Genomic DNA, 115343 nt, shown 5'->3' on the forward strand with positions numbered 1-115343 from the left:
GGCCGCAGGTGCAGGCGCGGCGACGCGCACAGCCGAGCGGTACTAATAGCCCGTGAGCCCTGGCCATATCCTCGTTCCCGGCCGCGCTAGGCGCGACGGAATGTTCCTTTCTCCCTGTCTGTCCATATACTGACACGGCTGTTATATGCCGGTGGCCATGGTGGGGTGGCAATACCCGTTCCCGTTCCGAACACGGAAGTCAAGCACCCCCGCGCCGATGATACTCCGTTATGGGGGAAAGTAGGGAGCCGCCGGCTTTTTCTTTTTAAATGATTTTTTTACCCGGGCCGGGCAGGCTTCATGTTGTAGGAGGAATGCTTTCCCACGGGGAAAGTAGGTAGGGAGCGGCCACGGTGTGGCAGAAACAGTCCGCGGACTGTTTCCAGCGAGTCTCCGAGCAGCTGTGCTGCGAAGGCGGAAGCCGCCGGCTTTTTTCTTTCTGGATGGTTTTCCGCCCGCTAGCAGGGGCGGATTTTTTTTGCCCCGGCGTGCGCGCATAGCCCGTTGCAGCTTGAGTCGCGCATTATTTTTATGCTGATTAATAGATAGATTTTTGTTTTTTGACTGCCGATTATTTGCTTTTTATCGCTTTGAACAATGCTTCGATTTTTTGAGGATTTTTCTTTCCGGGAAACAATTCGACACCGCTTGCGACATCAATCAGTTCCGGATGGAATTGGTTGATTATTTCAGTCACATTTTCGGGAGTAATTCCGCCTGCAAGCCAAAGTTTTGTCTTTTGACTAACTTTTTCAACGAGCAAATCTGCAATCCTTTCTCCTGTTCCGCCAAGTTGTTCACCGACCTTTGCATCAATCAGAATCCTTGGTTCTCCGGTCAGGCGAAGGGTATCAATTTTCTGTAAATCTTCTTCGTCCCTTATGTTTACGACGGCATAATGAGGCAGAGCTTTTTTGTGGAATGTTTCTCCGCAGCCATGAAGCTGTATGAAATCCAAATTTCCTTCTTCAAGGGCTTTGAAAGCATTTTTTGAGTCTTCGGATTCTGTATCAACAATTACACCGACCATGCGAATTTTATCCCGCAAGTTTCTTTTTTTGAGATTTTCTGCAATTTCCGGTAATTCTTTGGAATTGATTTTTCTTGGACTTTTGTCGTAGAAGATGAATCCAAGAAAGTCTGCGCCTTCCTCAGCCGATTTTATTGCATCCTCAGTATTTGTAAGACCGCAAATTTTTACGAAAGGCCTGGAATCGCCTTTTTTTCGCTTTTCTTGAAGTTTTACCGCATATTGGTTCCATTCTTTTGCATTTCTTGTTTCTTTTGCGTTCACGAATGAGGAAACTAAAATTCCTGCTTCCTGCGGGTTTCTTGCAGCGACTTCACCCAAAAGCATCGCAGAGAATCCGAGACTTCCTGCGAAATTGGCCGCTTCTGGAGTCCTTATTCCGCTTTCAAATACAACCCTTATATCCTTGCCAGCAATTTCCTTTATTTCTTCAAGAAGGGCCGCCGGAGTAAGCATGTCGATGCTGAAATTCTTAAGGTCGCGTGCATTTACTCCGCATACAATAAAATCCGTGCTGACTTTTTTGACTGTTGCGGCAAGTTTCTGTAAGTCCTCTTCTAGCCTAAGCTCCACAAGTGCCGTAATTCCAAGTTCCTGACATTTTTTCGCCATTTCAGTCATTGTTTTGGTGTCAAGAATGCGTGCAATCAGAAGAACAGCATCTGCACCACAACGGTAAGCAATTTCAATCTCGCTTGCGGAAAGGAGAAAATCTTTTCTTAGGATGGCGGGCGGCGTAGTTTGATTTTCTTTGGCATATTCATCAACGGCTTTACATGCTTTAATAAGGTCTTCGAGAGATCCCTTGAACCAATGCTGCTCCGTGAGAACGGAAATTGCTGATGTATTTGCCTTTGAGTAGGACTTGGCCGTTTCTGCAGAGTCAAGATTTGGGGCAATGTCGCCTTTACTTGGGGATGCCCTCTTGATTTCAAGGATTACGCCTTTTTTGCCTTTTGGAATGAACGGCATGATTTTTCTGGTCCTGTTTTCTGGGATATTGAATCCCATTGTCACTGTTTTTTCAGAAATGTCTTTTTTTCTTTGTTCAACAATTTCATCAAGAATGTTCATAAATTTTCCTTTTTTTTAAATTTATTATACAGGGATGCTTTGACTCAGGTGGCAGATGTTATTTTCGTAAAAAAAATCCCTTAAATTTCCTCAATATGATAAATATAGTCAAGAGTGCTGAGCGCATCAATTATTTCCTTGTGGGTCTTGTAGTTTTTCAGTTCTTCGTTGCTGATTGTTATTGCGATTGAATAAACGCTGAGGCCGGAATTTGCATAAGCCGGATTCATTTCAATCGCGTCGATTATAAGCCCTAGTTTTCGTATCGTGGTGACGAAATTCTGCAGGTTCAGGCTGTTCTTTAGCTCAAGGTGTATCTCAAAATGGTTCGAGCGGTTTTTGAGGAAGAATTCAAGGTATGGAAGCTTTGAAAGGCATAAAAGGACGACGAGATATGATATTGCCGTTATGGAATACAGTCCGGCACCGATTGCCAGCCCTAAAATGCAGCTGCACCATAAAGATACTGATGTCGTCAGCCCCATAATCTGATTGCGGGAAGTGAAAAACAAAGTCCTTGTGGCGATTCTTGCTGCTGAGACGATTGAAAGTGCCGAGAGAATAAAATAATGCCCGTTGTAAATGCTGTTTATATGCAAATCTATGAGCATTGTCACGGTTCCTGAAAGGGTAACTATCATGAAAGTTCGTAAGCCAGCCGAGTGCCGCTTTGTTGAGCGTTCCCAGCCTATGAGGGCTGAAAGAAAGACAGACAGTATTATCCTGAAAACTATTGAATAACCATTCAGCTGAACCGACCAGCTTCCCAGAAAATTTGCTATAGGATCTGTAATCATAATTTCTTCCTTTTTCGTAAAATTTCTTTCATGTTTTGCTTTTGTACTTCACCCCAGAATCCGATGTTGTGCTGTTCCGCAGCCTCTGTGAACGCTTCTTCTGCCTCGTTCAGCGTGTGGGAAGGAAGTTCCTGCTGAATTTTCTGTATTCGGTCAATCAAAAGCTCTACCTGACTCTTTTCCTTGCCGTCAGGGGTTGTGTTTGATACATCCACAATTTCCTCAAGTCTTTTTGAGTACGATTTTGAAAGATACAGAGAAAGTTTTGCGGATGCCGGACCAATAAGCTCGTAAAGAACGCTAGATGCAAGAATAATCGTTTCGAGGGCATTTCCTGTTTCGCCCTGAAGGGTTCTTGCTCCAAGCGCGGCAAGGCCTATTGCGACTCCAGCCTGCGGAATCAGTGCGAGTCCAAGATAGTTCCTTGTTTCCTTGGATTTTTTTACCAAAAGACAGCCGACGAAGGCTCCGATGTACTTTCCGATTATGCGGATTATGAAATAAAGGACTCCAATGAGAATCAAAGGCGATGAGCCGATAGTTCCGCTGGTTTTTACCAGTGCCTGCAAGTCGAATGACATTCCCGAACGGACAAAGAACATCAGAAGAAACGGCGGTGAAAAATAATTCAGCTGCTTGAAAAGCTTGTCATCCTCAGTGAAATTTATATAGATTGTTCCCATCGACATGCAGCCGAGAAGGGGGGAAATCTCAAGAATCGTACAGATTCCACAGAAAGCGAACAGAAGTGCTACGGAAATAATCAGCCTGTTGTCGCTGCTCCTGGTCTTTGGCCTGAGAAGAATTGTCAAAAGCACGCCGAATACCGCACCCAGAAAAAGAACGAAGGCATTCGTAAGGATTGGCGTAAAAACCCGGATAATTGAAAATGCGTCTCCTGTTGCGGAATGGACGGCGATTGAAATCGCTACGCTGTATGCGATGAGCCCGACAATATCGTCCAGTGCGACGACCTGAAGAAGTGTCTCAACGAAATCGCCTTTTGCACCTGTCTGCCGGATTGTCATCATTGTAGATGCCGGGGCTGTGGCAGATGCAAGGGCTGCGAGAACTATTGAAAATGCCAAGTTCAGGTGAAGAATGAAAAAAGCGAGGATAAAGACAAAAATCGATGCAAGAAGGGCCTCAAATAGCGTGATTATTATGACTTTCGCCCCGTTTTTTTTAAGTATGTCGAATTTGAAAAACTGACCTGTGCTGAAAGCAATGAATGCCAGTGCAATGTCGGGCAGAAATCCTGTTCCCTGGATTATTGGCTTTGGAACGATGTTGAGGCCGTAAGGTCCGATTAGAATTCCCGCAACTATATAAGCCGTGACATTCGGAAGCCTGAGCTTTTTTGTGACGCGGGTCATAAGGAACCCTGATATGAGAACTAAAGAAATGGATATGATAGCTGCTGAGACCGATGAATCTTCCTGGCCGCCTGCATAAAGCCACTGTATCATTAATTATATTTTAATACAAATATTCAAATTTTTCCATAAAAAAACCACAGACTTTTTCAATCTGTGGTTAGGTTGGTCATTATGATATTTGACTAAATCTTTGCGATAACAATCTTTTTGACTTCGAAGTGGTATTTGCGCTCACCGATAGTGAACTTGAGCTCTTCGCCGACTTTGTGGTCGAGAATTGCATCACCGAACGGAGCCATGTAAGAAATTACGCCGTTGCTTGGATCTGATTCCCACGGACCGAAGATTGTGAATTCTTCTTCTTTGTCTGTGTTTTTGTTAAGCAATGTGACTTTTGTTCCGAATGAAATCATTGAAGATGTTGCCGTTGTAGGGTCGAAAATAACCGCACGGGCAAGTTCCGACTGAAGCTGCTTGAGGTCGTTGCCGAGCTTGTGCTGTGCTTCTTTTGCAGCGATGTACTCTGCGTTTTCCTTCAAGTCGCCCTTTTCCTTTGCTTCTGCAACTTCTTTTGCGATTGCAGGAAGATCGACATTCTGCATTTTGTCGAGAAGATTTCGTTTTTCCTCGAGTTTTTGTGCTGTAACGAGCATTCCCTTTGGTGCAGAAGATTTTTCTTCCTTGACACGGAATTTGTAGTCCGGGTATTTCTCAAGAATCTTGTTTCGGAGCTGAGTTTTGATTACGCCGTCAAGCTCTGCGATGTCATCAACGAGAGTGTACATGTGAGACATCTGCTCTTCATCGCATGAGAGCATGTAATCAGCATATTTGTTGTTGTCCTTGTCGAAGAGCATTTTGCATGCGTTCTTGATGATTTTTTTGTTTTCTGTTGATTCGACATGGTTGTCAATCTCTCGGTAACACTGAGAAATGATGTTGACGAGGGCGATAAGCTGCTTCTGGAGAGGAATCTGTGATGCCTTGAACCAGTCTTCCTCGCTACATTCGTCGAACAAGAAGAGGATTACATCGCGGTAAGAGCGGAAGTCCTCGAAAGAATCGATGGCAAGCTTCATTACCTTTTCGACCTGGCCGGCATTGATGATTGTCATGAGGACATCTTTCTTGAGAATTGCCGGGAACATCTTGATGTATTCGTCTTCCCAGTTTGGAAGCATTTTGACAGATTCGAGGAAAGCAGTGCGCAAATCGCCCTTCTTTGAGCCTTTGAGGATTGTGTACATTGCTTTTGAATCTTCGACTTCGCCGTAAAGCTGTGCGAAAGTATATTTGCTCTGGAATGCGAGGTTCGGAACTTCCTGACCGATTTCCTTGACGACAAGATATGATGCGATAACCTGCTCGTCAACTTCGCTGAATGATTTGAGGAAGCCTGTGAAGTAGCTGAACATGTCGGCAAGAAGCTCGCTTTCTTTGTCAGTTGTCTCGTCCTCAACGAATTTGTATAGGATGTCGATTCGTGCGAAGAACTGTTTCTGTGCCTTGAATTCGTTCGAGTATTTTTCTTCTGGAGTGATTGCTCGCTCGCGTACTGTATATTCGTTGATATTGTTTGGATTTACGCCGAATGTTGAGTCTTCGTCGAGGAGTTTTTTTGCTCCGCTGTTCCAGCTTGTCCATTCGCTGGTACTGAGGATTGAAGGAACAAGCTCAGCCTTGATTTTCTTGAAGTCACAGCTGTTGTTGAAGCTTGTGATGATTGTTTTTAATGCCCAGGCCTTGTTTGTCTTGATTTCCTTAGCAAGCTCGTCCTTTGTCTTGAATTTTGAAGATTTTGAGCCGACAGTGGCCTTGATTACCCAGATGTGGTCTCGTGAAAGAGGCTGGAGTGCGCTGACTGCCATTTTGAGGGAAATCTCTTTTCTTCCGTTTTTACCGAAGTTGATCAAGAGTGTGTCGTTCTCGACCTTGAGAATTACGCCTACGCCCCATGTGCGGTGATAGACGAAGCTGTGCGCGTCGAAAGCGATGTGCTTCTCGAAGTCAGAAATTGCCTCGAATACATTTCGGTAGCTCTGTGTGAGGTCTGATGTTCGGATATAGTCCTCGACATGGCTGTGGCTTGCATATTTCTTTGAGTAACAGTCTGTGATTTCTCGGCGTGCCCAAGGATCTTTTGGATCGATTGAGAGATTGAGCTTAAGGATGTCGATTGCTGTGTCCCAGTTTGCAGTATCCTTATAGTAGTTGTAAAGTTCCTGCATCATGAGGGCTGATTTGTCTGCGCTGATTGTTTTTGCGATTTTGCGCTGAACAAGAAGGAAGAAGTCGATTTCTTCTGGAATTACTGCTGCGAGTTTTGACCAGATTTCGTTTGCAGAGTTGATGTTCTTGTTGTTTACATAGCGGAGAAGGGCTTTCTTGTAGTATTCGTTTGCTTTATCAGAATTGCCCTCTGCTGCATAGTGGTCTCCGAGTTTCTTTGCGATTTCAGCCTCGGTGAAGTCAACCTTGATGATTTTTTCGTAAACTGACCACAATTCAGGATTGCCGGCCTGCTCATAGTTTGCGGCAAGCGTGCGGAGTGCAAATTTATTTGATTTGTCATCGGCGAGGATTGTTTCGCACATGTAGACGACGATTGGCTCTTTGTGGTTGTTCTGGAAGATGTCAACGAGTGCTTCGAGTGAAGAATTGTCGAGGGAACCCTGCTTGAGTCCGAGCATTCCCGAAATGTAGAGGGCTGTGATGCTGTCTTTTGTGTGAGAGAGCTGCTCGTCACAGATTTCCTTGATTTCCCCGGCGCAGTTTTCGCTTCTTGCTTTTTCTACGATGGCGGTCAACTCAATCAGATTGTTCTTTGTGTAGTTGCTGATTGTTGCGCGGGTCCAGGTGTCCTCTTTAAGTTTTGCCTGAACCAAATCCACTAGCTCTTTTGACATAATTTACTCCTTGTGTTGTTTAAGCCAATTTACTTCGTGTACATTCTATATATATCTTCATCATGCACCCTTATCTGAAGAAGGCAGTCGTTAATCTTGTCCATACCTTCATTTGAGCGGGCATAATGGTCGATAAGCCAAAAATACATGTTTATAAGCTTTGGAACCAAAATCTTTGAATCGTTCGACGGATCCTTTATTTCGTTTTCCTTTGCGAATATTTCCTGCCTGAGCCTGCCCGCTTCCTGGGCGCGCAACTCACGCTTTACATTGAAAACTCCGTACAGGACTCCGTAGACAGGAATCCATTCCTGCAGGACTGCCCCGGTGTACCCCTTTTCCTTTACCTGACGGATCAGGCAGCCGATAAGCTCGGAATCGAGGAAATCTATTTCGATACGCTCCGCATCGATGAAAAATGCTTCCCTGAAAAGGACCTTCGCATTCTTTTCTTCACCGCAGAGTGCCAGACAGTCCGCCATTTCCGCGAGTATTGCGGCTGATTGCGGGGAGATTCTGTATGCTTCTGAAAGAAGGCTGAGCGCGGACTCGTATTCACCGAGTTTTTTGTGGCACAAACCTTTTTTGCGGAACAAATCAGCTCTCTGGCTTGATGATGAATCGTCTTTTGCCTGCTCGTAGGCTTTGAGGGCCATCGAGAAAACACCCCTCTGGAGCGCGTAGACCGTTCTTTGCTGAAAATCCTTGCGGGCCTCGTAATCGGGCTTGAATGTCTTCCAGCGGGCGATAAGACCGTCTCCCTGTTCATAGAAATCCATTTTTGGAAGCCCCTGAACGAAACCGGCCCAGTACGAGCAGCACCAATGGGCAAAATTGATTTCAGAATTGTCAAAGTTGTAGCCGATTGCCTGGGCAAGAATTTCTCGTGCCTGGCCGATGCTCCCTGCTTCGAGGAATTTGTACGCCTTTGTTAATTCTTCATCCGTTTCGATTCCCATACCGTGCATAATTATTATTATAAAAATGGAGATTTTAGTCAATAAAAACTGAAAAAATTATAAAAAGTGGGGTAAAGTTTATAAAGCCTTTTGCAGATTATGTCAATACTTTTTTAAGAAAATTTTTATACTTTTCTGAAAAAAATGGGAAAACTTGGCTGATTTTTCCTCCGGAATTTTCGGTACTTTAATTTTGTTTACAATATTCGCTTCTTTTGATATTATTTAATAGTATGAAAAAAACTTTGCTTGCTCCGTCTTTGCTTTCGGCGGATTTCTCTGATTTGGCAGGTGCAATTAGAAAAATTGAAAATGACGGCGGAAGTATCGTTCATATTGATGTCATGGACGGTCAGTTTGTTCCGCAGATTACTTATGGTCAGCCTGTAATCAAGTCGATTCGGCCTCTTACTGATTTGCCTTTTGATGTTCATCTCATGGTTGAGAAACCTGAGCTTATGGTTGATTCTTTTGCCGAAGCTGGCGCGGACTGGATTACTTTCCATTACGAGTCAACAATCCACATCGACCGGCTCATTCATCACATCCACGATCTGGGCAAAAAATGCGGAATCTCAATCGTTCCGTCTACGCCGGTGCCGGCTCTTTCTCAAATCCTGCATCTTGTGGATTTGGTTCTTGTGATGAGCGTAAACCCTGGTTTCGGCGGGCAGAGTTTCATTCCTTACGCACTTGATAAAATTTCTGAGCTGAAAAAAATCCGTGCAGAGCGCGGGCTTGATTTTAATATTTCTGTTGACGGCGGAGTAAACGAAAAGAATTTCTCCGAAATCGCGGAGGCAGGAGCGGATATCCTTGTCTCAGGCTCATCTTTTTTCAGCGGAAAGTTAAAGTGGGAGAAATAATTTGCTGAAAAGGTTCGCCGCCCTTGCTTTTTTTTCATTTTTCTCAATTTTCTGCCTTTTCCCGCAGACTGCTTCCAAGTCAAAATTGTCTGCGGCGGACAGCGCGAATTTAAAGCAGGGAGCTGACGCCTACAAAAAAGAGGACTGGACGAGCGCGATTTTCTTTTTGCGGAAGGTTGTGTCTGTGCCAGGCAATGTGAGCGATGAGAACCTCTTCATGCTCATAAAAAGCGAGATTTATGCAGGTGAATATCGTCAGGCGCAGAATGATTGCGAAAAATTCCTTGAGCAGTTCACTTCATCTCCTTATACGGAATATGTAAGATATCAGAACGGAAGGCTCCTTCATCTCCTTGCACGGAATGAGGATGCGGTTCTTTCCCTCAGTGATTTCTGCCATCAGAATCCTGACAGCGAGCTTTATCCCCTTGCGCTTTATTGGATTGCCGAAAGTTTCTATGATGAATACAACTTTGAGAGCGCGCGTGGCCTTTATGAGCGTGTCGTGAATGATTTTCCCGGCTGCGAAAAGGCACCGCAGGCACAGTACAAGCTTGATTTGATTGAACGGCGTTCAAGGGAAGAAAAACTCCTCTACCTTTTGAAAGTAATCGGCGAAGAAAACCTTTCTACCCGTGAGGAATATGAGCGTCAACTCCGGGTTTATGCACTTGAGGATGAGAGCGGTGTAAGGCATCTTCTTCTTGACTCACAGGCACGGATTGCGGAGCTTGAGGCTCTTCTTGAGCAGGGCGGAGCTTTGCCGGCTGAGCCAGAGCCGGAGCCTTCTGCAGTAACAGAGCCTTCAGAATCAGCGGAGTCCGGTGAAAATTCTGGAGAACCTGCTGCTTCACCGGAACCAGAAAAAGGTGCGCCAGGTGGCGTGTCAAAGCCTGAAAAACCAAATGTTCAGATTATTCAGAGCGTGAACGAACCTTCCATCCGCGTAAAACAGAATCCGGGCGGTCAGGGAACTTCTGCTGTAAAGAATACTAATGCCTCTTCAAAAGATACGGAACTTCATACCCTCAAACGCAAGGCCAGGCAGCTTCAGTATCTTCTTGAGGAGCAGCAGACTGAGGATGGTGCGAAATGAAAAGACCTCTTGTTTTGTCTCTCTTGTTTTTATCTTTGTCTTCATTTTCAACTTTTGCGATTGACAGCGAAAAACTCAGGGAAAATCTTGAAAATTCACAGCATCTGACCGAACTCATGATGGATGAGGAGTATGTAAAAAGACAGAAAGCCATCGCTGAGGAAAAACGTCTCAAAAAAGAGGCCGAGACCGAGCTTTATGATGGAGTACTCGGCGTAAAATATCATCTTGAGTCTTCTTACATCCTTGAAGGCAAATTCCTCCGCATGGAATTTTTCCGCAAGCCTGGAACTTTCAGCATCTTCTGTATGCCTGAGGGAGAAGGCTCCGTTCCGCTTCTCGCAACCCATGATTTGTCTGCCTCGACATGCTTCCTCATGAAGCTTGATGAAAAAGTCTATCATCTCGGAAAGTCTCCGCGCGTGCTCCGGGAGCTCAGGCGGCTTTCTGACGGAGGAGTGCAGCTTGTCTATTCTTTTGAAAACGGAATGAGGCTTATCGCTGATTTTTCTTTCGTGGCAAGCAGGGAAAGCAAGCCGGAGGATATAATAAAGGTTCGCCTGTATGTCCTCAACCTGGGAAATGAAAATCATTCTGTGGATTTAAAAGGAATTTTCGACACGATATGCGGTGAAGTTTCTTCGGTACATTTCACCACTGAAAAACGAAGCAAGATTCGCTTTGAGACCCGCTATTCAAATTCCGACCTGCATTCAGAGCGGACTATTATATCTGCCAATGACAAGGCTTACTTCCAGTTCGTGCTTGATTCTCAGAATGTTACTCCAATCGAATCAGTTACGCTTGCAAATATCGACGAACTTTATAAAATGGACTGGGATTCAGGTTTCAGAAAGGGGCGTGGATTCTCAAACATCCGCGGTTATGACGATTCTGGAATTATGATTGACTGGCCTGAATTCGCGCTTCCGCCGGAAAGCAAAACTGAGTTCACTTTCTATATCGCGGCTGCCACTTCCGATGAATATCCTCTTGGCCTTACTTACGCCGACGGAATTCTTGTCCTGGATAAAAAACAGCAGGATGATTCCGCGCTTCTGGACTTCAATAATCAGAATCCTGCGCAGGAAGAGCCTCAGAAAGAAAATGCCGTGAACAGTGACAAAAGGACGGATGTGGAGTTCGTTGTTCCTCCTATAAAGGATTATCAGCTTGATTCTGGCTACATTCAGGATCTTATTGATAAAATCGACCGGCTTCAGTCCTCAAAAAATGTAGACAAAAAGGAACTTATGAAACTGAATGCAGAGCTTGATGCAATCCTTGAAAAGTTGAGGCGGCAGTAGATATGAGCCGTTCAGCCTTGGAAAAAGCGCATAGCCTTGTGCGACGCCGTAAATTCTCACATGCAATTACTCTTCTCGAATCCGGCAACAATCCAGATATATACCGTGAGAGCTTTGATTATTTCCTTACGGCTGGAATTTCCTGCCTTTATCTCGGAGACACCGGCAGTGCGAGCGCGTATTTTCAGAGGGCTAGGCATATAAGGATGACAGACCCGACTTTGCTTTGTGCTCAGGCCGTTTTGTTTTTGCGGCGCGGCGACATGGACAGGGCAATCAATTATTATCTTGATATTCTTGATTATGATCCCAAGCATAAAATCGCCCTTGATGCAATGGAATTTATCCGCACGCATGGAACTTATGAGGAAGTCTGCAAGGTTGTTGATTCAGGTGAAATCGAACGGTTCTATCCTCCGCTTGGGCTTAACCCGGATGTCATAAAAAGAATCGCGCTTTCAGCTTTTGCCGGAATCGTGCTTGCGTTTTTGTTGCTCAACTTCGGCCGTTTTTCCAGGATCGCCCGCGATGTTCATGTTCCGTCATCAAAGCCTCGTGCTGATTTGAACGCGCTGTTCCTTTCTGTTGATGAGATGGGAAATGCCCGCAATCAGGATTCGTCCGGAGCAGCATACAAATATGTCCTTACGGACTCTCAGATTAAGAAATCCTTTGATTTGGCGATGACTCATTTTCAGGATTACAGGGAAAATGCTTCTTTGGTTGAGATTAACCGGCTTCTCAATTCAAATGCCAGCGACTCAATAAAAGCAAAGGCAAGGATGATTTCCACTTATTTTACGGAGCCGACTTTTGATTCCCTTGATGACTACGGTGACAATATTGCTTATTCAGATGTCGCAAGAGATCCTGAGCTTTACATCGGCTGTATGGTCGCATGGTCAGGCCGGGTTTCAAATGCGATTTCCGAGGGCGTTTCGTACCGGTGTGACCTGCTTGTAGGTTATGAGAATCTTGTGAGGGTTGAGGGACTGGTACCGCTGTTCTTTGCGGAGGCTCCTTATCCGGCCATTGACAGCGAAAGACCTGTGAAAGTTCTTGGAAGAATCAAGGTTGAGAACGGAAAGATTCTTCTTGACGGCAGGGCAATTTACCAGCCTGTCAGGAGAGATAATTAGAGATTTTGGAGATTTTAAGCTCCGAAATGAAAAATTTTGAAATTTTTTAAAGAATTTTTGATTTGCATTGCCAAAAATGCAAAAATTCCGCCTATATATAGGTGGGTGGGGAAATAAAAATATATAAGGTGGATTTCTATGGCAGAAAAAACACAGCAGCAGCCGCCAGCAGACATGGCGGAAAAATTAAAGGCTCTTGAAGCTGCCCGCTTGCAGATTGAAAAGCAGTTCGGAGCAGGTTCGCTCATTAAGCTCGGAGCACAGACTGATTTGACCGGCGTTGATGTAATTCCTTCCGGCTCAATTTTGCTCGACGAGGCTTTGGGCGTTGGTGGTTATCCTCGCGGACGAATCATCGAAATGTACGGCCCGGAAAGTTCTGGTAAGACAACGCTTGCTCTTCATGCAGTTGCCGAAGCTCAGAAAATGGGCGGAATCGCGGCATTCATCGATGCTGAGCACGCTCTTGACCCGGTTTATGCAAAAAATCTCGGCGTTGACATTGACAATCTCTGGGTCTCTCAGCCGGATAACGGTGAGCAGGCTCTTGAAATTACTGAGAATTTGGTTCGTTCCGGGGCAGTTGATATCATCGTAGTTGACTCAGTTGCGGCCCTTACTCCTCAGAAAGAAATCGAAGGTGACATGGGTGACTCAATGATGGGCTTACAGGCTCGCCTTATGAGCCAGGCACTCCGAAAGCTCACCGCAATCGTCGGAAAGAGCAAATGTATGATTATCTTCATCAACCAGATTCGTATGAAGATTGGTATCATGTTCGGAAACCCGGAGACTACAACCGGCGGTAACGCGCTTAAATTCTATTCATCAGTTCGTCTTGAAATCCGCCGAATCGAATCAATCGAGGGAAAGGGCGAAGAGGACGCAATCGGAAACCGTGTCAGAGTCAAGGTCGTTAAGAACAAGGTTGCGCCACCGTTCCGCAAGGTCGAGCTTGATATCTACTTCGGAAAAGGTATTTCCGCAACAGCTTCGCTTTTGGATTCTGCCGTCAAGCACGGAATCATCGACAAGCGTGGTGCATGGTACACCCGCGGCGACGAAAAGGTCGGTCAGGGCAAAGAGAATGCAATCAACTTCCTCAAAGAAAATCCTGATTACGCAAAACAGATTGAGGCTCAGATCCGAAACGAAGTTTTCCCAGGCCAGATTCTGCGCACCCGTGAGGGAGTCGCGGTTTATCCTGAGCAGGAAAAGGCCGTAAATGATGCAAAAAAAGCCGCTGAAAAGGCAGCTAAGGATGCTGAAAAGGCCGCAAAACTTGCAGCTAAGGCTGAAGCCCCGGCTCCAGAGCCTGTGGTGCCGAGCGCAAGCGACGCGTTGTTTTAAATGTTTACAGTTTTAGGTCTTGGTTCCAATAAGTCATTTGCTTCTCTTGATTCGCTTCACTTGCTCGCAAAGGCTTGTGATTTTTTGGAACCGTTGCTTTCTGATTTCAGGTTCTCTTCGGTTTATCGTACTAAGCCCATGTATGTCACGGATCAGTCTGATTTTTACAATATGGCAGTTTCGGGGCAAACGGAGCTTTCTGCGCACGAGCTTCTTTCAAAAATCCATGAGATTGAAGCAAAGTTTGGCCGTGACCGAAAATCCGAAATCAGGAACGGCCCCCGCTCAATCGACATTGACATTGAGCTTTTCGGGAACGAGGAAATCCATTTTTCGGATTCTTCCGACCCGATGAAAAATCTTGAGGTTCCACATCCCCGGCTTTCGGAAAGGGCATTTGTTTTGATTCCGCTTCTTGAAGTTTTGCCGCCAAATGCCGATATTCAAAGCAGGGATTTTGAAAAATCTTTGGCACAAATTGGCAATCAGGGTGCAGAAAAACTCCTTGATGCTGCTGAATTTGCGAAGATCATCGCGGAAATGGGGAATCAATATGGAAGAACAGGCAGTTGCACAGTCACAAATCGCTGAAAATCAGGCTGAGGTTGATAATGATGACGAGAATGGCGGAAAAGAAAAACGCCGCTACAAGGTCGGTGAATTTGACGGCCCTCTTGATTTGCTCTGGGCTTTAATCCGCGACAATAAATTCAATATTTACGACATTCCTATTGCCGAGATTACCGAGCAGTTCCTCGAATATCTTGATTATGCGGCTTCTGTTGATTTGGGCGACCTTTCTGATTTTTACAAATGGGCTTCCCGTCTGATTTATATAAAATCCCGCATGATGCTTCCTGTTGAGGTAAAAATTGAGGATGACCTTGATTTTGATGATCCGCGCGAGGAGCTTGTCGAGCATCTTATCGAATACCAGAAATTCAAAAAACTCTCTGACCTCATCGAAGAAAAACAGGACCAGAATGACTGGAATTTTGAGCGTAACAAAGTCCAGCGTGTCCTTCCTTTTGAGGATGAGAATCTCTGGGAAAAAATCGACACCTGGGATTTGCTTGAGCAGATGCAGAAAATCTTCAAGAGCCTCATGAGCCAGTACACTGACCAGAAAATCCTTGATGTTTACGAAGAAATTTCCGTCAATGAGAAAATCACTTTAATGCGCGAACTGCTTGAGGAAAAAAGTGAGTGCATGTTCACGGATTTGCTTGTCCGCAAAGGAAATATCCTGGATGTAATCTGCGCGTTCATGGCAATTCTGGAGGCAGTCAAGTTCAAGATGGCGGCAATCTACCAGAACCGAATGTTCGGCGACATCAAAATCTGCCGTTACGAAGCGGCGTAGTTGTTGAAATCCTTTTTTTTAACTATAATGATTTCCACTTATGGATATAAATCTTGAAAAAGAAGCTGGGCTTGTTGAGGCGGTTTTGTTTTTGGAAAGCGAGCCTCTTACTGTCGAGGCTATTTCTGCCAGCACCCAGCTTTCTGTCGATGTCGTAAAAGAATGTATTGAAATCTTAAAGGAAAAATACACTGCGCCAAATTGCGGTGTTGAGCTTTCCGTGATTACCGGCGGTTACGCGCTCACTCCCAAAAAAGAATACTGGGAATCTCTCAAAGAAAAATATGGAAATAAGAGCGAGGGCAAGCTGTCCCGCTCGGCTCTTGAAGTTCTTTCAATTATCGCGTACAAACAGCCGATAACTCGTGCCGAAATTGAGGCTTTGCGCGGAGTTTCTCCGGACAACATGATTCGTCTTTTGATTGAGCGTCAGCTTATTAAGGAAGTCGGTCGCCGTGACACACCGGGCCGCCCAGTTGAATTCGGTACGACAAAAGAATTCCTGAAGTTCTTCCGCCTTAACTCAATTGCGGAACTGCCACAGCTTGATGAAACTGAAAATGAGAGGTTCGTACTTGCCCGATAATTCAAATTCTACCGCAAAAGAAGAAGTTCGCCTGCAGGTTTTTCTCGCTCATTCAGGTGTTGCGAGCCGCCGTGCCTCAGAAAAAATCATTCTGGATGGCCGTGTTGTTGTAAATGGTGTCGTTGTCACAGAGCTTGGCACGAAAGTGAGCGAAAAGGACAAGATTACCGTTGACGGAAAACTGATTTCTCTTGAAGAGCAAAAACGGTATGTTCTTTTGAACAAGCCTCTTGGCGTTGTCTGCACCCAGTCTGATGAAAAGGGCAGGGCTTGTGCCGTTGATTTGCTCCGCGAACAGTACACAGAGCGGCTTTACAATGTCGGGCGGCTCGATATGTTCAGCCACGGCGCGCTTATTTTTACGAATGACGGAGACTTTGCCGCAAAACTGAGTCATCCGAGCGCGGAGATTGAGAAGGAATATATAGTAGAAAGTTCTCTTCCTTTGCCGCGCCGTCTTGCCGAAGACTTTAAGCGTGGCGTGCGTGTCGAGGGTGTTTTTTACAAGGCGAAAGATGCCGAAGAACTGAATTCCCACAAAATGCGTGTCGTGCTGGTCGAGGGCAAAAACCGTGAGATCCGCCGCGTGTTTGAGAATGCGGGAGTCGCAATCCGGAACCTGTGCCGCGTCCGTATCGGAAATGTGGAGCTTGGCGAAATGGAGCCGGGAGAATTCCGCGACCTGACCGAAAAAGAAGTGCATGGCCTTTTGAAACTCTGCAAGAATTAGGAAGTGGAATACGGAAAGTGGAAAGAGGAAAACGAAAAGTTTAACTCTGCGGTACGATTTCCACGAAAAGAGAAAGCCGCTCCGCTATGGAGTGGTGGCGAAGCCAGTGCGAAAGCACCGCGCGTGAGCAAGCCACGGAACAGCGGCAGCAAGTTGATTTGCGCCAAAAATTGAAAACTTTATGTCGGAATAAAATAACTTCCGGCATTAGCTAGAAAATGCAAAAAACAGGCGTAGGCGGGTTATGACAGAAACCTCACTTGAACTTGTTCACCGTGAGGTTTTCTGGCATGTTCCGCCGGGAGCCTGTTTTTTGAAATATCCAGAAAATCTAGGAAGGTGTTTTATGATTATCGCTATGGACGGGCCTGCGGGAACCGGAAAATCTACAATCGCATCTTTGATTGCGAAAAAATTGGGAATCACTTATTTGAACAGCGGAAGTTTTTACCGCGCGCTCACTATGGCTTTGAATGAGACCGAGATTGAGCTTTCGGACGAGAAGGCCGTTCTTGATTTCTGCAAAAAACAGAGCCTTGACTATGAGAATTCTCACCTTATCCTCAACGGAAAGGATGTTGAGTCTCACCTGCACGACGATGCTGTTTCTGCAAGGGTTGCTCAGGTTTCTTCGATTGTTGAAATCCGTCACCTTGTAAACGAAAGGATGCGTGAGATTACGAACCATCTCGACATCATCTGCGAGGGGCGTGACATGACGACGGTTGTTTTCCCGAACGCAGACTATAAATTCTATCTTGATGCTTCGATTGATGTTCAGGCTCAGAGACGCTTCGATCAGGGCGTATCAAACATGACTTTGGAAGAGGTTAAGGCCGCCATCATCAAACGGGATGAGATTGACCGCAACAAAAAAGAAGGTGCTCTCAAGCGGGCGGAAGATGCCTTCTATATTGACACTTCAGCCTTGACTATTGACAAGGTTTGTGAGATAATATTAAGCAAAATTCAGAAATAAAGGTAGACTACACTTATGGAACAGATGGAAGTGGAAAAGGATGAATCTCAGGAACAGGGTGCAATCCAGACACAATTAGAAGAGTCTCTCAAAGGCCTCAATATTGAAGATGGTCAGATTGTAGATGGAACTGTAATTCAGACGGCAGATGGTTATGTATTCGTAGACATCGGATACAGAACTGAGGGACGGATCCCGGTACAGGAATTTGGAACAAAGTTGCCAAATGACGGTGAGAAAGTCACAGTCGTTGTTATCCGCAAGGACGGTCGCAACGGTCCGGAAATTTCTTACACAAAAGCTCAGGCAAAACAGCTTTGGAAAGATTTCCGCAAATATTTTGACGAGAAACTCCCAATCGAAGGAACAATCGAGAAGGAAGTTAAAGGCGGATTTGATGTCAACCTCGGTGGCGAAATCCACGCTTTCTTGCCAATCAGCCAGTCCGATGCTCAGAAGGTCGAGAACCCTTCTAAACTCATCGGAACTGTTTCTAAGTTCTACATCGAGCGATTGTACTCAGACAACAAACAGAATGTCGTTGTCAATCGCCGCAAATATCTTGAAGAGCAGATTAACGCAGAGCGTGACAAGTTCTTCGCTGAGAAGCAGATTGGTGACACTGTAAAAGGTACAGTTAAATCATTCACAAGCTTCGGCGCATTCATCGATTTGGGTGGATTCGACGGTCTTCTTCATATCAACGATATGTCTTGGGGACATGTTACACGCCCGAAAGATTTCGTAAAGAAGGGCCAGGAAGTTGAGCTTAAGGTTATCCGCCTTGAGCCAAATGAAAAACGAATCAATCTTTCTCTCAAACATTTCTCAGAAGATCCATGGGTACACTTCGAGGATAAATATCATGTTGATGACATCGTTGAGGGCACAGTTACAAAACTTACTGACTTCGGCGCATTCATCGAGCTTGAAGAGGGAATCGAAGGCCTTGCTCACATTTCTGAATTCAGCTGGACAAAGAAAGTCAACAAGGCTTCTGACATGGTAAAAATCGGCGACAAAATCAAATGTATGATTTTGGGCTATGATATTCCTGCTGGCCGCGTTTCACTCGGTCTCAAACAGGTAACAGCAAATCCATGGGATTCAATCTCTGACAAATATCCAGAGGGCACAAAAGTTACTGGCAAAGTTGTAAAACTTACAAACGCTGGTGCATTCATTCAGCTTGAGGACGGAATCGACGGCTTCCTCCATGCAGAAGACATTTCTTGGACAAAGAAAGTTAAGCATGCTGGCAGCGAGCTTAAAGTTGACCAGGAAGTTGAGGTTGTTGTTCTTGAGACTGACTCAGAGAATCACCGCATCCGCGTTGGTATCAAACAGCTCACAGATAATCCTTGGAAGAAATTCGCTGAGGAATACAAAGTCGGTTCAACTCTTGAGGGCGAAGTTACATCAATCACTGATTTCGGCGTGTTCGTAAAGGCTCCGGACGGAATTGAGGGCTTGGTCAATAAGGCAAACTTGAGCGATGATCGCGACGTTCCTTTTGAGGAAGCTGTTAAAAAATACACTGTCGGCGACAAAATCAATGTTTTCGTTGTGGACATCAATGTCGAAAAAGAGAAAGTTGCTTTCTCTGTAAAAGAGTACAAAAAAGCTCAGGCTCGCAAAGAGATTTCTCAGTACATGTCTTCTTCTGAGAATGACGGCGACGGTGCTTATACTCTCGGCGACATGATTAAATCTCAGAAAAACAACTAGTTTGATGGTTCTTTAAGGTTTACTTCGATGAGTGATTTGAATTCTCTTTCGCTTGAACAACTGAAAACGCTCATCGAGATAAACGGACGAATTAATTCAAATTACTCTGATATAAACGCATTGCTGGTTTACATTCTTGAATCGGCGATGCGTTTAGTTCATTGTGAGTCTTCTTCACTTCTTCTTAATAAAGATGACGGTTCACTCCGTTTTGTCGTTGCCCTGGGGCCTAAAGGTGCTGAGGCAAAGAATATCCCGGTTGCAAAAAATTCCATCGCAGGCTGGGTAGTCGAAAAGAATAAATCCCTTATATTGAATAATGTCGCTTCTGATCCGCGATTTTCTACTACTGTTCAGGAAAAGACAGGCTATGTCTGTAGCAATATGCTTGCGATTCCTATGCGGGTCAAGGGAAAATGTCTTGGCGTAATCGAGCTTTTGAACAAGGCTGATGCGCTTCCGTTCAATGATGATGACCTGGCTGTTCTTCAGAGCCTTGCTGATCAGGCAGCAATAGCTTACATAAATGCTGATTCTTATCGTTCTGCAAAAGACAAAATTTCTGTTCTCCGCTCGACGATTGAGAATGGGTCTGATTATCATCCGTTTGTTGCCCGAAGTGCGGCCGTGCTCGATTTAATCCGCGTGATTGAAGAAGTTGCCAAAACAAATACGACAATTCTTATCACTGGAGAGAGTGGTGTCGGCAAGGAGCTTTTTGCGGAGCAGCTTCATATCAGAGGTTTCCGCAAAGATAAGCCTTTTGTCCGTGTGAATTGCGCGGCTCTGTCCCCGGCTTTGCTTGAGAGCGAGCTTTTTGGTCATGTAAAAGGTGCATTTACTGATGCCGTTACGGACAGAATCGGCCGTTTTGAGGCAAGTGACGGCGGAACGATTTTTTTGGATGAGATTGGTGAGCTTTCCCTTGATTTGCAGGCAAAGCTTTTGCGGGTCTTGCAGGAGCATAAATTTGAGCGCGTAGGCTCAAACGAGACTGTTTCGGTGGATGTCCGGGTCGTCGCGGCTACAAACCGCAATCTGGAGCGGATGGTACAGGACGGCCTTTTCAGGAGCGATTTGTATTACCGCCTCAATGTCGTGCCGTTGAATATCCCGCCTCTGCGTGAGCGAAAGGATGATATTGAGCCTTTGGCATCCTTCTTCCTTGACAGGTTCAGCCGTGAGACCAAAAAGAATTTCACCGGATTTTCAAATGCCGCCTTGCAGACCATTTTCAGCTACTATTGGCCGGGAAATGTCCGTGAGCTTGAGAATTCGATTGAGCGTGCGTGCGTTCTAGGAAAACCGCCGCTGATTCAGGCTGAGGATTTGCGGATTAATGCCGTTCCTTCAGCTGCTGGACATTCTTCTTCGGAAAAGGAATTTGATGATTTCGCGTCTGAGGCGAGTGACGGAAATGATAAAACCCTTAAAACCGCTATCAACCGTTTTAAGGCGGCGTATTTAAAGAAAATACTGAATGAAACTTCATGGAACCAGACTGAGGCTGGAAAAATCCTTGGAATTCAAAGAACTTATGTTTCCCGGCTCTTGAATGAGTTGAATATTCGTTAAATTTGTGATACAATATTTGCACTTTGAAACTAGAGGTAAAAAATGGCTGATAAAATTGAAAAAGAAACTCTCGAAGCTTCTTTGAACGAAAAACTTGAAAAATCAAAGGGCATGGTTTTTGCCGTTGCCGCGGTTGTCATTGTTGCAATCGTTGCTGTTGCTGTTGTTGCGACTGTAAAATCAAAAATCACTGAGAAAGGGATCGAACAGGTCGATACTATCTCATACATTCTCACAAACGAGTCAAAAGACCTTTCTGACTCTGATATTGCCGCACGACAGAAGAAGGCACTCGATGATCTTTCTTCACTTACTTCAAAAGGTGGTGTCGTTGGTCTCCGCGCGAACATGCTCGCCGCTGAGATTAAATATGCTCAGAAAAACTATTCTGAGGCCCGCGATTTCTGGCTCAAGGCTGTTGAGGTAAAGAAAAATGCCTATACAGCACCTCTTTGCTATTACAATGCTGCTGCCTGCAGTGAGAATCTCAAAGATACAGACGGTGCAATTGCTTATTACAAGGCTGCCTCTGAGGCTGAGGATTTCCTTCTCGTTGATCATGCATTGTTCTCTCTCGGCCGTGTAAACGAGTCTGCTAAAAAGTATGATGATGCGAAAGAGGCATATAACAAGCTGACTTCACTCCATTCTTCATCAAAATGGGCTGACCTCGCAAAATCTCGTCTTATTGCCTTGAGCATTGCTGGAAACATCCAATAATATGAATAACGCCGGTGTTATGCGAAAGAATCTTTTGATATTGCTTTCTTGCATGATTGCCGGCGTTTTTGTGTCTTCATGCGGCTTGGAAGAAGTCATTACTGTTGAGGAGCCGCTGGTTACTTATAATAATCCATTATTTTCAAGTTCTGACCCAGAAAGCTGGTATTTTAATTTTAAGACTAGTAGTGAAAGTGGTGAAAATTTTGTCGGAACTGATGTCTATTATAAAATCTATAATAACAGTTCTACTCTGACTTCTGAAAAATCTTCCATACTTTCTGTAAACACATCAACGAACAGTTCGGCGGCGGCGACGAGAATGATTGAAACATACAAGTACCAGCAGCTGGTTGGTGATGCTGGTGATTCTGTGATGTTCCCAAAAGATGTTGGCAGCGTGACCGTAATTATGCGGCTTAAGAATTATCAAAACGGGCTTGGTCCGGAGCCTTCTCAATCTGATACAGCGAAGTATAACAATTATATTGAAAGTAAAAAAAGCCGATACAAATGGGAAGCTTGCATTGGCATATTGAGCGGGGCGGAATATCTTTACAATAATTATATTCCATATCGATATGACAGAACAAGATCTTTCGATTTCTTTGATTATGATCAGGATAACAAGGGCGGAACAAGGGATGTGATTCCTGTTGATGGAGATTCTGACTATAAATATTCTTCAACTGCTTCAAGCGAAGACACTTATTATATTCAGATGTTCGCTGTTGGAGTTGCCCTGGATCCGAATACCGTAAGTGCAAGCTACAGCCTTGTCCTTGACTTGGGCTCTGTTCCTATCAGAAAAGGCGAGTAGAAACGCTGGGCAAATCTATTGCAATTTTTGCCCGAATCTGCTATAGTATTTTCCACGAGATTGTAGCTCAGTTGGATTAGAGCATCTGCCTTCTAAGCAGAGGGTCGCGTGTTCGAATCACGCCAGTCTCACTAACGGTTCACTTTTTTGTGGGCCGTTTTTTTTGTCTTGAAAAAAAATCATAACTTTGTTTTAATATAGTATAGGCCGTTTACACGGACTTTAATGGGAGTATTTTATGAAAGTTATGAACAAAGGTATTTTCTTGGTTGCCGCTCTTTCTTTTTCGGCATTGCTTTCCTCTTGTGGCTCTACATCGACTCTTGATGCTTCTGAGCCAAAAAAAACTGAGACGCCTGCTAAGCCTAAGCAGTCAATGGGCAGCTCCGGCGGAATTTCCGGCGGAACAGGTGTAAGCCTCGGTTCAATAAAGACAACAGGGCAGGATAAACTCCCGAAACGGCTCAAAGAAGCCCCAAAATTTGAGTTTACCGGTGAAAAATTGCAGATTGAGGCCGAGAACATGTATTATGACCGAATGGAGCTTGTTGCCGACAGGTCTGCAAGCGGTTCTTATGCACTCAAGTTGTTGAAAGATTCTTCATGGGCAATCGCCGAAGTGAATTTCCCTGCGGGTACCTATGAGGGCCTTGTAAATGTCTATTCTCCTGATATAAAACATTCTCGTTTCAATGTTTATGTCAACAAAGATTCATATCTGGTCTATGGTTCGGAGCCGCCGATCGGAAAATATGAGCTTACAACCCGTTCTGTCGTAAGCTTCACCCTTGACCAGCCTACTACTGTTACGCTTAAAGTCCAGCAGAATGATGCCAATAATCCTGAGAACAATGGTCAGAACGGCATGACAATCGATTATCTGCTGTTCAAAAAAATCCAATAAAAACTAAACTGGGGTAACGCAACCTTTTTCAAAAGGTTTCTTTGCCCCAGCCCCCAATTCTTCCAAAAGTTCACTAAAATCCTGCCGATAATAAGAGTGGGGTGGTTTTAGTGAGAAAAAAATTCTTATTTTCTTTTATTTTCTTAATTCTTTTTAATTCTTCCATAAATCTTTCTGCACAAAAAAAATCTGAATCCCAGAATGAAAATACGGATGGGGAGCCTCAAAAAGTTGCCCTGAAAGAAGTCTGGGGCTATGTGATGATTGGCGAGGAAAAAGCTTTTTCAAACGACTGGCCGGTTACTGATATCGGGTATTTTGTAAACGCGGTAAATAATTATTCTGATTTTGTGGCGGTTCCAAAACGGGCAGATAAATTCCCTGATTTCAAGGGGCGTGTTCATCTTGTCTCAAGCGTTGACTCACGGGCGCAGACTCATCTTATCCTTGACCCAAAACTTCCGCTCCGCAACAAAATAATCAAGCAGATTGTAAAGGAAGCGGACGGATATGACGGCGTTCAGATTGACTGGGAATCCGTTATGAAAGATGACGACCAGAATTTCAGAAATTTCCTGAAACTGCTGAAAAAGCGGCTTAAGGGAAAAATGCTAACGGTTGCGATTCCTGCCAGAACAAAGACTTTGGAACGAGATGCTTATGATTACGCCGAGCTTTCAAAAATCGTGGATAAAATCATTGTCATGGCTTATGACGAGCATTGGTCAACAAGTGCGCCAGGCCCGATTGCTTCGATTGCATGGTGTAAGAAAATCGCCGACTATTCAAAGACCGTTATTCCCGAAGACAAGCTTGTTATGGGCTGCCATTTTTATGCCCGTGCATGGAACAACGAGAATGTCGGACGAAAAGCATACAGAATGTTTAAGGTTGACGGCATAATAAAGGATAACAAGGTCTCAAATTTCAAGAAATCATCTGACGGAGATTTGAGCTTCACTTTCGATACAAAAACTCGCGTGACGGTATTCTATGACACCGTTGACTCGTGTGCGGCCCGCTGCAAAATGTACGCCGACAACGGAATTTCCCGCCTTTCATTCTGGCGACTAGGACAAGAAGACACAGAATTCTGGGAGAGACTGGAAGTGGAAAGATGAAAGTGGAAAGTTGTGCACCGCATGGATGCGGATAACGCCTGTGAGAATTTTTCAGCGACTTTGGCGATGAAAAATTCTCGTAAGGATTTTGACAAAACTTGTTTTGTCAAAATCCAGGAACTTTTGGTGCGCTGAATTTCTTTTTCATTTGCTGCAGGAGGTCTATTGCCATGTCTGCGCTCACTTCTTTTTGCGGCTCGTGGTATTCTACCAAGTGCGGCGGAATTTCGTCGAGGAAGCGGCTCGGCTGGCTTTCAACTGCGCTGTTTTGTCTTCGACGGCTTCTGCAGGCTGAAATCAAAAGCTTGTCGCGTGCTCTTGTGATTGCGACATAGAACAAACGACGCTCTTCTTCGACTGCGGCATCTCCGCCTTCATCAACTGCTCTTCCGTGCGGAATCAGGCCTTCTTCTGTTCCTGCGATGAACACGACCGGAAATTCCAAGCCTTTTGAAGCATGAATTGTCATCAGGTTGACTTTTCCAAGATTTTCGTCATCGTCCAAATCATCACGGCTTAAAAGTGTGATTCGGTTGAGGTAATTGTAAAGCGTAGGCTCGCCGGACTCAGGATTGTTTTCCCATCGCTCGATTGAGCCAATCAGACTTTCGATGTTGAGCATCTTGAATCGGGCTGCTTTCTCGGACTTCGGGTTTTCGCCAATCAGGTAATCCATGTAGCGGATATTGTCTACCATTGCGCGCACTTTCTTTGAAAGACCGTGGCCACCGAGCATGGATTTGTTTCCTTCTATTATATCAACGAATGCTTTGAGATTTTGCTTTGTTCCTTCTGAAAAATCCTCGTCGTCAAAGTCCGAATATTTTGATTCCGCTGAAATCGTTCCGCCCTGCATGAATAAGTCGGCCTCATTGTCACCAGCCTCAAGGAGCGCGTTGATTGCTTCCCAAAGAGAGCATGAAAGATTCTTTGCGATTTCGTTGAGCTTTTCGATTGTAGCGCGTCCCAAGCCTCTTCGCGGTGTGTTTATGATTCGAAGCAGGTTCACGTCGTCGTCGTGGTTTGAGATTACTCTGAGATAGCTGATTATGTCCTTGATTTCCTTTCGCTGGAAGAAACTTGTTCCGCCGCTCATCGTGTACGGAATGTTCTCGGCCAAAAATGCCTCTTCGATTGCACGCGACTGAGTGTTTGCGCGCATGAGAACGCAGAAATCATCGTACTTGCGTTTTTCGCTCACGCAGATGCTCTGGATTGTCTCGGTGATGAAAGCCGCTTCTGCCGTTTCGTTGTCGGGCATGTAAATTTCAATTGGCTTTCCTTCGCCTTTTCCGCTCCAGAGTTCCTTGTCCTTTCGGTTCGTGTTGTGCTTGATGACGCCGTTAGCCGCCGCAAGGATTGTGCCCGTGGAGCGGTAATTCTGCTCAAGGCGGATTTCCTTTACATCTTTAAAATCTTTTTCAAAATTGATGATGTTCTGGTAGTCGGCACCGCGCCATGAATAAATCGACTGGTCATCGTCACCAACGACAGCGATATTATTGTCTGCAAGAAGCCTCATGAACTCGTACTGCTGGTGGCTCGTGTCCTGGAACTCATCGACCATAATGTACTTGTAGCGTTCCTTGTACTTAGCCAAGATTTCCGGGTGCTCTCGGAAAAGCTTGATTGGAAGCGTAATCAAATCGTCAAAATCGACCGCGTTGTAAAGCTTGAGCCCTTCCTGATAGCCTTCGTATAGCTCCTTGTACATTTCGTTTTCGATTGTCCAGTGCTTTCGGCCAGTTTTTATGTCAGAAATCAAGATTCCCACCTGATAAATGTCGAGTGCGTCCGGAGAATAAGCAAGTTCCCGGCCAGTTTCTTTTATGAGGGCGTTTCGGTCTGTCTCGTCGTAGATTGAAAAATTCTCGCGGTAGCCCAGGGCCGCAATTTCCTGCCTCAAAATACGGACGCCGAACGCATGGAAAGTTGAGATTGTGAGAAGGGGAAGTTTTTTGCCTGTCAAATCCTTGATTCGCTCGCTCATTTCGCGGGCGGCCTTGTTCGTGAATGTGAGTGCAAGAATCGCGCTCTGAGGAACTCCCGCATCAAGCATGTGAGCGATTCGGAATGTAATTACTCTGGTTTTTCCGCTGCCTGCCCCGGCGATAATCAGAATCGCGCCGTTGATTGTCATTACGGCTTCGTACTGCTCAGGGTTCAGCTCGTTTTTCAAGTCAGATAAATCAGTCATAAGGAAGTCGATTGTATCAGAAAATTAAATTAAATAAAATACACGGGCAAGGGTATGGAGCAGTGGCGAAGCCAGTGCGCTAGCACCGAGGGTACCGAGCTGCGGAACACCCGACCCGGAGCGGCTTGCCGCGTAGGGATGCCCCCTTGAGCCTTTTATTCTTGGAAGTCAAAAACTTATCATTGCCCATAGTTGAAATCTAGCTTAAAATAATATTATGAATCAAAAAACGTGTTTTAATATTCTTCTTGCTTTTGTTTTTTTCTTTTCTTTTTCTTCTGTTTTTCCGGCTGGTGGCGTTCTTTCCGGCTCTTCTTCACCTCTTCATGTAATCCGCACGGAATATTTTGACATCATTTTCCCGGAAGAGAGCCGCGAATGTGCTTCAAAAATCGAGGCGGTCTGTGATGATTATTATGTCGAAATTTGCGCACTTTTGGAGACTCAGCCTTATCAGCGTTTTCCTGTTACGATTACTCATTCCGTGGAGAGCATGAACGCTTATTATTCCGCGATTCCGTATAACCGCATCGTTCTGTTCGACACTCTTCCCGAAAAAAGCCTCGACATGTATGAGAATACGATTCAGTCAGTTTTTTACCATGAGCTGACCCATGCCGTCACTTACAATATCAAGGCAAAGCCGCTCAGAGCACTTTCATTTTTCGCCGATTGCCTTAACCCCGCATGGCTCACCGTGACCACATTCTGGGCGGAGGGCGCGACTGTCTCTTTTGAAAGCAAGGGCAGGGGCGGTCGTCTTAACGATCCTTTCGCAACACAGATTGTCAGTCAGTCTGTGATTGAGGGGCATTTCCCTTCCTGGCGTGATGTTACTGGAGCAAGGGACACTTATCCAGGCGGAACTGACGGCTACATGTTCGGCTCAATGTTCGCAGCCTATCTCCAGGAAACTTACGGAATGAAAAAATACGCCGAATTCTGGGAAAAAGCCGGTTCCACGCTCACGCCGAGTTTCATTGCGGGTGTTTTTGAGCGCACTTACGGAAGGTCGATTACTTCGGTCTGGAAGGAATTTGAAAAGACTCTCGGAGTTGAATCATCGCCCAAAAAAGCGGATCTTCTTTCACACAAAAAATCCCGCGTCACGACTTTCGATGTCTTTTTCGGTGACGGTGAGATGAAAATCGCCTATTTTGACACGGCTTCTTCTTCCTTGCGGCTTGAAACTTTTGGCGCGGACGGAAAAGTCAAAAAAAACAAAAAACTTCTTGCAATCACTGGAATCACGCGGGTATCATTCTCACCTGACGGCAAAAAACTTGCATTGAGCAGGATTATCAGTAAGGACAATTCCAAGAGCGTGTCTGCGGAATACGATCTGGTGAAAAAAAGATACAGTGAGCACAGCACGACCGGGCGGCGCGAAGCATATTTCTGGTCTGATGGCGGAAAAATCGAGCTTTCCGAGATTGTCATGGACGAAGTGAAGGATGAGCTTTTCTTTTCACCAATTGGAATTGACGATGATCTTAGGGCTATGGTCGTGAAGGATAGCCTTAAGTGGAAAATCCGTTTCCTTGACGCGGAAAAAACGCTGGTTGAGTATGATTTTTCTGAAATTCCTGCGGCTTTCGGGGAGTCCGAGGGGCTGCGCAATCTGATTGTCCACAACATTCACAAACTCCATTGTGCTGATTCGGAGATTCTGCTTTCATTTACATGGGCGGAGCTTGGAATGGGCGGAAAAATGCTTTCTCGCACGGGAATCCTTAAAATTGACCGCGCTTCATGGGTGGCAGAAATCCTCTTGCAGAAGGAAAACGGTTTTGCGGGTGTGATTGAGGCAATTCCCTCCTTGAAAATTGCGGAATTTTTTGACGGTGGAAGTGACGGTGATGACTTCTCCGATGAAAAGAAATGCGCGGTTTTTATTGTTGCCGGCGAGTATGATAAAAATCCCCTCTACCAAATCGAAGTGAAGGAAAGTGATTTTGAAAAAATTTCGCTTGCTGCAAAAAAAATCGCTGTAGAAGAAGAAAATGCTAAAAATCCTGCTGAAATTACAGGTGAAATTTTGGGCGAATACTCAGACGAACACTCTGATGAAATCTCAGATGAAATCTCGGATGAAAGCCTTGCTGCGGAAGGAAAAACTGTAGAGCCGCACCGCGAGCTTTCTTACAATCCGTTCCGCTACTACCGACATGGAATAATTCTTCCGCTTTCGATGATTGGAATTTTTGACCATGAGCTAAAACAGGATTCGACGGCCTATTGGGGAGCAAGTTTTATCTCGACGAACCCGTGGGGCGACAGGCGGATTGATTTTTCGGCGGGTTATGATTCCTCTTATAAAGACGGCGGAATGAAGCTGGAGATTTCTGGTGGAGACGATTCACTCAAGTATTCTCTAGGCGGAACCTGCATTTTTGACAAAGACGGCTTCATGCAGAATTTTGATACTTTCCTTTTTGAAAAATTCCTTTGGCGTGGCAAGGTTGCTTCATTTTCTGTGGGTACTGAGGATTCTTTCCTGTATGGAAGGCAGATTATTGACGATGACCTGGAGAAAGGGCGAGATGATTCAAATGCAAAAAGTGCGGATGTCCTCGCTTTCATTCAGTTCACTAATATTCACAAAGTTTCTCCGCGGCCTTATTATCTTGCTGGTTTTACGCTCAAGCCGTTTGTCCTTGGCTCTTACCGCGATACCGAAAAACGCCCGGTTGAGGACAAGTATCTGAACGCGGGCGCAACCCTGACTGTAAAATTCCCGGTTCTGATTCCGTTTATTTTTACTGCAAGTCTTTTCCCGTCCTCAAAATATGCGGCATCCGGCTCCGCTCAGGCAATTCTCTTCGATCTTGAGATTCACAAGGGAATTCCTGCGGTCTCGCTTTTCCTCCAGCGGTTTGTCCTGAGCACGACTTATTCAGGAAAAATTTCTTATGTTCACGAAGAATTATGGGATGTTAAGCGGAGCAAGGAAATTTTCAATGATGTGACGAAAGAAGACTATTCGGATGCTATTAAGTTTGCGGCTGATTTTTATTTTTCTCCGAACACCGGATTCATTGCGAGCGGAGACATGCAGTTTTCTCTAGGTTATGCCGTGATTTATCGTCCGAATCCGAAGCCAACTGAAAAGAATGTATCGTACGGCATTTCCGTGAGCGCAGTCTATTAGTAATGTGTAATTAGCAATTAGGAATTAGCGATTTGTAATTTCTCATTGCGCATTTCTAATTTTTAATTTTCATCTCACTCCATTTGAAGAATCTTGGGGCCTTTGAGTCTATCCACCATTCTCCTTTGAAAAAGCCGTTGTCGTCCATTACTGGGGTTACGAAGATTACTTTGGCTGGATTTTCTGTGTCGTACTCAAAAACATTCGATTCCCAGACTTTTTTGCCAGCGATGTTTTTCGTACATTCAAATCCGGCCTGCTTGTCAATCGGCGTGTAGACTGAAAAACGGTATTTTCCGGGGCGGAGATTCAGGTGCATGGCCATTCCGCCGTCCAGGTAGAGAAGTTTTTTGTATCTGTTCACAACATTCGGGATTGTTGCCCATTCGTAAGTCGCCTTGACCTTTGTTTGGCTTACATCGTTTCCGTTTTCGTCCTCGATTTTCATATAACAGCGCACATAATTGAAGTCAGTTTTGTTCTCCGGGCGGTAAATTATCAGTTCCCAGGGATTGTGCTTTATCGAATCAGCAAAAACTTGCGTAAACAGAATTGCGAACAACAGAAAAATTATTTTCTTCATATTAAATTATCGGCACATAATAATTAGCAATGAGCAATGTGGAATTAGCAATTTTTCATTAGTAATTGAACAGTAAAAGCGGACAGTTTTTATTTTCCTAGTAAATTAGTAGGAAAGTACTTCTCAATTTTCGTTAAATTTTATATAATTCTTTCCATGAATAAATATCGAAATGACTTTCCGCTTTTTAAGGCGATTGATGAAAAAAATTCTGTAGATAACTCTGGTCTTGTTTACCTTGATACTGCTGCTACTGCACAGCGTCCATATATTGTTCTTAACGCGATGACGCATTTTTATGCGACACAGAACGCAAATCCTTTGCGCGGACTTTATTCTTTGAGCGAGCGCGCAACAAAGGCTTATGAGGATGCCCGCGAAACTGTGGCTAAATTCATTAATGCGCCATCAAGCCGCGAGATTATTTTCACCCGCAATACTTCTGAGGGGCTGAACCTGATTGCCAACACTTACGGAATGCAGAATGTTGGTGCGGGCGATGAAGTCGTCATTTCGATTATGGAGCATCACTCGAATATCCTTCCGTGGCAGTTTGTTTGCCAGGCTAAGGGCGCGACTTTAAAATTCATGTATGTCGATAAGGAAACTGGCGAAATCCCTGAGAGCGAATATGCCAAAATCACTCCGAAGACAAAAATCGTCTCTCTCACTCATGTCTCGAACGTTTTGGGAACGACAAACCCAATCAAAAAAATCGCTGAGATTGCGCACAAAAACGGAGCCGTAATGGTCGTGGACGGAGCGCAGTCAACGCCGCATATCAAAGTTGATGTTCAGGATTTGGGAGCGGATTTCTTTGCGATGAGCGGCCACAAGCTCTGTGGTCCGATGGGAATCGGTGCGGTGTGGGGCAAGTTTGATTTGCTCGAAAAAATGCCGCCTTTCCTTCGCGGTGGCGAGATGATTGAATATGTTACTGAGACGAGCGCAACCTGGGCAGAAGTTCCTCACAAATTTGAGGCGGGAACCGTGAGCGCAGGTGATGCTGTGGGAATGGCGGCGGCTATCCGATACATTCAGTCTGTGGGCTTGGATACAATAACTGAGCATGACAATGCTTTGGCTGTCCGCCTTATTGAAGGAATGAAAAAAATCCCTCATGTGAATATCATCGGAAACAAAGACGGCAAAAAACGCTGCGGAATCGTCACATTCACTGTGGACGGTGTTCATCCGCACGATATCGCGACCCTTCTGAGTGAGGAAAATATCGCAATCAGGGCTGGTCATCACTGTGCGCAGCCTCTTGGAGCATATCTTGGCGAGACTGCGACTGCACGGGCAAGCCTTTACTTCTACAACACCGAAGAAGAAATCGACGCGCTGGTTGAGAATGTCGCAAAACTTCGTGCATGGAGCGGATTTAAGGATTAAAAAAAATGGGGGAGGGGAAAGCCTTCCTAGGGAGTCGGTCGCCGCAGGCGAAGAAAGTCGTGAGACGACTTTCTAGACGAGTCTCGGTGAAGGCTGTGCCTGAACCGTGTGTAGACCCTTCTCCTAAGGGAGAACCCTTAAAATCCCCCTTTTATAAACTTAAGAATTTCGTTAGAATAGGCTCACTATGATTAAAAGAAACAATGGATTTGCAAATTTGACCGCGGGTTATCTCTTCCCAGAAGTTGCCCGCCGCCGTCGTGAATATGCTGCTTCCCACCCGGAGGCAAAAATTATTTCTCTTGGAATCGGAAATACTACTGAGCCTATCTCAAAACATATCGCAACAAAAATGAGCGAGTATTGTCTCGGTCTTGCCACCCCGGAAGGATATTCTGGCTACGGTGACGAGCAGGGAAACACTTCTCTCCGCGCACGAATCGCCGAAGTCTTCTATCCAGGCATTATCGATGCCAGCGAAGTTTTCATTTCGGACGGAGCAAAATGCGACATCGCCCGAATCCAGACACTCTTTGGCCGTGAGGTAAAAGTTGCCGTTCAGGATCCTGCTTACCCGGTCTATGTTGACGGAAGCGTAGTAGTTGGAGCTGCCGGCGAGAACATCGGTACCGGCTACAAAGGAATCCAATATCTTCCTTGTACCGAAAAGAACGACTTCTTCCCGGATTTGAGCAAAGTTGAGCCGGACACACTCATTTATTTCTGCTCACCAAACAACCCGACAGGTGCAACCGCAACAAAAGAGCAGCTCAAAAAACTCGTTGATTTTGCAAATGCAAACGGCTGCATCATCATCTACGACTCAGCTTATTCAGAATTCATCCGCGACAAGAATTTGCCAAAATCAATTTACGAGATTGAAGGTGCAAAAACCTGCGCAATCGAAATCAACTCATTCTCAAAACCGGCTGGCTTCACAGGCGTTCGCTTGGGCTGGTCTGTAATTCCTAACGAGCTTAAATTTGCCGACGGTTCAAGCGTAAACAAAGACTGGAACCGCGTAATGACAACTTTGTTCAACGGTGCTTCAAATATCGCACAGGCAGGTGGTCTTGCAGCTTTGGACGAGCAGGGCTTAAAGGACATGAAGGCTCAGGTAGATTACTATCTTGAGAACGGCAAAAAAATCAAGGAAACTCTGGACGGAGCAAACTTCAAGGCAATGGGCGTTGAGGCCTTCTTCACAGGCAACGGTCCTTATGTCTGGGCAAAATTCCCAGGCAAAAAAAGCTGGGATGTGTTCGACGCAATCCTCGACAAATGCCACATCGTGACCACCCCAGGAAGCGGTTTCGGTCCAGCCGGTGAATCTTTCATAAGATTCAGCTCATTCGGCCACAAAGCCGACATCGAAGAAGCCTGCGCCCGCCTCAGCAAATTCTCTATGTAAGCGTAGAAGAAACCTGATTTTTTACAATTCTTTCTTATACCCGATGTGGAGTTTAACCGCATCGGGCTTTTCATCTTTCAGCTTGATTACATTTGCCTGCAGCATAATCCGCAGAATTCCTTTGTTTGCCTGAATTTCCGTGAACGGACTTACCGTTACGCTCAGGTTATCTTTTATATCTTCAGATTCAAGCGACTTCAAATCATCGAAGTATTTTCCTGTAAGACCTGCGCTTGCGTTTAGTCCCGCCGAATAATCGTGGTTCTTTGTGTAAAGACAGTCGCTGAAAATCCTGATGTTTGCGCCGAGACTTTCTTCGATAAAAATAAAATTAGTCAGTTTTGTAGCAGGAATGTTGTACGCGCTCAAATGAATTTTTGCCTTCCCGATTGAAATTCTTGGCTCCACAAGCATGAAAATGTCTTTCGGCTTCAAATCTGTCGTTTTGTCGTTTTTCTTTACCGGAAGATAGTCGAATCCGCCGAGAACATAAAGGGCTAGGGGAGTGTGGCTGTTTCCAATAAGCATGTCCAGTCCGGAATGTATGTAAAGGGTGTCAATCAGAAGAAAAACATCTTCCCCCGCATCATTTTTTGTATAGATTGGTGCTCCTGCTCCAGCCATAAAGTCCATCGTCAGGTATCTGAATGCACAAGCGAGCCTGAAATCTGCGTTCAGTTCAGCTTCGCCCGGAACATCACTGTTCTTACTCACGCAAAGTCCTGCGCTCACCGGAATTGATTTCAGCGTCAGTGAATAGCTTCCTCCGTTTCCGTGAATGTCGTAAGCATTCGGTGCGTTAAGTCCGAGGTAATTTTCAGTCAGAAATGAGGAGTAGTTTTCGGTTCCGAGCCTTCTTCGGATGAAATGCTGGGTTCCGACTGATTCGGAGCTTCCCTTGAAAAAGGTCAGGGCATGGGTTGCGCCTGCAAAAGATTTTATGTATTCTGCCGAAATTTCGTTGATTCTGAAAACTGATTCCGCATCTTTCGTAAGTCCGTTGGTGAAAACATCCGATGTTCTCAGCGAAAGATCTGTCCTGAAGGAAAGTGAATTTGTCAGCGAGAACTGTCCTGCGAAAAATCCGTTAAAAAACAATGTCGGATCAAATTTGTGAGCGGACTTGTTTACGAAACTTGCGCAAAGTCCTGCCTCACCTGAAAAAAAATTCGCCGCGAAGAGATTTGATGAGAAACTAAGAACTAATGCCGCAAAAACTTTTTTCATTATTTTTTCTCCGTTATCGTTGGATGTATGTTGCCTTTGGTCGCGCCGTTATGATTACGCGGCGGTTCATTGCCCTTCCTTCTGGAGTTGCGTTTGATGCGACAGGCTGTGTGCCGCCGTAGCCTTTGTAGCTGAAAATTGAGCGTGGAAGGCCGTTCTTTACAAGTTCGTTTATGATTGTCTGGGTGCGCGCGATTGATAGGTTCATCTGACCGACAGGCTTGTTGACATCCGCTGTGTGGCCTTCGACAAGAATCGTGAACGCATTGTCTTTGTTTACATCCTTTAAAAGCCGAGCAAGATTCTGCATTTTCGGAAGTTCCGAGTCAAGGAGCTGCGCGCTGTCCGCTACGAATTTGAGATCGTAGAGAAGCTGGATGAAATTCTCGCGGATGTTGATGATTGGAGCCTCTTTGTTCTCCGGGAAGTAGCTCTTTATGTCCAGGAACGGTGCGTAGTAATCCTGTACTTTTTCTGATGTGTCAATCGCGTAGCTGAGGTTTTCCTTGTCGAGAAGCACGACGACTTTTCCTTCCTGAAGAAGCTTTACATTTTCCGGCATTGAGAGAATTTTGAGCGCGTCTGCCCTGGAAATTACCGGGTCGGTGCGAAGGTGGCCGTAGACTTTCCTTGCTTTTATGTGAAGGGGGTCTGAGCCGATTCTGTCGTGATATGCGCTTTCGTCGTCACGCCAGTCATAGTGGAGCATTCCGTTCTTGAATTCTGATTTCGGGTTTCCCATGTTGCGCTCGTAAATCAGGTTCATGTTCTCGTCCCAAATCTGCGGGAAGAAGCACGGGTACACTTCGTCCGTCATGAATTCGCCGTGAACATCAAGCTCTCCGCGCGCATCGATGATGATTCCTGTGTAGACCCTTGATGCCACCGTGTCGATTGGCTTTGCGTTCTCGTAAGGAAAATGATGTTTTATCATCAGGGCTGAGATTTCATGCAGGTTGATTGTATGCGTTGTTTTGAGCGTGAGAGTGCCGTCCGTGAAAATTCCAGGGCTTTTCTTTCCTTCGTCGATGATTTTTGTCAGCTGCTCCAGGGTGATGTCGTTTGAAATCACGAGGTCGCCAATCTGCTGGCTCGAATTTACATACAGCGAGAGAAGCGGTGATTTTATGAGGTCTGGAAGTTTTGTCTCAACGAAATTGATTGCCGCGCGTTTTCCTGACGGCATACTGATTCCTGCCCGCTCTGTGTCGAGGTTTACATCAGACACAAAATTTGACTTTGACCAGTCGATTACGCTGGATGATGAGATGATTGGCTTGTTGTCAGCGGCAGATATGCTTCCTGCCAGAACTGTGGCTAAAATCAGCGAAGATAAAATTGTCTTTCTCACGGCTTTTTCCTTTAAATAGTTCTTCAACTTTGATTATCGGCATTTAAAATTTAAAACTGAAAATGAAAGGTGAAAATTTGATTATTAGTCTTCGATTTCAGAAAGGGCTTCTTCTGCTGCCAGTTTCATGCCCATCGGGAGGCGGAGCTTGTATTCGTACGGCGGTGTTTCTCCGTGAATAAGCTCCAGGTTCAGCTCTTTGAGGATGTCGTAGCTCAGTCGGATTTCAGAAGCAAGGCGTTTCAATGAGATTCTTGACCTTGTGGTAACATAGTCGAAATCAGCGTAATGCCGTGACTGGCTGAGTTTTGGAAGAGACACCCTGTATTCCTCGCCGTTTTCCGCTATTTCGTTTATGGCTATGAGTTTCGGAACATAATTGATTGTCTCTTCGGGAAGCATTTTGTGCTCAGCAAGGTACCAGAATGTTTTTGCCGGGGATTTTTTGAGTGCGCGGCGCATTGCTCCGGCTCCGCAGTTGTAGGCTCCGATTGCCAGTGCCCAGTCGCCGAACATTCCGTAGTTGTCCTTGAGTTTTGAGAGAGCCGCATCTGTGGCTTTCCACGGATCAAGCCTTTCGTCAAGCCATTCGTTTTTTTTGAGAAATGGACTGATTGAGTTTTCCATGAACTGCCAAAGCCCTCTTGCCCCGCTCCTGGATTTTGCGGCCGGTTTGTATTCGCTTTCCACGAGCGGAAGGTATTCCAGGACAGCCGGAAGATTGCGTTTTTTCAGTTCCTGCCTTACATAAAGGCGGTAATATTCTCCGTCGTCAAGGATTTTGTACAGGCTTTCCTTTCCGAATCTCGTCATGTAACGGGCAATGTATTCATGGATTATTTCCTGCTCGAATTTTCCCCCTGCCAGCTTGATTCCGCCGGCTTCCTTTATGATTTTTTTCTGCTTTTGCTCAAGAAAGGCTTTCTGCCTCTCGTAATCTTCCTCGTCGAACAGTTTGAGAATTTGGTTCAGCGGCGAGTCATCTACATAATATTCTTCCGCGGGTGGAAGTTCCTCCAGCTCCACTTTTTCAAGCAGGATGTCACTCTCTTTTTGTTGCGGAAAATCTGTCTCAGCAAAGAGAGGAGAGAAAAAAGCTGCCTCAGCGAGAAAAACTGTTCCGAGAAGAAAAAGCCGCCCCGGAAAAATTCGGCGCATCTTAGAGTTTTTCACCGAAGTAGATTCCTGCCCATTCCCAGCGGCCGTGAATTTCCGGGTCAGCAGGGAAATTTACCTTTCGGAAATACAAGTACCAGACATTGATGTATGTACTCCAGCCTGTTGTCCTTAGATATGCCTCAGTCGGCGTTGAGCTTTCGTCGAGGTTTTCGCTGTAGCGGATGCGGTTTCCGAGCATGAAGTTGTGCATTGAGAAGTTTTCGAGCGCGTTCGGGTCTGATTCACTTGACTTCCAGCTCATTGCGAAGAAATTGACTTTTGAGCGGTACTGGTCGAGCGCGCGCCAGTTGTAGCTTGAGATTGCTTTTTTTACGGATGTTTCGAGCGAGTCAAGTGATTCAAATGTCCAGTCTTTTGGTGATTTTGAGAAATCGACCATCTGCCGGGCCTTTGTGTATGCGTCGGGGATTCCTGCAATCTGGATTGTCGATGAATCCGGTTGCTCCAGGAAGAGTGAGTATGATTTGAGTGCAAGCTCCCATTCGCCGTTCTTTTCGTATTCAAGGGCAAGACGGAGATACATTTCGGTGATGCTTACATTCTGCGGAAAATTCGTGATGATTCGGTTGAAGTAGTTGATTCTGTTGGATGAGTTTTTGCTGATTTGAATGAGGTGCTGCAGGCAAGCAAAGTGGATTGACTCTCCGTTTACGAGAAGGTCTGAATAATTGTTGATTATGCGCTCGTAGTAATATTCTGCGACGGCCTCTTCTCCCTGTTTGAGATAATTTGACGCGACCATGAGAAGCCAGTATGCGTTGTATGTGTCGCCTGGATGTGTCTCAACCCAGTCAGTGAGAAAAAGAACCATGTTGTCTGTTTCGTCATGCGAGTAGTAAAGGTTTGCGATTCTGTTGATGACCGCATATCGTGACTGTATGGAAATTGCCGGATCCTCAAGAATTGCGCTGAGCTGTTCAAGAGTCTCGGCGGATTTTTCTTGTTCCGGATTTTTTGAGCAGGAACCAAAGCTTAATGTGAGAGCCAAGCATAGAAAAGCATAGAAAAAAAACAAAGGACTTTTCATAATCCTAAGAAAGATAGCACAAAAACTCTGAGTTCTCAATCATAATCCTGAAAATTTTTGATTTCTGAATCCTGTAGAAATTTATTGAATTCTATAGTATTCTATTCTGATTTAGCTTTAAAAAATTGATGATAGGATGGGGGATTTCTTTCATGAAAAAAATAACTGTTCCTGTACTGAACATACTTCTTGCGGCCGGTGTCGTGCTTATTCTTGCGGGGCTGCTCCTTATCTCCCGGTTCTACGGCGGATTTGGCGCGGAACTTCCTGCCGGCTCAATAGCCACGATGATTTTCGGCGCGGTTATTTTTTATGTCGCGATGACTCTCGTTCACTGGGCGATATTTTTCTTCCTCGGACTTCTCGTTTTCTGCATCGGACTGTGCATGACTTTCGTTTTTTCCGGGGTCATGCCGATTGGTCCTGAGCATCTTTGGCCTATCGGGGTACTTCTGTGCGGCGTGTGCCTTCTGCTTACTTGCGTTTTCAAGCACAGAAAAATTCGCGGGGTGTATCTTTTCCCGACCCTTTTGATTGAGGTTCTGGGGGCTGTGTTCCTTCTGTTTTCTCTCAATATAATAAAGATTTCTTTTTCGGCGTTCATGTCAAAATGGGGGCCTCTGGTTCTTATCCTTGCCGGCGGCACGCTTGTCGGCGTGTTTTTCTGGCAGAGGAATTTCAACGATTTCTTTCCTTATGACAAGGATGAACTTTCCGGCCTGACTGACGAAGACGAAAAAACTTTTTATGGGGAATAACTGACTTGCAAAAATCGTGGCGGAAGTTTTCTGCCTTTGCCTGCATTTTCTTTTTTTCTCTGAGCAATTCTCCGGCTGATTCTTCCGGGGCGGTAAAGTTGGCGGTTCCTGAGCGCAAGGCCGTTTCGTATTTTGACGGAATTGAGGCTGATGTTCTTTCTGATGTGGAGAAAGGTTCGCCTGAGTCCCTTAGGAATGCCATTTCAAAATTGAAACGCAACAAAAATTCCATGGCGGAGAATGAGCAGGTGCTTCACTACATTGCGGTCTCAATCATGCAGCTCTGCTGGAAGTCCGAGAAGTTTACTGATGATACCACAGGGCAGAATTTTAAGAACAATTACACGGGGGCTATCTCATCTTCCAGAAACGGATTTTACGATTCTCCGCTGGGTGAAAAAGATTTCTTTGGCTATGTCTTGCCTTCACTTGTCCTCGTGGCTTCCGAAACCCGCAGCGATTATTATGATGAGTCCGAAAAATCTCTTCTTGCGGCACTTTCCATGCGGCCTGATTCTCTTCTGGCAAATTATCTTTACGGAGTTTTGTGCAGGCGCAAAAAAGATTTCAAGACTGCGAATGACTATTTCGGCCGTGCTTTTGACATCGCCCAGAATTGCTATGAATGTTCCTTTGCCTACGCAGAGAGTTTCATGAGTCTTTCTGATCCTGGCACTGCTTTTACCCTAGCAGAGAAGATGCTTAGGAGCTACCCGCAGAATAAAAATCTTCTCAAACTGTGCGCGGAGTCGGCTTTTGCGGCCTCAGATTTCGTGAACGCCGAGCTTTATGTGAGCCGTGTCCTGCAGCTGGAGCCTGAGAATTCAAATTATCTTTTGTTCCGTGCGCGGATTCTCGTGCGAAAAGGCGAGTACATCAGGGCGGCTTCGCTTCTTGATGCCTATGCCCGAAAGGATTCTGTCTCGCGTGATTACCTCGTCCTTCGCTTTACGGTGCAGAAAAACTGGAACAGAAACACTGCCGCCGCAATGACTACAATCGAAAACGCGCTTTCTCTTTATCCAGATGATTCGGAAATCATTCTTTCGGCGGCTTCCCTTGCCTCGGAGACTGGCTCAAAAATCGGCGGCAAGAGCGGTGAGGAACTTGCGGACATGGTGCTTGAGAAGGAGCCTGAGAATTTCGATGCTCTGCAGATAAAAATCTCATCAATGGTTGCCGCAAAAAAATGGAACGATGCTTACAAAGCAAGCTCGGAATTGCTCAAAAAGGATGATGTTCCGAATTCCGTGCTCTTCTCGCACATAAAAATCTGTCTTTCGGCCGGAAAAAAGGACGAGGCGTGGAAATATGCCTCAAAACTTTATTCAGCGAACGGCTCGGACGAGGAAGTTTTGCAGTCTTATATCGATGTGCTTGTCTCCACTGGAAGGACGGCCGAGGCTTCAAAACTCATTACCCAGCTTCTTCCTTCTTCTGCCACAAGGATGAAAAGTTTTCTATATTATGAGCGCAGTTTTCTGGCTTCCGGCGAAAATGCCGTGCTTGCGGATTTGCGCTCAAGTCTCACGGCGAATCCCCGCAACAGCGACGCTTTGTTCAGGCTTTACAAAATCTATTACAACAAAAAGGAATACCGCAAGGCTCAGTATTACTTAAAGCAGGTCGTTGCCCTCTCTCCAAAGGATGAAAGTCTTCTAAAACTCAACAGAGAACTGGAAAATCTTCTAAAAAATTAGCCCTTTACGACTCGTCACCTTGATTTTGACTTCGTTTAATGATATTCTATTTGCACTATTTTAAACTATGATGGATGTAACATCTTTATTTGGTGTTACTGTAGGAGTCAAAAATGTTTTTACCTTTACTTCAGGCGGCAGGGGCTACAAGCAGCCAGACTTTGATGTCGGTCGTCCCTTTCATCGCCATCATCGCTATTTTCTATTTCTTCATTATTCGTCCGCAGAATAAAAAGCAGAAAGAAACTCAGAAAATGATTGATGCTCTCAAAAAGGGTGACAAAGTTGTTACAATCGGTGGAATCCACGGTGTCGTGTCTTCAACAAAAGAAAAGACCGTGATTCTTAAAGTTGACGAGAATGTAAAAATCGAAGTCAACCGTGCAGCAATCGCCGGCGTTGAGAATCCGGCTCCAGCAAAATCGGATAAAAAAGCTGAAGAGTCAAAAGAGTCTCCAAAAGAAGAGGCTGCTGATTCTACAAAAGCTGAATAAATATAAATATACCGGAGTAAAAAAATGAACAAACGAAGTCGTTTCATCATTATTCTGGTAGTTCTTGCTGTATGTTTTGCATTTCTCTGGCCGTCAATCAGCTGGTATGCAAGAACTCCAAAGGACGAGCAGACTCTTGCGCTCGGTTCTCTTGAGAAAATCAAGGACTACACAGTAGTAAAAGCAAAGGGTGAGTCTGAAAAGCTCATCGCACTCGCAAAGGTTAATCCGGAAGCAGTTCTTGATTCTCCTAATTACGATTACCTTGTAAAAGCTGCAAAAAAGAATTACAAGGAAAATGCAAAGGCTTATAAAGCCGCTGGTCTTGAAGCTCCAAAAACACCGGAAGTTATGACTATCGGTGCTATCTTGGATTCGTTTTCTGGCGAAAATGCCTTGGCTGATTTGCGTGCTGTAATCGAAGGCAAATATCGTGATGAAATCCTTGCGGCAAAAAAACGCTACAATTCTTCTGTTAAGCTCGGCCTTGACTTGAGCGGCGGTATGAATGTAATCGTTCATGCTGATCTGGATGCTGCTCTTGCCTCACAGAAAAAGGACAATGAAGTTGCCGATGAAGCCCAGTTCAAAAAGGACGCGATGGCTCAGGCTATCGAGACTTTGACTGGCCGTATCGATAAATTCGGTCTTACTTCGCCGGTTATCCGCCAGCAGGGTGAGGACAGAATCTACATTGAAATCCCTGGCGCTGCTGATTCAGAAAGCGTAAACACAATCATCATGGGTAAAGGAATCCTCAATTTCCGCCTTGTTGATGAAAACGCTACCGCAGCTGTAATGAACTATTACCGCCAGAACGGTATCCTCTTTAACTCAGACGGCAAACTTCTTGATCCTTCAATCCTTCCTGCTGACTGCGAGGTAATGGGCTTCTACGAAAAAGACGATTACGGCCTTGACCAGCTCGTTCGCGGAGCAGAATATATCGCAGTCAAAAAAGAAATTGCCCTGGACGGAAAGCATGTAAAATCTGCACAGGTTTCTGCTGACCAGACAACAAACCAGCCGGAAGTCAACTTCGTCCTCGATTCAGAAGGCGCACAGATTTTCGCTGACTTCACAGGTGCTCACGTAAACGAACGCCTTGCAATCGTAAGCGACAACAAAATCAAGTCTGCAGCAACTATCCGACAGGCAATCAACGGCGGACAGGTTTCTCTCTCAGGCGGATTCAGCGTAGAAGAAGCTCAGAATATTCAGAAAGTCTTGCAGACTGCATGGCTTGAAGTTCCTCTCGAAGTTGAGAGCCAGCAGGTTGTCGGTGCTTCTTTGGGTGAAGCTGCAATCAGGCAAGGTATGAACGCCCTCACATGGGGCTTGGCAGCCGTTCTCGTGTTCATGATTCTCTATTATCTTGGTGCGGGATTCAATGCCGTTGTCGCACAGATTTTGAACATGTACATCATGTTCTCTGTTTTGAGCGCATTCAACCTCACTCTTACACTTTCTTCTATTGCAGGTATGATCCTTACAGTCGGTATGTCAGTAGACGCCAACGTAATCATCTTCGAGCGTATCAAGGAAGAGCTTAGAAATGGAAAGAGCCGTGCTGCCGCAGTTGCCGCTGGTTTCGACAACGCTTTCTGGGCAATCATGGACTCTAACATCACGACATTCATCGCTGCTGCGTTCCTTTCAAAATTGGGTACAGGCTCAATCCAGGGCTTCGCTGTTTCGCTTGCAATCGGTGTTTGTTCATCAGTATTTACAGCTCTCGTAGTTTCTCGTCTTATGTTCGACTTCAACACTGATGTCATGAACAGAAAGACAATGAGCATCGGCTGGGGAGTAAAATAATGAAAAAAATAATTCAGTTTAGCAAATTTTTCCCTGTCGCTGTAGTTTTGAGCGCAGTAATCATTATCGCGGGCATTGCTTCGGTCGTTACTCGCGGAATCAACTTCGGTCTTGATTTCAAGCCTGGTATGATTGAAGAAATCAAGATTGCAAATACTGTTCTTGAAGTTACATATAACGGTACTGCAACTGTTTCTTTGGAAGCTAATGACGATGGCATCCAGATGGTAGTCAGTGGTATCGGTGAGGAAAACCGCACTGTTTCAATTCCTTATGCAGAAGTTAAGACAGTTTCTGATCTTGCTGCAAAAATCAATGATGTGAACGGCGTTTCTGCACACATCAAAAAGGAAATGGAGCTTCCGAAAGACGGTCTTTTCGTAAACTCTGGTTCTTCTAAGAACTTGGGTGAAAAACCACTCAGCCTTTTTGTTGCGGATGTTTCTACTGGCATTTCTGCTGATGATGTCCGTGCAGCCCTCAAAACTTTCGACAATGTTGATGTCAAGGAAGTTGGCGACGGTACAAGCCGTGCTTTCCAGGTTCGAATGGGCGTTACTGGCGACGAGGGCAAAACCCTTCAGGCTGATGCAAACAAAGCTCTTTCAGATGCTTTCGGTGCAGACAAAGTTGCTTTCGTAAAGTCTGACTTTATCGGTGCTCAGTTCTCACAGTCTTTGATTCGTGACTCAATCATCCTCGTCCTTGCGACATTGGTTTTGATTTTCATTTACTCTGCAATCCGATTCCACTGGGATTTCGCTCTTGCGGCAGTAATTGCTATCGTTCACGACGCTTTGATTATGGTTTCTTTCATCTCATTCATTCAGATGGAATTCAGCACAACAACTTTGGCCGCTATCCTTACGATTATCGGTTACTCAATTAACGCTACTGTCGTTATTCTTGACCGTGTACGAAGCGACATCAAGGTCGTTGAGGCTAAGACATTCAAGGAAGTCTTGGACTCTGCTCTTTCTTCAACATTGAGCCGCTCTATCATCACAACTTTGACAACATTGTTCGCAGTTCTGGCATTGTTCTTCTTCACAACAGGAACAATCCACGACTTCTCATTGGCTCTCACAGTTGGTTTGATTTCTGGATGTTATTCTTCTATCTTCATTGCAGGTGCATTCATCCTCGCAGTCAGAAAGAACCAGAAGTTCCAGACAATCGCTGCAAATCCAAATGTAAGCCAGTTCAAGGCTGTCGAAGAAGAAGCTGACGACGTAGAGTAATTAGAAAGTAGCAATTAGCAATTAAAAATTGAGACGAGCCGTTAGACAATGTCTCGTTTCGTAATTGCTAATTGCTAATTTTTTAATGCCTAACTTCTAATTTTCCTAACCTTTCCCTTCTTTTTACAAAAAAACTTAAAATATCCAAAAAATCATTTCAAAATTCTAAGAATCCGTGGTATCATATTTAATATGTTCCGTAAGGCAAAATGGATATTAAGCCCGAATAAATTAAAGTTCCTCTCTTCTTTGGCTGTAAGCGGAATCATAATGCTGCTTGTTTTTGTGCTCTCTGGCGGGATATTGACTCAGGCATTGAAAAATTCCGAAAAACGGTACCTTGAGAATTGTGTTCAGGTTTTGCAGGGCTATTCAAGCGGAATCCAGTATTATCTCGAAAATTATCATACATCACTTTCTTCTATTTATTACGAGAAATTGTTTGAGAAAGGAGATCCGAAAGAAATCCAGAAATGGATCAGGCAGAATTTGAGGTTTTTAAACGAAGATTTTTTTTCGGTTTTTTATGTTGATTCTGAGTTTAACGGTTATTTTCCCCAGGGAAATGTCATCGACTTAAAGAACAAAACTTATATTTCGGCCGACAATTTCAAAGATTCTGATTATTATGTCAGCGATATGTTCTATACTGATTTTTCCTCAACTCCGGTTTTCTTCATCGAGGAGCCTTATTTTGATTCAAATCATAAGCTGAAAGGAATCTTGTGCGCATCAATAAAAATCCAGGAGCTTTCAAGAATTACCAGTGACATTAAGATTGGCGAAAACAGCACGGCTTACATCCTCGACAGGCTCGGCAAAGTCCTGACCCATCCAGATCCCGACTATGTAGGAAAAATCTTCATCCCAAAGAGCAAAAAATACAGGGGAACAGCATCAGATGTTACTGCCCGTGAAGGAAACGGATATGTCGAGACGGAAAACCATCTTGGGGAGCCGATAGATCTTTTTTATGCGAAAATCAAGAATTGCGGATGGACTCTGAGCGTCGGATTTCCCAAAAAATATTTTGATAATATACAAACAGGATATGACAAAATAAAATTCTTTGTTTTTTTGATTTCGCTGATTGCCCTTATGGGACTTCTCTTTATAGAGATGACGGTTTCCAATTATTTCTACAAGAACCAGCTGATTGAACCTAGCTATGACCCGCTCACGAAATTGTGGACTAAGCAGAAATTTGAATCTGCGGCGTCAAAATTGCTAAAAAGAAATCCAAGGCAGAAATTCATGCTGGTAGAGGCTGATATTCGCGGCTTCAAGTTCATAAATCAGAATTACCGTGAAGATGTCGCTGACAAAATGATTTATTTTTATTCAACACTGCTCAACAAAGTCATTTTGGAGTATAAGGGCCTTATCGGGCGCAGATATGCCGACCATTTCTGCCTGTTCTTTAAAATTGATAATGTCGGCGAGGCAATGAATATTTTCAAGGGACAGATGTATATTCTTAATGAGCAGATTCGGAATTATGGGATACCGTTTATTCCAAAGTTCGGAATAACATTCTGTAAGCCGTCTTATCACCCCGACATCACTATAAAGGAGCTCGTCGGACAGGCTTCATTCGCAAAAAGCACGATTAAAGACAGTTTGATTTCCCCGTATGCGATTTACAATGCCCGCCTTTTGAGCCAGATTAATGATGAGCAGAAGATTGAGCAGAGAATGAAAACTGCACTCGAAAATCAGGAATTTTTTGTCATGTATCAGCCGAAGGTGCTTCTTTCGGATGATACTGTGGTTGGAGCCGAAGCTCTGGTCCGCTGGCAGAATCCTGATTTCGGAATGATTTATCCTGACAGATTTATTCCGCTGTTTGAAAGGAATGGCTTTATTGTCAAACTTGATTTTTATGTTTATGATAAGGTCTTCAGTTTCCTTGATTCTCAGATTAAGGCTGGAAAACCTGTCGTTCCGATTTCTGTGAATATGAGCCGGAATCACAACCAGCCGGAAAAATTTATGTTTGAGTTCATGAGGATTTTCAGAAAATATGCGATTCCGCCGTATCTGATTCAGGTTGAAATACTTGAACGGTCTGTCATGGGCCGGGAAACACTCCGGGAGATTACGGATGCGCTCCATAAAGAAGGATTCTCGGTCGCAATGGATGATTTCGGAAGCGGTGAGAGTTCCCTGAACATGCTTACGGAAATTCCTGTCGATGTTTTGAAGTTTGACCGGGAGTTTTTGAAGGCCTCGTTCAATCCCCAGGGCTTTATGGAAGAAAAATCTGCTACTTTTATCCGAAGCCTTATTGATTTGAGCAAGAATCTTGATAAGGAGACTGTCTTTGAGGGCGTTGAAACCCAGATCCAGCGTGATTTCTTGCGTTCAATTAATTGCGATCAGGTTCAGGGATATTTTTATTCACAGCCACTCATGGAAGATGATTTTATGAGCTTCATTCAGGCTCGCTGTAAGGATAAAAAATGAAAATAATTCGTGCTAAGATTCTCGGGTTTTGTGCCGGTGTGCGCCGAGCCGTGCTTGCGGCTGAAAAAGCCCTTGAGCAGAAAGCAGGTCAGGTTTATACGCTCGGACCATTGATTCATAATCCTGTGGCACTTAATAAACTTGCGGAGCGGAATTTACGAATCCTTGATGATGACAAGATTCAACTTCTGGCACCTGGAGATACAGTCATTATCCGTGCGCATGGAGTTCCGCCTGAGACAGAAAGTGAAATCCGTGAAAAAGGCGTGAATGTTGTGAACGCAACTTGCCCGCTTGTGACGAAAAGCCAGAAAACGGCCGGTGAATATGCCTCAAAAGGATATGTGATTTTCTTTGCCGGTGACAAAAATCATGGTGAGGTCGTTGGAATTGAAGGCTATGCAAGACAGGGAGCGAAGAATTGTGGCAGAAAATTGAATTTCGTCCTTGTTAAAGATGTCGATGAGCTTAAGTCTGCCATCAGGGAGCTTTCGGAGCACAATGTTCTTTCTTCAGGTTCAAAAATTGTCCTTCTTTCTCAGACGACATTCAGCATAAAGATGTTCGATTTGCTTCAAACTGAATTAAAAAATTCTTTCCCAAATGCGGAAGTAATAAGCTCAATCTGTCCGGCAACACACGAAAGACAGGACAGCCTTGTGGAGCTCTGTTCAAAAGTTGAAGGCGTAATCGTTATCGGCGGAAAAAACAGCGCGAATACAAACAGACTTTTTGCCACGGCTCAAAAACTGTGCAAAAAAGCCGTCCTTATCGAAACTCCCGAAGAAATTCCTGCCGATTTTTTTGCTCTGGAGACTGTCGGAATCACGGCAGGGGCGAGCACACCGGACGACACTATTGCTGCTGTTGAAAAACGGCTGAACCTGCTGTATAATGAAAAATTATGACAAGATGTTTTGCTATGTGTAAGCCTGGTGTATTGAATCGCAGGCTCGTTGGTCAGGTCATTACTCGTTTGGAGAATAAAGGCCTTAAATTGGTTGGATTGAAACTCATGAACATTTCAAAAGAGCTTGCTTCAAAGCATTATGCTGAGCATCAGGGCAAGCCTTTCTATGATGAGCTTGTTTCTTATATCACAAGCGCACCTGTAGTCGCAATGGTATGGCAGATGGACAACGAGGATTGCGTTGCTTTGGTTCGCAAAGTTGTCGGCGCTACAAAACCAAGCGAAGCTGCTCCAGGAACAATCCGCGGAGATTTCTGCTCTCACACAAGCCACAATATCATCCATGCATCGGACAGCGATGCAAGCGCAGAGCGTGAGATTAATCTCTTTTTCAAACCTGAGGAAATCATCGACTGGAAAGATCAGGCTGAGTGCTGGTTCTAATTTCCAAAAACGATAAATTTTAAAATCGAGGATAAGAATGAAAGCTAAAAGTGTCGGTATAATTGGTGCAGGTGCATGGGGCTCAGGTCTTGCTCAGGCAATTGCCCGCGGTGGCCATAAAGTCCAGGTTTGGGCTATGGAGACCGATGTCGTCGAAAGCATCAATAATGCGCATGAGAACAAAAGGTATCTTCCGGGATTCCCGCTCTCAGAAAATCTCACTGCATCCACAAATATCGAAGAAGTTGCGAACGGCAAGGAATATCTGATTCTTGCTTCTCCGTCATTGTTCATTGCGAGCACGGCAAAAAAAATTGCGAATGTTCCTTCTATTAAAAATGGTGAGACCGTAATCGGTGTTCTTACCAAAGGATTCGTAGCTTCTGATAACGGCCCTCGCCTAATCCTCGATACTCTCGAAGATGTGCTTCCTGAAAGCTACAAAGGCTCACTTGTTTATATTTCAGGACCGAGCCATGCTGAGGAAGTCGCTATGGGCAAACTCACCGGCCTTATTGCCGCAAGTGAGCACGCCCTCAATTCAATTAAATTCCGTGAGTTGCTGCGTGTGCCGGGGCTTATGGTCTATTCATCGCTTGATGTAATCGGCGTACAGATTTGTGCCGCCGCAAAGAATGTCGTTGCTGTCGTATACGGTGCTTTGGATGCCGTCAGCGAACATTCTGATATTTTTGGAGACAATTCCGAGAGCTTGCTTCTTGCCGCAGGCTTGAACGAGCTTCAGACGATTGGCTTTGCCATGGGAGCCACACATGCCGAGACATTCACTTCAATCGCAGGCGTGGGCGATCTTGATGTAACATGCCGCTCAAAATATGGACGTAACCGCCGCTTTGGTCAGGATATTATCAAAACAGACATCCTTTCAAAGTTCAAGAATTTGGATGATTTAATCGCACGAATCGGTGAAATCGGCTATCTTTCAGAAGGTGCTGTCGCTTGTAAATTCATTCACCAGATTGCCGAAAAATATAATTTGAAACTTCCGATTTGTGACAGCTTGTACAGAATCCTCAACAAAGAAATTGAGCCTATGGCCTTGTTGCAGGAACTTATGATGCAGGGAAAAATGGCGTCCGATGAGGACTAAGAATAACATAAAAAGGAAATTATAGACCAAATGTTAGAGAAAATTACGAATACATTCAGTGATATCATGCGCTCTGTGAGCGGAAAATCAAAAATCACTGAGAAAAATATCGAAGAAACTGTTGAGCAGATTAAAATGGCTTTGCTCGAAGCCGATGTCAACCTTCGTGTTGTACGCCGCTTCGTAAATGCCACAATCGAGGAAGCTAAGGGCGAAAAGGTTCTCCGCGCGGTTGATCCGGGCCAGCAGTTTACAAAAATCATCTATGACCGAATCGTAAAACTTTTGGGCGACACCAAAGTTGATTTGCAGCTCAAAGGCCCTGATACACAGTCCGTAATTTTGCTTCTTGGTCTGCAGGGTGCCGGTAAAACAACCGCCGCTCACAAACTTGCAGCCCGCCTTGCAAAAAACGGCCGTAAACCTCTCCTTGTTGCCTGTGACTTGGTTCGTCCGGCGGCTATGGAGCAGCTCAAGCAGCTCGGTGATAAAATCGGCATCCCTGTTTATCTTGAAGAGGGCGCAAAAGATGCCGTAAAAGTTGCAAAGAACGCAATTTCACACGCAAAGAAGAACGGAATCGATACAATCATCGTTGATACGGCTGGTCGATTGCAGATTGACGAATCGATGATGAAAGAGCTGGTCGATGTCAAAAAGGCAGTTGACCCGGTTGAGACAATTCTTGTCGCAGACTCAATGACCGGTCAGAATGCGGTTGACATCGCAAAGAGCTTTGACGAGCAGCTGGGGCTTAGTGGCGTAATCCTCACAAAATTCGACTCTGATGCACGAGGCGGTGCAGCCCTTTCTCTCAAATCAATCACTGACAAGCCGATTTTGTTCATCGGTACTGGTGAGAAGACCGAGGATTTCGAGCCGTTCCATCCTGAGCGAATCGCAAGCCGCATTTTGGGCATGGGCGATATCGTTTCTTTGGTTGAGAAGGCTCAGGAAACTGTTGATATTGAAGAAGCCAAAAAACTTGAGCAGAAGATGGCCCGCAACGAGTTCACCCTCGATGACATGCTCGTGCAGTTCGAGAATGTCGGCAAAATGGGCAATCTTTCTTCTTTGATGGAAATGATTCCAGGACTTGCAGGTCAGGTTGATCCAAGCAAACTCGATATGTCTGGAATCGCGCATCAAAAAGCAATTATCCAGTCGATGACAAAAAAAGAGCGTGCAAATCATCTGATTATCGGACCTGCACGCCGCAAGCGAATTGCTGCCGGAAGCGGCACAAGCGTTGCCGAAGTGAACAAGCTAATCAAGCAGTTTGAAAAAACAAAGCTCACCATGAAAAAACTCAGCCGGAACCGCGGAATGCAGGCAAAACTCATGCAGCAGCTCGGCGGAATGGGCGGAAACGGTGGAATGGGGGGCCTCGGAGACCTCTCAAAACTCGGAGATTTGAGCAAATTAGCAGGAAAATTCAAAGGATTTTAATAGTTAGGAATTAGGAGTGAGAAGTTAGAACTTGTAATTAATCGATAATTCCTAACTCCTAATTTCTCACTTCTAACTTAATTAATCGTGATGCAACTTACAACCCGACCGTCGTTTGAATATCCTCGGCTTGGGTTTGTTTCGTCTATGAACGGTGTGATTCCGTTGTAGTAAGAATAATAATAGGTTCCTGGGTGCAGAGGAATGTCAATCACATATTTTCCAGGTTCTGTTTCTTTAAGCTCGTAAATCCAGCTGTCCCAGTTCGTGAATGTTCCTCCGAGGCGGATTTTTTTTCCGGTTTCGGCATGGCATACGAAGTGGGTTAGCCCGTTCGCAAGCTTTTCTGTGATTTCAATTTCTTCCGGCGGTAAATCTATGCATGAGAGCGTGTAATTTTCGTACTCATTGTAGACTATGTTTTGATTCTGTGGGTCGGTTGTCCAAAGTCCATCGATTATGACACGATAGCTGATTCTGGAAAGTTTTTTCGGCATTTCAAGAATGTAAAAATAATAAGAAGATGTGACATCACCCTCATAGCCATAATTTTTTCTGAGCTGATAATAGTGAATTTTTCTGAATTCCTCAAAGTCAAATGCGATTCCAATTGAATTCGCGGTGACTGGGGCTGTAAAGACAATGAAGTTGTTTGAGATATACGGAGCTTTTACTCCGCTGATTTCTGCGAGTGTCAAATCATATTCGTAAGTATCGGGTTTTGGTGCGGCTGCCTCCTTTGCAAAAAGAGGTGATGAGAAAGCCGTGAAAATCGAAAAGAGTCCCGTCAAAATCAAAATCTTTTTCATACTTTATTTATCGGTATTTCAAAAAAAAAGTACACAATTATAGTCAGATGAAGACAATTTTTTTTCTATAAAGCATTGTTTTCAAAATGCCGAAATTAAAGTATATTAGAGTAGGTGGGATTTTAAATGCCAGGATTAAATCAGCTCAAACAATTTTCAGAAGATATTCGCGCAGTAGGTGATGAAGTAAAAATTCGTGCCCAGCGTGGCGAAAAAGTGCCTGTACTACCTCTTCCGCAGGGAATCTCGGAGGCTGACGACTCTGATGAGTTTATCATCGGTCTTCCTGATAAAGATGCGGCCGTAGCAAAGCAAGAGGATGCGGAAGAATTAGGCTCAATCGACGATATTCTCGGTACAAGCCCGGCTTCTGCTCCGTCTGCAGATGAATTGGCGGGCCTTGACAGCGATATTGTTGCCCTGCTCAATCCACAGGCCGCTGCTGATGAAGACGCGCTTGCTGATTTTTTGAATGATGATAATCCTGCCTCTGTTACCGAACCAGCTCCGGCGGAGCCTCTTGAGAGTGAAGAAATTCCTGCTGAGCCGGAAACTCCGCTTGAAGATTTGGATTTGGATTCCCTGCTTGCTCCTGCCGCTGATGGCGCAGATTCCGGGGCTGCAGCTCCTGTTTCAGAGCCGGAAGTTGCCTCCGAGCCAGAAATTCCTGCTTCGGACACCTCTTCTGCTTCGGAGCCTTCTGGTGATTTCGCTGATTTGGGCGATGCGCTTTCCAATCTTGGTGATTTGACTGATTTGGGTGCTTCTGGGGATTTTGCGGCTGATGCAAGCCCTGTTGATGAGGGTGCGGTCGAGGCTGTTCCTTCCGATGATGTTCTTTCTGCGGAAAGTCAATCTGCTGATTTTGATACTCTTTCAGAACTTGGGGACCTTGATTCTCCTGCCGGGGCTGAAACTCCGGCTGCCGCTGATTCTTCACTTGACCTTGGTTCTTTTGATATTGACTCTTTGATTGGCGGAGATTCTTCTTCTGCTGACAGTTCTGCTGGTGCAGCTGCTTCTGAGCCGAGCGAGCCTGTCCCGGAAGTTCCTTCTGATATGGCTGATTTCGGGGATTTGGGCGATTTAGGTGAATTAAGTGATTTTGGTAGCGCCGATTCTGATTCAGCTGCCGAGCCTGTCGCCGAAGCTCCTTCTGCTGATGAAATCCCTTCTGTAGATGAAGCTCCTCTTTCCGAAGAGCCTTCTGCTGATGCTGAAAATGCCGAGCCTGATTCTGACGGAGCGGCTGACTTCTCTGCCGATGATTTGGGAAGTATGGACGATTTTGGAAGCCTTGATGCGCCAGCTTCTGATTCTACAATGGAACTTGGTTCTTTTGACATCGATTCTCTTGTTTCTGATTCTGACGGAGCCGGTTCTGACGCACCTTCTGAAATTCCTGATGCGATGGAAAGTGTTCCGGGCGGTGAAGAAGAACTTTCATTTGATACTTCCGGCATGGAAGATGTTGATTTCGGGCCTTCGGAACCTTCCGCATCTTCTTCTGGCGACGAATTCCCGGCTACTGATGATTCTCTGGGCGGTGGTGACGATGATGACTTCGTCCTTGACTCAAGTTTTGAGATCCCTGGCTTTTCTGACACTGATACGGCCGATATGGGCAAAAAGAAGCCTCTGCTCGATACAGTTGACTTCTCAAAAGGCAAGGAAGGCATTCCTCGTAATTCACTTACTGAGCCGGAATACGAGCAGTTCAAGAAAAATCTTGCAAATTATCCTCTCAACCTTCGAATCGCGCTTGAAGATTTCATTTCCCGCGATGAATTTACTGATGAGGCTGTATTTGAGATTGTCGAAAAAGTCCTTAAAAAGACTTCAGCCCGTCAGCTTGCGACACAACTTGAAAAAATTCTCGATATTTCTATTAACATTCCTCGGGATTTTGAAAGGCGTTCTTTTGCGGAGTACGAGGCTTATAAGCAGTCGTTCCAGTATCAGCTCAAAAACAGGATTATTCCTGCCGCAATCGTCGGCGTTATCCTTGCATTCGTATGTTTCGGTCTTTTCAAGGCAGGCGAATTCTTCATTTATAAGCCGGTCATGGCCAACATTCACTACAAGCAGGGATATACTTTGCTTGAGGCGAACGAATTCCCGCAGTCCGAGCAGAAATTCCAGGAAGCGGTCAGTTACAAGCCAGTCAAGAAATGGTTCTATAAGTATGCCCAGGGCTACCGTATCAAAAAACAGTATGAGCGGGCAGGGCAGATGTACAAGCGGATTCTTGCTTTCTTCAATCATGACAAGCAGGCCGGCCTTGAATATGCCGAAATGGAGCTTTATGAAAGGGCAAATTACGAGCGTGCAGAAGAAATCGTGCGCCGTGAAGTCCTTGATTACCATATAAATGATGCCGACGGAATTCTTTTGCTCGGCGATGTTTTCCTCGAATGGGCTGAGGTCGATCCGTCAAAGTATGAGCTTGCCAAAGAGCAGTACCTTGATTTGCTCCAGCGATACGGAAGCAACAATGTCTATCTTTCAAGAATGCTTCGCTACAATATCCGTACCGACAAGCTCCGTGATGTCCTTACATACAAGAATATGTTCTATGTGAGCAAGCAGGATAAGCAGAATCTTAAGAATCTCAGTGCATCTGACTGGACGGAACTTTCTGGCTATCTTCTTGAAAAACTTTACGGAAAACTCAGCAAAAACGACGAATATCTTCGTTCTTCAATTGAAGATGTACTTGCGATGCTCAACCTTGCAATCAAGGCAGACCCTTCAAATCCTGTCGCTCGGTATAATCTTGCCCGCTACTTCATTCAGAACGGCAACACTGAGCAGGCTAAGGTGGAGCTTGAGAGAAGCCTTGATTTGTTTGGAAATGTAGTCGTGCGCACCAAAAAGAATGTTTTCCGCGAAATAAACGCGACACGCACTCTGGGTGAACTTTATGCGAGTGCACGGGAATATCTTAAGGCACAGACCGTTTACACGCGCGGAATCAACCTCTATAACGAGGAACATGAAGCTTCTGGTCTTGAGGGAACTGAAGACACAGGTAAGCTTTTCGCTGATATGGGTGACTTGGATTACTTTATCTCAGGCGAGCTGGACGATGCCCTCTACAATTATGAGAAGGCAATCGAAATCAAGTACGATATTCCTTCGATTAATTACCGGGTCGGTGCGATTTATTACAACCGCAAGAATTATGACAACGCACTTGCTTCGTTCATAAAAGTTGCTGAAAAAGAGCCGAGGGATCCTAACATCCTTCTTTCTTTGGGCAATGTACTTTCTTTGCGTGGTGATAATTTTGCCGCTGAAAGCTATTATTCTGATCTTTTGCGAATTCTTGATACTACCCGTGATCCTCAGAAGTTCCTTCTTCCGCAGGAAGATGAAGAGGATTTTGCGACAGTTGATTTGTACCTTAAGTCAAACAACAACCTCGGAGTCACATTGTACAGGCTTGCGAACCAGACTGGTGACAGCAAGATGAATGCTGAGGCTATAGTAAGGCTTTCGGATTCAATGCGTGCTTATGACGCGCTTACCCGAAATCCTAAGACGATGATTCGTATGGAAGGAAGCAACCTTGCGGCTCAGAACTCAAAATACATCACTCATCCGTATCCTGATTTTGAGCCTGCAATTTACACGGATATCCCACGGCTCCTTGCCGGTGAAAAAGGTCTTGAATAATGAAATACTTTTGCTATCAGATAGGAATCGAACTTAAGAATCAGCTCACTTCACTCAGAAAAGAGTTCTTCAGAAAGACGATTCATATCTGCACGGCATTCGTTCCTTTGTTCCTGCATATTGCCCGACTTCCGGCGATTTTATGCCTGGGGGCAGCAGGAATTTCCTATATAATTGCAGAAAGTTTGCGTTGGAACGGACATGAAATTCCTCTGATTTCGGATATAACTGCCGCAGCCGCAAGAAAGCGTGATGAGAACAAGTTTGTGCTTGGGCCTGTTACCCTTGTCGCAGGAATCATAACTACCGCGCTTTTGTGGAATGAGAATGCTGCCGCCGTTGGAATCTTTGCGCTTGCCTTTGGTGACGGATTGGCGAGCCTTGCGGGAAAAACTTTCGGAAAAATCCGGGTTCCGTACACACATGGAAAAACGGTTGAGGGAAGCCTGACATGCTTTGCGGCGATTTTCAGCTCAACTTTCTTTGTCACGAACCGCTGTGATATGGCACTTACGGTGGCGGTTGCTGGCGCACTGATTGAAGTCCTTCCTTTAAAAGATTTTGACAACCTTCTTATTCCTGTCTTGCTCGGCGCGCTTGTGACTTATTTTTGATTTTTAGCTCAGCTCCACATATACATTTTATGGATGAATTTTAAGTATCTGTAAGTTCCGATAAAAAGTCCTGCCGTTCCCAAGCCCAAAAAAACAAAATTATCGCAGCTTACGAGCATTGTGTAGCCTAGAATCAGTATGAAGCATGAGGAGGCGAGATGCATATATTCCATGCTGTTCTTTTTTATTCCCTGCACGAGAAATGAAAGGAGCATCGTTACAAAAATCAGAAATCGAGTTACATTTATAAGAGTCATGAAGCCTTCGGTGACAAGAGCTGTTGATGCAATTCGTGCCGTGTTCATTGGAATTACGGCGGCGAAAACAATTGCTACCGTAAAAAGAATGATGTAATTGCGCTCCATGTCCTGCCGCTGCTCCGTTTCGCTCAGAATTGCTGCGCATAAAAAACTGAGTGGTGCAAGCGTGCGTCCGAACAGGACGATTTTGCCTGCAAAAATCAGCATATTCGAGAATGACTGCCATAGACCGAGGCAAAGCGTTAGAAATCTTGCGCTTTCAGTCATGCAGGCAATCAGAAAACCAGTGAAGAATATGATTTCGCTGGTCTGTGTATTCTCAAAAAAACGGATAAGAAGATAAAAGCATAGCGGAACATAAAGAAGCAGTATAAGGAAAGAAATCATCAGCGCGACAGAATTTTGCTTTGCGAACGGAATGTAATTTAAGAACGATGGAATCCGCAAATCCGGTGGCGTGAGGATGGAATGATTTAATGATGAGGTTATGAAGAGTGCGAACATAAGCGCGAGAAGTACAAGGCTGGAAAGAAGAAAAACTCTTATGAAACTGTTGCGTGTCTTTAAGGTCATGTAAAAATCTTAAACGGAAGACAAAAATATGTAAAGAGTTAATTTCAAAAGCCGAAAATAATATAGAGTCTGATTCTTGTCTTTTGTGACGGATCAGGTTGGGAGGATTTATGAAAAAGCTTCTGTTATCCGGACTCGCGCTTTTTTTTGCCGCAGTTCATTGTTTTGCCGGTGATGCCGCTGCTTTTGTAGATTTGGGAATTTCAAGTGACGGCAGAACTTATGTCTTTGGCGAATATGGTAAGACAGACAAAACTTTTCAGGGATATGCCGAGATTTACACAGTAGATATTGAAAAAAATGATTTTGTGAGCGGAGAAGTCTTCAAGACAAATCCTTCCGCTGCGACAAAATCAAAGAGCGGAAAAGCAGTTTTCGAGGAGCTTTTTGACAAGGCCGCATGGAAACTCCGCAAATATGATTTTAAGCCGGCTCCGGCAGACAATCTTCTTTATGTCCGTGATGACCGAAAACTTGGTGAGAGCGAGATTGTATTCAAGGATTTTGAAGGCTCTACGGTTGAGCAGAGCGTTTATTATCACATCCATCTTGCAAAGACTGTTGAAGGAAGCGGGGAAGGGCTTCGGTCTTCATTCTTCATCACGCTTGAGAAAAAGGATGGTGACGGAAATGTAATCAGCCGCAATATCGTCGGTTCCCCGGACATCAAGAGAAAGAAGGTAACGGACTACAGAATCGACAGAATCTTCTCTGACAAGAGCGGAAGAAATCTTGTTTTCGTCGTTGAGAAAACCGTTGCTGATGTAAACGGAGCTTCAATCCGCTACATGGTTGAGACAATCCGTTTGTAGAATTTGCAGATTCTTTTTTAATTCAATTTGATTTTTTTAAGCTCCGCCCGGCTTTTATGAGCTTGGACGGAGTTTTTTTTTGGATTTTTCTGACTTTTTTTCAATTTGATTGCCAAAAATGCAAATTTTTTGGAAATACATATATAGATTGAAAAAAAATCAGGAGGTTCAATATGAAAAAAATTTTTGGCAATCTTGTACTTCGGACTGCGCTGATGTCATGCGCAATCGCCCTTGTGGTCACGGCTTTTGTCGCGCCGGTTTCTTGTCGTCTCACGGAAGAAGGAATTGAAATCCTTCCGGCTGATGTCTCCGTTCCGTCCGTAGAATCGTTTTCCGTCAGGGGCAGGAATATCATTCATCTGGACTGCTCCGAACGGATAGTGCTTGATAAAGTCTGCGTGCTTGAGGAAGGTTCGGAAGAAGAATTTGCCGTGGCTGATGCTGTTACTTACAGCGAGGACGGAAAATCTTGTGATGTGGAGCTTTCAAAGAATACACTTGTCGGGAAAAATTATGTGTTTTCCGGGAAAGTTTTCGATATAACCGGGAACAGCCTTGAATTCAGCCAGACTTTTACCGGCTTCAATGAGAATCCTGCAAGGCTCATGTTCAATGAGGTTTATGTGAAAGGTGATTCCAAAAATCAGGTCGCTGAGTTCGTTGAATTCGTGGTTTTAAAATCGGGAAATATATGCGGACTTGAGCTTGTAAGTGCTTCAAAAGGGGAAGAAAAGAAATATTCCTTCCCGGCGATTGATGTGAAGAGGGGGGATTATATCGTCGTTCATGGAAGAACAGCCTTTACGAATTCAAAAACAAAGGAAAAAAAGGAAATCGAGAGTTTTGCTGATGAGGATGGTGATGATATATGTCTTTCAAAGTCAAAATTCAGCTGTGATTCTGCAAGGGATTTGTGGAGAGAGGGCGATGACAAAATTATCTCCGATACTGATGTACTGATTCTCCGGGATGGTACTGCAAAGAACATGAAGGATGCCGTGCTTTTTTCTGCTGATTCAAAAAATGAATGGAAGCCTCGCATGAAAGAATTTGCCGAGGAAGCGCACTCGCTTGGAATCTGGGACGGCGGAAGCTCTCCTTCTTTTGCAATTTCTTCTAGCGGGGCTGCAAGCCTTAACCGTTCTATTTCGCGAAAAAATACGAATGAAGTTTTTTTGAAGTACGCTGATGAAAACTCGCTCCCGGAATACATCTGCACCTCTTCAGCAGAATGGATTGTTACTGAAAAGTCTTCTGCAAAAGCCTCGAACGGCAAAAAAGTCACCGTGTCGGGCGTAACACCAGGCTTTGAGAACAGCGCAAATCCATATATTCCTAAGTAACTAGCAATTTGCCGTAAAGTGTGCTAATATAAAAGAATGTCTGAATTATTAGCACCTGCCGGCAATATCGAAGCTCTCGATGCTGCCATCGGCGAAGGGGCGGACGCAGTTTATCTTGGTCTCAAAAGCTTTAATGCGCGTCTCCGCTCCTCAAATTTTGCATGGAATCAGTTCGAGGCTGCTGTCCAAAGCCTTCATCGTCAGAATAAAAAAATATATGTGACGGTCAACACAGTCAGCGAAGAGCGTGACTTGGAGAGACTGTACCGTTTCCTTTCTTATCTCAACAAAATCGGGCCTGACGGACTTATCGTTCAGGATTTCGGCGTAATCCGCATGTGTCAGGAGTTCTTCCCGAATCTGGAACTACATGGCTCAACTCAGATGAATGTCGAGAGTGCGGCCGGAGTCAATCTTCTGAGCAAGGCCGGGCTTAAGCGTGTCGTCGTTGCCCGCGAGCTTGGTCTCGAAGAAATCAAATACATCAAGTCGCATACGAATGCCGAACTTGAGATTTTCGTTCATGGCGCATTGTGCGTGAGTGAATCCGGCCTGTGTCTTTTCTCAAGTTTCCTTGGTGGAAAGAGCGCGAACCGGGGCATGTGCACTCAGGCTTGCCGCCGTTTTTATACCGTTGATTCTGAATCAGCTGGCGAAACTCAGGGATATTATTTTTCTCCTTGTGATTTGCAGCTTATCGAGCAGATTCCTGATTTGATGCAGCTCGGAGTTGAGTCTTTCAAGATTGAAGGACGAATGAAGAGTGCGGAATATGTCGGCTCTGTCGTCGCCGCTTACCGCTATCTCATGGACAACTGGGAAAAAGATAAAAAAGGCGCGCTCGCAACTGCAAAGCGTTTGCTTTCAACGGATTTCGCACGCTCAAAGACATCTTACTGGTACAATTTCAAGACTAATGAAGAGGGCGTTGAAAAAGCCGGAAGCCTTATCCTCAATCCGAACCAGGCTGGTGGAACAGGAATTTTCCTCGGAAAAATCGCTGCTTTTGAACAGGCAAGTGATGAGGCAAAGGAAAAGGCGCGTGAGGCTGCCGGTCCTGATGCCGCACCAGAGGATTACAAAATTACTATGGTTCATCTTTCTGGCGGAAATTACGACCCTGAGATTGGCGACTCTATCCGCTTGCACCGACAGGATGATTCGGGCCGCGTGAGCCATAAAGTCAGAACTGTCATGATTGATGAAAAAGGCCGCCGTTTTGTTGATGTTCCGCTCGGATTCAAGCGCGGGGATTCAGTTTATCTTTTGCAGACAAAGGCAATGTCAAAACGATATCCTCGTGTCCTTCCGCCGGATTTAGGCAAATACAGAAAGCAGCCTGGGGCGGAAGTTCTTCCTGTCCTTGACATCACTCCAGTCGCAAAGAATGAGCTTTCTTATTTCCCGGAGGGATTGTACATTCAGGTTTCGACTGTTTCGGATTTGTGCACGGCAATCTCAAAGAATCCTGTGCGCGTGATTCTGGAATACAATTCAGAGACAAGAACAGATCTTCTCGAAAGAAAGGCAAAACTTCCTGTCTCAAAAAAACAGGTTATCATTTCCCTGGATCCATACTGCCCGGCCTCAAAGGAAGAGCAGATTGCTGCTGATTTGAAGCTTCTTGTTGATGAAGGATTCACAACTTTTGTCGTAAATAATATCGCCCATATCTCAATGCTCAGAGGCAAGGGTGCCAACCTGATTGGAGGCCCTTATCTGTACACTTTCAACAGATGGGCTGCATCTTGGTTTGAGAACCAGAACATCGGGGCGTTTATTACACCGCTTGAAAATTCATGGGACAACCTCAAAATGACCTGGGAAGAAAGTGTCCGAAGCAGAGTTCTTGTTACGGCTTACGCTTATCCGGCTCTTTTCCGAATGAGATTCAAGCTGCCTGAAAGCTATGACTTCCTTTATTTCAAGGACAAAGAGGAAACTCTTTTTAAGGTCAACTCTACTCCTGACGGCTCTGTCGTCATGCCGGAAGCTCCGTTCTCAATCGTTGATAAGTCTGAGGTCTTGAACAGCAGTGGCTTTAAGCGAATCCTGCTTGACTTCTCCCGCACACGGGTGACAAGGCAGGAGCTTAAGATGGTAATGAATTCCATGATAAAAAAGCAGCCTGTTCCTGAAAGTTCCCGCTTCAACTGGAAGAACGGTTTTTACAGCCTTGAAAAAATGGAAATTTACAAGGCTATGAACGAAAAAGCTGAGGCCGAAAAAGAGGCTGGCTTTAATCGTTATCCTGCAAAAGGAAAGGGACGCCCTGCCGGCCGTGGAAGAGGCGGCAATGGCAGGACGCCACAGAATGGCAGAAATCGGCGCAGATAGTTTTTATCCGCACCGAAATCTTTCACTTGTATTTTAGAAAACGGCTTCACCTCCTTCGTCAAAATCTTCGTTTGGCGGGAGGCCTGCCGTGCTTTCGGCCATCATGCCCTGTGCGGCAAGTTCTGCCGCAGTCTTTCCATCAGCTTCATTTTTTTCTTCATTCCGTTCAGGCTGGAAATCAATATGTTCTGCGATGATGGAAACTTTTGAAGAACTTTTTCCTTCCGGTGTCTTCCATCTGTCCTGTTTGAGCCGTCCTACAACACGAAGCCCGCGGCCTTTCGTTGCCATTCTTGCAATTCGGCTGCTGAAATTTTCGCCCCAGGCTTCTACATCGAAAAAAGCGACTTCCTTCTGAAAATCGCCTTTCAGGTCCTTGTAAAAACGATTCGTTGCGATTGAAACTGTGCAGACTCTGGTGCCACGGGCAGTTTCTTTTACCTGTGTGTCGCGGACGACATTGCCTTCGATTACGACTTGGTTCATCTGATTCATAAATTTTCTCCAAAAATAAAAAGATGTGCATGAAAAAGACCCGGCCGAAGTCTTTCGCCATGCGAACAAGAGATTTGCTTCTCTCTTTGTACACCTATTTATTTCCAAAATTTTTGCATTTTTGGCAATGCGATTGATAAAAAGTCAGAAAAGTATAAAAGAAAGTCAGAATCAGACAAAAGATGTGTGCTTAAGAATCAAAAAAAATCGCCACATGGAGGTGGCACTCGAATAGCCCCACAAGGATGTGGGGTACAGCAAGGAGAGAAAATTCAAACGGCGAAAACAACGATATTCGCCGTGTTTGCCGAAGGTGAACAGAATTTTCTCGTTGAAACAAAAATTACATGGAAGTAATTTTTGTTTCTTACATCGGGATGTTTTTTACAAGCTTGACCATGTACAGCTTGATGTACATAAGGAGCGCGTCTCGCTCGCGGATTTTCTGAAGGCCAGGAGCTGTCATAAGGCTTTCTGCGAGGCTTTCGATTCGGTCCTTTGTGAATCCCTCAACCTTCATAGTACGCAGCGTGCGGCGGATGTAATCGCGGATGAGGGCGTTGACGTCTTCCGTGAGGTTGTTGTGCGTTTCCTTTCCGAGACGGTGGTTCCACATCTTTTCGTAAGAATCAAGCTCGCGGTTGAGTGTGGAGCTTGCAGGAACATAAGTCTGCTCGACATCACGAGCTGCATCCCTGAGCGCGACTTTCTTTGAGATTGTCGCGTTCTGAGAAAGCATTGCTGTCTCTTCGTCTTCCTTGCGTTTTGCAGATTCTTCTTCGCGGTAAAGCTCGGCCTTTGTTTTGCGCGTTTTGTTGCGGTTCTTCTTAGGCGGGCGGAGAAGCATTCGTGCAATCCATGAGATAACCGGCATTGAATACCAGAACGGAAGCATGATTTTTGCATCGTTGAGAAGTTCCTGCCGGCTCATGAGAAGAATATCGCTGTACGGCAAAAGCTGGCCGTTCACGAAAAGACTGACCTTGCTTGTGTCGTCTCCGCCAGAAGCATCGTAGCTCAGAAGCGGAAGGAATGATGAGTGCAAAAGCGCGCTGAGGATAGGAGACTGAATACGGATTTCTTTTTCGAGCCTGTCTTCAAATGCTCCCTGCTCCTTCATTTCCGGGAGAACATCGAACTGCTTGAGGACTTCTGACCAATGGGTTTTGATTGCATCGAGGACAGAAATGCGTGCATCAGTGCAAAGTCGGAGAATGAGGTGAAGAACTTTGCTCTTGAAGATGAAATATCGCTGCTCATCGTAAGTCTTGAACACGAGAAGGTCTGGAAGTTCCTGGACTGGTGCTTCCTGAGTCTTTTTGTGAAGATAGTCCTTGAGCTCTTCCTCAGTGTACTGGCCGAGAAGCGGAACTCCCTTGTTGTCCGTGAATTTTATGATTTCGTCGAAAGTGAAGTAATACGGCGGCTTGGCGAGAAGGTTTTCAAGAGCCTTGAAAGCACCTTCTTTTTTGGCATTTTCCTGAGCCTCGTTCTTGAAGTAGTTTGCTCCGACCTCTGTGATGTAAACGGCCTGCAAGCATGACAAATCTTCCTGAGTGTAATCCTTGATTTTTTCGTAATCCTGCTTGATGAAGAAGCAGAGCTGGTTCCAGAGGTAGAAACTTTCGGTTGTCTGGCTCAAAGTCTCCAGAGAGTGATCCGGGCGGTCAACGAAAGCATTGAAGAAGTTCTTTACAATCATCTCGCGGCCAGGGTTTGAGACAGTGAGTTTTTTGAGGAAGTAATCGTGATGCTCCTCTTTTTTGAGCATGTTCTGAATCTTTCCGACGGCATCCTCAATCAAAGTGACGACAGAGACCGTAGAAGGAAGGAGAATCGACGGCGCGTTGTGCGAGAGTGAAAGTCCGTAGAGAACTTTGTCATTCAAATCCTGATGCTTTAAGAGACGGCCGATAAGCTCGGCAGAATTTTCCTGCGTGACGATTCCTTTTGGCGTGTTTTTTGGCAGGTCGGCCTCGGAAGGGAACGGAAGCGACGGATTAACGGAAATGTCCTTGTATCGTTCAGCAAATCTTTCGATGTAATAAGGAATTACGACAATTCCCTGCTTTTCAGGAGTGATGTTCGTAATCACGATGAGCCTTGAGTCTACAAGTTTGTCAAGCTCTCCCTGAAGTGCCGGAACTGGATCCTCAAGATAACAGGCAAGGGTAGGCTGCTCATCAAGATGATGCTCGGAGTATCGCTTCAGATATTCACAAAAATCCTGATAGTCAACGACCGCATTCTTCTGCCGTGTCGCAAAAAACTTTAATAACACTATAATACTAGTTGTTGTTGCCATATCTTTATTTTATCAATAATTTATTATAAAATAAAGATACTTTCTTCTTATTGGAGTAAAAAATGTTATCTTCAAGAATGTCAAAGCTTCATCCTTATGTGCCTGGTGAGCAGCCAAAGGACAGAATCTACATAAAATTAAATGCAAATGAAAATCCTTATCCCCCTTCACCAAAAGTAATCAAAGCAGTTCGTTCGGCCGCCAAAAAAAATCCTGAAAAACTCGGCCTTTATCCTGATCCGGACTCAAACGAGCTTAAAGAGGCAATCGCGGACATGCTCAACAAATCCGGCGGAGTTTTGTGCCGTGCAAACCTCGAAAAAGGCAAAAAAAACGGCAGCGGCGCGATTGTCACTCCATCTGAATTCGACAAAATTCCTTTCGTAGTCACGCCTGACATGATTTATGCAGGCAACGGAAGCGACGAGGTTTTGAGCTTCGTGTTCTACGCTTTCTTTGACTCTGACCGAAAGCTCGTCCTTCCTGAGCATACATATTCTTTCTATCCGGTTTACGGCGGATTCTACAATATACCGCTTGAAAAAGTTCCGCTCAAATCTGACTGGACTCTTGACACTGCAAAAATGCTGGAGCTTGCGAACAAAGAAAATTCCAGCATCATTTTTGCGAATCCGAACGCACCGACATCAATCGGTCTTAGCCGTGATGAGGTTCGCGAGATGATTAAGGCCGCTCCGAAAGACCGTGTTTTTGTGGTCGATGAGGCTTATGTTGATTTCGGCGGTGAAAGCTGCATTCCTCTCCTCGCTGAATTCCAGAATCTTGTGATTGTAAGAACTACTTCAAAAAGCTTGTGCGGAGCAGGTCAGCGACTTGGATATCTCGTTGCAAATAAAGAACTTGTCGATGCCGTCACAACGGTCAAAAATTCACTCAATCACTTTCCGATTGACTTTTTGGCTCAGCAGGCAGGAATCGCGGCTTGCCGTGATGCGGGCTACTATGTCCGGGCAGCGCAGAGCGTGGCATTTGAGCGCGACGAGTTCATCGACTTCTTGCGGGAAAAAGGCTGGAGCGTTTTGGACAGCCAGACAAATTTCGTCTTCTGCAAAAAACAGGGCGTGAACGGCGACGAAGCCTACCGCAAAATCAAGGAAGAGGGCATTTTGGTCCGCCACTTTGCGACAAAGGGCATTGAAGAATACCTGCGAATCACGGTCGGCACCCACGAGCAGATGCTTGCTTTGCGGGAAGTTATGGATGAAATGTGAAGTTAGCAATTAGCAGTGAGTAATTAGAAGTTGGGCGTTACCGTGCTTTCGCACGGTCGGGCTTTGCGTGGTTCCGCTGTCGCTTCATTGCCTAAAGGCAACGCTTCGCGCCACTCCAATCCCTAACGCACTTCTTAATCTGTGTAAATCTGTGTTAATCTGTGGTTTAAATTTTGGAGGATTTTATGAAATTTTTGATTCTTTCTGATATTCATGGAGATTTGGATAATCTTGACAAGTTGGATTCTCGCTTTAAGGATGCGGATTGCGTTCTTTTTGGCGGAGATTTTGCTAAATTTGAGCATGAGGAAACCGGGAAGCCTGTGCTTGAAAAACTCCTCAAAAAGCATGAGAACATTTTTTCTGTAATCGGAAACTGTGACAACCCGGATTTCCTTTCTGAAATTGAAAATTCTGACATTTCTGTCGAAGGAACTCTTGCATTCCACGAAGGAGTTGCAATCTGCGGTTCGGGCGGCGGAACAAAATTCACCGGCACGACTCCGTTCGAGCGCGATGAGGACGAAATCATTTCGGATTACAATGTAGTTGAAAATTCAAGCGCAGAGTGCGGTGACGAGGAGGGCAAATGGTCAAACCTCGTCCTCATCATGCACAATCCTCCGAAAGACACTGAATGTGACAAAATCCCGAACGGAATCCATGTCGGAAGCGAAAAACTCCGTGCTTACATCGAAAAGCGTACACCATTCCTGGTCGTTACAGGCCACATCCACGAGAGCGCGGGAATCTCAAAAATCGGTGACACCACAGTGATTAACCCTGGCTCATTGGCTGAAGGAAAATACGGCTGGGTAGAAGCTGAAAAAGACACTGACGGCAAGTGGAGCGTTACAAAAGCAGATTTACTCACCGTTTAGAGCGAATGTGAGTTTACGAAAATTTTCAATTTACCTGACGGTTCTTACGAAGCGGAAGCCGAGGTAGTTGTAACATTCGTTCGGATCGTAGCTGTAGCGGTCGCCAGTGTAAATGAACGGCGTGTATTCGCTCCAGCTTCCGCCACGGCTCACTCGCTCGCTTCCGGCTTCAATGCCAGTCGAGCGTTGCCCCGGCTCTGTTTCCAGATAGCGGCCGCTCCAGTCCCATACGAATTCGCAGACATTTCCGCTCATGTCAAAAAGCCCCATGCTGTTCGGGTTTCCGCTCCCGGCTTCGGGCGGGGCATCTTCGCGGAAAGGAGAGCCTGCAGTGCCGACTTTGTGAGTGCCGTGCGAGTTGAATGCTGTCCAAGCGACTTCTTCTTCTGGAATTGTGCTGTCTTCCTTTCCGTATTTATCAACCTGACCAGAGGCTAGGGAGCCTGACTGCATCCCGGAGACTGTCTTTCGTGCGGCGTATTCCCATTCTGATTCGGTCGGGAGCCTGTACCCGTCCGCTTCAAAATCACATTTGCACAAATCGAGGCTCACAGTGTCGGTCGCATCTTTGAGAATTTTTCCGTTGAGTGTATAGCATGGAGTGAGCCCGTGGATTTCTGAAAAAGCATTGCACCAGACAACGGCATCATACCAGCAAATCATTGTGACCGGCTGCTCGCACTCGGTTGTCGGCTCAGCTCCGCGTTTTCCGCGTGTACCTTCCTGACCGGGATTGATGAATTGGTAGCCCAGGGCTTCTGCAATCTCTCGGGTTTCGTACCAGAGTTGATAGGTCGTTTCGTAGCGGTTGATTTCAAAAGGCGTAATCCAGCGCATCGCCGTGTAAGACTGGCTTCCGTCACCGATTACATATAAGTCGTACTGCGCGGGAGCTTCTGGCCCAAGCCGAACGGGGTCGAGAGAATTAAATTCCTGCGATACTATAGAAGAAACTGAAAAAATTATGCTGATTACTGCAAAAAAAATCTTTCTCATCGATAAACTCCTTCGGGGGCGTTGCGGGGGCGGAGCCACCGCAGAGGGGGTAGGCGGAAAAGGCGAAGCCTTTGCAGCCGAGGGGGAGACTTTCCCCTTTTATTGCATATTGTTAATGGTTAGCTTTTCTTTCGTTTTTTGGCCTTTTTGACTTTTTTGAGGGTGCGGGCTGTTTTGTTGAAGCTCAAAAGCCACCAGCTGAGCATTACGGAAAGCACACAGATTATGGTGGCGATTGAAACAGGAATGTAGCCGTTGAGCGTGTCGAATGGAAGCTTGAAGTTCATTCCGAAAAAACTCGTGACGAAGGTTGGAGCCATCATGACCAGATTGATGACGGCGAGCTTTTTCATGGCAACGTTCATGTTGTTCGAGATTACGTTTGCGAAAGCGTCCATAACGCCTGTTGTGATTGAGCTGTAGGTGTCGGCCATTTCCATAGCCTGCCTGTTATCGATTTCAACGTCGTCCAGCCATTCCTGATCGTCGGAGTCCAGTTTGAGGATTCGCGTGCGGCGGATTTTTTCGAGAAGAAGCTGGTTTGATTTGAGTGATGTCGTGAAGTATGTCAGCGACTTTTCGAGGTTGAGAAGCTGGATAAGCTCGGCGTTTTCGATTTGCTCGTGCAGCTCGTTCTGAATTGATGTTACTCGGCGGCTGATTTCCTTGAGGTAACGAAGGAACATGATGTCGCTTCGGGCAAGAATTCGGATTAAAAATGCCGGAAAATCGTTGAGGGAAAGACCTTTGATGCGGTTGTTGCTCAAATCCTTGAGAACTTCGCAGTCCGTCCAGCAGATTGTGATGATTTTTTCAGGGAAAATGACTGCGCCAACTGGAGCCGTTGAGTATGCGACTTCGGAATTTGGCGTGAAGACCGGAAGACGAAGAATTGCGAGCGCGTAATCATCCCATTGCTCGATTCGGGAAAGCTCGTCCTGGTCCAAGACATCGAGAAGAAGCTCTGGGTCAAGATTGTATTCGGCCTGAAGCTGCGCTACATCGTCCTGAGAGACACGGCGCGCGTCAATCCACACCCGGCGGTTTGACTCGATTTGAGAAAGCTCATCTTTGCTGATTTTGACAAACTGATTGTCTTCCTGAACCCAGTAGTTAATCATCGGAAGTGTATTATATCATATTTTGCAAGTTTTCTTCTATAATTTTCATGTATTACTTTTTTCTTTTACTTCTCAGTGCTTAACTTTTGTGGTAAAATGTCGATAATTGAAACGAAGTTCTTTTTTCTTGAGGGGATAAAAATGGCTCGTGGAAACGGCGGAATCGGAAAATCAATCTTTCTTCTTATTTTAATAATCATTATCTCTTTGGGCGGTTTGCTCTGGTTTGACTATCTCGGCGTGATTCATGCCAAAAAGGTCTTCGCACCTGTGTACAAGCTGTTCGGCCTTGCACCGCAGACTTCTGTGACGGCAACATCTTCAAAGCCTCTCACGGCTGATTTGGATGAGGACAGGCTTGCAAAGCGGATTGAGGCCCTGGACATCCGCACTCAGGAACTTGATAAGCGCGAGGGCGACATCAAGAAGGTCGAGGAGCAGAACGAGGCCATCGCAAAGGAACTTGAGGACCGCAAGAATTCTCAGGACGAACGGGAAAAGACTTTCAATAATCAGGTCAAAAAATACGACGACAGAACAAAAAATATCGAGACAATCGTTTCTTATCTAAACAACATGCCGCCTCAGTCAGCCGTTGAGCAGCTTCTTTCTCATGATGATCAGGATGTAATCGACATTCTGCGAAAGGCAGACGAGGTTGCGGAGGCGAACAAGACCGTTTCAATGTCTTCAACATGGCTCATGTACATGGGAAAGGTCGGCCAGTCTGAGCGCGCTTCAACAATTGAGCGAAAAATGGCGAACAAGCCGGAAAGCTTGGACTAAATTTTCCTTAACTTTTCTTCCGGAATTCCGATGATAGAAGGGTAGAAATCAAAAAGTTTGCGTGGGTGGGAAATGGACGCGACTTTTCGGTTTTACGGGAGACAAAGTATGAACATTCTTTCAATTTCTCAAGCACAAACCCAAAACGCACAGTCTGATTTTAACCAGATGCTTTCCGCCCAGACTCAGAAAACTTCGGATGGCGAAAAATCATCTTTTGCGGATTATCTTCGAGATGCGAGAAGAACTTCTGAGAATACGGAGACTGCAAAAACTGACAATTATATAGAAGAAAACTCGTCTGCTGAGACTGAAAAACTCGCCAAGAATGACGAGAACATTGATTCTTCAAAGATTTCTGAGAAAAAAGAAGAAAAAACTGACGACAAAAACGGAAAATCTGAAAAAGTCGCGCAGAAAAAAACTTCCGAAGATAAAAACGGCGAAGAAATTTCAAAAAGTGTGAAATCAAACGAGATTGAAAATATTGCGGTTCAGAATCCGAATTTTGCTAAGGCTTACAATATCCAGACCGTTTCTGATGAAAATGTGGCTGAGGTTGTGGCTGTTGATGCCGAGGCTGTGCTTTCTTCCGACAACATTGAGATAGATGAAAAAATGCTTTCATGGCTCATGTCATCAGGCAGAATCGAGGAGAAGGGCGATGAGATTTCAAACGAGGATTTCATGGCCATGATTGATGCCGCCGTTGAATTCATTCCTGGTGAGGAAACTGAGGAAGAAAAACTTTTGAGCGCGCAGAACCTTGCCGTAAAAGAGCCGGCACTTTTCCTTCAGTCAGTGGAAAATAATGTTGAGAATGTCGCTAAAACAGCTGTAAAAACAGAAATTTCTCTGGACGATAAAAAAATCGTCGCTTCAAAAGAAAAGAAAAACGACACAAAAATTACGGTTCATGATTTGAGAACCCGGCATCTTTTTGATGAGGAGCCGGCAAAAGTCGCCTCGGACAAAATCGTTCAGAAAACAGCCGAGAAAAAAGAAATCAACCTTTCAATGCAGAAACAGGCTGACGGCAATGTTCAGATGACAATGGAACTTGCGGCAAAGGCTGAGCAGAACATCACTTCTTCATCAGCACAGAGCGCAGGAGCAAACGGCTCGAACTTCCAGGCAATGCTAAGCAATGCAGTTCAGGAAAACGCGCCTGATTTCGTAAAGGCTGGAAACATCGTCCTTAAAGACAACAAGCAAGGCTCAATCAACCTGATTTTGCGCCCGGAAGGTTTGGGAAATGTAAAAATCTCCCTCAATCTCGACGACAAAAATCTTTCGGCTCAGATTGTTGTTCATACAAAAGAGGCTATGGAAGCTTTCAAAGAGAGCATTCCGTCTTTAAAACAGGCTTTCACCGAAAGTGGATTTGAGACAGGCAGCTTCGATTTGAATTTCTCGAACAACCAGTCGAATCAGCAGGGCTTCGCTCAGGGCGAGAACCAGAACCAGCAGCTCTTCGCTCAGAAAAGCTATGGCGAATTCGTGACACCGGGCGCGCTTGCTCAGGAAGGTGCGGGGGAAGCCTACAACGACACAGCTTACGGAATCAACATCGTGGCGTAAAAATAATTTTGATTAAGATGTTCAGCGGGAGGAGCAAATCTTCCCGCTTTTTTTTGCCTCAGCATTAGTTTTGATGTGTCAAAATGATACACTTTTCGGAGAGGGACCTTAACAGCAAGCTAGGAGAGGGTGCTTAACATAGCTGGGAGAGCGGGAAAGCGGAGCTAGGAGATGGGAGAATGATAGAGAGGGTGATGAATTTTCTTCTATTGCGAAAAAGGTGTCCTTTTCCCTTTTTTAGTAAAAAAATCAGCTATAAATAAACTAAAGTCACATTTTCAGATTCCGATATTTATAGAGTAGCGTGATTGCCAACATCATCGCTATATGTGGGGTAAAAAATGGAAATGACTGCAACTAACATCAACACAACGATGAGTGCCCAGGACAAGTTCAAGGTCGATAATGTTGTAAACGGATACAACAAGAAACTCGACGCGGAGCTTCGACAGGGTAGAGTCGCGAGCAACGAACTTGGAAAGGACGACTTTTTGAAGCTCCTCATGGCTCAGATGACAAATCAGGATCCGACAAGCCCGATGGAGAACACAGAATTCATCGCGCAGATGGCACAGTTCTCTTCTCTTGAGCAGATGACGAACATGAGCCAGAACTTCGAGAAAATGGCAACCTTGATTAATTCAAGCGAAGCTCAGAGCCTTCTCGGACGAACGGTTCAGATTGATTTGGGAGCAGAGCAGGCAACGACTGGTGTTGTTGAGGCAGCCACACGAGGAAACACCCCGCAGGTTCAAGTGAACGGTATGTTCTACGATATGAATAAAATCAAGACCGTCTACGGTTTCTAAAATAGCAAATAAAAAGAGGGTAGCGATATGATGAGATCACTTTATTCTGGCGTTTCTGGCTTGCAGAATCATCAGACACGAATGGATGTAATCGGCAACAACATTGCCAATGTAAACACAACTGGTTTCAAACGCGGTCGTGTCAACTTTCAGGACATGATCAGCCAGCAGCTTCAGGGTGCTGCAAAACCAACCGAAGAGAAGGGCGGTGTAAACCCTAAAGAAGTCGGTTTGGGCATGACAGTTGCTGCAATCGACACAGTTTTCACACAGGGAAACTTGCAGTCAACAGGAATCTCAACTGATATTGCAATTCAGGGCAACGGTTTCTTCATCGAGAAAAACGGCGAGAAATCATACTACACTCGTGCAGGTGCATTCTCACTTGACCAGAACGGCACTCTCGTAAATCCTGCAAACGGAATGAGAGTTCAGGGATGGATGGCTCGTGAGCTTAACGGCGAAATGGTCGTTCAGACTGCAGCTACTCCTACAGACCTCACAATTCCTGTAGGCTCAAAAGACCCTGCAAAAGCTACCCAGAACATCAACTTCGCATGTAACTTGAACAAAAACACACCAGAAATCCCTGAGAATCCAACTGAGGCTGATGTCGCAAAGGGAACCTGGAACACAGAATTCAAAATCTATGATTCATTCGGCAACGAGCATCTTTTGAATGTAAACTTCACTCGTGTACGCGGAAACCCGAACCAGTGGACAGCAACAGTTCAGATTGACCCGGACAACGCAGACTTCACACAGACTCGCGTAGGCTTGGGAACAACTGACGGCGTTGAGAACACATTCACAGTCAGCTTCGACAACAACGGAACTTTGCAGGCCGTAACTGACTCTGCAGGAAACAATTCTAACCCTGACGGCGAGATTATCCTTCAGGCTTCTTACACAGTTCCAGAGTCAAACGCTGATGCAGACGGAAATCCATACCGCCAGACAATGAACATCAACTTGGGAACAATCGGCTCAATGATCAACACTGTCACACAGAGCGCATCTGCCAGCTCAACAAAAGCTTTCTATCAGGACGGCTACACATTGGGCTACCTTGAGAACTTCAAGATTGACTCGACAGGTACAATCACTGGCGTTTACTCAAACGGCACAAACCGAACAATCGCTAAGCTTGCAATGGCAACTTTCGCAAATCAGAACGGTCTTGAGAAAGCCGGCGACAACACTTATGTCAAGAGCAACAACTCTGGCGAGGCTAAAATCAACGAATCTGGCGTAGCCGGGGCAGGAAGCTTGCTCGCAGGCGCATTGGAGATGTCGAATGTCGATTTGACCGAGCAGCTTACGGACATGATTGTCACACAGCGAGGCTTCCAGTCAAACGCAAAGACAATCACAACAGCAGATACATTGCTTGAGACTGTCTTGAGCTTGAAACGATAGGTTAATTAGAAATTAGCAGTTTTTGTTCCTCACAGAGCTGAGGAGAACACAGAGAGATTTTTAATGAAAATTATTTCATCCTCTGTGAACTCTGTGCCCTCTGTGAGGAATTTTTTTTGCGCAAATTTTTCTTGCTGCCGCCCTTTCGCCCTTCGCTAACGCTCATTACCGCAGGCGGTAACTTCGGGGCTACACGGCGGTGCGGCCTTCATTGTATAATCCAGTTTTATTTGCAGTAAACATTTTTTTTCTTTTATTTCTCCTGGATTTTTACTATAATAGTTCCATCATTCAAAAAGGAGATTTGTAATGAATTTTATTGATTCTCAATATTTTTACTGGGCTATGGGCGTGCTTGCTGCGTTCATCTTGATTCTGTTTTTCGTGGGCTATACAAAGGCTCCGCCGGATGTCGCAAAGATTATTTCCGGCGTGCGAAAACTTCCTCGCGTTCTGGCAGGTCGTGCGGGATGGCGCATTCCATTCTTGGAGCGTGTGGACGAAATTTACCTTGGGCAGATTTCCGTTGACATCAAAACAGACACTTTCATTCCGACTCAGGATTTTATCAATGTTAAGGTCGATGCAATCGCAAAAGTCCGCGTAAAGAGCGACCCTGACGGAATCCAGCTCGCTGCAAAAAACTTCCTTAACAAAACACCTGATTTAATTGCTGATGAATTGAAGGACAGCCTTCAGGGAAACATGCGTGAAATCATCGGCACTTTGGATTTGAAGACAATCAACACTGACCGCGACAAATTCTCTGATCAGGTTATGGTAAAGGCTGCCCGCGACATGGAAGCACTTGGTATTGAGATTCTTTCATGCAATATCCAGAATGTAGTTGACGAGCACGGCTTAATCAACGATATGGGTATGGACAACACCTCGATGATTAAGAAAAATGCCGCAATCGCAAAAGCAACTGCCGAAAAGGAAATCGCAATCGCCCAGGCTGAGGCTGACAAGGCTGCGAACGAAGCCCGTGTTGCCGCAGATGCAGAAATCGCCGAAAAGCAGAACGAGCTTGCAATCAAAAAGGCTAACCTCAAAAAAGAATCTGACACCGCAAATGCTATCGCTGATGCCGCTTACGAAATCCAGAAGCAGGAGCAGCAAAAGACAATCCAGACTGCGACAGTCAACGCACAGATTGCAAAGGCCGAGCGAGAGGCTGACCTCAAGAGCAAGGAAGTCTCAATCCGTGAGCAGGAACTTCAGGCGACAATGAACAAAGTTGCCGATGCAGAAAAATACAAGGCCGAAAAGAACGCTGAGGCAGAACTTATCAAACGACAGAAAAACGCAGAGGCTGACAAATACGAGCAGGAGCAGAAAGCCGCTGCCCAGATGAAGCTTGCTGACGCACAGAAATATTCGGCTGAGCAGGAAGCTGCCGCAGTCAAGGCTAAAGCCGAGGCAGAGGCTGCCGGAATCGCCGCAAAACTCAAGGCTGAGGCGGAAGGTATCGCCGCAAAAGGTAAGGCAGAGGCTGAGGCAATAAAAGCAAAAGGTGAGGCTGAGGCTCTTGCGATGGACAAAAAGGCCGAGGCTTACAAAAAGTACAACGGTGCCGCTATGGCCGAAATGATGATTAAAATCATGCCACAGATGGCCGCAGAAATTGCCAAGCCACTTGGCCAAATTGACAAAATCAATATTTACGGAACGACTGGTGAGAACGGCAACGGTGTCTCGCAGGTTTCAAGCTCAATGCCTGTGATTATGAAGCAGGTTTTTGACACGATGAGTGAGGCTACTGGCGTTGATTTCACCGAGATTATGAAAGCCAACACTTACGATGCAAAAGTCACCAAGAATATCAATCTCAACGGTGCTGAAGTCGAAGTGAAAGCCGGAAAATCTAAAAAATCGACAGAAAATTCATCGTCAGAGGAAGCATAAAATTCCCGATGATTCCGCTCTCCAAGTTCTATGAGTCAATTCTTGGCACAAAAACTTACAAACTTTCCCTGGATGCAGGATGCACCTGTCCCAACCGCGACGGCACAAAAGGCTTGGGCGGTTGCATTTTCTGCTCTGAGAGCGGTTCGGGGGATTTTGCGGCAAGCCGGAATCTTTCGATAAAAGAGCAGGTCGCATCTGCCAAAAAACTCGTAGAATCAAAAGTGAAGGGAAGAAGCGGCAACCGGAATGGAAAATATATCGCTTACTTCCAGAACTTCACTTCAACTTACGGAAATCCCAAATCCCTTGTAAAAAAATACGAAGAAGCCCTTGAATGTGAGGATATTGAAGGCCTTGCAATCGCAACCCGCCCCGACTGCCTTGGTGAAGAAATCCTATCGCAAATCGCAAAAATCGCTGAAAATCATTTCGTTCAGATTGAGCTTGGCTTACAGACGAGCAATGAGGTGACTGGTAATCTGATTAACCGCTGCTACACGAACGAAGATTATAAAGATGCTGTAAAAAGAATCAAAAAAGCGAGCGAAAAAATCCACATCGTCACGCATCTGATTTTTGGACTTCCCGGCGAGACTGAGGAAGATATGCTTGAATCGGTGAGATTTGTCGTGCGGGAGAATACTAAGAATTCCTCACAGAGCGAAGGAGAGCACAGAGAAATTGCGTGTTTGAAAGAAAGCTACTTAAACAAAAAAAACTTTGTGTCCTCTGTGTCCTCTGTGAGAAATTTAAAACCACAGTTTGGAATTAAAATCACAACTCTTTACATCGTGCAGAACACACGCCTTGCACAAATGTACGAGAGCGGCACAGTCACGCCGCTTTCAAAAGAAGAATATTTCTCGCTGCTCAAAAAAGCACTCGCGCTTCTGCCAGAAAATTGCATAATCCACCGTCTCACCGGCGACCCGCCAAAAAAAACGCTCCTTGCGCCGTTATGGACAACGGACAAGAAGCGTGTTATGAATCAATTAAAATTGCTAATTTCTAATTAAAAATTATCGTCCATGACAATTTTTATATTTTTTGCCAGAACCGCATGGACATGGATCGTTTCGGCCTACTTTCGGGCCTGTGCGCACTACTGTTACGCTCTGACCTGTGCTTGCTCCTGCCATTGTGCGGCCGGCTGCTTGCTGGGCGTTTCTTGCCATTGCGGCACCTCTGCTCTGTGCGGCTGCCTGCTCGCTCATGCTCTGTGCTTCTGAGTGCTGGGCGTTGCCCTGCATTGCTTGGCGTGGTGGCTGCGGAGCCGGGTTAATCTGGATTCTTACTTTGAAGACACGGCCTGCAATTTCGATACGGATTTTTTCAATCATTGCATCGAACTGGTTGAAGCCGTCGATTTTGTATTCTGTGAGCGGATTCTTGCTTCCGTAAGAACGCAAGTGTACAGCTTCGCGCAAACCGTCAAGATATTCGAGCTGGTCGAGCCATTTTCGGTCGATTGCCTGAATGTACTGGTAGCGGATGAACATGTTGAACTGCTCGTGTCCGACTAAAGTTTCCTTTTCTGTGATGTCGTTCTGAAGAAGTGAGAGAACCTTTTCTTCATTAAGCATTTCTGGAGGAAGCATCACGCCGAAGTTTGTCTTGATGTTTTCGGTGAGAACTTTGATTCCTTCGTTTTTCCTTGAGTGTGCGAATTCGTAGAACCATTCGTCGAGGTAATCCTTTGCCGTGGTCATGATTCGTTCGCTCAGATTTTCATCCTCAAGAATTGAATCACGCTGCTGATAGATGAATTCACGCTGCTCGTTGAGAACATCGTCATAGTCAATCAAATTCTTACGGATTTCGAAGTTTCGTTCCTCGACTTTCTTCTGTGCCTTTTCGATTCCCTTTGTGAGCCACGGATGATAGATTGGCTCGCCAGGCTCCATACCGATTTTTGTCATGATGTTCTTCATTCGGTCGCCGCCGAAGAGTCTCATCAAATCATCGTCCATTGAGATAAAGAATTTTGAGCGTCCTGGGTCACCCTGTCGTCCAGAACGACCTCGGAGCTGGTTGTCGATTCGTCGTGATTCGTGTCGTTCAGAACCGATTACATACAATCCGCCCAAAGCTTTGACTTCCTCGTAATCTTTGAGCCATTTTTCTTTTTCGGCTTTGACCGCTGCCTGATATTCTTCTGGAGTTGCCTCTGTTCCGACTCGGCTCAGTGCGCGCTGCTCATAGCTTCCGCCGAGCTTAATATCAGTACCACGACCAGCCATGTTTGTAGCGACTGTGACTGCTCCCTTTGCGCCAGCCTCTGCGATAATCAAAGCTTCTCGTGCGTGGTTCTTTGCGTTCAAAACCTCGTGCTTGATTCCGTTGCGGGTGAGAAGGGCAGAAAGATGCTCAGATTTTTCGACCGAGACAGTACCAACCAGAACCGGCTGACCTTTTGTGTGTGCCTCGCGGATTTCTTTTACGATTGCGTTCCATTTGTCGTCTTCGTTGAGATAAACTTCATCCTGCTCGTCAACGCGGGCAACAGGAAGGTTTGTCGGGATTACGACACAATCCAATTTGTAGATCTTCTGGAACTCAACTGCTTCTGTCGCGGCCGTACCAGTCATTCCCGAAAGTTTTGTGTACATTCGGAAGAAGTTCTGGAATGTGACCGTAGCCATAGTGCGGTTTCGCTGGGCGATTTTTACATGCTCTTTGGCCTCGATTGCCTGATGCAAGCCGTCTGAGTAGCGGCGGCCTTCAAGAATACGGCCAGTGAATTCATCGACAATCTCAACTTTTCCGTCTTTTACGACATATTCATCGTCTTTGTTGTAAAGTTTGTGAGCACGGATTGCCTGAGTGAAATAGTGAACATACTCAAAGTTCTCTTCGTCAAAAACTGTTGTCTCCGGCGCAATCAAATTGTGCTGATGAAGGATAGAGTCGATTTTGTTCATACCCTTGTCAGTGAAAGAAACGCGCTTTGATTTTTCATCGATTTTGTAATCGCCCTTAAGCTCTGCGCGCTGCTCTGGAGTCATGTCAACTTCATCGTAGTAGTCGTCAGTTTTCGGATCCTTTTCGGCTTCCTCGAACAAACCTACATATTTGTCAACTTCGTAGAACTTGAAAGTATCGTCCTCTGCAGCTCCCGAAATGATGAGCGGTGTTCGGGCTTCATCAATCAAGATAGAGTCAATTTCGTCAACGATACAGTAGTTGAATCCGCGCTGAACTTTGCGTGCCATTTCAATCTGCATGTTGTCGCGAAGGTAATCGAAACCGAATTCGTTGTTTGTTCCATAAGTGATGTCGCAGTTGTAGTTCTGCTTGCGCACATCATTGTCCATGTTAGACAGAATTGTTCCGACTGTAACGCCAAGATATGAGAAAACCGGACGCATTGTGTTAGCATCGCGCTCGGCAAGGTAGTCGTTGACAGTGACGACATGAACGCCCTTTCCGCTCAGAGAGTTGAGGTAGGCTGGGGCAACGGCAACGAGTGTCTTACCTTCACCAGTTTTCATTTCAGTGATTTTGCCCTGATGCAAGTTGATAGAACCCATGAGCTGAACATCATAAGCTCGCTCGCCACGCACACGGAAAGCAGCTTCACGGCAGAGTGCAAATGCTTCCGGCAAAATATCGTCAAGTGACTCGCCCTTAGCAAGCCGCTCCTTGAAAATCTGTGTCTGTTTTGGGAAATCTTCGGGCTGCAATGACTTTGCCCATTCTTCTTTATCGTTGACTGCCTTAACGATTGGAATTAATTTTTTAACATCGCGCTCATTCTGTGAGCCGAAAATAACGGATAAAACTTGGTCTAACATAGTTCTACTATTATAGTAAAATAATTAGAAATGAGCAATTAGCAATAAAAAAGCGGACTCCTTTTTTGGAATCCGCTGAATCGTCGGGCTATCGGAATTCGAATCCGAGACCTCTTGCCCCCCAGACAAGCACGCTAACCAGCTGCGCTATAGCCCGAAATGTAGAAGCGACTATAGCACAAATCTGCCATTATGGCAATTCCACGCTCATCCAGTTCTTGCGGTCAGTCATGTTTGCGGGCATCATTCCGAGAGTGAGGTTCTTTGCAGTGGTTTCGCCTACGATGTAATCCTTTCCGCCCTCGCCGTCATCAACTTTGATTGTCTGCCCCTGCTTTCCCGGTAAATAGACTCCCAGAAGCGCGTGGCTGTATTGTGATGAAATGAACATGCAGCTTTCGAGCGAGCAGTTTTTGAGAATGCACATCAAAAGAAGGGAGCGTCCGTCACAGTCGCTTGATCCGCCTTCCAGAATCGCCGGAATACTCTCAATGTCGGCTTTGTCGTAGCTTGAAGATTTTCGCTCGTAATGGAAATCCTGCGCCCAGTAAAGAAGAGCCTGTGCAAGGGCTGCATCCGGATTGGCCGAATCCTTTTTTTCGCAATCTTCACGCAAAGCAGAATAAATATCGAAACTTACTTTTTTGACCCGTTCCATTGAGTCGCGTGCCAAAAGTCGGTAGAAACGAACCCACGCATCGTACATTTCCGGGAGATTGTTCGCGGCGTAGAATGAAAAGACCGAAAATTCCCTGTCAATTACGAACTGGCTTGCTTCTGCATCAATGGTATCAATTTGAGTCGGGATTGATTTCCCGCTGATAGTAAGATTTATCGATTTAGGTTGCTTCCGTGGATAGAATGTGCTTGTGATAAGCCCCGGTTCGCGGAAACTTCCTGCATCAATCAGGACTGAATCAAGAACAGAGACAAGAACCTGTCCTAAATTCTCAAAAACTTTTTTGGGAGAATAAGAAAGAATCGAGAGATAGCCTTTTTTCTGCGGAAGAGGAATGCATGCGCCCCAGCCCTGAGCCGCTTCGTCTGGAAGAAGCAGGGAGCTTTCAAAAGATGCGATTGAGCATTTCTGCCTTCGCCAGATTGCGTCTGAATAGTCGGCCGTGGCTTTGATGCGGCTGAGCGTGTCTTTGAGGGCTGCATCCGCCGATTTGAATTTTGACTCCGGCCATACACGAATCAAAGCATGAGCCGCAAGATATTTGTTCTTGAAAATGACGGTAGTTTCGTCCTGCTCCATGTCGATGATTTCATAGCCCTCGGGAAAGTCGATTGAGTAGTTGAATTTCTCGGAAGTGATAATCTCCGAGAAAGCCGAAAAACAGATTAAGTATAGAAGAAAAATGATTGAAAATTTTTTCATAGAATCATTATAGCACAGTTCCCGGTTTTTCGTTATCATTTTCTTATGAAAGAAATCCCAATCCTTTTTGAAGATGATGAAATTTTTGTGATAAATAAGCCTGCTGGAGTCGCGGTGCAGGGCGGTGAGGGAATAGCGCATCCGCTTGACGAGGAATTTTCCAAGCAGGTCGGATTTAAAGTGCATTTAGTTCATCGATTGGACAAGGAAACCTGCGGCCTTATGGTCGTGGCGAAAACTCCGAAGGCCGCTTCAAAATGGATTGAGCTTATTGCCTCAAAGCAGGTTCAGAAAGAATACACGGCGGTCTGCTTCGGGGAACCTGTCATCAATGGAAAAAAGCAGAAAACGGGCACGATTTCAGGTTCGGTCGTAAAAAAGAATGGCAAAAATCAGCGGGAACAGGCTGCGGTCACGAATTTTACCGTTGAAGAAGTAAAATCCGTCGAAATTTCCACGGCATTGCCTGAATCGCAAGAAAATGCCGCTCCGGCTGCGCCCTCTGACAGTGTTTCTCTCACATTCTCAAAAATTCACCTCAAGCTTGGAACTGGCAGAATGCACCAGATTAGAATACATCTGGCTTCGGTAGGAGCCCCGATCTGCGGCGACGACAAGCACGGAAACTTCAAGCTGAACAAACTTACCAAAAAACACCTGAAAATCAGAAATCTTCTATTATGTTCCTCAAAACTGACAATCCCATCCTCAGAAGGAAAGCCCAAGTCTTTCGAAATAGATTTACCGGACTATTTCAACCTGAAATCAGAAATTTAAAAACCAAAAGCAAATGCCCGCGCGGGATTGTAAGCCCGAAGTAGCCGAAGGCTATGAGCGGGAGCGAAGGCTGAAAAGCCCGGAGCCCCAAAATTTCGCGCCCAAAAAATTGCTCATTGCTAATTGCTATAAACTTTTTTTTCAAAAATCCGATATTCATAAAGACAGTGAACTTTTTGTTTGCTGGGGGGAAGTTATGAATAGGTGGGTAAAAATATTTATTTCTGGACTTTTCGCTGTTTTCTGTGCTTCGGGAGTTTTTGCAAAATCACTTTCGATTCAGATTATCCAGAACAATCCCGGACAGGAAAAAGTCTGGGCAACATCATATCTTTTTGAGCAGAACATCACAGACTATTTTTTTGATGCGGGGGACATCGTTTCAAGCTCGCCGATTTGGATTTCTGACACTGAGGAAAAAAATCTTGGCGCGCTCAAGGCTTCGCTTCGTGAAAATCTTCAGGGCGGAATGGACACTTTGATTCGTGTGGAGCTTTTTTACAACACCAGCGATTCTTCAAATCCTGAAGGACTTCTTCTTGAGAATATCAAAAAAGTTCAGTGGAAGGCTTATGCGGTCTCAACTGGAATCCAGCTTTTTGAGGGAAGCGCAGTTCCTGAAAAGCCTCGTGAAAACACAAACAATGAGATTGGATTGAGTCAGTTTGCGGGACTTGTAGCTTATCAAATCAACAACCAAATGAGATATTAATATAGGGTAGGGGAAATATGAAAAAATTAACGCTTTTTATTCTTACTATTTTTACAGTCGCAACATTGTTTGCCGCTGCCCGGCCATCTCTTGACGGTCGCGCAGTTGTCGCTGATTCTGGAACAATGCCGCGGGGACTTTTTGCCCGGACTGTCGGCTACTTGCCTGGAGACAGCGTGACGGTGACAAACCCTGCCACTGGAAGCGCAGTTGATGTCCTTGTTTTGGGCGCGATTGATCCGAGTGAAGGTGTCGCAATCCTTCTTTCTCCAGAAGCCGCAGAAGGCTTGAGAATCAAACCGAATTCAAATGTTCAGGTTAAGCTCACAAAACGCTCTGGCAGCCTTGATGAAAATGCAAACGGTTCGGCAGTTCTTTCCGAGGGCGAGGAAGAAAAGCCACAGCCTAAAGCTGAAATGCCTACCGTTTCGGATCCAGCTGCCGTAGCTGAAACTGTTCCAAAAGTTGCTCCAGCCGTAACTCCAGCTCCTGCCGCTGAAACTGTGCCTGTCGCAATTCCTGCTCCTGCCGTTACTCCGGTTCCGGTCGCAGTTCCTGTTGCCGAGGAAAAAAAGGCTGAGGAGACTGTTGAAGAAATTCCTGTCGTCGCAGAGAAAGTTGAGGAAATCCCTGCCGAAACTGAAAAGATTGAAGAAGAGATTGTGGAAGAAACTCCTGTTCTTGCAGAAAATACTCCTGCTTATGATGAGTTCCAGGCTGTGGCTGATGAAATTGAGGAAACTCCTGTCCTTTCAAAAGTCGAGCCTGCTGCGGAGAATGTCGTTGAGGAAGAGGTTCAGCCTGATACTGTTTACGAAGTCCTTCCACCGTTGCCGGACGGAGAACGCACTTACGGAAAGCAGAAAGTCGTCGTTATTGAGGGAACGGAGCCTGATTATATAGAAGAGGCTCCAGTAGAGAAAAAGGAAGAGCCGGTTTATGTCGCAGAGACTCCAGTAGAGAAAAAGGAAGAGCCGGTTTATGTCGCAGAGACTCCTGCCGCTGAGGAAGTCGTTTCGGAAGAAGCTGTTGCCTCAGAACTTCCTGCCGGAATTGAGAGCGAGCCTGTGGTTGTTGCCGAAGAGCAGCCAGTAAGTTTAGAAGAGCCAGCTGATGCTTATCAGCCGATTGTCCTTGTTCCTGCTGAGCCAAATCCGCCTCTAGCCGAGGAAAGCCCGGCCAGGGAAACTGTTCCTGTAGTTGCGGAAGTTGCGCCTGTTAAGGAAGTCGTTCCTGTAGAGGAAACTGCTCCTGCAGTCGTAATCGAAAACAACTGGACGAACTATGTCGTTCCGTCGGTCAAAAATCTTCGCAAGGGAAGCTACTATATTCAGGTCGCTTCTCTCGGAAACACTGACAATATCAAGAATTTCATTGATAAATATTCAGCAAAATATCCGGTCGTGCTGGTTCAGAATTCATCAAAAAGTTCTTATCAGGTTATGGTCGGGCCACTCAATATCGATGAGTACGGTGCTGTGGATGAAAAGTTCCGTGCACACGGCTTCAAAGATGCGTTTGTCCGAAAAATAAAGTAGAAGCTCAAATGTCGAGTTTTTAAAATTTCTTGGCTGTGTTAAAAAACGGTCTCCCATCGTGAACCTGCCCCAAACATCGCAGTGAGCAAAGCTCAGGCGAGTTTGTGTCAGAACCCCGATTCCGACCGTTTTTTGACATATTCGATAAGTTCAAAATTCGCCATTCAACGGCTTTATAGCTATAGAATAGAATTTAATTCCTTTTTCTATTATAATTTCTTTCATGTTCAATTCACTTTCGGGTACAATTACCGGTAAATTTCCGCAGAAACTTTTCCTTGATACAAATGGTATTGAATGGGATATAATCGTTCCTGACACTACTCTGGACGATTTGCCTAAGCTGGGAGAAAAAGCGCGGGTTTTTACATGGATGCAGCATACTGACAGTGCAATGAACCTTTTTGGTTTTGCCTCAACAAAAGACCGCGATTTGTTTTTTGACTTGAACAAGGTCGAGGGGGTCGGCCCAAAATCCGCGATTAAAATCATGAGCAATATTCAGCGGGATCAGCTCGTTCAGAGCCTTGAAAACGGAGATTTGGCCGCGCTGGAGAAAATTCCGGGGCTTGGCAAAAAAACAGCCCAGAAAATGCTGCTCACCCTCAAAGGCAAGCTCACTCTTGAAGAAGATTTGCCGGGCGTAAAAGTCGTGGTCAATCGTGGCGGAGAGTATGCCGATTTAATTTCTGCGCTCGCAAACATGGGCTACGACAAGCGGGATGTGGAAAACTGCATTTCAAAACTCGTGGATGAACTTAACAATGAGATTTCTTCTGGTGGCGAGGTCGCCTTCAAGGACAAAACGCGCGATGCAAAGGAAGAAATCTTGTTCAGGCGGGCAATTGTCGCACTGGCACAGTAGCAATGAGTAATGTAAACGGAAAACGAAAAATTGAAAGCTAACTTTGATTCTGATATAAACGAATTTTCTCAGCTGGCATCGCAGGCTTCGACTCACATTGTTCGGGCGGATGTGCCTAGTAACGAGGACAGTGTGGACGGCTCTTTGCGGCCGAAGATGCTTGACGAATTCCTTGGACAAAAGGAAATCAAGGAAAATCTTTCCGTGTTCATTCAGGCGGCGCGCGAGCGTCGTGAACCGCTTGACCATCTGTTTTTAATCGGACCGCCGGGACTTGGAAAGACAACCCTTGCCGAAATCACGGCACACGAGCTTGGTGCGGATTTCAAAGTCACATCGGCTCCTGCTTTGGATAAGCCGAAGGATTTGGCGGGCATTCTTTCAACGATTTCTCCGGGAACGGTTTTCTTCATCGATGAGATTCACCGTCTCAAGCCTGCAATTGAGGAAATGCTTTATATTGCCATGGAAGATTTTGAGCTTGACTGGGTAATCGGTCAGGGAGCGGCAGCCCGCACGGTGCGAATCCCGATTCCAAAGTTTACGCTTGTTGGCGCGACTACAAAAGCCGGAATGGTCTCAAAGCCGTTGCAGACCCGATTCGGAATCATCCAGAGATTCAATTTTTATACTCATGAAGAACTTTCTTCTATTATAAAGCGCAGTGCGGCTATCCTTAACTGTAAGATTGACGATGATGCGGCACTTCTCATGGCTCGCTCTAGCCGGGGAACACCTCGCGTGGCAAACCGTGTCCTTCGCAGGATGAGGGATTTCGCGCAGTTCTACGGTGACGGCCGAATCACGCTAAAAATCACGGAAGACGGCCTCAAAAAACTTCAGATTGATTCTCTGGGCTTAGAGCATTATGACCGTGAGATTCTTCTTTCAATAATCAAGAATTTCGGTGGCGGGCCGGTTGGTGCTGAGACGCTTGCAATTTCAATCGGAGAGTCGCAGGACACCCTTGAGGATTATTACGAGCCTTATCTGATTCAGTGCGGCCTGATTCAGCGAACCCCGCGTGGCAGGATTGTCACCGCAAAGGCATACCAGCACCTCGGACTTGAATACAAATCAAATGCCACAAGCAGCCAGCCAAGTTTGTTTGAATAGTCAATGCCGCACCGCCGTGGAGCACCTGCGAAGCAGTTCGAACTGGCACGACAACGAGAGTGCCAGCGGAGCGAAGCGAAGGAATGAGGGCTACCGAAGTGCGGAAGGGCGGCAGCCAGAAAAATTTGCGTAAAAAAAAATCGTGCAAATTCCATAATTTTATCTTATAATAATATTAACGAATTTTTCAGGAGTTTTTATGAAATTAAACAGCCTTAAAACTAAGCTTTTGATGCTTTTGATTCTTATCGTTGTGATTTCCAATGGAATTTTGGGGGCAATAGCCTATACGATGTCAAAATCTTCGTTGGAAAGTTCTGTCGAGCAGACAATTACCACAATTTCTGAGAAAATTGCTGTCCAGGTCGCACAGCAGAATGAAAGGGAATTCCATTTATTGGAGTCTTTGGCGAACCTTTCAATCATTCAGGATCCGGATATTTCAATTGCCGAAAAAAGCAAAATCCTGCTTGGTGTTGCGAAGACAGATCCTCGATATGAGAACATCGCTTATTATGACGAGCATGGAATGAGCATCACAAGTGACGGACAGCTTGTTGATTTGTCGAGCCGGGCTTACTTCAAGGAAGCTTTTGCCGGAAATCATTACCTTTCTGACCCAACTTTCAGTCCTGTAAATAATTTGCTTTTGATGATGTATTCAGTTCCTGTCTATAACAAGGAACATTCTAAAATCATCGGTGTAATAGTTTCAATTTTCCACGGAAAGACCCTTTCAGACCTTTGTAAAGAAATTTATATCGGAAAAGAAAGTCATCCGTTCATCATCAACATGAAGAGCGGCAAAACCGTTGCTGATTCTGATGTAAAATATGTTGAGGAAGGTCAGGTTCTCAAAGATTCAACTTCGGGCGCAATGAAGGAAGCAATCATCGAGGCCATGAGCGGAAGCACCACTTACAAGATTTTCTTTGAGCCGTGGCGCAAAAAGAATATGGTTGCTTCATACAGGCCTGTCGGCGGCGAAAGTGACTGGGCTGTGTTCTGTATGGCTCCCGCTGATGAATTCTTCGGTTCAATCACGAAAATGTCAGCATCAATGTTAGTCAGTGTCATCGTGATTCTTGTTGTCGCGATTATTTTCAGTGCCGTAATCCTTTCGATTTCATTGAGGCCTTTAAAAGCTGTCGAGACTTCAATCACTGAGATTGCGAGCGGAAATGCTGATTTGACAAAACGAATTGCCGTAACATCAAATGATGAGATCGGAAATGTCGTAAAAGGCTTCAATGCGTTTACTGAAAAATTGCAGACAATCATCTCTCATGTCAAACATTCAAATGCAAATCTTGACAGCGTTGGCTCTGACATGAGCGCGAGTGTCGATGATACTGCAAGCTCAATCACACAGATTATCGCAAACATTGATTCTATGAAGAGGCAGATTGACGGTCAGAACCAGAGCGTAAGTCAGACTGCCGGGGCTGTCAATGAGATTGCATCAAACATTGAGTCTCTGGAAAAAATGATTGAGAGCCAGTCGAACGGCGTTACTCAGGCAAGTGCGGCTGTCGAAGAGATGATCGGAAATATTTCTTCGGTTAACGGTTCCATGGAAAAGATGGCACGCTCATTCGGGGATTTGCGCGCAAACTCTCAGGCGGGCATCTCAAAGCAAAAAGCTGTCAATGACCGAATCACGGAGATTGAAAGCCAGTCAACCATGCTTCAGGAAGCAAATGTCGCAATCGCGGCCATCGCAAGCCAGACTAACCTTCTTGCCATGAATGCGGCAATCGAGGCGGCTCATGCAGGCGAGGCAGGAAAGGGCTTTGCCGTTGTCGCTGACGAAATCCGTAAGCTTTCAGAAACTTCAACTGCTCAGTCTAAGACAATCGGTGATCAGCTTACAAACATCAAAAATTCAATTAGCGAAGTCGTTTCGGCTTCCGGCGAGTCAGCCCTGGCTTTTGAGGCTGTTTCCCGCAAACTTGAGGAAACTGATGCCCTTGTCATGCAGATTAAGGCCGCAATGGAAGAGCAGAACGAAGGAAGCCAGCAGATTACAGACGCGCTTCACAATATGAATGACAGCACGATTGAGGTTCGCAACGCATCTGCCGAAATGGAAGAAGGCAACAAGATGATTCTCAAAGAAGTCCAGATGCTGCAGAACGCTTCTGCATCTATGGCACAGAGCATGGAAGAAATGGCCATCGGAGCAAGAAAAATCAATGAGACTGGCTCTGCTTTGAGCGGAATTGCCGGAAAAATGAGCGAGTCTATCTCAGGCATTGGCTCACAGATTGACCAGTTTAAGGTTTAAGTTTAGACTGTTCGTTCAATGAAACTGACAGACTTTTACTTTGATTTACCAGAAGAACTCATCGCTCAAAAACCGAGCGGAATCCGCGGACAGGACAAGCTCATGCTCCTCAACCGCGAGACAGGCGAGGTCAAGCACCTCAAGATGGATGATTTGCCGGATTTAATCTCGCCTGACACGCTCATGGTTTTCAACAACTCAAAAGTACGCCGGAGCCGCTGCTACGGAATCAAGCTTTCCGATGTCGAAGGGCAGGGCGGTCGTGAGCAGGAGTTTATGTTCCTCAACCAGATGACTCCCGAAGGCAATTTGTGGCACACAATGGTCAAAGGAGCCAAAAAAGTAAAAGCCGGTAACAAATACCGCTTTACGGACGGTTCTGTCGGAACTATCATCGAGCACGAGAACGACACAGGAAGTGAATTCCGCACGATTCAATTTGAGTCGCGGCTCGATGACGACTGGTTCGGCCGTAACGGACACATTCCTCTTCCGCCGTACATCCGCCGCGAGGATGATGATACTGACAGCGAGCGGTACCAGACGATCTATGCCAAAGAAACAGGAAGCTCGGCCTGCCCAACTGCGGGCTTACACTTTACCGAAGATATGTTCCGCCGTCTTGATGAAAAGGGGATAGAGCGGGTTTTCGTAACATTGCATGTCGGCCTGGGAACATTCCTTCCTGTTCGCACGGAGAACATCGAAGAGCACAAAATGCACGAGGAAGTTTACACCGTTCCGTTTGATGTTGCCGAAAAAATCAATCAGGCTAAACGCGATGGCCGCCCAATCTTGGCCGTTGGAACGACAAGTGTGCGCACACTCGAAAGCGCGAGCGATGAAAACGGATTTGTAAAAGGCGGTTCAAGCGCGACCCACATCTTCATGTATCCGGGCTACAAGTTCAAGTGCGTAAACCAGATGTTCACGAACTTCCATACCCCGGAAAGCACATTGATTATGCTCGTAAGCGCATTCGCTGGTCGCGAGCACATCCTGAACGCCTACAAAAAAGCCGTAGAAGAAAAATACCACTTCTTCTCTTACGGCGACTGTATGTTGATTAAATAGAAAATGCCCGCACGGATGCGGGGTAAAGCAAATTGACTGCGAGAATTTCTGAAAGAAATTCTCGTCACGACATGGATGTCGCCGCATGTTGATCAAGTAAGCTGTTCCAGCGAATACTTCGTCAGGTTCCAGAACTGATGCTTTAAAATCGGATTCAGTTTTTTGCCTTTTGCCGCTTCGTTGAAGAAATCTTCGGCTTCGAGCATGAAGTTTGAGATTGCCGTCGCTGAAAGCGGCAGATGTGCGCCGATTAATTTGTTTTCCAGTTCAATGTCACGGAATTTCATGCTTCCTGCAAACGCAATCCGCAGGTCTGAAATCTGATTTTTCTGTGAATTTGCCAGAAATGCGAACCCTGCAGAAAGCTCGCTTATTGACTGCGAAGGACCGAGCCTCCTGAAAACAGCAACTTCCCATTGTTCCAGTGGCAACCTCACTTTTGAAAGCAGTGACCCGCTTGAAATCGAATCAAAACGCATTATCGGCTGAAAGCTGGTATTCTCCCCGTCAGTCACTTCAAGCCGTGCATCAAGGGCGAGAAGGGGAGCGTAAAGCGTGTGATAAAATCCCTTCGCACAGATGTTTCCGCCGATTGTCGCAATGTTCCGCACGTTTTTGTTCGCGATTGTAGTGATTGCCTCATAAAAGATTTTCGGAAGGTTTGCCTCACCCAATTCTTCGATTGCAGAAAGCTGTACTCCCGCGCCCAAATCAATATAACGTTCGTGCTTGTCAATCTGATTCAGTTCCTCAATTCCCCTGATTGAGAGGTTTTTTTCGGGCAGTTCCTTTTCAACAAAAGTCGTGCAGCCTCCGACAATGTTCAAATCAGAGATATTTTTGAGCTGGTAGAATATGTCGTTGAGGTTTTTGGCGTAAAAAAATGTCTTAGACTGTGGCATTCCTTCGTCCCTCCCGCTCGTGTTTGATTGCGGTCGCATAAATTACGCCATTGATGAAAGTCTTTTTGTCTATGCAGTTGCATTTTATTGAATCAGCAAGTTCCTCAAGTTCTTCCATTGTCGGCCTGTAGACCTTTTTTAAAAGCTCATAAGTTGAGAAAATCCTTGTGCTGTTGCAGAATCCGCATGTCGTAACTCCAGCCTGTTTGAATCCGGCCGTGATGTCCTCGCCTTCTTTTGTGAGCAGGAAGAATTCAAGCGTTTCGATTGAGGCGTTCCTTACGATTCCAACCGGAATGACACAGCTTGGAACCGGCCTGTCATCGAGAAGGACTGTGCATGAGCCGCACCTGCCCTTTGTGCAACCTTCTTTCACTGAGAGTAATCCCTGTCGTCTGAGGACTTCAAGCAGGCTTTCGCTTGGTTTTGCATCGAGAATTACTTTTGAGCTGTTTAGCATGACAGGAATTTTCATTTGTCTGCCTCTTCTGATATTCTTTTGGAGTCATTGTAGTTTTCGCAGATTTTAAATAGCGAGTCTGTTTTTAGCGGAAGCGACCTGACTGGGTATGCGAGTGCCTGTGAGAGTGCGGAAGTGTAGGCCGCAGGAAGAATTGAATAGACAAGATGTCCGATTTGCTTTGGCTCTTCTTCGGACTGCATGAACTGCACGGAAATCGACGGACAGTTTATAGAATCATCCTCGACCAATGTTGTAAGGCATCGCTGAATCGAGCGGTACACGGAATTTTCTGCTGATTTTGGGGAAAGAATTTTACCTCCGTCGATAATCACGCAGATTTTTCTGATTGTCTCGCGGTATGTGAATATGTCAAATTCGACTTCAACGGTACAGGTTCCGAACGCAGTGTTGTAATACGGAGTGCCGGAAAATTCCTGCTGGTTCCAGAGTTTTTTTCGTGACGGTGGCAGGGATTTTTTGACCGAAAATGGCGTTCCGTCGATTTTCTTGCGTTTGATTGCGTCAACGCATTTTTTGAGAAGGGTTGTCCTGAGACTGACTGTTCCAATCAGAGTTTCAGGGATAATAAGGTTTTCCTTGCTTTTTTTACCGATTTCTTCGACAGTCTCGTTCGTAAAAATTATGTTCCGCCTGTCAATTTCGATGTTATCCGTAATGATTTTTGTCCAGATTTCACGGATTGCCACTGACGGAGGATAAGCATGGACTACGATTTTCTTTTCTTCGTTGACAGAAACTTGCATCGAGATGTTTGTCTTGTCAAAAAATGACCCCAGATAGCCGCTTCCGTCAAAGGCACATGCAAGGCCGATACCGCGCAAAGGCGGAGAATATGCAGAGCTTTCTGATTGCTCGTAGCGGTTGTGCTCGGCAAGCCTTGAAACTGCATATTTCCGCTTGAAGTCGCTCCTGATTACTACGGCGTTTATGGCATCGCTGGAACGGCCAAACAGAAATGTAAAAGGCTTCGTTGATTTTTGCAACCCTCCGGCTTTGTTCATCTGCCTCAAATCGACTGGCGAAAATCCTGTTGCTTCCGCAATTTTCTGAATCTGATTTTCGACAGCGAAAAATGAATGTGAGTCAATCATTGAGAGATGGAGTGATGACGGCGGATTGTGACTCCTGAATGCTTTTGCACTGACCCTGACATTCTTGCAGTTGTAAATTCCTGTGCCAGCAAGCGTAAGCCTGTCAAGAATTTCCTGTGCGAAAGGATTGTACGCGCCTGCATCGAATTCGATAGAAATGTCCATCGCCCTGATGATTCCGTCTTTGTCGAGGGCTGTTTTATGCTTGATTGAAAGTTTTGGCGGAAGTTCCAGAAGCTCTTCCTGCGCGAGCCTTGAAAGTGAATATTTGATAGGACAGCCAGTTTTTATTGCTGCGACAGCCGCCTGTGCGACAAGAATGGTGTTCAGCCAGAGCGCGTTCGTTGTTTTATTCGAAACAAGGGTGCGCGTGAGAAAGATTTTTTCTTTTGGAAAGCCGGTGATTTCAGAGACGGTTTTTGCAAGCTGACTGATCCACTGGCAGGGCGTAAAAATATGCAGGTTGCCGCCCTTGATGTAGCAAAGGCAGCCTTCAGTTTCTTTGTTCGGCTTGTATTGGATTTTGTTGTCCCATCTTCCTTCGACCACAAAGGCTGATTTTTCTTCGTTCGCAAAAATTTCATCGACATCGCCAACGACAAGCTTTCTTTTTGCGATGATTTCCTTTGGTTTTGAGAAATCTTCAATTGTTTTACGGAGCGAGATTATGCTCTGCTCAAGCGGAGAACCGTCTTTTAGTGAGACCGAAAGGTAATTGTATGTCCTTGAAAAGTCTGACTCGTCTTTTTTGAGTTCTTCCTGATCGAGCTGAATGCGGATTGATTTTTTCAGTTCTTCAAGAACATTTTTGTCAGGCCCGACGAGAATGCCGAGAGGCTCGCCCTTGTAAGAAATCTCATCCGTCGAAAAGACCGGCACTTCCGTGTCCAGAATTTTTACTTTTGCAGCTCCTGGAATGTCTTTGCTGGTAAAAAGATGGCAGTTTTCTGGAATTGTCGTTTTGGGGGCGAATCCGATTGAAATTATTTTGCCGTAAGAGAACGGACTTGTGATGACAACGGCATGAAGCATGTCAGGCATGCTCATGTCACTGTAAAAATCATCAGAGAAAATAACCTTTTTTTTGCCGGTGCTTTTTCTCTTAGCGCACATGATGCTTTTCTCCGACTGATTTTACCGCTTCGATTACAATTTTTGCCTGCTCTTCGCTCATATCGGGGAAGAGCGGAAGTGTAATCGTGTTCTTTGAATGTTCATCGGCGTTCGGAAAATTTTCTGCCCTGAAATCAGGATATTTTTGCTGCCAGTAAGTAAAATTGAAAATCGCGATGAAGTGCATTGAGATTCCAAGCCCTTTTTCCTGCAGTTCCTTTGCAAAAGTGTTCCTGTCACAGTCAAGCTTTGTTGCGTCGAGATGAAGAAGATACAAATGCCATGCGTTCCCATCCCCATCCGGCGGAAGAATCACATAATCCAAGTCTTTGAAAGCCTCATTGTAGCGGGCTGCGATTTTCTTGCGTTTTTCGTCAAATGATTTTGCCTTTTTGAGCTGAACCCGCCCGATTGCGCTAAGTACATCCGGCAGATTTGACTTGAAGCCCGGCGCGATGATGTCATATTCCCAGCTGGCCTTCGGATTTGTGTAGCGGTCCCAGGCATCGCGGTTCATTCCGTGCAGGCGCATCTGGCTCATTCTCTTGGCAAGAGAGTCGTCGTTTGTGGTAATCATGCCGCCCTCGCCGGTGGTCATGGTCTGTGTGGCGTAAAAACTGAAAACTCCGATGTCACCCAAAGTGCCTGCAAAACCATCTTTTGTGGGGCTTGGGAAAGAGTGGGCCGCATCCTCAATCACGTAGATTTTGTGCCCTGGAGTGGAATATTTTTGGGCAAGCTCATTGATTTTTTTCATGTTGCATAGATTGCCCGCGACATGAACAGGAACGATGGCGACTATTTTATGCTCAGTGTCTTTTTTAAGGATTTCTTCGATTTTTATAGGATCGATTGAATAAGAATCTCGCTCGATATCGGCAAAAAAAACATCTCCGCCCAAGTGAACCGCACTCGCCGCCGTTGAGACAAAAGTGTATGGAGTGGTGATTACGGCTTTTCCTTGTCGAACCCCGCACGCTTCCATCGCAAGAATCATTCCGCTTGTATTGGAATTTACCGCAAGCGCGTGTTTGCTCCCGACATATTCTGCGAATTCACATTCAAAATCATGGGTGACTTTGCCCGTGGTGAGCCATCCTGAATCAATTACATCACAAACTGCTTTTTTTTCTTCATCGTCAAAAGACGGCTTAAAAAACGGAACTTTAATTTCTGCCATAGTGTGAATATTATAACGCAAAAATAAGGAAATATAAACAAGATTTTTTAAGCAGATTAAAAGGTCGTGAAAACGACTTATCGAAACCGCAGGCTAGCCTGCTACACGCAGTTTGTGCTTGTAACTATATACGTTTGCCGCTTACGCGGCAGCACAAACAGAGTGTTTTCGTAAGTCGTTTCACTCCCTCGCGTCGTTTTTTAACTCAACTATAAATTCTTGGAATTATCTTTCTTTGTTACTTTATAATATTCATCCAAAGTAGGAACATTCTGGCACAAAATTGAAATCAGCATTTCTTTGTTGCGGAATTTTTCTTCGTCGCCTTTGAAGAAGCAGATTGGCTCCAGTTTTGAGAGAAGAAAGTCCAGCTTTTCATCGCCGAATTCGATGTTTTTTAGGACGAGGAGTTTTTCGTAGTCTGTTTTCTGCGGATTTTCCTCGTCGAGCCAGAGCGGTTCATAGACACGCTCTCCCTCTCTCGCACCGATAATCTTGATTTCAATGTCTTTGCCCGGCTCCAGCCCTGAGAACCTGATGATCTGCTCTGCCATATCGATGATTTTTAACGGCTCGCCCATGTCCAGAAGGTATGACCTGCTGTTTTCGCCTACGCCGCCAGTCTCAAGAACAAGGGAACATGCTTCTGGAATCGTCATGAAAAAGCGTTCCATGTCCTTATCAGTGACTGTGACAGGACCGCCACACTTAATCTGCTGCTGAAACAAAGGAAGAATCGAGCCTCGCGAGCCGAGAACATTTCCGAAACGCACGAACATGAACTTCTGGTTTGAAGCCGCCTTTTTTGCGTATTGAAGCACGAGTTTTTCACAAAGCATTTTGCTCGCACCGTATACGCTGACAGGCGAAACCGCTTTGTCCGTGGAAATAAGGACGAATCTCTGCACATTGCTTTCAATAGCCGCGTCCAGAAGATTTTTTGTGCCGAACACATTGTTTTCGATTACAGCGACAGGATTTTCTTCCATCATCGGAACATGTTTGTAAGCCGCACAATGGAAAATTACATCGGCGTGAGTCTTTCTGATGATGTAGCGAACATATTCCTTGTCCTTCATGTCGCCGATAATCGGAACGACAGTTGCCTTTTCGCCGACTCCTTCCTGCTGAAGAACATGAAGCTCGCGGTAAATCTGCACGATTGAATTCTCTCCGTGCCCGAAAAGATAAAGTCTCTCTGCTCCGCCCGAAAGAAGCTGCCTTGAAAGCTCCGAGCCGATTGAGCCTCCTGCTCCCGTAATCAAAACTCGCTTTCCACGGAGATATTGAAGGCTTTCGTGAAGCGGAATAATCACAGGCGTTCGCCCGAGGATGTCGAGCGGATCGATTTCGCGGGTCTGGACAAAATGAGCCTTTCCGTCAACAATCTGGCTTACGCTTGGCAAAATCCTGATGTGCGCGAATCCGCCTTTTTTTAAGTCCTCGTAAATTTCACGGATTTTTTCGGTTGGTGCGCTCGGAATGGCGATTATTGCCTCGTCGAGTGGCCCGCATCTCAAAAGTTTTGCGACTTCAGAAATCGGCCCCAAAACAGGAATCCCGTCAATCTGCTTCCCGATTAAATTCTTGTCATCATCCAAAAATGCTGAAACTGAGCCGAAAACTTTTTTGCGCTTCAAGTCCTCGGAAATCATCTGGCCGGCAAATCCCGCGCCGATTATATAAATTTGTGAATCACTTTTCTGTAGCATAATTTTCTTCGTAGATTTCGCATCCACGCTTGCCTTTTTCTTTTACTATATAAAGAGCTTTGTCTGCTTTTTTAAACAAATCTTCTGAGAATCCTTCTGCTCCAAATGCAACTCCGACACTGATAGAGACCGGTTTGATGTTATCCTGTATGCTCAGGAGCTTTTCGTTTGCCGTCAGGATCTTTTTCTTGATGATTCTGGCTGCCTTTACCGTGCAGTTCGGAAGAATCGCCGCAAATTCATCGCCTCCGATTCGTGCAATGTAATCTTCTGCTCGGAATGTCTCCGTAAGAATCCGGGCAAGTTCTTTGAGCGCAACATCACCGCCTGCGTGACCGAAATTATCGTTGATGTACTTGAAATTGTCCATATCGATGAGAAGAAGGGCAATAGGATGTTTTTTTTCGGCCGATGTCGTGCAGATTTGGTCAAAGGCCCGACGGTTAAGGATTCCTGTGAGGGCATCGTATTCGGCTTTTTTGAGCAGAGACCTTTCATTCTGAGCCTTCAGCTCGTAAATTTCGTTGTAGCTTTCAGCAAGATGCTTACATTCAAGAGAGCCGATAACATTGAGCTTTTCATCATTGGCGATTGATGCCTTGAATTTTTCGAGCGGAAGAATGACAAGGTAAGCAAACGCAATGAAAAGGATCACATTTATAAGAAGCAATACAAAGAAGAGAATCCGGAGCCTGCGGATGTTTGCTCCCAGTTCGTCTGCATTGATGTTCAGCTCGTCCTTAATCTGCTGCTCGATTGCATTGATTGTGAGCCTGCAGTTTTCGTTAATCCTTGTTTTGTAAATGAGATAGCCTTCACCGAAAAGATTGTTCAGGGCGATTTCATGCAGCTGTTCTTTTGGAATGTCTTCATCAATTGCCCGGATTTGGATTTCACGGATTCTTTCAGGAAGATTATTGCTGCCCATAACTTTGTAGGCCAGCCTGATTGCATAAAGCTCCATGTTAATGAGACTGTTTGCCTGTTCCATTGCTATTTTGAGCCGCTGCAGGGCCAGGTCTTTTTCGGAACAGACTTCTTCAAGATTTTCGAGAGCCTTCTGCTGTCTTTTTGTATTTATGATTTCGTCAAGATAAGAGTGAACATATATTTCTTTGTGAGTTACTACGAAAAGCCTTGCCTGATCCGTAAGATAATTCGCGCTTTCTTTTATAAGCTCAGAACTTTGCTCACATATAATGAATTTATTGATGGCATTTTCAACAGCGTGAAAACGATTGTTTACTGTAGTTGAGATGACAAGAATAAAGCAGAATACGATTGCTGTGAGAATGATGAAAAATAAGTTGAGAGCCTGAATGTTTATTCCTGTCAGTGACTTTTCTTTGCTCGTGTTGCCGTTGTTTTCTTCTTGCACGATCGATACGCTCTTTAAATGTATTTTTAATCTATACATTATATGACAGCTTATTTCGAGAAGTCAAGAATTTCTTTGTAAAGCTCCGGTGCTATGTTTGCTGACTTTGTGATTATGTCGGCGCAAGCTTCCTGCCACGGAGTTATGTCGTTCACGGCCGTAAATTTTGCTCCGTCGGCTTCAAGCTGCATCATTGCTTTGTCTTCGGCTTCCTGAGAGAATTTCCGGCATACTTCGCCAGCGTATTTGCCTGCCTCGATAAGAATCTTCTGCTGGTTTTCAGAAAGTGAATCCCATGCCTCCGCCGCTATTATGACTTCTGTTACGCCAAGCGTGTGGCCGTCGAGAATCATGTAAGGCGCGATTCTGTGGAAGTGATTCGCGAGATAGTTCGCTATTGGCTGCTCGGCTCCGTCCGCAACTCCTGTCTGTAAGGCTGAATATAAATCTGAAAAATTGACTGAGACTGGATTTGTTTTTAGTCCATGAGCGATTCCGAGCATAACCGGGTCTGATGTTACCCTCATCTTGCGCCCGTTGAAATCCTCTATGCTTGTGAGCGGCTGTGTTGCAAAGAAATGCCTGAAACCTTCTTCCCCAAAGAAAAGTCCTCTGATTCCGACATTTTTTTCGTAGGGTTCTGCCAAGACTTGATCTGCCAAAGAGGAATTTGCAAAATTCCAGAAATGATTCTTGCTTGAGAATGTAAATGGGATTGCGAGCAGCATGGATTTTTCACATCCGTAAGAGGCCAGATTGAATGCGGAAATGCGTTCTAGTTGTATTGTTGAGTGGGGCTTTGTAAGAAGTTCCATGATTGTCTGCTCATCGCCGAGAGTGCCGCCGAATTTCAGGTCAACCTTGATTTTGCCGCCGGAAAGCTCTTCTACCTTTTCCTTGAAAGCCTTGTCCATCTCTGCTGAAATCGTTCCTTCGGGATTTACTTCAGCCATTACGAGCGTTACTTCCTTGTCGGATTTTTTGCCGTTACAGCCAGTCAGAATTGATGCAAGAACTGCGACCAAAGATAAGCATAGAAGTTTTTTCATGAAATGCCTCCGGTTATTTGTATTTTGCGTAGTTTATGATTTCGCGGTACAAGTCTGGCTCGGCAGAAGTTCCTTTTTTGATTACATCTGCACATGCCTTTTGCCATGGTTCGTGGTCAGTTACATCAGTGAGAGTTGCGCCTTCTTTTAAAAGCTGCTGTTTTACCTTTTCTTCTTCTGTCTGTGAGAGTTTGCGGCAAAAGTCGGAAGCATATTTTCCTGCTTCAAGAAGGATGTTCTGCTGGTTTTTAGTGAGCGAATCCCAACATTCTGTGGTGATTATTGTTTCCATTATTCCGAGGGTGTGTCCGTCAAAAATCATGTATGGAGCCACGGAATGAAAATGATTTGCGAGATAGTTTGCGATTGGTTGTTCAGCCGCATCAATTACACCTGTCTGCAATGCTGAATACAAATCCGCATAATTTACAGGAATTGAATTTGCCTTGAGACCTTTTAAAAGCCCCTGCATGGCCTCATCATTTGTTCCGCGGACTTTAAGACCTTTGAAATCAGCGACTGACTCGATTTTTTTTGTGGAGAAGAAATGCCTGAAACCTTCCTCGCCGTAGAAAAGTCCTTTAAGACCAAGCCCCGCCTCGACCGGTTCATTTAAAATCTTCTGGCCGGACTCAGAATTTGCGAAACGCCAGAAATGTTCCTTGCTGGAGAATGTGAAAGGTACTGACAAAAGTGCTGATTTTTTGCAGCCGTACATGGCCATGTTTACAGCCGACATGCGGTGAATCTGAATCGTTGAATTTGGTTTGAGCATAAGCTCCATGACTGAATCGACATCGCCAAGAATCCCGGAGCAGTGCAGGTCGATTTTGATTTTTCCTTTTGAAAGTTCCTCAACCTTTGCCTTGAAAGCGTAGTCCATCTGACCGGCAATTGTTTCGGCCGGGTTTACCTCTGCCATTACGAGGGTGATTTCTTTTTCGTCGTCGGCCTTTGCCTTCATATTTTTACAAGATAATAGAAGAAAGAATGATGCTGAGGATAAAATTAATGAAATTAATGCGGAAAATTTTCTGTTCATAATATAAGGCCTCTGGAAAGTGCAGAATTAAATTCGTATACTATGATTCTAAGCCTTTTTGAAATTGCCGTCAACTTTTGAAAATGAAAAAAACAATGAAATATATAGATTTATCTCTTGATTATGATTCTTCATTTTGCTAAAATGTTCTTCACCGTTTAGTTTTTGCTGAATGGTGACTTTGAAAAATCAAGCACCTGAGACTGCATTCAATGTGGAATCTGCCTTGATTAAAATTAATTTTTAGGAGCTTAAAATGGCTACACGACGCAATCCTCGTTTTAAGGAATGTCGAAGACTTGGTGTTAATGTTTGTGGACACCCAAAGGCAATGGACAGAGCTGGCGCACCAGCTTTCAAAAAGACAAAGAAAGCATCTGATTATTCTTTGCACTTGACAGAAAAACAGAAAGTAAAGGCTTATTACAACATCCTTGAAAAACAGCTTCGCCGATACTTCGAGCAGGCTACAAAATCAAAGGAGATGACAGGTGTTGCTCTCTTGGTTGCACTTGAGACTCGCCTTGACAACCTCGTTTACCGCTTGGGATTCGCTTCTTCAATCCGCATGGCTCGCCAGATGGTAAGCCACAAACACATTGAAGTTGACGGAAAAGTAATCAACATCCCTTCTTACGCTGTAAAAGTTGGCTCAACAATCTCTTTGGTAGAGAAAATGCGCCGCAGCGAGCAGTTCAAGTCAACATACCTTTCTAACAACAAGGCTAAACTTGACTACCTCGAGCGTGACGACGACAACTTCACAGGAAAACTTGCTCGTCTTCCACTCCGTTCAGAAATCCCAGTTCAGATCAACGACCAGATGGTAGTTGAATACTACTCTAAATAGGATTTTCTGCGATTTACAAAGCCGCTCCGCTTGGGGCGGTTTTTTTATATCCTCACAGAGCTTTGGAGTGCACAGAGAGCTTTGTGAATGGGAACTTTCTTCTTCTTTAAGAAAATCCTCTGTGTCCTCTGTGGCCCCTACGAGCATAGCTCTTCGGGAGACTCGCTAAAATTGCACCTTGTGCAATTTTTTAACGCTCCCTATCTGTGAGAAATTTAAACTTGCCGATTGGTGCATTTCTTATTATTTTCATATTGAAAGTTAAAAATGGAGGTACACTATGAATTACGAGCAGTTTACCTTAAAAACACAGGACGCTTTGCAGGAGGCCAGTGCGCTTGCACAGCAGAATGATCATTCAGAAATTGGCTTACCGCATCTTCTGGTCGCCATGCTTGAGCAGAAGGACGGAATCACCGTTCCTATAATTGAGCGGATCGGCGTTCAAAAAGAAGCCCTTCTTGAAGCGGCAAAAAATCTGCTTCAAACATATCCGCGTGTTACCGGAAACGTTCAGATGCAGCTTTCTGGTGAAGCCCAGAAAGTTCTTGCTAAGGCCGAAAAGGAAATGTCGGCTCTTAAAGACCAGTTTCTTTCGGTGGAGCATATTCTTCTTGCGATGGCTCAGAGCGATGGCCGCACCGGGGAACTTCTTCGCCAGTACGGAATCACAAAAGAGACGATTCTTGAAGCCTTGAAGAGCGTCCGCGGAAACCAGAAAGTTGATTCTCAGGATCCGGAAAGCAAAATGCAAGCTCTCGAAAAATATTGCACGGATTTGACGGCTCGCGCCCGCCAGGACAAAATTGACCCGGTAATTGGCCGTGATGAAGAAATCCGCCGCGTAATGCAGGTTCTTGTACGCCGAACAAAGAATAATCCTGTTCTGATTGGTGAGCCTGGAGTCGGAAAGACGGCAATTGTCGAAGGTCTTGCCCGCCGAATTGCACAGGGCGATGTTCCAGAATCGCTCAAAAACAAGCGACTCCTTTCTCTGGATATGGGAAGTCTTGTCGCAGGTGCGAAATTCCGCGGTGAGTTTGAGGAGCGATTGAAGGCCGTAATCACCGAAGTTACAAAATCCGAAGGTCAGATAATTCTTTTCATCGATGAGCTTCATACAATTGTAGGGGCTGGAGCAAGCGAAGGCAGCATGGACGCGAGCAATTTGCTCAAACCTGCCCTTGCCCGAGGTGAACTGAAGGCAATTGGTGCCACGACTCTCAACGAATACCGAAAGTACATAGAAAAAGATGCCGCATTGGAGAGACGCTTCCAGCAGGTTTATTGTGCTGAGCCGAATGTGGAGGACACGATTGCGATTTTGCGAGGACTTCGTGACAAGTATGAGATTCATCACGGCGTTAAAATCAACGATGAGGCACTTGTCGCCGCCGCAACTCTTTCAAACCGCTACATTACGAACAGATTTTTGCCTGATAAGGCCATTGACCTGGTTGACGAAGCCGCAAGCCGACTTAAGATGGAAATTGAGAGCGAGCCGACCGAACTTGACCAGCTTGAGCGAAAAATCCTTCAGCTTCAGATTGAAAAACAGTCGCTTTCAAAGGAAGACGATGCCGCCTCAAAAGAGCGGTTGCAGAAACTTGAAAAGGAACTTGCCGAAGTTGTTTCAAATCGTGACGCCATGAGGCTTAAATGGCAGAACGAAAAGGCAGAAATCAATAAGAGCCGTGAGCTGAAGGAAAAACTTGAGGCCGCCCGCTTTGAGGAAGAAAAATACACCCGCGAGGGAGATTTCAATAAGGCCGCAGAATTGAAGTACGGCACGATTCCAGCTCTGGAAAAGGAACTTCTGGAAGCGCAGAAAGCTGATGAAGCTCGGCACTCAAAAGAAGACAACGGAGTGTCAGATTCACTTTTGAGGCAGGAAGTTACCGAAGAGGACATTGCCCGCGTCGTAAGCACTTGGACTGGAATCCCGATTGCAAAAATGCTCACGAGCGAAAAGCAGAAATATATTCAGCTCGAAAATGTCCTTCACAAGCGTGTTATCGGGCAGGACGAGGCGGTTAGCGTTGTAAGCGATGCAATCCGCCGAAACAGGGCAGGTCTCAACGACCCGAATCGCCCGCTCGGAAGCTTTATGTTCATAGGACCTACTGGCGTTGGAAAGACTGAGCTTGCAAAAACTCTGGCAGACTTCCTCTTTAACGACGAAAAGGCTCTCACCAGAATCGATATGTCGGAGTATATGGAAAAATTCAGCGTGACCCGCCTGATTGGTGCTCCTCCGGGATATGTCGGCTACGATGAGGGCGGCCAGCTCACAGAGGCCGTTCGCCGCAGGCCATACAGCGTAATTCTGTTCGATGAAGTTGAGAAAGCTCATCCTGATGTTTTCAACGTGCTCTTGCAGGTGCTTGATGACGGCCGTCTCACAGACGGACAGGGCAGGGTGGTTGACTTCAAGAACACGATTATCATCATGACAAGCAACCTCGGAAGTGATTTGATTCTGGATGCCGACACTCCTGATAAGATGACAGCCGTTCGTCCTGCGGTGGATGTCCTTTTGAAAAAGACTTTCCGCCCTGAATTCCTGAATCGAATCGACGAAATCGTAATGTTCGGCCGGCTTTCAAAAGACTGCATCGGCGGAATCGTTAAGAATCAGCTGGAGCGCGTAAAAGCCCGCCTTGCTGACCGAAGAATTGCACTCGAATTTGACCAGAGCGCAATCGACTTTTTGAGCGACGCTGGCTATGACCCGGCCTTTGGTGCGCGTCCTGTTAAAAGAGCTGTACAGACCTATGTCGAGAATCCTCTTGCAAAGGAAATTCTCTCCGGCCGCTTCGGTGAGGACTCAAAAATCAATGTGAAGTCTGGTGCGGATGGTTTGATTTTTGTATAAAAAAATACAGGAAAAAATCCGCTTTTTTTAACGAAAAACTGTCAAGAAAAATTTAAAGATTTCTCTTGACAGATACATAAACTTAAGCTAACATTAAATTATCTTTTTTATAAACGGAGGAATGAAAATGAAAAAGGTTTTTGGTGCAGTTCTTGCAACAGCAGCTTTGGCTCTCGCAGTAAGCTGTACAACAGTATCACCACGCACATCAGATGCAGGTGCTTCTGCTAACGCTAAACGCGGTGAGGCTACAGGTGGATTCTTGTTCGGAATTCTCCCAGTAACATCTGCTGACTACAGCATCTCAACTGCAGCTGCTAACGGTGGAATCACAAAGATCGCTACTGTTGACTTGAAAACTTACAGCTTGCTCGGTATTTGGGTAACAAAAACAACTATCGTAACAGGTGAGTAATCAGCACCAAATTAATTAGTTGGGAAGCCGAAAGGAGAAATCCGAGTAGGCTTTTTTTTATTTATAATCACTTTCAATTCCAAAAATCAATAAATTCTAAAATCTATGAAAAAGTCATTTGTTTTATTAGTTTCGGTTATTCTGTCTGTTTTGTTCCTTTCTTGTGAATCAAAATCTAAGCCAAATCTTTTGGGAAAATGGGAAGCAAAACTTACATTGAAGTCTGAACTTGCATCTAAGGCTGACGGCTCACAGGCTCCGCAGGCATATTTGTACACAAAGCAGAATATAACCCTTGCTTTTGCAGAGGGCGGAACATACACCAGAAAGATCTTGCAGATTGTTGACAAGGTTGAGCTTCTTAATTCGGCTGAGGATCCAGAGGCTGCAAAAGAGTATTTGGCACAGTTCTACAACAAAGACCTTACTTTTGACGGCGAATACACTCAGGAAAGCTCTGCAATCACTTTCAATGTCGATACAGTTCAGGGCGGGGACGGCGAGCCTCTTCCGTATGAGGAATACTTTGTAAAAGATCCTTCAATCGGCGATAATTCTTATTCATCGGGCTACGAGTTTAAGGACGGCGTTCTTTTTGTTGACGGAATTAAATTCAAAAAGGTTGAGTAGGCTTAAAACTGCTTTTTGGGTCTGCAATCTTTTTGATTTTTTAGTATAATGGCAGAAATGAAACGAAAATTTTTACTGATTCCTGTTTTTTTCTGCCTCTGCACATTTTCTTTTGCTAAGGCGGGGCTTGGCGGGGCATTTTCTTACAATGTTTCGACAACCCCGATTTCTTTTGCTTCTTTTACTGCGCGAAGCGATGAGTCTCCGTGGTGCGTTTTTTTCAATGCCGGCCTTAAAAAAAAGTGCGTGACGGCCTTTGTCGATAACTGGTTCATAAACGAGCGGATTTCAAATCATGTTGATTATTATGTGCTCTGGGGCCTGAGTTTCGGGGCGAGATTCGATGATGACGAGTATTTTCTTGCGACAGGCTCAAGGCTTGGTGCCGGGTTGGATTTTTTCTTTTTGGAGCGACGGCTTGAATTTTTTGCACAGGCCGTGTATGAGCCGTATTACGGAGCCAGAAAAACGGACGATGACTGGAAGCCTTTTATCCGGCCTGTAAATTTCCCATGCTCAGCAGGATTAAGGCTTTGGTTTTAAGAACAGCCGCTCCGCTATGGAACCCCGAAGTAGCCGCAAGGCTATGAGCGTTAGCGAAGGGTGGAACAGCGGCAGCCGGTTCTGTTGCGCCTTTTTTGTATTATTGAAAAAAAATCCCATAGATTGTAATATAGATTGATATGTTCGATGTAAAAGATTCTGATTTTTTTGCTGTCGAGGAAGAGGATTTCGACACGATTCTTGCTCCTGATATTAATTTCAGGGGAACGATTCGATTTACAAAGCCATTTATGATTCGTGGCGTGGTAACAGGTTCTATAGATGCCACGAGTGATCTTGTCGTTGACAATGATGCTGTCGTTACCGCAGGAATAAATGCTTCCAGGGTTCTTGTCCGTGGCAAGGTTGAGGGCGACATTACCGCCAAGGAAATTGTTTTTGTTACGGCATCTGGTTCTGTCAACGGCGATATTGTCTCAAAAGAAGTAGTTCTGGAGCCTGGCGCACATTTCTCAGGCAAATGTACGATGACAGGTCAATAATATAGAGGATTTTATGAAAAAGTTATTTTTGATTTCTGCTTTTATTTTTTTAATTTCAGGCATTTTTGCGCAGTCAAAGCCTGATGCCCTTGTTTTGTACCGTAACGGCAATTATCCTGAGGCAATTAAAATCTGTGAGCAGGAGATTATCACCAATCCAAAGAATATTGATTCTTACTGCGTTCTCTGCTGGTCACTCGTCCGAAACCGCCAGTATGCCGAAGCCGAAGTTCGCTCAGTAGAAGCCCGAAAAGTTGCTCCAAATGATGTTCGCCTCATGGAAGTGCTTGGCGAGGCAAAATATTATCAGGGCAAGAACAACGAGGCTCTTGAAATGTTCCGCACATACATTGCGAACGCTCCTGCAAATGCTGCCCGAATCGGAAATGCTTACTATTATATGGGGGAAATTTACATCCGTCAGGGAAAGTATCAGCACGCCGACATTTCCATGACAACCGCCGTTTACACAGAGCCGCTTGTTGATTTGTGGTGGACTCGCTGCGGATATGCTCGTGAAATGGCTGGCAGCTACGCCTCAGCACTCGACGCATATTCAAAGGCAATCGAGCTGAACGCTTCTCAGGCCGATGCTGCCCGCGGAAAAGAGCGTGTTGCCGCACGATTAAGATAGCGCGAATTTTCACGGAGAAAAAGTGAACAAAACAATTCATTTTGAAACATTGGGCTGCCGTCTCAATCAGGTTGAGAGCGAGGGTGCAGCCCGCTTTTTTAGTGACTCAGATTTTTCTGTCACGATGGAGCCTTTTACGGCTAAGTCTTTTGATGAAAGCGTTGTCCTTTGCGTGGTCAACACATGCACGGTCACAGCCAAAGCCGAGCAAAAAGCCCGAAGAATTATCCGAATGTTGCTTAAATGCTGCCCGAATTCTGCAGTTGCTGTGACTGGCTGCTACGCTCAGCTTGACCAAAAAGAAATCATGGCGATTGACGAGCGGGTTTGCGTTCTCGGCGGTCAGCACAAAGGAAGCCTTGCGGATTTGCCGCCGCTTCTCAAAAATCTTCTTGAACAAAATCCAAATCTTTCCGGTTCAGAAATTTCTCGTGAAGTTCAGAAAATCTTCGATAAGGAAAATAATTCTTCTGAGCGGAACGTGATTACATCTCCTTTCCGTCTTGCAACTGAGACTTTCATAAATCATTCCCGTTCTTCCCTCAAAATTCAGGACGGATGTAACTGTGTGTGCACTTACTGCCGAATCCGCCTTGCGCGTGGAAAATCAGTTTCTCTGGCCGCAAGCGAAGTTATTGAGCGAGTTAAAAAACTTGAAGAAGCGGGACAGAGTGAAGTCGTCATTACAACGGTTAATATTGGTCAGTATGTGAGTGAATACGAAGGAAAAGTCGTGCGCTTTGCCGAAGTGCTGGAGCTTGTTCTTGCCAACACACAGAAAATCGGGATCCGCATTTCGAGCCTTTATCCTGAGATTGTCAATGAAAAGCTCGCTGTTGTTCTTGCGAATCCGAGAGTGCGACCATATTTCCATATTTCTGTTCAGAGCGGAAGTGATGCCGTTCTTGCCAAGATGAAGCGACCGTACAAAATCGAAGCCGTTTACCGTGCCACAGAACTTTTGCGAAAAGCAAAGAAAAATCCGTTCCTTGCGTGTGACATCATTGCGGGGTTCCCTGGTGAGAGCGACGAAGATTTTGATTTGACACTCAAAATGCTTAAAGAATGTGGATTTACTTTCGTTCACGCATTTCCGTTCAGTCCACGGCCTGGAACAGAGGCTTTTAAAATGCGCCCGATGGTTCCGAACTATATTACGGACAAACGAATTGCCGCCCTCGAAGAATTCAACAAAAAGTCAAAGACCGAATACATCAATTCCTTTGTTGGGCAAGCACTCCCTGCCGTGTGTGAGACCGTTCACCGCGCAAAAATTTTCAAAGACCGCGTGATAATCCATGCCGTCACCGAAAATTTCCTGCACTGTCAGCTCAATTTTTCTACAAAGGATGCGAACCTGCCTGTTGCGGGAACAGAAGTCCGTGTCAAAATCCTGCGCCCTCTCAACGATAGTGAAAAAACTGGCGAGAGCGATACTTTGGCGGAAGTGTGCAAGGGATTGTAGGGGCGCGATGCGTTCGACGGTTGGCTATGCCGACTGTCGAATGGAGCCGAAAGGCGGAACCCCGAAAAGCCCGACCGCCGCTTGTCGGCGGTTGCACCCTAATTTGTCAGATTTTTAAGCCACCTTTCTTTTTTTAGCCAGATGTGGAAGACCACGAGCTTTACTAAATCCAGGAGTTTTACGCATAAAAAGAGCTTTACCGGGCTGATTTTTGTGAGAATTCCGAGGCTTAGAACCAGCGGAATCATCACGAAAATTGTGATTACGGCATCTGTTGAGGCTCCCATTGCCGTGTCGCCGCCAGCGCGTGCTATTGCCTGCTGAGAATTCATGTAGACCCAGACCGGCATGAAAAATGACATCAGAATGACCATGCTTCGGCAGATTGAGATTGCGCTTTCGCTGAGCCGGCCGAATACAACAGGTACGAGAAGTGTGGTCGCAAAGCCGAAAGCCATCATGATTGTGCCAAAAACTGCCGATCCCGACAAAAGCCATGTTTTTTGCTCACGAGCTTTTTCAAGTTCTCCGCTGCCGAGCGTCTTTCCGATGATGACTGCCGTTGCGTTGTAAATTCCGCCGAACGCGATGAAGAAAAGGTTTGCGATTGCGAAACTTGATGCCATGCCGGAAACGACATCCGCGCCGCCCCTTCCGTTGTAGATTGCGGTTGTGACAGTTTCAGAAGATACCCAGACCATTTCGCAGAAAAGTACGAGCGCGCCTTTTTTGAGAATTTCGCAGAAAAGTTTTCTATTTATATGGAAGAATTTTAACGGATTGAATGCGAAGTCCGGCCTGATTCTTGCATAAATCACGAGAAAAATCATGAATTCGACGGAACGAGCGATGACGGTAGCGATTGCAGCGCCCTCAACTCCGAGCCGTGGAAAGCCGAGATTTCCGTAAATCAAAAGCCAGTTGAAAAGAGTGTTCGTGAGGGTTGCGATAATCGTGACTACGAGCGGAATCCTGACCCGCCCCATGTCGCGAAGGGAGCTTGCGATGCACATTGAGATTGTCATAGGAACTCCCATCCAGAACATGATTCGGATGTATTTTACGGCTTCGTCAAGAATTTGCTCTGCCTGAGTGTTTCCAATCAGCATGAATGAAAGAAGTTTTCGCGGAAAAACAACGCAGACCAAAAAGTAGGGCACTACGGCGGCAAGACCAACCAGAAGCTTGAACCGGAAGGCCTGCTTCATTCCCTCGGAATCTTTGGCACCGAAAAATTGAGTCATGAAAATTCCGCCGGACATGCAGATTGTGTTTACGAAGACCATGAAAATGAAGAGAATCTGTCCGGCAACATTTACGCCTGACATAGAGATGTCGCCAAGACCTGAGACCATGAAATTGTCAATCAGTGAAACCATGTTCTGAATGAGCTGCTGGAGCATAATCGGAACTGCAATAGTGAGAGCCGAGCGGTAAAAACGGGCTGGTGCGAAAAATCGGAAAGATTGTGTTTTTGTTGGCATTATTTTGTCTCCAAAAATTGATTTCGTGAGGTTGATTTTGCGAGGTATTTCGTGAATCTAAGATTGTAGCACAAAATAAAGTTTAGTGAAGTGCTGATTAAATCTATTTTCAAAAATCTTTAATTTTGTTATAGTTACTATGTATGGAAACAAAAAACACTCCTCATGGAACAATTACTGACAATAATCACGCCGCTTTGTGGCACGGTCGATTCGCCGAAGGGCCGGATGCCGCTGCCGTAGAATTTGAAACTTCTATTCATGTTGATGAGCGCATGGCTCTTGATGATATCCGTGCTTCAAAGGCTCATGCCGCAATGCTTGCTAAGCAGGGAATTATTTCAGCCGAGGAGAACAAGGCAATTCAGGATGGTCTTTCTTCTATAGAGAAGGATTTGCAGTCTGGCGCGCTTTCAATCGATTATTCTGCCGAAGACATTCATTCCTTTGTTGAGGCCACTTTGACTGACAGAATCGGAGACCCAGGCCGAAAGCTTCACACAGGCCGCAGTCGAAACGACCAGATTGCTTTGGACGAGCGGCTTTATCTTCGCCGTGTGATTCCGGATTTGCAGAAAGCGATTGCTTCTCTTATCAACACTCTCGCAGATATTGCAGAAAAACATAAAACTTCGCTTTTGACTGGCTACACTCATACTCAGCACGCTCAGCCGGGAAGCCTTGCCCAGCATTTGTGCGCGTGGGGCTTCATGCTTGCGCGTGACTTGGAGCGTCTTTCGGATTCTCTTAAGCGTGTTTCTCTTTCTCCTTTGGGAAGCGGTGCTCTCATGGGGTCAACTCTGCCTCTCGACCGAGAATTTGTCGCCAAGGAGCTTGGATTTGAGGGAGCTACTTACAATTCTCTTGATTCCGTCTCTGACCGCGACTACTGCATTGAGTTCACTTCGGACTTTGCGATTTTGCAGCAGCACCTCAGCCGCATGTGCGAGGAAGTTGTTTTGTGGTCTACCACTGAATTCGGTTTTATCAATTTGAGTGAAAAATGGTCTACAGGCTCTTCAATCATGCCACAAAAAAAGAATCCTGACTTTGCCGAGCTTATCCGTGGTCGCACTGGCAAGGTTTACGGCGATTTAATCAATCTTCTTGTGATGATGAAAGGTCTTCCGCTTGCTTATGACCGTGACATGCAGGAAGACAAGGCTCCGCTTTTTGAAGCTTTGGACTGCGTTCAGGGGAATGTAATCGTTTTTGAGGCGATGATTGCAAGTGCAGAGTGGAACCTTCCAAAAATGGAAGAAAGCTGTTTCGGCGGTTTTGCGAATGCCACTGATGTTGCCGACTACTTGGTGCGAAAGGGACTGCCTTTCCGTCTTGCGCATGGAGTGAGCGCGAAATGTGTTCGTCTTGCAATTGATTCAGGGCTTTCTGCAATCGAAGAATTGAAGCTTTCCGATATGAAAAAGATTTCTCCGCTTTTTGAAGAAGACATCTTTGACTGCATCACGCCAAAAGCCTGCATGGAAGGCCGAAAAACAACCGGCGGACCTGGAGCAATCGACAAGCAGATTGAAGTCTTGAAATCGTTCTGTGAGAAGTATTAAAAAGACACTGATTACACTGATTTTCACGAATTAAAGCTTAGAAATTAGTGTTTATTTGTGTAATTCGTGTCCCTATTTTTTATGGCGTTTTTGAAGTTGCTCTGCCAAGGCTGTAATTGCTTCGATGTCGATTTCATCAAGATTTGAAAAATATTGTAATAATTTTCTTATTTTGGGTGTTCCCAAAGTTATTGATTTCAGATCTTGTGGCATTAAATTTTCACCAGTTAAAAGATACTCTACCGAAACTCCTAATGCCTGAGCAATTCTAAATGCGTTTGTGGCAGACGGATCGTTTGAATTTTTCGTGAGATAATTGTCTATTGTTTTTCTGTTTATTCCAGTTTTTGCTGCTAGTTCCTTTACTTTTATATCTTGATATTCAAGTTCGCTTTTTAAATTTTCCCTAAATTCCATTATTAAAACATAAATTACTTAAAAATGAGCAAATTGTTCTAGGGTTTACTTGTATTTAGGAATCTGATAAAATATTTTCTTGAATTTAAGAAATATATCTTATTTTTAAGGATTCTTATTTATGCCTAAAATTTTATTATTTATTCCAATGTATAACTGTGAAAAGCAGATTGTTCGCGTGCTGAATCAGTTGAAAGGTGAAATCTGTAATTATATTACAGAAGTTATAATTGTAAACAACCGAAGCAGTGACAACGGAGAAAGTGCCGTACAGAATTACCTTTGTGAAAATGATTCGAATCTTCCTGTTTCGCTGTTACGAAATGATGAAAACTACGGACTTGGAGGCTCACATAAAGTTGCATTCGATTATGCGATTGAAAACGGGTTCGATTATGTCATAGTTCTGCATGGTGATGACCAGGGCGACATCGCAAACATTCTTCCATATCTAAAAAACCGGGAATACGAAAATTATGACTGCTTTCTTGGCGCTCGATTTATGAAAGACTCAAAACTACAGGGCTACTCAAAGTTCCGAACTTTTGGAAACAGAGTTTATGATCTTCTGTTTTCGATTGGAACCGGGCACTTTGTCTATGACCTTGGATCAGGACTCAACATGTACAAAATCGACGTCTTGAAATCCCGCTTCTGGGAAAAATACAAGGATAACCTCATGTTCAATTACTGCATGGTTTTAGGCTCTGCGTTTTACAAGCATAAAGTCCGCTATTTTCCGATTTTGTGGCGTGAAGATGATCAGGTTTCAAATGTAAAGATGATGAATCAGGCGCTCGTAGTCCTAAAACTGCTCGGTTCATACATTCTGAACAAGAAGAAGTTTATTAATGGCGAGCACCGGGATAAACCGATTGAAAAATACACGGCTCAGGTTGTTTTCACGACAAAAAAATGAAATATCAAGCAATACTCTTAGTTACAGTTTTCCTCGTTTATTCTCTGAAAGCATTTCGCTTTTATTTTCTCCTCGTTGGTGAAGGTGTTTCAGCCTTAAAATATCTTAGACTTTTTGCAATTACTACGCTTGTAAATATTGTAATTCCGTTTAAGACCGGTGAGATTTTCAGGATTTTCAGGTTCGGGCATCTTACAAAAAGCTATATAAAAGGAGTTTCGATTGTTCTTCTGGACCGATTCGTTGACACGATTTCTATTCTCTTGATTTTTGCGACAATGAATTTTTTAGGAAATTATAGGCTCGGACGTATTTTCTTTCTTCTTGCGGCTGTCTCCATGTTCATTGCACTTTGTTTTTTTATCATGCCTGGCATGATGGAGTTTTGGAACGAATATTTTATAAAGACACGCCCTTCTAACCGCCATTTGCGAGGGCTTTTCCTAATCAAAAAAATCAAAACCATATACGTGGAGATAAGGAATCTTGTAAAGGGGCGTTTTTTCGTGCTTTTTACGCTCTCAGTTTTCTCATGGCTCCTTGAAATCGGTTCCCTTTTTCTTTGCAGAAATTTTTTCGACTCTGATTCTGACACTTTGGTTTCGGATTACCTTTCTGTTGCACTTACGGGAAAAGAGTTTGAGCCACAGAGAAATTTCGTGATGGCAGGAGTGGTTTTTCTGTCGTCTGTGTATGTGATTATTATTTTGATTCAGCTTGTAAAAAAATTGGAGCATAAAAATGGCAGATAAGATTCTTGTGATATTTGATGATACAAATGAAAAAAGTGAAGTCATAAAGGATGTAATCGGGAGAAAAGGTTTTGGCGATGTAATTGTAAAAAAGCGTCGTCTTGAATCGTATTTTTCAGATTCTATCGGAAAAATTTTCCATGAATTCAAACTTATTCCTGTAAAATCATTCTTTGAGTTCGGTGATTTAGTAAAAAAACTTGAAAACACAGATGAGAATGCAAAAATTCTTCATTTCTTTTCTGATTTCATAATTTCTGATGTTGAAAAAGCCTCGCTTTCGTTGAAGAAACTGTTTTTTATTGAAAAAACATACCGTGTACTTTATGGGAATTCAGCATCTCTTTTGATGTTCAAAAGTCCAAAGGAGTATGTAAAATTCCTAAACGAGTCCATTGCGGAAGACTCGACGCTTGCTGCTTCTTCAAAAATTGAAGATTCATTTGAAATCGAGGGGCTTACGAACATAGGAAGCGTAGGAAATTTCATTCAGGTTGTTGCCGGAAATTTTGACGCAAGATATTTCAACACCCTTCACGGTGATGAATACACGCTTGTGAAGAGTTCTTCAAATAAAAGAAAAATCAAGGCTGAATATAGCTTTTACCACCTCCTGCCGGAAGACATGAAATTCTGGTTTGTCATGCCGTTCAACTATAAGGAAGAGAAAGAAAAGGCAAGCTACACGATGGAACGGCTCCACATGACAGACCTTGCAATAAAATGGGTTCATGGTTCCATTGACAAAGCAGAGTTTTCAAAAATTTTGGACAAATATTTTTATTTTTTCAAATGCCGCCATTCAAAAGGAATTTCTCAGGCAGAATACGAGAAAATTTCACAGAAACTGTATGTTGACAAGGTAAAAGAGCGGCTGGAAGACTTAAAGAAACTTTCAGCGTTCAAACCGATAGCGGATTTGATGAAAACGAGCTGTTCTTTATGCGATGTTGATTCCCTTTTTGAAAAATACATTTTGCTCAAAGAAAAAATCGAACACCAGAATAAATATCAGTACGTTTCTGTAATCGGACATGGTGACCCATGTTTTGCAAACGTTATGTACAACAAATCCACGGAGCTTATGAAATTCATTGATCCGAAAGGGGCTTTGAGCGAGGAAGAATTGTGGACAAACCCGTATTACGATATCGCAAAACTCAGCCATTCAATTTGCGGGCGCTATGATTTTTTCAACAACGCGCTTTTTGACATAAGCATAAACGAGGAATTCAAGGCGGAATTGAAAATCGATTTTGACAATTCTGCATACAAGGAACTTTTCTGCAAAAAACTTTTAGAAAACGGCTTTGACTATCTTACTGTAAGAATCTACGAGGCTTCGCTTTTTATATCGATGCTTCCGCTACATATTGATTACCCGCACAAGGTTTTCGGCTTCATTTTAAACGCAATAAACATTCTGGAGGAAATAGAAAATGAAATCTGAGGATTTTAAGGATTATTCTTTTGTATTCGACATTGACGGCACTCTTTGTCCAATAAAAAAGAAGGAAGAAAAATACGAGGACTTGGTTCCGTTCAAGGAAATAGTTGATAAGCTCCGCTGGTACAAAGAAAACGGCGCAAAGATTGTGCTTTTTACCAGCCGAAACATGAACTCTTATAACGGAAATCTCGGTGTAATCAACAAAAATACTGCCAAGATTCTTCTGTCATGGCTTGATAAATGGGATATTCCTTATGATGAGATTATTTACGGAAAGCCCTGGCCGGGGCACAAGGGATTCTATGTTGATGACAGAACAATCCGCCCTGACGAGTTTTTGAACAAATCTGTGGAAGAACTGAATGAAATCTGCAAGTCTTCGCAGTGCAAGCCGGAATAGGAGTTTGAACTATGAGCAAGATTGATGTTGTAATCACAATGGGCGGACTCGGCTCGCGCTTTCGCAAGGCCGGATATGATGTCCCAAAGTACATGATTGAGGCAAAGGGAAAGACTCTTTTTGAATGGTCAATGATTAGTCTTGATGGATTTAAGGACAATGTGAACCAGTACATCTTCATTGCAATGAAAGATGAAAAGAGTGATGCAGAATCATTCGTCAATATGAAGTGTGCTGAGCTAGAGATCACTAATTTTCATGTAATCCTAATCGATTACCTTACGGATGGTCAGGCAACGACGGCAATGCTCGCTTCAAAATACTGGAAAAAGGAAAACGCGCTCCTCATTTATAACATCGACACTTATGTAGAAAGCGGTGCGATGAATTCAAACCAGATTCGGGGTGCCGGTTTTATTCCGTGCTTTAAGGCGGAAGGTACTCATTGGAGTTTTGTTCGCCTTGATGAACGCGGAAAAGCCGTTGAAATTAGGGAAAAGGAACGGATAAGTGATAACTGTACTCTTGGTGCATATTATTTTAAAACCTGCGCTTTGTACGAGTGCCTTTACAACGAATACTATAAAGATTCGAAGAATCTTGTGAATGGTGAAAAATATGTAGCTCCGCTTTACAACTTCCTGCTTGAAAAAGGCGGTGATATTTACATCGCTGACATCCCGTGCGAAAAGGTTCATGTGCTTGGCACACCGGAAGAATTGAAGGTGTTTTTGGATAAATAAATGAAAAACTTATTTGTTCAAGCCGTAAAATTCTTCGGCATTAGTGGAATCGGCTGGCTTTTGGATTTCGGCATATATACGGTTTTGGGATTTTTTTTCCATAACTTGTTTTTGAATAACATAATCAGCTCGTGGGTTGGCGTGACTTTTACATTCATCTTCTCGAACCGATCCGTGTTCAAGAGCAACAGCAGGATTCCTGTGCAGGCGAAATACTTTCTGTATCTTGTGTATCAGGTCATGCTTATTTTTGTGATTTCAAAGGCTCTTCAGTTCGTTGACGCACAAATCCTTCGTATTTTTGATGCGGAAATTATTGTCAAAAGTTCTTTTCTGATTGCAAAAATATTGGTCACGCCAGTGACTATGTTTCTTAACTTTGTGGTAATGAAAATCTTATTGGAGAAAATGTAATTATGGAAAAAATTGAATTGACTAAGCGGGATTTTGTTTTCTTGGGAATTATTTCTCTGGTTGCCGTAGCATTCACGGTCGTTTGGATGGCTCTTACAGGGAATGCTCCGCAAGTGTACAATGACATCGTTATAGAATGGACTGCATGGGTTCGCAGCAATAAAAGATCGGAAATTCTGTTGCTTCGCCTTTTGATTTTGCTGGGGGCTGTTTCTGTATTCTTGTGGTGTAAATTTTGCAGAAAACATTTTTTGCCAACTAATACGATTGTAACAGAGAAAAAAGCAGATGCCGCAAAATATCTTGTCGTATGGATTTGTTCGATTGTTGTACTGAAATTTTTATTTTTCCAGCAAGTTTCTCAATTATTTGTATTTGCCCTCTGTTTTGCGGGAATTGTTTTCATTATTGAAAAAAATGCCGTTATTTCGTCTTTGTGCATGTATTTTTTGAGCTATTACGCTCTTTTTGCAATTTATCACACATGCAATTTTCTCGGAAGCTATCGTATTATAAAGGCTTTTTCTGAAATGAAAAATTATCCTTCGGCGCTGGCTGTGATTTTTGCGATTTTGTGTACGGGTATTCCTCTGTTTTTCAAAAAGAGGTCATTGATTCTAAAAAGTGCAATTCTCCTTATCCAGCTTGTTCTTCCAGCTTTGTTTCTGATCCTTTCAATAAAGGAATACAATTTCAATGGCGAGATTGTCAATATTGGAATTCCTTTTAGAGCTAAGGTTATCGTTGCGATTGCAGTGCTTTTTACTTTTGCAGATGCGGTCAGAGTCCTTAAAAACTCTTGGAGAAAAGAAGATTTTGAAATAAGTGATTTAATTTCACTTGGGACGTGCGTATCACTCATGTGCTTCAACTTTTATGGCGGACAGGGGGCTGTAGTTTCAGCAGATTTACATCATCCGTTTGAGAATGTTTTTGCATTTCAGCAGTTTTTTGAATTGGGGCAGATTCCGTTTAAGGATTTTATTCCTCCAAGTGGTCTTTTTTCTGTAGTTCACGGATTTTTCTTCAAACTGTGCGGACAAGGAAATATCGCCTATATGTCACTTTCGGACAACATATTTTTCTTTTCGATTTTTGCATTAATGCTCTTTTTATTGCAGTTTCATTTGAAGAAAATCTGGTGTCTTGCCGTGGCTTTGTTTTTGCAGTTTCCCTACTATAATCGTGTTTTATTTATGACGATTGTGGTTCTTCTTCTTTTATTGCCGCAACTTGTCAGACGAGCAAATCTTTGGCTCAAAGTTTTTTTGCTTGTAAATGTTTTTCATGGGCTTTATTATCCTGTTTATGGAGTCGCCTGTTTTGTCGGATTTTTGCCTATGTTTGTGATTCAATGTCGAAAACTCTTTTTGAGTGAAAAAAAATCTTTCAAAACTGGTGGCTTTTGGATTGGATGGATTCCTGTTTTTGTGCTGTTGCTCGCTTCGGTTCCGCTTTTATGGGGAACTTTGATTCATATAAA

The 115343-nt window shown here is 44.9% G+C and carries 92 protein-coding genes, 2 tRNA genes, 1 rRNA gene and 1 pseudogene (1 of these 96 running past the window's edge); 66 read left to right on the plus strand and 30 right to left on the minus strand.

The annotated features are described in order from the left end of the window. Nucleotides 1–147 precede the first annotated feature (147 nt). A 5S ribosomal RNA gene (rrf, locus tag IJJ71_RS12685) occupies nucleotides 148–257 on the plus strand. A gap of 314 nt (nucleotides 258–571) precedes the next feature. Here rrf and trpF read toward each other — a convergent pair. The 5 genes from trpF to IJJ71_RS12710 all read right to left on the minus strand — a co-directional run bounded on the left by trpF (nucleotide 572) and on the right by IJJ71_RS12710 (nucleotide 8154). Further along, nucleotides 572–2104 carry a bifunctional indole-3-glycerol phosphate synthase/phosphoribosylanthranilate isomerase gene (gene trpF, locus IJJ71_RS12690; RefSeq protein WP_296847530.1) on the minus strand — a complete coding sequence of 511 codons (1533 nt, stop codon included), beginning with the start codon at nucleotides 2102–2104 and terminating at the stop codon, nucleotides 572–574. Nucleotides 2105–2184: 80 nt separating this feature from the next. Then, nucleotides 2185–2901 carry an MgtC/SapB family protein gene (locus IJJ71_RS12695; protein WP_296847532.1) on the minus strand — a complete coding sequence of 239 codons (717 nt, stop codon included), beginning with the start codon at nucleotides 2899–2901 and terminating at the stop codon, nucleotides 2185–2187. Next, a complete protein-coding gene (locus tag IJJ71_RS12700; RefSeq protein ID WP_296847534.1) occupies nucleotides 2898–4370 on the minus strand; it encodes a cation:proton antiporter in 1473 nt (490 codons plus the stop codon). The genes IJJ71_RS12695 and IJJ71_RS12700 overlap by 4 nt, the downstream gene beginning before the upstream one ends. Before the next feature lie 92 nt (nucleotides 4371–4462). Beyond that, on the minus strand, nucleotides 4463–7186 hold the full coding sequence (gene greA, locus IJJ71_RS12705) for a transcription elongation factor GreA (RefSeq protein WP_296847535.1): 2724 nt from the start codon (nucleotides 7184–7186) through the stop codon (nucleotides 4463–4465). Nucleotides 7187–7215: 29 nt separating this feature from the next. After that, complete coding sequence (locus IJJ71_RS12710) at nucleotides 7216–8154, minus strand: tetratricopeptide repeat protein (protein ID WP_296847537.1); 939 nt, start codon at nucleotides 8152–8154, stop codon at nucleotides 7216–7218. Between the two features lie 224 nt (nucleotides 8155–8378). On the opposite strand from IJJ71_RS12710, the gene rpe reads away from it, so the two are divergent. From rpe to IJJ71_RS12790, 16 genes and pseudogenes are all read left to right on the plus strand, one after another. Continuing rightward, entirely contained in the window at nucleotides 8379–9011 is a 633-nt protein-coding gene (gene rpe / locus IJJ71_RS12715; protein ID WP_296847539.1) for a ribulose-phosphate 3-epimerase, read from the plus strand. 1 nt (nucleotide 9012) lies between these two features. Then, a complete protein-coding gene (locus IJJ71_RS12720) occupies nucleotides 9013–10107 on the plus strand; it encodes a tetratricopeptide repeat protein (RefSeq protein WP_296847541.1) in 1095 nt (364 codons plus the stop codon). Then, nucleotides 10104–11414 carry a hypothetical protein gene (locus IJJ71_RS12725; protein ID WP_296847543.1) on the plus strand — a complete coding sequence of 437 codons (1311 nt, stop codon included), beginning with the start codon at nucleotides 10104–10106 and terminating at the stop codon, nucleotides 11412–11414. Before IJJ71_RS12720 ends, IJJ71_RS12725 begins: the two co-directional genes overlap by 4 nt. A gap of 2 nt (nucleotides 11415–11416) precedes the next feature. Further along, nucleotides 11417–12553 (plus strand): tetratricopeptide repeat protein, encoded by a 1137-nt coding sequence (locus IJJ71_RS12730; protein WP_296847545.1) that lies wholly within the window; start codon nucleotides 11417–11419, stop codon nucleotides 12551–12553. A 138-nt stretch (nucleotides 12554–12691) separates the two neighbouring features. Next, on the plus strand, nucleotides 12692–13903 hold the full coding sequence (gene recA / locus IJJ71_RS12735) for a recombinase RecA (protein ID WP_296847547.1): 1212 nt from the start codon (nucleotides 12692–12694) through the stop codon (nucleotides 13901–13903). Continuing rightward, entirely contained in the window at nucleotides 13904–14494 is a 591-nt protein-coding gene (folK, locus tag IJJ71_RS12740; protein WP_296847549.1) for a 2-amino-4-hydroxy-6-hydroxymethyldihydropteridine diphosphokinase, read from the plus strand. Beyond that, nucleotides 14457–15266, plus strand: coding sequence for a segregation and condensation protein A (locus IJJ71_RS12745; RefSeq protein WP_296847550.1), 810 nt, complete (start codon nucleotides 14457–14459; stop codon nucleotides 15264–15266). The genes folK and IJJ71_RS12745 overlap by 38 nt, the downstream gene beginning before the upstream one ends. A gap of 40 nt (nucleotides 15267–15306) precedes the next feature. Further along, nucleotides 15307–15852 carry an SMC-Scp complex subunit ScpB gene (gene scpB, locus IJJ71_RS12750; RefSeq protein ID WP_296847553.1) on the plus strand — a complete coding sequence of 182 codons (546 nt, stop codon included), beginning with the start codon at nucleotides 15307–15309 and terminating at the stop codon, nucleotides 15850–15852. Further along, nucleotides 15815–16582, plus strand: coding sequence for a pseudouridine synthase (locus IJJ71_RS12755; protein WP_296847555.1), 768 nt, complete (start codon nucleotides 15815–15817; stop codon nucleotides 16580–16582). Before scpB ends, IJJ71_RS12755 begins: the two co-directional genes overlap by 38 nt. 346 nt (nucleotides 16583–16928) lie before the next feature. Next, nucleotides 16929–19289 (plus strand): annotated as a pseudogene (gene rpsA, locus IJJ71_RS12760) (30S ribosomal protein S1). 27 nt (nucleotides 19290–19316) lie between these two features. Then, entirely contained in the window at nucleotides 19317–20864 is a 1548-nt protein-coding gene (locus IJJ71_RS12765) for a sigma-54-dependent Fis family transcriptional regulator (RefSeq protein WP_296847556.1), read from the plus strand. 42 nt (nucleotides 20865–20906) lie between these two features. After that, entirely contained in the window at nucleotides 20907–21584 is a 678-nt protein-coding gene (locus IJJ71_RS12770; RefSeq protein ID WP_296847558.1) for a tetratricopeptide repeat protein, read from the plus strand. Between the two features lie 19 nt (nucleotides 21585–21603). Beyond that, nucleotides 21604–22404, plus strand: coding sequence for a hypothetical protein (locus IJJ71_RS12775; protein WP_296847559.1), 801 nt, complete (start codon nucleotides 21604–21606; stop codon nucleotides 22402–22404). A 56-nt stretch (nucleotides 22405–22460) separates the two neighbouring features. Then, nucleotides 22461–22535, plus strand: a tRNA-Arg gene (locus tag IJJ71_RS12780). A 107-nt stretch (nucleotides 22536–22642) separates the two neighbouring features. Further along, nucleotides 22643–23308: a hypothetical protein gene (locus IJJ71_RS12785; protein ID WP_296847560.1), complete on the plus strand. Its 666-nt coding sequence runs from the start codon at nucleotides 22643–22645 to the stop codon at nucleotides 23306–23308. A 110-nt stretch (nucleotides 23309–23418) separates the two neighbouring features. Beyond that, nucleotides 23419–24429 (plus strand): glycosyl hydrolase family 18 protein, encoded by a 1011-nt coding sequence (locus IJJ71_RS12790; RefSeq protein WP_296847561.1) that lies wholly within the window; start codon nucleotides 23419–23421, stop codon nucleotides 24427–24429. Nucleotides 24430–24535: 106 nt separating this feature from the next. Here the strand turns inward: IJJ71_RS12790 and IJJ71_RS12795 are convergent, their stop codons facing one another. Beyond that, the gene (locus tag IJJ71_RS12795) at nucleotides 24536–26626 is read right to left on the minus strand and encodes an ATP-dependent helicase (RefSeq protein WP_296847563.1); all 2091 of its coding nucleotides are present in this window, start codon (nucleotides 26624–26626) and stop codon (nucleotides 24536–24538) included. Nucleotides 26627–26843: 217 nt separating this feature from the next. Between IJJ71_RS12795 and IJJ71_RS12800 the strand changes: the two genes are divergently transcribed. Beyond that, a complete protein-coding gene (locus tag IJJ71_RS12800) occupies nucleotides 26844–29777 on the plus strand; it encodes a hypothetical protein (protein WP_296847564.1) in 2934 nt (977 codons plus the stop codon). A 55-nt stretch (nucleotides 29778–29832) separates the two neighbouring features. Here IJJ71_RS12800 and IJJ71_RS12805 read toward each other — a convergent pair whose 3' ends face one another. After that, nucleotides 29833–30360 carry a hypothetical protein gene (locus IJJ71_RS12805; RefSeq protein ID WP_296847566.1) on the minus strand — a complete coding sequence of 176 codons (528 nt, stop codon included), beginning with the start codon at nucleotides 30358–30360 and terminating at the stop codon, nucleotides 29833–29835. Between the two features lie 156 nt (nucleotides 30361–30516). Here IJJ71_RS12805 and IJJ71_RS12810 point away from each other — a divergent pair, with 156 nt between their 5' ends. Then, nucleotides 30517–31755 carry an aminotransferase class V-fold PLP-dependent enzyme gene (locus tag IJJ71_RS12810; RefSeq protein WP_296847567.1) on the plus strand — a complete coding sequence of 413 codons (1239 nt, stop codon included), beginning with the start codon at nucleotides 30517–30519 and terminating at the stop codon, nucleotides 31753–31755. Nucleotides 31756–31942: 187 nt separating this feature from the next. Beyond that, nucleotides 31943–33166, plus strand: a complete 1224-nt coding sequence (locus IJJ71_RS12815) for an LL-diaminopimelate aminotransferase (protein WP_296847569.1) — start codon at nucleotides 31943–31945, stop codon at nucleotides 33164–33166. 21 nt (nucleotides 33167–33187) lie between these two features. Here the strand turns inward: IJJ71_RS12815 and IJJ71_RS12820 are convergent, their stop codons facing one another. From IJJ71_RS12820 to IJJ71_RS12835, 4 genes are all read right to left on the minus strand, one after another. Then, nucleotides 33188–34393: a hypothetical protein gene (locus IJJ71_RS12820; protein ID WP_296847570.1), complete on the minus strand. Its 1206-nt coding sequence runs from the start codon at nucleotides 34391–34393 to the stop codon at nucleotides 33188–33190. A gap of 13 nt (nucleotides 34394–34406) precedes the next feature. Continuing rightward, nucleotides 34407–35744 carry an OmpA family protein gene (locus tag IJJ71_RS12825; RefSeq protein ID WP_296847572.1) on the minus strand — a complete coding sequence of 446 codons (1338 nt, stop codon included), beginning with the start codon at nucleotides 35742–35744 and terminating at the stop codon, nucleotides 34407–34409. Between the two features lie 84 nt (nucleotides 35745–35828). Next, nucleotides 35829–36902 carry a lytic transglycosylase domain-containing protein gene (locus tag IJJ71_RS12830; protein ID WP_296847573.1) on the minus strand — a complete coding sequence of 358 codons (1074 nt, stop codon included), beginning with the start codon at nucleotides 36900–36902 and terminating at the stop codon, nucleotides 35829–35831. A gap of 1 nt (nucleotide 36903) precedes the next feature. Further along, on the minus strand, nucleotides 36904–37911 hold the full coding sequence (locus IJJ71_RS12835) for a tetratricopeptide repeat protein (protein ID WP_296847575.1): 1008 nt from the start codon (nucleotides 37909–37911) through the stop codon (nucleotides 36904–36906). Between the two features lie 191 nt (nucleotides 37912–38102). On the opposite strand from IJJ71_RS12835, the gene IJJ71_RS12840 reads away from it, so the two are divergent. The 10 genes from IJJ71_RS12840 to ffh all read left to right on the plus strand — a co-directional run bounded on the left by IJJ71_RS12840 (nucleotide 38103) and on the right by ffh (nucleotide 50341). After that, complete coding sequence (locus tag IJJ71_RS12840; protein WP_296847576.1) at nucleotides 38103–38708, plus strand: hypothetical protein; 606 nt, start codon at nucleotides 38103–38105, stop codon at nucleotides 38706–38708. 5 nt (nucleotides 38709–38713) lie between these two features. Then, nucleotides 38714–40408: a tetratricopeptide repeat protein gene (locus IJJ71_RS12845; RefSeq protein WP_296847578.1), complete on the plus strand. Its 1695-nt coding sequence runs from the start codon at nucleotides 38714–38716 to the stop codon at nucleotides 40406–40408. 113 nt (nucleotides 40409–40521) lie between these two features. Further along, nucleotides 40522–40902, plus strand: a complete 381-nt coding sequence (yajC, locus tag IJJ71_RS12850; protein WP_296847579.1) for a preprotein translocase subunit YajC — start codon at nucleotides 40522–40524, stop codon at nucleotides 40900–40902. A 24-nt stretch (nucleotides 40903–40926) separates the two neighbouring features. Next, complete coding sequence (gene secD, locus IJJ71_RS12855) at nucleotides 40927–42720, plus strand: protein translocase subunit SecD (RefSeq protein ID WP_296847581.1); 1794 nt, start codon at nucleotides 40927–40929, stop codon at nucleotides 42718–42720. After that, entirely contained in the window at nucleotides 42720–43961 is a 1242-nt protein-coding gene (gene secF, locus IJJ71_RS12860; protein ID WP_296847582.1) for a protein translocase subunit SecF, read from the plus strand. The genes secD and secF overlap by 1 nt, the downstream gene beginning before the upstream one ends. Nucleotides 43962–44153: 192 nt before the next feature. Continuing rightward, nucleotides 44154–46427 carry a GGDEF domain-containing protein gene (locus IJJ71_RS12865; protein WP_296847584.1) on the plus strand — a complete coding sequence of 758 codons (2274 nt, stop codon included), beginning with the start codon at nucleotides 44154–44156 and terminating at the stop codon, nucleotides 46425–46427. Further along, a complete protein-coding gene (gene ispH / locus IJJ71_RS12870; RefSeq protein WP_296847586.1) occupies nucleotides 46424–47335 on the plus strand; it encodes a 4-hydroxy-3-methylbut-2-enyl diphosphate reductase in 912 nt (303 codons plus the stop codon). Before IJJ71_RS12865 ends, ispH begins: the two co-directional genes overlap by 4 nt. Continuing rightward, nucleotides 47332–47781 carry a nucleoside-diphosphate kinase gene (ndk, locus tag IJJ71_RS12875; RefSeq protein ID WP_296847588.1) on the plus strand — a complete coding sequence of 150 codons (450 nt, stop codon included), beginning with the start codon at nucleotides 47332–47334 and terminating at the stop codon, nucleotides 47779–47781. Before ispH ends, ndk begins: the two co-directional genes overlap by 4 nt. A gap of 37 nt (nucleotides 47782–47818) precedes the next feature. Then, entirely contained in the window at nucleotides 47819–48892 is a 1074-nt protein-coding gene (locus tag IJJ71_RS12880; RefSeq protein ID WP_296847590.1) for an NAD(P)H-dependent glycerol-3-phosphate dehydrogenase, read from the plus strand. A 30-nt stretch (nucleotides 48893–48922) separates the two neighbouring features. Further along, nucleotides 48923–50341: a signal recognition particle protein gene (gene ffh / locus IJJ71_RS12885; protein WP_296847592.1), complete on the plus strand. Its 1419-nt coding sequence runs from the start codon at nucleotides 48923–48925 to the stop codon at nucleotides 50339–50341. 77 nt (nucleotides 50342–50418) lie between these two features. Here ffh and IJJ71_RS12890 read toward each other — a convergent pair whose 3' ends face one another. Continuing rightward, nucleotides 50419–51150: an early set domain-containing protein gene (locus IJJ71_RS12890; RefSeq protein WP_296847594.1), complete on the minus strand. Its 732-nt coding sequence runs from the start codon at nucleotides 51148–51150 to the stop codon at nucleotides 50419–50421. 126 nt (nucleotides 51151–51276) lie between these two features. On the opposite strand from IJJ71_RS12890, the gene flcA reads away from it, so the two are divergent. After that, nucleotides 51277–54828, plus strand: a complete 3552-nt coding sequence (flcA, locus tag IJJ71_RS12895) for a periplasmic flagellar collar protein FlcA (RefSeq protein ID WP_296847596.1) — start codon at nucleotides 51277–51279, stop codon at nucleotides 54826–54828. Further along, nucleotides 54828–55442 carry a diacylglycerol/polyprenol kinase family protein gene (locus IJJ71_RS12900; RefSeq protein WP_296847597.1) on the plus strand — a complete coding sequence of 205 codons (615 nt, stop codon included), beginning with the start codon at nucleotides 54828–54830 and terminating at the stop codon, nucleotides 55440–55442. The genes flcA and IJJ71_RS12900 overlap by 1 nt, the downstream gene beginning before the upstream one ends. 8 nt (nucleotides 55443–55450) lie before the next feature. On the opposite strand, the gene IJJ71_RS12905 is transcribed toward IJJ71_RS12900, so the two are convergent. Further along, nucleotides 55451–56275 carry a hypothetical protein gene (locus tag IJJ71_RS12905; protein ID WP_296847599.1) on the minus strand — a complete coding sequence of 275 codons (825 nt, stop codon included), beginning with the start codon at nucleotides 56273–56275 and terminating at the stop codon, nucleotides 55451–55453. 110 nt (nucleotides 56276–56385) lie between these two features. On the opposite strand from IJJ71_RS12905, the gene IJJ71_RS12910 reads away from it, so the two are divergent. The 3 genes from IJJ71_RS12910 (at nucleotide 56386) to IJJ71_RS12920 (ending at nucleotide 60770) form a co-directional block, all read left to right on the plus strand. Next, nucleotides 56386–57087 (plus strand): DUF2259 domain-containing protein, encoded by a 702-nt coding sequence (locus IJJ71_RS12910; RefSeq protein WP_296847601.1) that lies wholly within the window; start codon nucleotides 56386–56388, stop codon nucleotides 57085–57087. A 173-nt stretch (nucleotides 57088–57260) separates the two neighbouring features. Continuing rightward, nucleotides 57261–58433, plus strand: coding sequence for a lipoprotein TP_1001-related protein (locus IJJ71_RS12915; protein ID WP_296847603.1), 1173 nt, complete (start codon nucleotides 57261–57263; stop codon nucleotides 58431–58433). A gap of 36 nt (nucleotides 58434–58469) precedes the next feature. Continuing rightward, on the plus strand, nucleotides 58470–60770 hold the full coding sequence (locus IJJ71_RS12920; RefSeq protein ID WP_296847605.1) for a peptidase U32 family protein: 2301 nt from the start codon (nucleotides 58470–58472) through the stop codon (nucleotides 60768–60770). A 33-nt stretch (nucleotides 60771–60803) separates the two neighbouring features. On the opposite strand, the gene IJJ71_RS12925 is transcribed toward IJJ71_RS12920, so the two are convergent. Both IJJ71_RS12925 and IJJ71_RS12930 read right to left on the minus strand, forming a co-directional pair. Beyond that, nucleotides 60804–61265 carry a single-stranded DNA-binding protein gene (locus IJJ71_RS12925; RefSeq protein WP_296847607.1) on the minus strand — a complete coding sequence of 154 codons (462 nt, stop codon included), beginning with the start codon at nucleotides 61263–61265 and terminating at the stop codon, nucleotides 60804–60806. A 367-nt stretch (nucleotides 61266–61632) separates the two neighbouring features. Next, on the minus strand, nucleotides 61633–63570 hold the full coding sequence (locus IJJ71_RS12930) for a hypothetical protein (RefSeq protein WP_296847608.1): 1938 nt from the start codon (nucleotides 63568–63570) through the stop codon (nucleotides 61633–61635). Between the two features lie 62 nt (nucleotides 63571–63632). Here IJJ71_RS12930 and hisC point away from each other — a divergent pair, with 62 nt between their 5' ends. Together hisC and IJJ71_RS12940 are read left to right on the plus strand one after the other, a co-directional pair. After that, nucleotides 63633–64802 carry a histidinol-phosphate transaminase gene (gene hisC / locus IJJ71_RS12935; protein WP_296847609.1) on the plus strand — a complete coding sequence of 390 codons (1170 nt, stop codon included), beginning with the start codon at nucleotides 63633–63635 and terminating at the stop codon, nucleotides 64800–64802. 185 nt (nucleotides 64803–64987) lie between these two features. Then, nucleotides 64988–65683, plus strand: coding sequence for a metallophosphoesterase family protein (locus tag IJJ71_RS12940; protein ID WP_296847611.1), 696 nt, complete (start codon nucleotides 64988–64990; stop codon nucleotides 65681–65683). Between the two features lie 30 nt (nucleotides 65684–65713). On the opposite strand, the gene IJJ71_RS12945 is transcribed toward IJJ71_RS12940, so the two are convergent. Then, a complete protein-coding gene (locus IJJ71_RS12945) occupies nucleotides 65714–66679 on the minus strand; it encodes a formylglycine-generating enzyme family protein (protein ID WP_296847612.1) in 966 nt (321 codons plus the stop codon). Between the two features lie 119 nt (nucleotides 66680–66798). Further along, nucleotides 66799–67800, minus strand: a complete 1002-nt coding sequence (locus IJJ71_RS12950; RefSeq protein WP_296847613.1) for a magnesium transporter CorA family protein — start codon at nucleotides 67798–67800, stop codon at nucleotides 66799–66801. A 141-nt stretch (nucleotides 67801–67941) separates the two neighbouring features. Here IJJ71_RS12950 and IJJ71_RS12955 point away from each other — a divergent pair, with 141 nt between their 5' ends. The 6 genes from IJJ71_RS12955 to mnmL all read left to right on the plus strand — a co-directional run bounded on the left by IJJ71_RS12955 (nucleotide 67942) and on the right by mnmL (nucleotide 75322). Continuing rightward, the gene (locus IJJ71_RS12955) at nucleotides 67942–68586 is read left to right on the plus strand and encodes a periplasmic-type flagellar collar protein FlbB (RefSeq protein ID WP_296847614.1); all 645 of its coding nucleotides are present in this window, start codon (nucleotides 67942–67944) and stop codon (nucleotides 68584–68586) included. Nucleotides 68587–68694: 108 nt separating this feature from the next. After that, on the plus strand, nucleotides 68695–70167 hold the full coding sequence (locus IJJ71_RS12960; protein ID WP_296847616.1) for a flagellar hook-length control protein FliK: 1473 nt from the start codon (nucleotides 68695–68697) through the stop codon (nucleotides 70165–70167). Nucleotides 70168–70508: 341 nt separating this feature from the next. Beyond that, nucleotides 70509–70976 (plus strand): flagellar hook assembly protein FlgD, encoded by a 468-nt coding sequence (gene flgD / locus IJJ71_RS12965; RefSeq protein ID WP_296847618.1) that lies wholly within the window; start codon nucleotides 70509–70511, stop codon nucleotides 70974–70976. Between the two features lie 27 nt (nucleotides 70977–71003). Further along, complete coding sequence (gene flgE / locus IJJ71_RS12970) at nucleotides 71004–72395, plus strand: flagellar hook protein FlgE (protein ID WP_296847621.1); 1392 nt, start codon at nucleotides 71004–71006, stop codon at nucleotides 72393–72395. A 309-nt stretch (nucleotides 72396–72704) separates the two neighbouring features. Next, nucleotides 72705–74303 carry a flotillin family protein gene (locus IJJ71_RS12975; protein ID WP_296847622.1) on the plus strand — a complete coding sequence of 533 codons (1599 nt, stop codon included), beginning with the start codon at nucleotides 72705–72707 and terminating at the stop codon, nucleotides 74301–74303. Between the two features lie 8 nt (nucleotides 74304–74311). Beyond that, nucleotides 74312–75322 (plus strand): tRNA modification radical SAM protein MnmL/YtqA, encoded by a 1011-nt coding sequence (gene mnmL / locus IJJ71_RS12980; RefSeq protein ID WP_296847624.1) that lies wholly within the window; start codon nucleotides 74312–74314, stop codon nucleotides 75320–75322. A 3-nt stretch (nucleotides 75323–75325) separates the two neighbouring features. Here the strand turns inward: mnmL and secA are convergent, their stop codons facing one another. The 3 genes from secA to IJJ71_RS12995 all read right to left on the minus strand — a co-directional run bounded on the left by secA (nucleotide 75326) and on the right by IJJ71_RS12995 (nucleotide 79481). Continuing rightward, nucleotides 75326–78100 carry a preprotein translocase subunit SecA gene (gene secA, locus IJJ71_RS12985; RefSeq protein WP_296847627.1) on the minus strand — a complete coding sequence of 925 codons (2775 nt, stop codon included), beginning with the start codon at nucleotides 78098–78100 and terminating at the stop codon, nucleotides 75326–75328. 83 nt (nucleotides 78101–78183) lie between these two features. Continuing rightward, a tRNA-Pro gene (locus IJJ71_RS12990) sits at nucleotides 78184–78257 on the minus strand. A 33-nt stretch (nucleotides 78258–78290) separates the two neighbouring features. Then, on the minus strand, nucleotides 78291–79481 hold the full coding sequence (locus tag IJJ71_RS12995) for a hypothetical protein (RefSeq protein ID WP_296847629.1): 1191 nt from the start codon (nucleotides 79479–79481) through the stop codon (nucleotides 78291–78293). Nucleotides 79482–79526: 45 nt separating this feature from the next. On the opposite strand from IJJ71_RS12995, the gene IJJ71_RS13000 reads away from it, so the two are divergent. From IJJ71_RS13000 to queA, 7 genes are all read left to right on the plus strand, one after another. Further along, nucleotides 79527–80258: an RluA family pseudouridine synthase gene (locus tag IJJ71_RS13000; RefSeq protein WP_296847630.1), complete on the plus strand. Its 732-nt coding sequence runs from the start codon at nucleotides 79527–79529 to the stop codon at nucleotides 80256–80258. Between the two features lie 196 nt (nucleotides 80259–80454). After that, nucleotides 80455–80970, plus strand: a complete 516-nt coding sequence (locus IJJ71_RS13005; protein ID WP_296847631.1) for a hypothetical protein — start codon at nucleotides 80455–80457, stop codon at nucleotides 80968–80970. Nucleotides 80971–80987: 17 nt separating this feature from the next. After that, nucleotides 80988–82508, plus strand: a complete 1521-nt coding sequence (locus tag IJJ71_RS13010; protein ID WP_296847632.1) for an SPOR domain-containing protein — start codon at nucleotides 80988–80990, stop codon at nucleotides 82506–82508. 223 nt (nucleotides 82509–82731) lie between these two features. After that, nucleotides 82732–83373: a Holliday junction branch migration protein RuvA gene (ruvA, locus tag IJJ71_RS13015; protein WP_296847633.1), complete on the plus strand. Its 642-nt coding sequence runs from the start codon at nucleotides 82732–82734 to the stop codon at nucleotides 83371–83373. A gap of 96 nt (nucleotides 83374–83469) precedes the next feature. Beyond that, a complete protein-coding gene (ruvB, locus tag IJJ71_RS13020) occupies nucleotides 83470–84489 on the plus strand; it encodes a Holliday junction branch migration DNA helicase RuvB (protein ID WP_296847683.1) in 1020 nt (339 codons plus the stop codon). A 199-nt stretch (nucleotides 84490–84688) separates the two neighbouring features. Then, nucleotides 84689–86776, plus strand: a complete 2088-nt coding sequence (locus IJJ71_RS13025) for a methyl-accepting chemotaxis protein (protein WP_296847634.1) — start codon at nucleotides 84689–84691, stop codon at nucleotides 86774–86776. An 18-nt stretch (nucleotides 86777–86794) separates the two neighbouring features. Further along, nucleotides 86795–87850: a tRNA preQ1(34) S-adenosylmethionine ribosyltransferase-isomerase QueA gene (queA, locus tag IJJ71_RS13030; protein ID WP_296847635.1), complete on the plus strand. Its 1056-nt coding sequence runs from the start codon at nucleotides 86795–86797 to the stop codon at nucleotides 87848–87850. A gap of 92 nt (nucleotides 87851–87942) precedes the next feature. On the opposite strand, the gene IJJ71_RS13035 is transcribed toward queA, so the two are convergent. The 8 genes from IJJ71_RS13035 to IJJ71_RS13070 form a co-directional block, all read right to left on the minus strand. Further along, nucleotides 87943–88752, minus strand: coding sequence for an FAD binding domain-containing protein (locus IJJ71_RS13035; protein ID WP_296847636.1), 810 nt, complete (start codon nucleotides 88750–88752; stop codon nucleotides 87943–87945). After that, a complete protein-coding gene (locus tag IJJ71_RS13040) occupies nucleotides 88739–89227 on the minus strand; it encodes a (2Fe-2S)-binding protein (protein ID WP_296847637.1) in 489 nt (162 codons plus the stop codon). The genes IJJ71_RS13035 and IJJ71_RS13040 overlap by 14 nt, the downstream gene beginning before the upstream one ends. Then, on the minus strand, nucleotides 89224–91440 hold the full coding sequence (locus tag IJJ71_RS13045) for a xanthine dehydrogenase family protein molybdopterin-binding subunit (protein WP_296847638.1): 2217 nt from the start codon (nucleotides 91438–91440) through the stop codon (nucleotides 89224–89226). The genes IJJ71_RS13040 and IJJ71_RS13045 overlap by 4 nt, the downstream gene beginning before the upstream one ends. Beyond that, on the minus strand, nucleotides 91430–92620 hold the full coding sequence (locus IJJ71_RS13050; protein ID WP_296847639.1) for a DegT/DnrJ/EryC1/StrS family aminotransferase: 1191 nt from the start codon (nucleotides 92618–92620) through the stop codon (nucleotides 91430–91432). The genes IJJ71_RS13045 and IJJ71_RS13050 overlap by 11 nt, the downstream gene beginning before the upstream one ends. A 209-nt stretch (nucleotides 92621–92829) precedes the next feature. Beyond that, a complete protein-coding gene (locus tag IJJ71_RS13055) occupies nucleotides 92830–94332 on the minus strand; it encodes a polysaccharide biosynthesis protein (protein ID WP_296847640.1) in 1503 nt (500 codons plus the stop codon). Next, a complete protein-coding gene (locus IJJ71_RS13060; RefSeq protein WP_296847641.1) occupies nucleotides 94316–95710 on the minus strand; it encodes a GGDEF domain-containing protein in 1395 nt (464 codons plus the stop codon). The genes IJJ71_RS13055 and IJJ71_RS13060 overlap by 17 nt, the downstream gene beginning before the upstream one ends. Nucleotides 95711–95760: 50 nt before the next feature. Next, complete coding sequence (locus IJJ71_RS13065) at nucleotides 95761–96759, minus strand: TRAP transporter substrate-binding protein (RefSeq protein ID WP_296847642.1); 999 nt, start codon at nucleotides 96757–96759, stop codon at nucleotides 95761–95763. Between the two features lie 13 nt (nucleotides 96760–96772). Next, complete coding sequence (locus IJJ71_RS13070; RefSeq protein WP_296847643.1) at nucleotides 96773–97723, minus strand: TRAP transporter substrate-binding protein; 951 nt, start codon at nucleotides 97721–97723, stop codon at nucleotides 96773–96775. A 334-nt stretch (nucleotides 97724–98057) separates the two neighbouring features. Here IJJ71_RS13070 and rpsD point away from each other — a divergent pair, with 334 nt between their 5' ends. The 8 genes from rpsD (at nucleotide 98058) to mtaB (ending at nucleotide 105716) form a co-directional block, all read left to right on the plus strand. Then, entirely contained in the window at nucleotides 98058–98651 is a 594-nt protein-coding gene (rpsD, locus tag IJJ71_RS13075) for a 30S ribosomal protein S4 (protein ID WP_296847644.1), read from the plus strand. A gap of 280 nt (nucleotides 98652–98931) precedes the next feature. After that, complete coding sequence (gene clpB, locus IJJ71_RS13080) at nucleotides 98932–101526, plus strand: ATP-dependent chaperone ClpB (protein ID WP_296847646.1); 2595 nt, start codon at nucleotides 98932–98934, stop codon at nucleotides 101524–101526. 127 nt (nucleotides 101527–101653) lie between these two features. Then, nucleotides 101654–101941, plus strand: coding sequence for a TRL domain-containing protein (locus IJJ71_RS13085; protein ID WP_296847647.1), 288 nt, complete (start codon nucleotides 101654–101656; stop codon nucleotides 101939–101941). A gap of 105 nt (nucleotides 101942–102046) precedes the next feature. Beyond that, nucleotides 102047–102571: a hypothetical protein gene (locus tag IJJ71_RS13090; RefSeq protein WP_296847648.1), complete on the plus strand. Its 525-nt coding sequence runs from the start codon at nucleotides 102047–102049 to the stop codon at nucleotides 102569–102571. A 57-nt stretch (nucleotides 102572–102628) separates the two neighbouring features. Next, nucleotides 102629–103114, plus strand: a complete 486-nt coding sequence (locus IJJ71_RS13095; protein ID WP_296847649.1) for a hypothetical protein — start codon at nucleotides 102629–102631, stop codon at nucleotides 103112–103114. Between the two features lie 140 nt (nucleotides 103115–103254). Further along, nucleotides 103255–103617 carry a bactofilin family protein gene (locus IJJ71_RS13100; RefSeq protein WP_296847650.1) on the plus strand — a complete coding sequence of 121 codons (363 nt, stop codon included), beginning with the start codon at nucleotides 103255–103257 and terminating at the stop codon, nucleotides 103615–103617. Nucleotides 103618–103630: 13 nt separating this feature from the next. After that, nucleotides 103631–104251 carry a tetratricopeptide repeat protein gene (locus IJJ71_RS13105; protein WP_296847651.1) on the plus strand — a complete coding sequence of 207 codons (621 nt, stop codon included), beginning with the start codon at nucleotides 103631–103633 and terminating at the stop codon, nucleotides 104249–104251. Nucleotides 104252–104273: 22 nt separating this feature from the next. Then, complete coding sequence (gene mtaB / locus IJJ71_RS13110; protein ID WP_296847652.1) at nucleotides 104274–105716, plus strand: tRNA (N(6)-L-threonylcarbamoyladenosine(37)-C(2))-methylthiotransferase MtaB; 1443 nt, start codon at nucleotides 104274–104276, stop codon at nucleotides 105714–105716. Nucleotides 105717–105814: 98 nt separating this feature from the next. On the opposite strand, the gene IJJ71_RS13115 is transcribed toward mtaB, so the two are convergent. Then, nucleotides 105815–107200, minus strand: a complete 1386-nt coding sequence (locus IJJ71_RS13115) for an MATE family efflux transporter (RefSeq protein ID WP_296847653.1) — start codon at nucleotides 107198–107200, stop codon at nucleotides 105815–105817. A gap of 143 nt (nucleotides 107201–107343) precedes the next feature. Here IJJ71_RS13115 and argH point away from each other — a divergent pair, with 143 nt between their 5' ends. After that, the gene (gene argH / locus IJJ71_RS13120; RefSeq protein ID WP_296847654.1) at nucleotides 107344–108765 is read left to right on the plus strand and encodes an argininosuccinate lyase; all 1422 of its coding nucleotides are present in this window, start codon (nucleotides 107344–107346) and stop codon (nucleotides 108763–108765) included. A gap of 72 nt (nucleotides 108766–108837) precedes the next feature. On the opposite strand, the gene IJJ71_RS13125 is transcribed toward argH, so the two are convergent. Then, on the minus strand, nucleotides 108838–109182 hold the full coding sequence (locus IJJ71_RS13125) for a helix-turn-helix transcriptional regulator (RefSeq protein WP_296847655.1): 345 nt from the start codon (nucleotides 109180–109182) through the stop codon (nucleotides 108838–108840). Between the two features lie 148 nt (nucleotides 109183–109330). Here IJJ71_RS13125 and IJJ71_RS13130 point away from each other — a divergent pair, with 148 nt between their 5' ends. The 7 genes in view from IJJ71_RS13130 to IJJ71_RS13160 are tightly spaced (at most 11 nt apart) and all read left to right on the plus strand, a layout consistent with a single transcriptional unit that may run on beyond the window. Next, nucleotides 109331–110101 (plus strand): glycosyltransferase family 2 protein, encoded by a 771-nt coding sequence (locus IJJ71_RS13130; RefSeq protein WP_296847656.1) that lies wholly within the window; start codon nucleotides 109331–109333, stop codon nucleotides 110099–110101. Further along, on the plus strand, nucleotides 110098–110853 hold the full coding sequence (locus IJJ71_RS13135; protein ID WP_296847657.1) for a lysylphosphatidylglycerol synthase domain-containing protein: 756 nt from the start codon (nucleotides 110098–110100) through the stop codon (nucleotides 110851–110853). The genes IJJ71_RS13130 and IJJ71_RS13135 overlap by 4 nt, the downstream gene beginning before the upstream one ends. After that, nucleotides 110843–112303, plus strand: a complete 1461-nt coding sequence (locus IJJ71_RS13140) for a hypothetical protein (RefSeq protein ID WP_296847658.1) — start codon at nucleotides 110843–110845, stop codon at nucleotides 112301–112303. Before IJJ71_RS13135 ends, IJJ71_RS13140 begins: the two co-directional genes overlap by 11 nt. Continuing rightward, nucleotides 112293–112703, plus strand: a complete 411-nt coding sequence (locus IJJ71_RS13145; RefSeq protein WP_296847659.1) for an HAD family hydrolase — start codon at nucleotides 112293–112295, stop codon at nucleotides 112701–112703. The genes IJJ71_RS13140 and IJJ71_RS13145 overlap by 11 nt, the downstream gene beginning before the upstream one ends. Before the next feature lie 11 nt (nucleotides 112704–112714). Beyond that, on the plus strand, nucleotides 112715–113446 hold the full coding sequence (locus IJJ71_RS13150; protein WP_296847660.1) for a glycosyltransferase family 2 protein: 732 nt from the start codon (nucleotides 112715–112717) through the stop codon (nucleotides 113444–113446). After that, nucleotides 113447–113860 (plus strand): GtrA family protein, encoded by a 414-nt coding sequence (locus IJJ71_RS13155; protein WP_296847662.1) that lies wholly within the window; start codon nucleotides 113447–113449, stop codon nucleotides 113858–113860. A 2-nt stretch (nucleotides 113861–113862) separates the two neighbouring features. Beyond that, nucleotides 113863–115343, plus strand: partial view of a hypothetical protein gene (locus tag IJJ71_RS13160; RefSeq protein ID WP_296847664.1) — the beginning only. Its footprint extends 1543 nt past the window's final position; only the first 1481 of its 3024 coding nucleotides appear in the window; its start codon is at nucleotides 113863–113865; the stop codon falls past the right edge of the window.

Origin of the sequence: Treponema sp. (genome assembly GCF_017430385.1) — a bacterium.
Classification (GTDB): Bacteria; Spirochaetota; Spirochaetia; order Treponematales; family Treponemataceae; genus Treponema_D.

What these genes read in the sequence shown, in the direction of transcription:
- trpF (WP_296847530.1), bottom strand. Translation starts at nt 2,104, where the DNA reads ATGAACATTCTTGATGAAATTGTTGAACAAAGAAAAAAAGACATTTCT.
- IJJ71_RS12695 (WP_296847532.1), bottom strand. Translation starts at nt 2,901, where the DNA reads ATGATTACAGATCCTATAGCAAATTTTCTGGGAAGCTGGTCGGTTCAG.
- IJJ71_RS12700 (WP_296847534.1), bottom strand. Translation starts at nt 4,370, where the DNA reads ATGATACAGTGGCTTTATGCAGGCGGCCAGGAAGATTCATCGGTCTCA.
- greA (WP_296847535.1), bottom strand. Translation starts at nt 7,186, where the DNA reads ATGTCAAAAGAGCTAGTGGATTTGGTTCAGGCAAAACTTAAAGAGGAC.
- IJJ71_RS12710 (WP_296847537.1), bottom strand. Translation starts at nt 8,154, where the DNA reads ATGCACGGTATGGGAATCGAAACGGATGAAGAATTAACAAAGGCGTAC.
- rpe (WP_296847539.1), top strand. Translation starts at nt 8,379, where the DNA reads ATGAAAAAAACTTTGCTTGCTCCGTCTTTGCTTTCGGCGGATTTCTCT.
- IJJ71_RS12725 (WP_296847543.1), top strand. Translation starts at nt 10,104, where the DNA reads ATGAAAAGACCTCTTGTTTTGTCTCTCTTGTTTTTATCTTTGTCTTCA.
- IJJ71_RS12730 (WP_296847545.1), top strand. Translation starts at nt 11,417, where the DNA reads ATGAGCCGTTCAGCCTTGGAAAAAGCGCATAGCCTTGTGCGACGCCGT.
- recA (WP_296847547.1), top strand. Translation starts at nt 12,692, where the DNA reads ATGGCAGAAAAAACACAGCAGCAGCCGCCAGCAGACATGGCGGAAAAA.
- folK (WP_296847549.1), top strand. Translation starts at nt 13,904, where the DNA reads ATGTTTACAGTTTTAGGTCTTGGTTCCAATAAGTCATTTGCTTCTCTT.
- IJJ71_RS12745 (WP_296847550.1), top strand. Translation starts at nt 14,457, where the DNA reads ATGGAAGAACAGGCAGTTGCACAGTCACAAATCGCTGAAAATCAGGCT.
- scpB (WP_296847553.1), top strand. Translation starts at nt 15,307, where the DNA reads ATGGATATAAATCTTGAAAAAGAAGCTGGGCTTGTTGAGGCGGTTTTG.
- IJJ71_RS12755 (WP_296847555.1), top strand. Translation starts at nt 15,815, where the DNA reads ATGAAACTGAAAATGAGAGGTTCGTACTTGCCCGATAATTCAAATTCT.
- IJJ71_RS12765 (WP_296847556.1), top strand. Translation starts at nt 19,317, where the DNA reads ATGAGTGATTTGAATTCTCTTTCGCTTGAACAACTGAAAACGCTCATC.
- IJJ71_RS12770 (WP_296847558.1), top strand. Translation starts at nt 20,907, where the DNA reads ATGGCTGATAAAATTGAAAAAGAAACTCTCGAAGCTTCTTTGAACGAA.
- IJJ71_RS12775 (WP_296847559.1), top strand. Translation starts at nt 21,604, where the DNA reads ATGCGAAAGAATCTTTTGATATTGCTTTCTTGCATGATTGCCGGCGTT.
- IJJ71_RS12785 (WP_296847560.1), top strand. Translation starts at nt 22,643, where the DNA reads ATGAAAGTTATGAACAAAGGTATTTTCTTGGTTGCCGCTCTTTCTTTT.
- IJJ71_RS12795 (WP_296847563.1), bottom strand. Translation starts at nt 26,626, where the DNA reads ATGACTGATTTATCTGACTTGAAAAACGAGCTGAACCCTGAGCAGTAC.
- IJJ71_RS12800 (WP_296847564.1), top strand. Translation starts at nt 26,844, where the DNA reads ATGAATCAAAAAACGTGTTTTAATATTCTTCTTGCTTTTGTTTTTTTC.
- IJJ71_RS12805 (WP_296847566.1), bottom strand. Translation starts at nt 30,360, where the DNA reads ATGAAGAAAATAATTTTTCTGTTGTTCGCAATTCTGTTTACGCAAGTT.
- IJJ71_RS12810 (WP_296847567.1), top strand. Translation starts at nt 30,517, where the DNA reads ATGAATAAATATCGAAATGACTTTCCGCTTTTTAAGGCGATTGATGAA.
- IJJ71_RS12815 (WP_296847569.1), top strand. Translation starts at nt 31,943, where the DNA reads ATGATTAAAAGAAACAATGGATTTGCAAATTTGACCGCGGGTTATCTC.
- IJJ71_RS12820 (WP_296847570.1), bottom strand. Translation starts at nt 34,393, where the DNA reads ATGAAAAAAGTTTTTGCGGCATTAGTTCTTAGTTTCTCATCAAATCTC.
- IJJ71_RS12830 (WP_296847573.1), bottom strand. Translation starts at nt 36,902, where the DNA reads ATGCGCCGAATTTTTCCGGGGCGGCTTTTTCTTCTCGGAACAGTTTTT.
- IJJ71_RS12840 (WP_296847576.1), top strand. Translation starts at nt 38,103, where the DNA reads ATGAAAAAAATAACTGTTCCTGTACTGAACATACTTCTTGCGGCCGGT.
- yajC (WP_296847579.1), top strand. Translation starts at nt 40,522, where the DNA reads ATGTTTTTACCTTTACTTCAGGCGGCAGGGGCTACAAGCAGCCAGACT.
- secD (WP_296847581.1), top strand. Translation starts at nt 40,927, where the DNA reads ATGAACAAACGAAGTCGTTTCATCATTATTCTGGTAGTTCTTGCTGTA.
- secF (WP_296847582.1), top strand. Translation starts at nt 42,720, where the DNA reads ATGAAAAAAATAATTCAGTTTAGCAAATTTTTCCCTGTCGCTGTAGTT.
- IJJ71_RS12865 (WP_296847584.1), top strand. Translation starts at nt 44,154, where the DNA reads ATGTTCCGTAAGGCAAAATGGATATTAAGCCCGAATAAATTAAAGTTC.
- ispH (WP_296847586.1), top strand. Translation starts at nt 46,424, where the DNA reads ATGAAAATAATTCGTGCTAAGATTCTCGGGTTTTGTGCCGGTGTGCGC.
- ndk (WP_296847588.1), top strand. Translation starts at nt 47,332, where the DNA reads ATGACAAGATGTTTTGCTATGTGTAAGCCTGGTGTATTGAATCGCAGG.
- IJJ71_RS12880 (WP_296847590.1), top strand. Translation starts at nt 47,819, where the DNA reads ATGAAAGCTAAAAGTGTCGGTATAATTGGTGCAGGTGCATGGGGCTCA.
- ffh (WP_296847592.1), top strand. Translation starts at nt 48,923, where the DNA reads ATGTTAGAGAAAATTACGAATACATTCAGTGATATCATGCGCTCTGTG.
- IJJ71_RS12890 (WP_296847594.1), bottom strand. Translation starts at nt 51,150, where the DNA reads ATGAAAAAGATTTTGATTTTGACGGGACTCTTTTCGATTTTCACGGCT.
- flcA (WP_296847596.1), top strand. Translation starts at nt 51,277, where the DNA reads ATGCCAGGATTAAATCAGCTCAAACAATTTTCAGAAGATATTCGCGCA.
- IJJ71_RS12900 (WP_296847597.1), top strand. Translation starts at nt 54,828, where the DNA reads ATGAAATACTTTTGCTATCAGATAGGAATCGAACTTAAGAATCAGCTC.
- IJJ71_RS12905 (WP_296847599.1), bottom strand. Translation starts at nt 56,275, where the DNA reads ATGACCTTAAAGACACGCAACAGTTTCATAAGAGTTTTTCTTCTTTCC.
- IJJ71_RS12910 (WP_296847601.1), top strand. Translation starts at nt 56,386, where the DNA reads ATGAAAAAGCTTCTGTTATCCGGACTCGCGCTTTTTTTTGCCGCAGTT.
- IJJ71_RS12915 (WP_296847603.1), top strand. Translation starts at nt 57,261, where the DNA reads ATGAAAAAAATTTTTGGCAATCTTGTACTTCGGACTGCGCTGATGTCA.
- IJJ71_RS12920 (WP_296847605.1), top strand. Translation starts at nt 58,470, where the DNA reads ATGTCTGAATTATTAGCACCTGCCGGCAATATCGAAGCTCTCGATGCT.
- IJJ71_RS12925 (WP_296847607.1), bottom strand. Translation starts at nt 61,265, where the DNA reads ATGAATCAGATGAACCAAGTCGTAATCGAAGGCAATGTCGTCCGCGAC.
- IJJ71_RS12930 (WP_296847608.1), bottom strand. Translation starts at nt 63,570, where the DNA reads ATGGCAACAACAACTAGTATTATAGTGTTATTAAAGTTTTTTGCGACA.
- hisC (WP_296847609.1), top strand. Translation starts at nt 63,633, where the DNA reads ATGTTATCTTCAAGAATGTCAAAGCTTCATCCTTATGTGCCTGGTGAG.
- IJJ71_RS12940 (WP_296847611.1), top strand. Translation starts at nt 64,988, where the DNA reads ATGAAATTTTTGATTCTTTCTGATATTCATGGAGATTTGGATAATCTT.
- IJJ71_RS12945 (WP_296847612.1), bottom strand. Translation starts at nt 66,679, where the DNA reads ATGAGAAAGATTTTTTTTGCAGTAATCAGCATAATTTTTTCAGTTTCT.
- IJJ71_RS12950 (WP_296847613.1), bottom strand. Translation starts at nt 67,800, where the DNA reads ATGATTAACTACTGGGTTCAGGAAGACAATCAGTTTGTCAAAATCAGC.
- IJJ71_RS12955 (WP_296847614.1), top strand. Translation starts at nt 67,942, where the DNA reads ATGGCTCGTGGAAACGGCGGAATCGGAAAATCAATCTTTCTTCTTATT.
- IJJ71_RS12960 (WP_296847616.1), top strand. Translation starts at nt 68,695, where the DNA reads ATGAACATTCTTTCAATTTCTCAAGCACAAACCCAAAACGCACAGTCT.
- flgD (WP_296847618.1), top strand. Translation starts at nt 70,509, where the DNA reads ATGGAAATGACTGCAACTAACATCAACACAACGATGAGTGCCCAGGAC.
- flgE (WP_296847621.1), top strand. Translation starts at nt 71,004, where the DNA reads ATGATGAGATCACTTTATTCTGGCGTTTCTGGCTTGCAGAATCATCAG.
- IJJ71_RS12975 (WP_296847622.1), top strand. Translation starts at nt 72,705, where the DNA reads ATGAATTTTATTGATTCTCAATATTTTTACTGGGCTATGGGCGTGCTT.
- mnmL (WP_296847624.1), top strand. Translation starts at nt 74,312, where the DNA reads ATGATTCCGCTCTCCAAGTTCTATGAGTCAATTCTTGGCACAAAAACT.
- secA (WP_296847627.1), bottom strand. Translation starts at nt 78,100, where the DNA reads ATGTTAGACCAAGTTTTATCCGTTATTTTCGGCTCACAGAATGAGCGC.
- IJJ71_RS12995 (WP_296847629.1), bottom strand. Translation starts at nt 79,481, where the DNA reads ATGAAAAAATTTTCAATCATTTTTCTTCTATACTTAATCTGTTTTTCG.
- IJJ71_RS13000 (WP_296847630.1), top strand. Translation starts at nt 79,527, where the DNA reads ATGAAAGAAATCCCAATCCTTTTTGAAGATGATGAAATTTTTGTGATA.
- IJJ71_RS13005 (WP_296847631.1), top strand. Translation starts at nt 80,455, where the DNA reads ATGAATAGGTGGGTAAAAATATTTATTTCTGGACTTTTCGCTGTTTTC.
- IJJ71_RS13010 (WP_296847632.1), top strand. Translation starts at nt 80,988, where the DNA reads ATGAAAAAATTAACGCTTTTTATTCTTACTATTTTTACAGTCGCAACA.
- ruvA (WP_296847633.1), top strand. Translation starts at nt 82,732, where the DNA reads ATGTTCAATTCACTTTCGGGTACAATTACCGGTAAATTTCCGCAGAAA.
- IJJ71_RS13025 (WP_296847634.1), top strand. Translation starts at nt 84,689, where the DNA reads ATGAAATTAAACAGCCTTAAAACTAAGCTTTTGATGCTTTTGATTCTT.
- queA (WP_296847635.1), top strand. Translation starts at nt 86,795, where the DNA reads ATGAAACTGACAGACTTTTACTTTGATTTACCAGAAGAACTCATCGCT.
- IJJ71_RS13035 (WP_296847636.1), bottom strand. Translation starts at nt 88,752, where the DNA reads ATGCCACAGTCTAAGACATTTTTTTACGCCAAAAACCTCAACGACATA.
- IJJ71_RS13040 (WP_296847637.1), bottom strand. Translation starts at nt 89,227, where the DNA reads ATGAAAATTCCTGTCATGCTAAACAGCTCAAAAGTAATTCTCGATGCA.
- IJJ71_RS13045 (WP_296847638.1), bottom strand. Translation starts at nt 91,440, where the DNA reads ATGTGCGCTAAGAGAAAAAGCACCGGCAAAAAAAAGGTTATTTTCTCT.
- IJJ71_RS13050 (WP_296847639.1), bottom strand. Translation starts at nt 92,620, where the DNA reads ATGGCAGAAATTAAAGTTCCGTTTTTTAAGCCGTCTTTTGACGATGAA.
- IJJ71_RS13055 (WP_296847640.1), bottom strand. Translation starts at nt 94,332, where the DNA reads ATGCTACAGAAAAGTGATTCACAAATTTATATAATCGGCGCGGGATTT.
- IJJ71_RS13065 (WP_296847642.1), bottom strand. Translation starts at nt 96,759, where the DNA reads ATGAAAAAACTTCTATGCTTATCTTTGGTCGCAGTTCTTGCATCAATT.
- IJJ71_RS13070 (WP_296847643.1), bottom strand. Translation starts at nt 97,723, where the DNA reads ATGAAGGCAAAGGCCGACGACGAAAAAGAAATCACCCTCGTAATGGCA.
- rpsD (WP_296847644.1), top strand. Translation starts at nt 98,058, where the DNA reads ATGGCTACACGACGCAATCCTCGTTTTAAGGAATGTCGAAGACTTGGT.
- clpB (WP_296847646.1), top strand. Translation starts at nt 98,932, where the DNA reads ATGAATTACGAGCAGTTTACCTTAAAAACACAGGACGCTTTGCAGGAG.
- IJJ71_RS13085 (WP_296847647.1), top strand. Translation starts at nt 101,654, where the DNA reads ATGAAAAAGGTTTTTGGTGCAGTTCTTGCAACAGCAGCTTTGGCTCTC.
- IJJ71_RS13090 (WP_296847648.1), top strand. Translation starts at nt 102,047, where the DNA reads ATGAAAAAGTCATTTGTTTTATTAGTTTCGGTTATTCTGTCTGTTTTG.
- IJJ71_RS13095 (WP_296847649.1), top strand. Translation starts at nt 102,629, where the DNA reads ATGAAACGAAAATTTTTACTGATTCCTGTTTTTTTCTGCCTCTGCACA.
- IJJ71_RS13100 (WP_296847650.1), top strand. Translation starts at nt 103,255, where the DNA reads ATGTTCGATGTAAAAGATTCTGATTTTTTTGCTGTCGAGGAAGAGGAT.
- IJJ71_RS13105 (WP_296847651.1), top strand. Translation starts at nt 103,631, where the DNA reads ATGAAAAAGTTATTTTTGATTTCTGCTTTTATTTTTTTAATTTCAGGC.
- IJJ71_RS13115 (WP_296847653.1), bottom strand. Translation starts at nt 107,200, where the DNA reads ATGCCAACAAAAACACAATCTTTCCGATTTTTCGCACCAGCCCGTTTT.
- argH (WP_296847654.1), top strand. Translation starts at nt 107,344, where the DNA reads ATGGAAACAAAAAACACTCCTCATGGAACAATTACTGACAATAATCAC.
- IJJ71_RS13125 (WP_296847655.1), bottom strand. Translation starts at nt 109,182, where the DNA reads ATGGAATTTAGGGAAAATTTAAAAAGCGAACTTGAATATCAAGATATA.
- IJJ71_RS13130 (WP_296847656.1), top strand. Translation starts at nt 109,331, where the DNA reads ATGTATAACTGTGAAAAGCAGATTGTTCGCGTGCTGAATCAGTTGAAA.
- IJJ71_RS13135 (WP_296847657.1), top strand. Translation starts at nt 110,098, where the DNA reads ATGAAATATCAAGCAATACTCTTAGTTACAGTTTTCCTCGTTTATTCT.
- IJJ71_RS13140 (WP_296847658.1), top strand. Translation starts at nt 110,843, where the DNA reads ATGGCAGATAAGATTCTTGTGATATTTGATGATACAAATGAAAAAAGT.
- IJJ71_RS13145 (WP_296847659.1), top strand. Translation starts at nt 112,293, where the DNA reads ATGAAATCTGAGGATTTTAAGGATTATTCTTTTGTATTCGACATTGAC.
- IJJ71_RS13150 (WP_296847660.1), top strand. Translation starts at nt 112,715, where the DNA reads ATGAGCAAGATTGATGTTGTAATCACAATGGGCGGACTCGGCTCGCGC.
- IJJ71_RS13155 (WP_296847662.1), top strand. Translation starts at nt 113,447, where the DNA reads ATGAAAAACTTATTTGTTCAAGCCGTAAAATTCTTCGGCATTAGTGGA.